General features: G+C 63.5%; 95 protein-coding genes and 1 pseudogene (1 of these 96 running past the window's edge). 49 read left to right on the top strand and 47 right to left on the bottom strand.

Annotation, left to right across the window (positions count from 1 at the left end; translation table 11 throughout):
• Positions 1-98: 98 nt before the first annotated feature.
• Both NKH13_RS08890 and rsmI read right to left on the bottom strand, forming a co-directional pair.
• Complete coding sequence (locus NKH13_RS08890; protein WP_352469370.1) at positions 99-476, bottom strand: YraN family protein; 378 nt, start codon at positions 474-476, stop codon at positions 99-101.
• Positions 469-1,377: a 16S rRNA (cytidine(1402)-2'-O)-methyltransferase gene (rsmI, locus tag NKH13_RS08885; protein ID WP_352912199.1), complete on the bottom strand. Its 909-nt coding sequence runs from the start codon at positions 1,375-1,377 to the stop codon at positions 469-471. The genes NKH13_RS08890 and rsmI overlap by 8 nt, the downstream gene beginning before the upstream one ends.
• A 297-nt stretch (positions 1,378-1,674) precedes the next feature.
• Between rsmI and NKH13_RS08875 the strand changes: the two genes are divergently transcribed.
• Complete coding sequence (locus NKH13_RS08875) at positions 1,675-1,932, top strand: hypothetical protein (protein WP_352912225.1); 258 nt, start codon at positions 1,675-1,677, stop codon at positions 1,930-1,932.
• 72 nt (positions 1,933-2,004) lie between these two features.
• Here NKH13_RS08875 and NKH13_RS08870 read toward each other — a convergent pair whose 3' ends face one another.
• Genes NKH13_RS08870 through rph form a run of 5 tightly spaced genes read right to left on the bottom strand, consistent with a single transcriptional unit; the run spans position 2,005 to position 5,315 of the window.
• On the bottom strand, positions 2,005-2,328 hold the full coding sequence (locus tag NKH13_RS08870; RefSeq protein ID WP_352912196.1) for a low molecular weight protein tyrosine phosphatase family protein: 324 nt from the start codon (positions 2,326-2,328) through the stop codon (positions 2,005-2,007).
• Between the two features lie 4 nt (positions 2,329-2,332).
• On the bottom strand, positions 2,333-3,496 hold the full coding sequence (gene hemW / locus NKH13_RS08865) for a radical SAM family heme chaperone HemW (RefSeq protein ID WP_352912194.1): 1,164 nt from the start codon (positions 3,494-3,496) through the stop codon (positions 2,333-2,335).
• Positions 3,493-4,155 carry an RdgB/HAM1 family non-canonical purine NTP pyrophosphatase gene (gene rdgB, locus NKH13_RS08860; protein WP_352912192.1) on the bottom strand — a complete coding sequence of 221 codons (663 nt, stop codon included), beginning with the start codon at positions 4,153-4,155 and terminating at the stop codon, positions 3,493-3,495. Before rdgB ends, hemW begins: the two co-directional genes overlap by 4 nt.
• Complete coding sequence (locus NKH13_RS08855; RefSeq protein ID WP_352469079.1) at positions 4,155-4,565, bottom strand: VOC family protein; 411 nt, start codon at positions 4,563-4,565, stop codon at positions 4,155-4,157. Before NKH13_RS08855 ends, rdgB begins: the two co-directional genes overlap by 1 nt.
• A 33-nt stretch (positions 4,566-4,598) precedes the next feature.
• Positions 4,599-5,315 (bottom strand): ribonuclease PH, encoded by a 717-nt coding sequence (gene rph, locus NKH13_RS08850; RefSeq protein ID WP_292658263.1) that lies wholly within the window; start codon positions 5,313-5,315, stop codon positions 4,599-4,601.
• A 132-nt stretch (positions 5,316-5,447) separates the two neighbouring features.
• On the opposite strand from rph, the gene hrcA reads away from it, so the two are divergent.
• The 6 genes from hrcA (at position 5,448) to NKH13_RS08820 (ending at position 11,153) form a co-directional block, all read left to right on the top strand.
• Complete coding sequence (gene hrcA, locus NKH13_RS08845; RefSeq protein ID WP_352469078.1) at positions 5,448-6,560, top strand: heat-inducible transcriptional repressor HrcA; 1,113 nt, start codon at positions 5,448-5,450, stop codon at positions 6,558-6,560.
• 33 nt (positions 6,561-6,593) lie between these two features.
• On the top strand, positions 6,594-6,791 hold the full coding sequence (locus NKH13_RS08840; protein WP_254818005.1) for a hypothetical protein: 198 nt from the start codon (positions 6,594-6,596) through the stop codon (positions 6,789-6,791).
• 99 nt (positions 6,792-6,890) lie between these two features.
• Positions 6,891-8,246: a PQQ-dependent sugar dehydrogenase gene (locus NKH13_RS08835; RefSeq protein ID WP_352912190.1), complete on the top strand. Its 1,356-nt coding sequence runs from the start codon at positions 6,891-6,893 to the stop codon at positions 8,244-8,246.
• Positions 8,247-8,333: 87 nt separating this feature from the next.
• On the top strand, positions 8,334-8,951 hold the full coding sequence (locus NKH13_RS08830; protein ID WP_352912189.1) for a LysE family translocator: 618 nt from the start codon (positions 8,334-8,336) through the stop codon (positions 8,949-8,951).
• A 151-nt stretch (positions 8,952-9,102) separates the two neighbouring features.
• Positions 9,103-10,083 (top strand): cysteine synthase A, encoded by a 981-nt coding sequence (gene cysK, locus NKH13_RS08825; RefSeq protein ID WP_023718844.1) that lies wholly within the window; start codon positions 9,103-9,105, stop codon positions 10,081-10,083.
• Between the two features lie 446 nt (positions 10,084-10,529).
• Complete coding sequence (locus NKH13_RS08820; RefSeq protein ID WP_352912187.1) at positions 10,530-11,153, top strand: glutathione S-transferase family protein; 624 nt, start codon at positions 10,530-10,532, stop codon at positions 11,151-11,153.
• A gap of 15 nt (positions 11,154-11,168) precedes the next feature.
• Here the strand turns inward: NKH13_RS08820 and NKH13_RS08815 are convergent, their stop codons facing one another.
• Together NKH13_RS08815 and NKH13_RS08810 are read right to left on the bottom strand one after the other, a co-directional pair.
• A complete protein-coding gene (locus NKH13_RS08815; RefSeq protein ID WP_352912185.1) occupies positions 11,169-12,425 on the bottom strand; it encodes an RNA polymerase sigma factor in 1,257 nt (418 codons plus the stop codon).
• Positions 12,425-12,778: a YciI family protein gene (locus NKH13_RS08810; RefSeq protein WP_023718846.1), complete on the bottom strand. Its 354-nt coding sequence runs from the start codon at positions 12,776-12,778 to the stop codon at positions 12,425-12,427. The genes NKH13_RS08815 and NKH13_RS08810 overlap by 1 nt, the downstream gene beginning before the upstream one ends.
• Positions 12,779-13,033: 255 nt before the next feature.
• On the opposite strand from NKH13_RS08810, the gene NKH13_RS08805 reads away from it, so the two are divergent.
• The 3 genes from NKH13_RS08805 to NKH13_RS08795 all read left to right on the top strand — a co-directional run bounded on the left by NKH13_RS08805 (position 13,034) and on the right by NKH13_RS08795 (position 16,651).
• A complete protein-coding gene (locus NKH13_RS08805) occupies positions 13,034-13,993 on the top strand; it encodes a TAXI family TRAP transporter solute-binding subunit (protein WP_352912183.1) in 960 nt (319 codons plus the stop codon).
• 181 nt (positions 13,994-14,174) lie between these two features.
• Entirely contained in the window at positions 14,175-16,271 is a 2,097-nt protein-coding gene (locus NKH13_RS08800; RefSeq protein WP_352912181.1) for a TRAP transporter permease, read from the top strand.
• Entirely contained in the window at positions 16,268-16,651 is a 384-nt protein-coding gene (locus tag NKH13_RS08795) for a DUF1850 domain-containing protein (RefSeq protein ID WP_352912179.1), read from the top strand. The genes NKH13_RS08800 and NKH13_RS08795 overlap by 4 nt, the downstream gene beginning before the upstream one ends.
• On the opposite strand, the gene NKH13_RS08790 is transcribed toward NKH13_RS08795, so the two are convergent.
• From NKH13_RS08790 to NKH13_RS08780, 3 genes are all read right to left on the bottom strand, one after another.
• Complete coding sequence (locus NKH13_RS08790; protein ID WP_352912177.1) at positions 16,540-18,291, bottom strand: saccharopine dehydrogenase family protein; 1,752 nt, start codon at positions 18,289-18,291, stop codon at positions 16,540-16,542. The genes NKH13_RS08795 and NKH13_RS08790 overlap by 112 nt on opposite strands.
• 49 nt (positions 18,292-18,340) lie before the next feature.
• The gene (locus tag NKH13_RS08785) at positions 18,341-18,721 is read right to left on the bottom strand and encodes a thiol-disulfide oxidoreductase DCC family protein (RefSeq protein WP_352912221.1); all 381 of its coding nucleotides are present in this window, start codon (positions 18,719-18,721) and stop codon (positions 18,341-18,343) included.
• A 257-nt stretch (positions 18,722-18,978) separates the two neighbouring features.
• Entirely contained in the window at positions 18,979-19,125 is a 147-nt protein-coding gene (locus NKH13_RS08780) for a hypothetical protein (protein ID WP_023718851.1), read from the bottom strand.
• 408 nt (positions 19,126-19,533) lie between these two features.
• On the opposite strand from NKH13_RS08780, the gene NKH13_RS08775 reads away from it, so the two are divergent.
• From NKH13_RS08775 to ligD, 3 genes are all read left to right on the top strand, one after another.
• On the top strand, positions 19,534-20,040 hold the full coding sequence (locus tag NKH13_RS08775; RefSeq protein ID WP_352912219.1) for a YciE/YciF ferroxidase family protein: 507 nt from the start codon (positions 19,534-19,536) through the stop codon (positions 20,038-20,040).
• A 126-nt stretch (positions 20,041-20,166) separates the two neighbouring features.
• Positions 20,167-21,018, top strand: coding sequence for a non-homologous end joining protein Ku (gene ku, locus NKH13_RS08770; RefSeq protein WP_352716044.1), 852 nt, complete (start codon positions 20,167-20,169; stop codon positions 21,016-21,018).
• Between the two features lie 9 nt (positions 21,019-21,027).
• Complete coding sequence (gene ligD / locus NKH13_RS08765; protein WP_352912175.1) at positions 21,028-23,526, top strand: DNA ligase D; 2,499 nt, start codon at positions 21,028-21,030, stop codon at positions 23,524-23,526.
• Between the two features lie 222 nt (positions 23,527-23,748).
• Here ligD and NKH13_RS08760 read toward each other — a convergent pair whose 3' ends face one another.
• Positions 23,749-24,423, bottom strand: a complete 675-nt coding sequence (locus NKH13_RS08760; RefSeq protein ID WP_352716050.1) for an ArsR/SmtB family transcription factor — start codon at positions 24,421-24,423, stop codon at positions 23,749-23,751.
• A gap of 68 nt (positions 24,424-24,491) precedes the next feature.
• Between NKH13_RS08760 and NKH13_RS08755 the strand changes: the two genes are divergently transcribed.
• The 3 genes from NKH13_RS08755 (at position 24,492) to NKH13_RS08745 (ending at position 25,479) form a co-directional block, all read left to right on the top strand.
• Positions 24,492-24,707, top strand: coding sequence for a YjiS-like domain-containing protein (locus NKH13_RS08755; RefSeq protein ID WP_352912173.1), 216 nt, complete (start codon positions 24,492-24,494; stop codon positions 24,705-24,707).
• A gap of 98 nt (positions 24,708-24,805) precedes the next feature.
• Positions 24,806-25,138 (top strand): NIPSNAP family protein, encoded by a 333-nt coding sequence (locus NKH13_RS08750; protein ID WP_023679000.1) that lies wholly within the window; start codon positions 24,806-24,808, stop codon positions 25,136-25,138.
• The gene (locus NKH13_RS08745) at positions 25,135-25,479 is read left to right on the top strand and encodes an antibiotic biosynthesis monooxygenase family protein (protein WP_352716056.1); all 345 of its coding nucleotides are present in this window, start codon (positions 25,135-25,137) and stop codon (positions 25,477-25,479) included. Before NKH13_RS08750 ends, NKH13_RS08745 begins: the two co-directional genes overlap by 4 nt.
• 6 nt (positions 25,480-25,485) lie before the next feature.
• On the opposite strand, the gene mbfA is transcribed toward NKH13_RS08745, so the two are convergent.
• Positions 25,486-26,469 carry an iron exporter MbfA gene (gene mbfA, locus NKH13_RS08740; RefSeq protein ID WP_352473594.1) on the bottom strand — a complete coding sequence of 328 codons (984 nt, stop codon included), beginning with the start codon at positions 26,467-26,469 and terminating at the stop codon, positions 25,486-25,488.
• Positions 26,470-26,650: 181 nt separating this feature from the next.
• Between mbfA and NKH13_RS08735 the strand changes: the two genes are divergently transcribed.
• The 3 genes from NKH13_RS08735 (at position 26,651) to NKH13_RS08725 (ending at position 28,880) form a co-directional block, all read left to right on the top strand.
• Positions 26,651-26,968, top strand: coding sequence for a hypothetical protein (locus NKH13_RS08735; protein ID WP_292656954.1), 318 nt, complete (start codon positions 26,651-26,653; stop codon positions 26,966-26,968).
• A 203-nt stretch (positions 26,969-27,171) separates the two neighbouring features.
• Positions 27,172-28,149 (top strand): threonine/serine dehydratase family protein, encoded by a 978-nt coding sequence (locus tag NKH13_RS08730; RefSeq protein ID WP_352912171.1) that lies wholly within the window; start codon positions 27,172-27,174, stop codon positions 28,147-28,149.
• Between the two features lie 92 nt (positions 28,150-28,241).
• The gene (locus tag NKH13_RS08725) at positions 28,242-28,880 is read left to right on the top strand and encodes a glutathione S-transferase family protein (RefSeq protein WP_352716063.1); all 639 of its coding nucleotides are present in this window, start codon (positions 28,242-28,244) and stop codon (positions 28,878-28,880) included.
• Positions 28,881-28,912: 32 nt separating this feature from the next.
• On the opposite strand, the gene NKH13_RS08720 is transcribed toward NKH13_RS08725, so the two are convergent.
• The 4 genes from NKH13_RS08720 to NKH13_RS08705 are packed head-to-tail and all read right to left on the bottom strand — an operon-like array spanning position 28,913 to position 32,641.
• Positions 28,913-30,049, bottom strand: a complete 1,137-nt coding sequence (locus tag NKH13_RS08720; protein ID WP_352912217.1) for an ABC transporter permease — start codon at positions 30,047-30,049, stop codon at positions 28,913-28,915.
• Positions 30,050-30,057: 8 nt separating this feature from the next.
• Positions 30,058-30,978 (bottom strand): ABC transporter ATP-binding protein, encoded by a 921-nt coding sequence (locus NKH13_RS08715; protein ID WP_352912169.1) that lies wholly within the window; start codon positions 30,976-30,978, stop codon positions 30,058-30,060.
• On the bottom strand, positions 30,975-31,928 hold the full coding sequence (locus NKH13_RS08710; RefSeq protein ID WP_292656945.1) for an HlyD family secretion protein: 954 nt from the start codon (positions 31,926-31,928) through the stop codon (positions 30,975-30,977). The genes NKH13_RS08715 and NKH13_RS08710 overlap by 4 nt, the downstream gene beginning before the upstream one ends.
• Complete coding sequence (locus NKH13_RS08705) at positions 31,925-32,641, bottom strand: CerR family C-terminal domain-containing protein (RefSeq protein WP_352716070.1); 717 nt, start codon at positions 32,639-32,641, stop codon at positions 31,925-31,927. The genes NKH13_RS08710 and NKH13_RS08705 overlap by 4 nt, the downstream gene beginning before the upstream one ends.
• An 88-nt stretch (positions 32,642-32,729) precedes the next feature.
• On the opposite strand from NKH13_RS08705, the gene NKH13_RS08700 reads away from it, so the two are divergent.
• Genes NKH13_RS08700 through NKH13_RS08690 form a run of 3 tightly spaced genes read left to right on the top strand, consistent with a single transcriptional unit; the run spans position 32,730 to position 34,989 of the window.
• Positions 32,730-33,203, top strand: coding sequence for a CYTH domain-containing protein (locus NKH13_RS08700; RefSeq protein ID WP_352716072.1), 474 nt, complete (start codon positions 32,730-32,732; stop codon positions 33,201-33,203).
• Positions 33,200-34,147 (top strand): CHAD domain-containing protein, encoded by a 948-nt coding sequence (locus NKH13_RS08695; protein WP_352912166.1) that lies wholly within the window; start codon positions 33,200-33,202, stop codon positions 34,145-34,147. Before NKH13_RS08700 ends, NKH13_RS08695 begins: the two co-directional genes overlap by 4 nt.
• A 41-nt stretch (positions 34,148-34,188) precedes the next feature.
• Entirely contained in the window at positions 34,189-34,989 is an 801-nt protein-coding gene (locus tag NKH13_RS08690; protein WP_352912164.1) for a C40 family peptidase, read from the top strand.
• Positions 34,990-35,121: 132 nt separating this feature from the next.
• On the opposite strand, the gene NKH13_RS08685 is transcribed toward NKH13_RS08690, so the two are convergent.
• A complete protein-coding gene (locus NKH13_RS08685) occupies positions 35,122-35,925 on the bottom strand; it encodes a helix-turn-helix domain-containing protein (protein WP_352912162.1) in 804 nt (267 codons plus the stop codon).
• Positions 35,926-36,040: 115 nt separating this feature from the next.
• On the opposite strand from NKH13_RS08685, the gene NKH13_RS08680 reads away from it, so the two are divergent.
• A complete protein-coding gene (locus NKH13_RS08680) occupies positions 36,041-36,901 on the top strand; it encodes an SMP-30/gluconolactonase/LRE family protein (RefSeq protein ID WP_352912160.1) in 861 nt (286 codons plus the stop codon).
• 16 nt (positions 36,902-36,917) lie between these two features.
• Here the strand turns inward: NKH13_RS08680 and NKH13_RS08675 are convergent, their stop codons facing one another.
• The 4 genes from NKH13_RS08675 to NKH13_RS08660 form a co-directional block, all read right to left on the bottom strand.
• Positions 36,918-38,630: a SulP family inorganic anion transporter gene (locus tag NKH13_RS08675; protein ID WP_352716082.1), complete on the bottom strand. Its 1,713-nt coding sequence runs from the start codon at positions 38,628-38,630 to the stop codon at positions 36,918-36,920.
• 181 nt (positions 38,631-38,811) lie between these two features.
• On the bottom strand, positions 38,812-39,081 hold the full coding sequence (locus NKH13_RS08670) for a helix-turn-helix domain-containing protein (RefSeq protein WP_292656925.1): 270 nt from the start codon (positions 39,079-39,081) through the stop codon (positions 38,812-38,814).
• A gap of 312 nt (positions 39,082-39,393) precedes the next feature.
• Entirely contained in the window at positions 39,394-40,095 is a 702-nt protein-coding gene (locus NKH13_RS08665; protein WP_352716085.1) for a phosphatase PAP2 family protein, read from the bottom strand.
• A 14-nt stretch (positions 40,096-40,109) separates the two neighbouring features.
• Positions 40,110-40,448, bottom strand: coding sequence for a hypothetical protein (locus NKH13_RS08660; RefSeq protein ID WP_023679017.1), 339 nt, complete (start codon positions 40,446-40,448; stop codon positions 40,110-40,112).
• Positions 40,449-40,647: 199 nt separating this feature from the next.
• Between NKH13_RS08660 and NKH13_RS08655 the strand changes: the two genes are divergently transcribed.
• The gene (locus NKH13_RS08655) at positions 40,648-42,639 is read left to right on the top strand and encodes a PhoX family protein (RefSeq protein WP_352912158.1); all 1,992 of its coding nucleotides are present in this window, start codon (positions 40,648-40,650) and stop codon (positions 42,637-42,639) included.
• 100 nt (positions 42,640-42,739) lie between these two features.
• Here the strand turns inward: NKH13_RS08655 and NKH13_RS08650 are convergent, their stop codons facing one another.
• The 4 genes from NKH13_RS08650 to NKH13_RS08635 all read right to left on the bottom strand — a co-directional run bounded on the left by NKH13_RS08650 (position 42,740) and on the right by NKH13_RS08635 (position 45,776).
• Positions 42,740-43,420: a GNAT family N-acetyltransferase gene (locus NKH13_RS08650; protein ID WP_352912156.1), complete on the bottom strand. Its 681-nt coding sequence runs from the start codon at positions 43,418-43,420 to the stop codon at positions 42,740-42,742.
• Positions 43,417-43,908, bottom strand: a complete 492-nt coding sequence (locus NKH13_RS08645) for a MarR family winged helix-turn-helix transcriptional regulator (RefSeq protein WP_352912154.1) — start codon at positions 43,906-43,908, stop codon at positions 43,417-43,419. Before NKH13_RS08645 ends, NKH13_RS08650 begins: the two co-directional genes overlap by 4 nt.
• A 165-nt stretch (positions 43,909-44,073) precedes the next feature.
• On the bottom strand, positions 44,074-44,835 hold the full coding sequence (locus NKH13_RS08640) for an ABC transporter permease (protein ID WP_352912216.1): 762 nt from the start codon (positions 44,833-44,835) through the stop codon (positions 44,074-44,076).
• A 14-nt stretch (positions 44,836-44,849) separates the two neighbouring features.
• A complete protein-coding gene (locus NKH13_RS08635) occupies positions 44,850-45,776 on the bottom strand; it encodes an ABC transporter ATP-binding protein (RefSeq protein ID WP_352716093.1) in 927 nt (308 codons plus the stop codon).
• A 263-nt stretch (positions 45,777-46,039) separates the two neighbouring features.
• Here NKH13_RS08635 and NKH13_RS08630 point away from each other — a divergent pair, with 263 nt between their 5' ends.
• From NKH13_RS08630 to NKH13_RS08620, 3 genes are all read left to right on the top strand, one after another.
• Positions 46,040-47,413 (top strand): cytochrome ubiquinol oxidase subunit I, encoded by a 1,374-nt coding sequence (locus NKH13_RS08630; protein ID WP_352912153.1) that lies wholly within the window; start codon positions 46,040-46,042, stop codon positions 47,411-47,413.
• A complete protein-coding gene (locus NKH13_RS08625; RefSeq protein WP_352716098.1) occupies positions 47,410-48,414 on the top strand; it encodes a cytochrome d ubiquinol oxidase subunit II in 1,005 nt (334 codons plus the stop codon). The genes NKH13_RS08630 and NKH13_RS08625 overlap by 4 nt, the downstream gene beginning before the upstream one ends.
• A 101-nt stretch (positions 48,415-48,515) precedes the next feature.
• Positions 48,516-51,065: a mechanosensitive ion channel family protein gene (locus tag NKH13_RS08620; RefSeq protein WP_352912151.1), complete on the top strand. Its 2,550-nt coding sequence runs from the start codon at positions 48,516-48,518 to the stop codon at positions 51,063-51,065.
• Between the two features lie 152 nt (positions 51,066-51,217).
• Here NKH13_RS08620 and msrA read toward each other — a convergent pair whose 3' ends face one another.
• The 4 genes from msrA to NKH13_RS08600 form a co-directional block, all read right to left on the bottom strand.
• Positions 51,218-51,946, bottom strand: coding sequence for a peptide-methionine (S)-S-oxide reductase MsrA (msrA, locus tag NKH13_RS08615; RefSeq protein WP_352912149.1), 729 nt, complete (start codon positions 51,944-51,946; stop codon positions 51,218-51,220).
• A 77-nt stretch (positions 51,947-52,023) separates the two neighbouring features.
• The gene (locus tag NKH13_RS08610; RefSeq protein WP_352912147.1) at positions 52,024-52,308 is read right to left on the bottom strand and encodes a hypothetical protein; all 285 of its coding nucleotides are present in this window, start codon (positions 52,306-52,308) and stop codon (positions 52,024-52,026) included.
• A gap of 78 nt (positions 52,309-52,386) precedes the next feature.
• Entirely contained in the window at positions 52,387-53,097 is a 711-nt protein-coding gene (locus tag NKH13_RS08605; protein ID WP_352912145.1) for a DUF1223 domain-containing protein, read from the bottom strand.
• Between the two features lie 336 nt (positions 53,098-53,433).
• On the bottom strand, positions 53,434-54,486 hold the full coding sequence (locus tag NKH13_RS08600; protein WP_352912143.1) for a TadE/TadG family type IV pilus assembly protein: 1,053 nt from the start codon (positions 54,484-54,486) through the stop codon (positions 53,434-53,436).
• A 160-nt stretch (positions 54,487-54,646) separates the two neighbouring features.
• Between NKH13_RS08600 and lepA the strand changes: the two genes are divergently transcribed.
• Positions 54,647-56,452 carry a translation elongation factor 4 gene (lepA, locus tag NKH13_RS08595; protein WP_352912141.1) on the top strand — a complete coding sequence of 602 codons (1,806 nt, stop codon included), beginning with the start codon at positions 54,647-54,649 and terminating at the stop codon, positions 56,450-56,452.
• A gap of 124 nt (positions 56,453-56,576) precedes the next feature.
• Here lepA and NKH13_RS08590 read toward each other — a convergent pair whose 3' ends face one another.
• Positions 56,577-57,128, bottom strand: a complete 552-nt coding sequence (locus NKH13_RS08590) for an ImmA/IrrE family metallo-endopeptidase (RefSeq protein WP_352912139.1) — start codon at positions 57,126-57,128, stop codon at positions 56,577-56,579.
• 6 nt (positions 57,129-57,134) lie between these two features.
• A complete protein-coding gene (locus NKH13_RS08585) occupies positions 57,135-57,443 on the bottom strand; it encodes a helix-turn-helix domain-containing protein (protein ID WP_352912137.1) in 309 nt (102 codons plus the stop codon).
• A gap of 185 nt (positions 57,444-57,628) precedes the next feature.
• Between NKH13_RS08585 and NKH13_RS08580 the strand changes: the two genes are divergently transcribed.
• The 8 genes from NKH13_RS08580 (at position 57,629) to NKH13_RS08545 (ending at position 67,486) form a co-directional block, all read left to right on the top strand.
• Complete coding sequence (locus NKH13_RS08580; protein ID WP_352912135.1) at positions 57,629-58,261, top strand: hypothetical protein; 633 nt, start codon at positions 57,629-57,631, stop codon at positions 58,259-58,261.
• Positions 58,258-59,649, top strand: coding sequence for a ThiF family adenylyltransferase (locus NKH13_RS08575; RefSeq protein WP_352912133.1), 1,392 nt, complete (start codon positions 58,258-58,260; stop codon positions 59,647-59,649). The genes NKH13_RS08580 and NKH13_RS08575 overlap by 4 nt, the downstream gene beginning before the upstream one ends.
• A 207-nt stretch (positions 59,650-59,856) precedes the next feature.
• Complete coding sequence (locus NKH13_RS08570) at positions 59,857-60,381, top strand: hypothetical protein (RefSeq protein ID WP_352912131.1); 525 nt, start codon at positions 59,857-59,859, stop codon at positions 60,379-60,381.
• Between the two features lie 283 nt (positions 60,382-60,664).
• On the top strand, positions 60,665-61,036 hold the full coding sequence (locus NKH13_RS08565) for a hypothetical protein (RefSeq protein ID WP_352716395.1): 372 nt from the start codon (positions 60,665-60,667) through the stop codon (positions 61,034-61,036).
• Between the two features lie 232 nt (positions 61,037-61,268).
• On the top strand, positions 61,269-61,895 hold the full coding sequence (locus tag NKH13_RS08560; RefSeq protein ID WP_352716124.1) for a CDGSH iron-sulfur domain-containing protein: 627 nt from the start codon (positions 61,269-61,271) through the stop codon (positions 61,893-61,895).
• A gap of 121 nt (positions 61,896-62,016) precedes the next feature.
• The gene (locus tag NKH13_RS08555) at positions 62,017-62,733 is read left to right on the top strand and encodes a hypothetical protein (protein WP_352912129.1); all 717 of its coding nucleotides are present in this window, start codon (positions 62,017-62,019) and stop codon (positions 62,731-62,733) included.
• Positions 62,734-63,026: 293 nt separating this feature from the next.
• Positions 63,027-65,054, top strand: coding sequence for a hydantoinase/oxoprolinase N-terminal domain-containing protein (locus NKH13_RS08550; protein WP_352912128.1), 2,028 nt, complete (start codon positions 63,027-63,029; stop codon positions 65,052-65,054).
• Positions 65,055-65,311: 257 nt separating this feature from the next.
• Complete coding sequence (locus NKH13_RS08545; protein ID WP_352912126.1) at positions 65,312-67,486, top strand: malate synthase G; 2,175 nt, start codon at positions 65,312-65,314, stop codon at positions 67,484-67,486.
• Positions 67,487-67,705: 219 nt separating this feature from the next.
• Here NKH13_RS08545 and NKH13_RS08540 read toward each other — a convergent pair.
• The 4 genes and pseudogenes from NKH13_RS08540 to NKH13_RS08525 all read right to left on the bottom strand — a co-directional run bounded on the left by NKH13_RS08540 (position 67,706) and on the right by NKH13_RS08525 (position 71,948).
• Positions 67,706-69,237 (bottom strand): annotated as a pseudogene (locus NKH13_RS08540) (YifB family Mg chelatase-like AAA ATPase).
• Between the two features lie 161 nt (positions 69,238-69,398).
• The gene (gene gshB, locus NKH13_RS08535; RefSeq protein ID WP_352912124.1) at positions 69,399-70,340 is read right to left on the bottom strand and encodes a glutathione synthase; all 942 of its coding nucleotides are present in this window, start codon (positions 70,338-70,340) and stop codon (positions 69,399-69,401) included.
• A gap of 218 nt (positions 70,341-70,558) precedes the next feature.
• The gene (locus tag NKH13_RS08530; protein WP_352912122.1) at positions 70,559-70,933 is read right to left on the bottom strand and encodes a GtrA family protein; all 375 of its coding nucleotides are present in this window, start codon (positions 70,931-70,933) and stop codon (positions 70,559-70,561) included.
• Positions 70,934-70,940: 7 nt separating this feature from the next.
• Positions 70,941-71,948 carry a glycosyltransferase gene (locus NKH13_RS08525; RefSeq protein WP_352571550.1) on the bottom strand — a complete coding sequence of 336 codons (1,008 nt, stop codon included), beginning with the start codon at positions 71,946-71,948 and terminating at the stop codon, positions 70,941-70,943.
• A 129-nt stretch (positions 71,949-72,077) separates the two neighbouring features.
• Here NKH13_RS08525 and NKH13_RS08520 point away from each other — a divergent pair, with 129 nt between their 5' ends.
• The 6 genes from NKH13_RS08520 (at position 72,078) to NKH13_RS08495 (ending at position 78,514) form a co-directional block, all read left to right on the top strand.
• Positions 72,078-73,877 carry a GtrA family protein gene (locus NKH13_RS08520; RefSeq protein ID WP_352912120.1) on the top strand — a complete coding sequence of 600 codons (1,800 nt, stop codon included), beginning with the start codon at positions 72,078-72,080 and terminating at the stop codon, positions 73,875-73,877.
• 131 nt (positions 73,878-74,008) lie between these two features.
• Complete coding sequence (locus tag NKH13_RS08515) at positions 74,009-74,776, top strand: SDR family NAD(P)-dependent oxidoreductase (RefSeq protein WP_352912118.1); 768 nt, start codon at positions 74,009-74,011, stop codon at positions 74,774-74,776.
• Positions 74,776-75,726 carry a 2-dehydro-3-deoxygalactonokinase gene (locus NKH13_RS08510; protein ID WP_352716399.1) on the top strand — a complete coding sequence of 317 codons (951 nt, stop codon included), beginning with the start codon at positions 74,776-74,778 and terminating at the stop codon, positions 75,724-75,726. The genes NKH13_RS08515 and NKH13_RS08510 overlap by 1 nt, the downstream gene beginning before the upstream one ends.
• Positions 75,723-76,361, top strand: a complete 639-nt coding sequence (locus NKH13_RS08505; RefSeq protein WP_352912116.1) for a 2-dehydro-3-deoxy-6-phosphogalactonate aldolase — start codon at positions 75,723-75,725, stop codon at positions 76,359-76,361. Before NKH13_RS08510 ends, NKH13_RS08505 begins: the two co-directional genes overlap by 4 nt.
• A complete protein-coding gene (locus tag NKH13_RS08500; RefSeq protein WP_352912114.1) occupies positions 76,361-77,242 on the top strand; it encodes an SMP-30/gluconolactonase/LRE family protein in 882 nt (293 codons plus the stop codon). Before NKH13_RS08505 ends, NKH13_RS08500 begins: the two co-directional genes overlap by 1 nt.
• A 213-nt stretch (positions 77,243-77,455) precedes the next feature.
• Entirely contained in the window at positions 77,456-78,514 is a 1,059-nt protein-coding gene (locus tag NKH13_RS08495) for a D-alanine--D-alanine ligase family protein (RefSeq protein ID WP_352912112.1), read from the top strand.
• On the opposite strand, the gene NKH13_RS08490 is transcribed toward NKH13_RS08495, so the two are convergent.
• The 6 genes from NKH13_RS08490 to dnaK all read right to left on the bottom strand — a co-directional run bounded on the left by NKH13_RS08490 (position 78,511) and on the right by dnaK (position 84,178).
• Positions 78,511-78,798 (bottom strand): DUF1330 domain-containing protein, encoded by a 288-nt coding sequence (locus NKH13_RS08490; RefSeq protein WP_023718908.1) that lies wholly within the window; start codon positions 78,796-78,798, stop codon positions 78,511-78,513. The genes NKH13_RS08495 and NKH13_RS08490 overlap by 4 nt on opposite strands.
• 27 nt (positions 78,799-78,825) lie before the next feature.
• A complete protein-coding gene (gene pyrF, locus NKH13_RS08485; RefSeq protein ID WP_352716155.1) occupies positions 78,826-79,539 on the bottom strand; it encodes an orotidine-5'-phosphate decarboxylase in 714 nt (237 codons plus the stop codon).
• Complete coding sequence (locus NKH13_RS08480) at positions 79,536-80,132, bottom strand: NADPH-dependent FMN reductase (protein WP_352912110.1); 597 nt, start codon at positions 80,130-80,132, stop codon at positions 79,536-79,538. Before NKH13_RS08480 ends, pyrF begins: the two co-directional genes overlap by 4 nt.
• Before the next feature lie 61 nt (positions 80,133-80,193).
• A complete protein-coding gene (gene pmtA / locus NKH13_RS08475) occupies positions 80,194-80,799 on the bottom strand; it encodes a phospholipid N-methyltransferase PmtA (protein ID WP_352912108.1) in 606 nt (201 codons plus the stop codon).
• 118 nt (positions 80,800-80,917) lie between these two features.
• Positions 80,918-82,048, bottom strand: a complete 1,131-nt coding sequence (gene dnaJ, locus NKH13_RS08470) for a molecular chaperone DnaJ (RefSeq protein WP_023679852.1) — start codon at positions 82,046-82,048, stop codon at positions 80,918-80,920.
• Positions 82,049-82,261: 213 nt separating this feature from the next.
• Positions 82,262-84,178, bottom strand: coding sequence for a molecular chaperone DnaK (gene dnaK, locus NKH13_RS08465; protein ID WP_352716162.1), 1,917 nt, complete (start codon positions 84,176-84,178; stop codon positions 82,262-82,264).
• 569 nt (positions 84,179-84,747) lie between these two features.
• Between dnaK and NKH13_RS08460 the strand changes: the two genes are divergently transcribed.
• The 4 genes from NKH13_RS08460 to NKH13_RS08445 all read left to right on the top strand — a co-directional run bounded on the left by NKH13_RS08460 (position 84,748) and on the right by NKH13_RS08445 (position 92,957).
• A complete protein-coding gene (locus NKH13_RS08460; protein WP_352716163.1) occupies positions 84,748-86,709 on the top strand; it encodes a hypothetical protein in 1,962 nt (653 codons plus the stop codon).
• A gap of 10 nt (positions 86,710-86,719) precedes the next feature.
• Positions 86,720-90,499 carry a DUF7929 domain-containing protein gene (locus tag NKH13_RS08455; protein ID WP_352912105.1) on the top strand — a complete coding sequence of 1,260 codons (3,780 nt, stop codon included), beginning with the start codon at positions 86,720-86,722 and terminating at the stop codon, positions 90,497-90,499.
• A gap of 217 nt (positions 90,500-90,716) precedes the next feature.
• Positions 90,717-91,394 (top strand): ribulose-phosphate 3-epimerase, encoded by a 678-nt coding sequence (gene rpe / locus NKH13_RS08450; RefSeq protein WP_352912103.1) that lies wholly within the window; start codon positions 90,717-90,719, stop codon positions 91,392-91,394.
• A gap of 39 nt (positions 91,395-91,433) precedes the next feature.
• Positions 91,434-92,957 (top strand): malonate--CoA ligase, encoded by a 1,524-nt coding sequence (locus NKH13_RS08445; RefSeq protein WP_352912102.1) that lies wholly within the window; start codon positions 91,434-91,436, stop codon positions 92,955-92,957.
• On the opposite strand, the gene nagA is transcribed toward NKH13_RS08445, so the two are convergent.
• From nagA to NKH13_RS08425, 4 genes are read right to left on the bottom strand one after another with little or no spacing between them, the layout of a single operon-like run.
• Positions 92,954-94,132: an N-acetylglucosamine-6-phosphate deacetylase gene (nagA, locus tag NKH13_RS08440; RefSeq protein ID WP_352912100.1), complete on the bottom strand. Its 1,179-nt coding sequence runs from the start codon at positions 94,130-94,132 to the stop codon at positions 92,954-92,956. The genes NKH13_RS08445 and nagA overlap by 4 nt on opposite strands.
• Positions 94,129-95,160 (bottom strand): SIS domain-containing protein, encoded by a 1,032-nt coding sequence (locus tag NKH13_RS08435; protein WP_352912099.1) that lies wholly within the window; start codon positions 95,158-95,160, stop codon positions 94,129-94,131. Before NKH13_RS08435 ends, nagA begins: the two co-directional genes overlap by 4 nt.
• Positions 95,157-95,939, bottom strand: a complete 783-nt coding sequence (locus NKH13_RS08430; protein ID WP_352912097.1) for a GntR family transcriptional regulator — start codon at positions 95,937-95,939, stop codon at positions 95,157-95,159. Before NKH13_RS08430 ends, NKH13_RS08435 begins: the two co-directional genes overlap by 4 nt.
• Entirely contained in the window at positions 95,936-96,817 is an 882-nt protein-coding gene (locus NKH13_RS08425; RefSeq protein WP_352912095.1) for a glucosamine kinase nucleotide-binding domain-containing protein, read from the bottom strand. The genes NKH13_RS08430 and NKH13_RS08425 overlap by 4 nt, the downstream gene beginning before the upstream one ends.
• A gap of 199 nt (positions 96,818-97,016) precedes the next feature.
• Between NKH13_RS08425 and NKH13_RS08420 the strand changes: the two genes are divergently transcribed.
• The 3 genes from NKH13_RS08420 to NKH13_RS08410 all read left to right on the top strand — a co-directional run.
• Positions 97,017-97,976, top strand: coding sequence for an N-acetylmuramic acid 6-phosphate etherase (locus tag NKH13_RS08420; RefSeq protein WP_352716175.1), 960 nt, complete (start codon positions 97,017-97,019; stop codon positions 97,974-97,976).
• Positions 97,977-97,978: 2 nt separating this feature from the next.
• On the top strand, positions 97,979-99,238 hold the full coding sequence (locus NKH13_RS08415) for an ABC transporter substrate-binding protein (protein WP_352716177.1): 1,260 nt from the start codon (positions 97,979-97,981) through the stop codon (positions 99,236-99,238).
• A gap of 239 nt (positions 99,239-99,477) precedes the next feature.
• Positions 99,478-99,641 carry the 5' end (the start) of a carbohydrate ABC transporter permease gene (locus tag NKH13_RS08410; RefSeq protein WP_352716179.1) on the top strand. It continues 760 nt past the right edge of the window, so only the first 164 of its 924 coding nucleotides appear in the window; the start codon lies at positions 99,478-99,480; its stop codon lies beyond the right edge, outside the window.

Here is a 99,641-nt window from a genome sequence, read left to right as displayed (position 1 = left end):
CGGGTCATCCGATGCTGGCCTCCACTCCAGCCAGCATCTTGAATCACAAAACAGATAAATCTGGAATCCCCTTTGATTCCGTCAAAGGGGGAACCGCTCTAGCTCCGCCCGTAGAAAACGTTCTCGACATGCACCGGCCAGCGCCACGGCAGTACCGCCACCATGTCGAAGCGCACCGATAATTTTCCGTAGTCGGATTGGCGCGACAGCCAGAAATCGGCGGCGCCTTCGATGCGGCGCTCCGATTCGCGGCCGACTGCTTCCATTGCCTCCATCAGGGTGCGGCGCGCCTTGACCTCGACGATCAGCACCAGATCGCCGCGCCGCGCGATCAGGTCGATCTCGCCGAACCTGGTACGGTGTCGGCGAGCCAAAATCCGGTAACCCTTCAGCATCAGCGCCGCCGCCGCCAGCCATTCGCCGTGATGGCCGCGCCGGTAGGCCTTTTGCCGGCTGGCGCTCGGCCGTTCAGCCATCGCCGTCTCCGCCGGCCCTGAGGTCAAGCAGCCGCCGGTAGAGCGCCTGTTTCTGGCCACCCGTCATCTTGGCGGCTTCCGCCGCTGCCTTGGAGGCCGGCATCTCGGCGGCGAGCGAAAGCAGAAGCCGGTCGATGTCTTCAGGCTCATCAGCGACCACATCCGCCGGGCCGACGCAGATGACGATTTCGCCTTTCGGCGTATCGGCTGCGGCGTAATGGCTGGCGAGCGACTGGAGGGTGCCGGTCCGCATCTCCTCGAAAGTCTTGGTCAGCTCGCGGCCGATCGCCGCCTTGCGGTCACCGCCCAGTGCCTCGACCATGGCATTGAGCGTCTCGGCCAGCCGGCGCGGCGATTCGAAGAAGATCAACGTTGCCGGCACCGCCTTCAAAGCTTCCAGCCGCGTCAGCCGCTGCCCGGTCTTCACCGGCGGGAAGCCGGCAAACAGAAAGGCGTCCGAGGGCAGGCCGGATGCCGTCAGAGCGGCAAGTGGCGCCGACGGTCCGGGGATCGGCACGACACGAATGCCGCGTTCCAGCGCCTCACCGACCAGCCGGTATCCGGGGTCGGAGATGAGCGGCGTGCCGGCATCCGAGATCAGCGCGACGCTCTGCCCGGCCTCGAGTGCCGCGATCAGCTTCGGCCCGGCCTCGCCGGCATTGTGTTCGTGGTAGGCGGTGGTGCGGCGGCGGATGCCGTAGCGGTCGAGCAGCACGCGGCTGACACGTGTGTCCTCGCAGGCGACGATATCGGCGGCGGCGAGCGTTTCCAGCGCGCGCAGCGTGATGTCGGCGAGATTGCCGATAGGCGTCGCCACCAGATAGAGCGCCGGCTCGAGCGGCCGGGCGGCAATCTCGGTCTGCCCGACCACATAACTGCGTTTGGCCGATTCGCCGGTCACCTGCACAACTCCGTTCGACCCTGTTTGGCACGGCTCACGCTTGGTTGCAAAAGCCTGGGTTGCAACGGCCCGGGTTCCAGAAGGGATGCCGACGTGAACCAGCCGCCATGCCTTCGCCATAGTAGGGAACGAAACCGTTGCCGGCGAATTTTACACCTGATCTCGGGAGGAGCAGGATGGACAGCCTGACGATACAGGACGTTTTCGAACCCTATTATGCCGGCCGCAAACGCTTCGCTGCGCCATGCGACAAAGGCCTGCCTGCCGAAGCCGCAGATGGCAGAGCCAAGAAGCCGCTTGCACGCCAGCGATCGGCAGAGAGTAAGCCCGCAAACGAAACCGACCGCACGATGGAGCACTGACCGGACGATGCCCAATCGCTTCGACATTTTCATCACCCGCCTCGAAACAAAAAGCGCCCGCGATGGCGCAGCATCACATCCCACAGCCGACCAGCACCGTGCCTCGCGCGACAAAAGCGAGATCAAGCCGGCGCGCTCCGGAGAGACCAGCGAAAAAGATCGCGCCAAACACCGCCACAAGCACGAGGCTTGACCACCGCAGACCTTCGCGATTGGTCGAGACAGCTCTCGAAAGCGCGGTTGCGCATGCTCCGCGATGTATCATTCAACCCAGATACTTCGAGACGCGCGCCTCCAGCAGGCCCACCAGAGCCGGGTCCATGAATTCATAGTCGTCGGGAATATCGAGGCAGATTACTCGAGCCTTTTTCAGGCTTGTCTTGAATTTCTGCTGCAGTTTGGCGCGGTGCGGTTTTTCCATCACGAAGATGATGTCGGCCCAGGCAACGAGTTCATGCGTCAACGGAGTGTCGGCATCGTGATTGGTGCCCGCTGATGCGACCTCGATGTCCCGCCGCTTGGAAAACAGCTGCTCCGCCGTCGGGCTGCGCAAGCGATTCTGGCTGCAGACGAAGAGAACGTTCTTCAACGTGCTATCTGGCCAGATCCGCCACGACCGCATCGAGCACGATCATGCCGGCCGGCGTGGCGCGCAGGCGGGCATTGCCGATCGGCGCCACCAGGCCTTCGTCCTGCAGCACCGACAGCCGTGCCGTCGACAGGCCGCGCCCTGAAAATGCCTCGTAGCGGGAAAGGTCGATGCCTTCCGCCAGCCTCAGCCCCATCAGCAGGAACTCGTCGGCCTCTTCCGACCGCGTGAGGATCTCGCCGCCGGTAACGCCATGGCCCTTGGCCTCGACCAGATTGGCCCAGGTCTCCGGCATTTTCTCGGCGATCGTCACCACGCGCCGCCCGCTCTCGACGAAGCGGCCATGCGCACCGGGACCGACGCCGACATATTCGCCATAGCGCCAATAGGTGAGATTGTGCCGGCTTTCGGCGCCGGGCCTGGCGTGGTTAGAAATTTCGTAGGCCGGCAGTCCGCGTGCGGCGGTGATCTCTTGCGTCAACGCGTAGAGATCGGCGGCAACCTCATTGTCTGGAATGATGAATTTCCTTGCCGCATGCAGTGCATGGAACGGCGTGCCTTCCTCGATGGTCAGCTGATAGAGAGACAGATGGTCTGCGGCGTGGCCGATCGCCTGCTCGAGTTCCGTCTGCCACGCTTCAGGCGTCTGGTCCGGCCGCGCGTAGATCAGGTCGAAGGACAACCGTGGGAAAATCTCGCGCGCCAGGCCGATCGCATGCAGGGCCTCATCGACATTGTGCAAACGGCCGAGAAAGCGCAGATCCTTGTCGTTCAGCGCCTGCACGCCAAGCGACACCCGGTTGACGCCCGCCGCGCGATAGCCGCGAAAGCGCTCGGCCTCGACGGAGGAAGGATTGGCCTCCAGCGTCACCTCGATGCCACCAGGCACCGTCCAGTTCTTCGCCACTGCATCCAGCACCGCCGCCACGGTCTGCGGCTTCATCAGCGACGGCGTGCCGCCGCCAAGAAAGATGCTTGTCACCTCGCGCGGTCCCGTGCGGCCGCGCATGGTCGCCAGCTCGGTCTCGAAGGCGCGGGCAAAACGCTCCTGGTCGACCGGCTGGTGGCGGACATGGCTGTTGAAGTCGCAATAGGGGCATTTGGCCGCGCAGAACGGCCAGTGGACGTAGACGCCGAAACCAGGGCTGCGGTCGAGCAGCATGGTCATGCGGCGGCCAATCGGGCTTGGGCGAATTTCTGAAAGGCGCGGGCACGGTGTGACAATGCGGTTGGCTGGCCGGGCTTCCAGCCATGCTTTTCCTCCGCGCTCATCTCGCCGAAGGTCTTTTCGAATCCGTTGGGCAAGAACACCGGATCGTAGCCGAAGCCGAGCTCGCCGCGCGGCGGCCATACCAGCATGCCCTCGACCTCGCCGCGAAAATATTCCGCCTGGCCGTCGGGAAAGGCCAGGCAGATCACCGCGACAAAGCGGCCCTTGCGCTGGGCAGGCGTGATCGCGCCAACTTCCTGCAAAGCCACTTCCGTGCGCTGCATGGCCATGCCGAAGTCGCGGGAGCCGTCCGGCGTCTCGGCCCAGTTGGCGGTGTAGACGCCGGGTGCGCCGTCAAGCGCATCGACACATAGGCCGGAATCGTCCGACAGCGCCGGCAATCCAGTGGCCTTGGCGGCGGCCAAGGCTTTTATGAGGGCGTTCTCCTCGAAAGTGCTGCCGGTCTCGTCCGGTTCCGGCAAGCCGTATTCCTTGGCGGACTTCGCTTCTATGCCGAACGGCGCCATCAGATCGGCGAATTCCCGCAATTTGCCGGCGTTATGGCTGGCGACGACGATCTTATGCCCGTCAAGCGAGTGAACAGTTGGCGAATGCATCAGATGCCCCAGATTCTTGGCTCGGCGAATTCGATCGAATTGCCCGAGGGGTCGCGAATATAGATCGAGCGGCCGCCCTGCGGCCATTCGAACTCGCTTTCGATGGCGATTTTCTTCGCCTCAAGATGGGCTTTCCAGCGCGGGATTTCATCCGCGCTTGCGGCGAAGCAAAGATGCCCCTCGCCGACGGCGCCATGCGGCGGCACTTTGAGCTTGGCATCGGACGCCGGCGGCACCTTGGTCGCCTCGGCATTGAAGATGAGCAGCACGCCGTCGCCGCAGCGGAAGAAGAGATGCCTGCCGTCGACTTTGCCGAGCGGATCGAGCCCGAGCACGCCCGAATAGAACCGTTCCGCGGCAGCAAGATCCGTCACGTAGAGTGCTGATTCCAGGATTGCGGAAGGGGTCACAGGATCGTCAACCTCATCGTCATAAACTGAAGATCAGTCCACGGCCATCTGCTGCAGGCTGACCAGGCGCTGAATGCCCTTCTTGGCCAATACCATCAGCGCCGCGAACTGCTCTTCCGAGAACGGCTCGCCCTCGGCCGTGCCCTGGATCTCGACGATACCGCCCTTGCCGGTCATGACGAAATTGGCGTCGGTGCCGGCCGAGGAATCCTCGATGTAGTCGAGATCGATGACCGGCTGGCCATCATGGATGCCGCAGGAGATCGCCGCAACGTGATCCTTCAGCACCTTGCCAAGGCTCGCCATCTGGCGGACTTCCATCCAGCGCAGGCAATCGTAAAGCGCCACCCAGCCGCCGGTGATCGAAGCGGTGCGCGTGCCGCCGTCGGCCTGGATCACGTCGCAGTCGACGGTGATCTGCTGCTCGCCGAGCGCCTGCAGATCGACCACGGCGCGCAGGGAGCGGCCGATCAGCCGCTGGATTTCCAGCGTGCGGCCGCCTTGTTTGCCGGCCGAAGCCTCGCGGCGCATGCGCTCGCCGGTCGAGCGCGGCAGCATGCCATATTCCGCCGTCACCCAGCCCTTGCCGGAATTGCGCATCCAGCCCGGCACCTTTTCCTCCAGGCTGGCCGTACACAGCACATGCGTGTCGCCAAACTTCACCAGGCACGAGCCTTCCGCATGCTTGGAGACGCCGCGCTCGAAGGAGATGGGGCGCATTTCGTCGAATTGGCGTTTGGAAGGGCGCATTCAGGCTTCTTTCTTTCTTCGGAATCTTGGCCGGGCTTGTAGCCGCACGGGGCGCTAGGCGCAAAGGAAAATGGACCGGTTGCGCCGCCGCCGCGGAAGTCTATATCTTCGGGCCGGAGGTTTTTGGCTCGAATGACCAAGGCAGTCGATCCCGGTTCGCAATCGCACGTGCTTCCGTCGCACGCGCTGCAATCGCCCGCGCTTCAATCGCTCGACATGCGTTCGCGCGACATCTTTCGGCGCATCGTCGATTCCTATTTGAAGGATGGCGAGCCGGTCGGTTCGCGCAGCCTGTCGCGCATCCTGCCGTCGTCGCTGTCGCCGGCCACCATCCGCAACGTGATGAGCGACCTTGAGCATCTCGGCCTGATCTATGCGCCGCACATTTCGGCTGGCCGGCTGCCGACCCAGGCAGGCCTGCGTTTCTTCGTCGATGCTTTCATGGAACTCGGTGACCTCTCCGACGAGGAGCGCCGCACCATCGAGGCGCAGGTGCGCGCCTCCGGCTCGGGCGCGACGCTGGAGCATATGCTGACCGAGGCCAGCCAGATGCTGTCCGGCATGTCGCGCGGCGCCGGCCTCGTGCTCGCCGCCAAGAACGAGGTGGCGCTGAAGCACATCGAATTCATCCAGCTCGAGCCGACCAAGGCGCTGGCCGTGCTCGTCTCGCAGAACGGCGACGTCGAAAATCGCGTCATCGATCTGCCCGCCGGCATCACCGTCTCGCAATTGCACGAAGCCTCCAACTTCCTCAACGCCCATATCCGCGGCCGCACCCTGGCCGAGGCGCGGGTCGAGATCGCACGCATCAAGGAAGAGACCAGGGCAGCCCTCGACACGCTGTCGCAGGATCTGGTCGAGAAGGGCCTGGCGGTCTGGGCAGGCGCCGAAAGCGGCGTGCCTGGGCGGCTTATCGTGCGCGGCCGCGCCAATCTCCTGGAAAACGTCACTGCCCAGGCCGACATAGAATTGCTGCGGCATCTGTTCGAGGATCTGGAGACGCAGGATGGGCTGATCCAGCTCCTCGACCTCGCCGAGGAAGGTCCGGGGGTGCGCATCTTCATCGGTTCGGAAAACAAGCTGTTTTCGCTGTCTGGCTCCTCGCTGGTGGTGGCACCCTATCGCGACAAGGACGCGCGCGTCGTCGGTGCGCTCGGCGTCATCGGGCCGACGCGGCTGAACTATGCCCGCATAGTACCGATGGTCGACTATACCGCGCAGCTGATTTCGCGCATGCTGCGCTAGGAGCCGCCGCGGCCTGCCGCAAGGAGAAAAAGAATGGCGCTGGAATCGTTCAAGGCCCAGATTAGCCTGCTGCTCGAGGAAATGGTCAATCAGCCTGAGGATCAGCACGAGGTGCAAGAGCAGTTGCGTGAGAAGCTGCAAGAGATGCGGGCCATGGGCCTGCCGCTGCCGGCCGATCTGGTCGCGCTGGAAAAGCGCCTTGATGACGATTTCTACGCCTCTGGCAACTGAAGGGGTTCGGCTTCAAATCCTCGTGTTCCGGACGACCGCTTGGAACGACCAATGCCTGATCCCGTTTGTCCTCTTCGAGGCGAATCCCGGAGGACGTTGATGACCCGATCTGGCGGCTTTGCGGCCATTGCCGCGGCTCTCCTTGTCGCGACACCGGCATCCGCCCGGCAGTCGGATCAGAAGGTGCTCAAAGGCGAAGCCGCTTTTGGCGATTGGCACGCCGACAGGCCTGGCGTCCGCCGCCTGATCGGGCCGCAAGACATGCCGCCAGCCGATCCCGCCCAATCCGCTTCGAACGGCGCCGGCGTGACGGAGCGGCCCGAAAGCGCCAAGCCAGAATTGCCGCCGGGCTTTTCGGCCGAAATAATCGCCTCCGGACTCTATAATCCGCGCGTCGTTCGCGTCGCTCCGAACGGCGACCTGTTCATCGCCAACGGCCATGCCGACCAAATACGTGTCTACCGTCTGGCCGAGGGCCGCGCCAAACCCATCGAGAAAGCGATTTTCGCCAAGGGCCTCAACTATCCATATGGCATCGCCTTCTATCCGCCAGGGGACAAGCCGCAATGGGTCTATGTCGCAAGCAGCGACAGCATCGTCCGCTTCCCCTATCGCGACGGTGACCTAAAGGCGTCCGCTAAACCAGAAACCATTGTCGCCAAAATCCCGTCGGGCGGTCACTCGACCCGTGACATCGCCTTCTCGCCTGACGGCAAGACGCTTTTTTTATCGGTTGGCTCGGACTCGAATGTCGCCGAGGACATGGACAAGCAACCCGATGGCGGCGTCGACGCGTGGGCGAAATCAAAGCCGCTCGGCGCAACGTGGGGCTCCGAGGAAGGCCGTGCAGATGTGCTCGCCTTTGACCCGGATGGGAAAAATCCCCGAACTGTCGCCACCGGCCTGCGCAACTGCACGGGCATGACGGTGCAGCCCGCCACCGGCGCATTGTGGTGCGTCGTCAACGAGCGGGACGAACTCGGCGACAACGTGCCGTTCGAATTTGCAACTGCGGTCAAGGACGGCGGATTCTATGGTTGGCCTTGGTACTACATCGGCAATAACGAGGATCCGCGCCATCAGGGCGAGCGGGCAGACCTGGCCGGCAAGGCCACTGTCCCCGATGTATTGATGCAGGCGCATTCGGCGCCGATGAACATAGCCTTCTACGACGGCAAGAACTTCCCGGCGGATTATCAGGGTGACGCCTTCGTCACCATGCATGGTTCGTGGAACCGTGGCGCCAGGACCGGCTACAAGGTGGTGAGGCTCAAATTCAGGGATGGCAAGCCGACCGGCGAGTATGAGGACTTCATGACCGGCTTCGTCATCTCGAACGACGCCGTCTGGGGCCGCCCGGTCGGTGTCGCGATGGCCAAGGACGGCTCGCTGATCGTCACAGAGGACGGTAACGGCACCATCTGGCGCGTTACCTACGAAGACGGCCGCTCCTGAACGGCGGTGTCGCCTGCTGCGCTGGCGCAATCGAATCCGGCCCGAGGGAATTCACCCAACTTCAACATTGTGCGACAAGCGCGAATCATGACGCTCACCGGGTTCCTCGCCTACAGCGCCGCCCTCGGCATCGCCGCAGCCATCCCCGGCCCAGGCGTCACCGCGCTCGTTGCGCGTGCACTGGGCTCCGGCTTCCGCTCGTCGCTGGCCATGTCGTTCGGGCTGATGCTCGGCGACCTGACCTATTTGACTGCCGTGGTGCTCGGCCTCGCTTTCGTCGCACAAACTTTCGGCATGGTCTTCCTGGCCATCAAATGGCTGGGCGTCGCTTACCTCGCTTTTCTTGGCTGGCGTTTCTGGACGAGCGGCATCACGCCCGAAACGGTGGAGGCAAAGAAAGGCAAGGGCGGCTTGGCATCCAGCTTTGTAGCCGGCCTTGCCGTCACGCTCGGCAATCCGAAGACGATGATCTTCTATCTCGCCATCACCCCGACCATCGTCGATCTGAAGGCGATCACGCTGGTCGACTACGGGATCCTTGTCGCGCTCACCATCGTCGTCCTGCTCGTGGTGCTGGTGCCCTATCTGGCGCTGGCGGCCAAGGCGCGCTGGTTCCTGAAGTCGCCGCGGGCGCTGAGGGCACTCAACCGCACCGCCGCCGGATTCATGGTCGGTGCGGCGGCGGCAATTGCCGCCCGCCAATAGACCTCTTTCGCCAATCCGCCCAGGGATTGTCACGCCTTGCAAGGGCGGGGGTATTCAGCACGAACTTCACTCGGATATTTTTCGATCGACAGCCTATCTTGCGCGGTGGATGGCTCTATCCTATGCCGCTTGACCTCTGGGAGGAAAATCAATGAACAAGCCCGCCACCCCCACACACGTGCCCGGCCGCGGCCGCATCTACAATTCGATCACCGAGACGATCGGCGACACGCCGCTGGTGCGGCTTGATAAATTCGCCAGGGAGAAGGGTGTCGTCGCCAATCTGCTGGCCAAACTCGAATTCTTCAACCCGATCGCCTCGGTCAAGGACCGCATCGGCGTGTCGATGATCGAGGCATTGGAGGCTTCGGGCAGGATTACGCCCGGCAAGACCACGCTGATCGAGCCGACCTCGGGCAATACCGGCATCGCGCTCGCCTTTGCCGCCGCCGCCAAGGGCTACAAGCTGATCCTGACCATGCCGGAAACCATGTCCGTCGAACGCCGCAAGATGCTGGCGCTGCTCGGTGCCGAACTGGTGCTGACCGAAGGGCCGAAAGGCATGAAGGGCGCCATCGCCAAGGCGGACGAGCTGGCGGCAACGCTGCCCGACGCCGTCATTCCGCAGCAATTCGAGAATCCGGCCAATCCGGAAATCCATCGCCGCACTACGGCCGAGGAAATCTGGAACGACACCCATGGCGAAGTCGATATCTTCGTTGCCGGCATCGGAACCGGCGGCACCATCACCGGCGTCGGCCAGGTGCTGAAGAAGCGCAAGCCCTCGGTGCATGTCGTCGCCGTCGAACCGGAAGCCTCGCCGGTGCTGTCGGGCGGCCAGCCAGGCCCGCACAAGATCCAGGGCATTGGCGCCGGCTTCGCGCCAAAAATCCTCGACACGACGATCTATGACGAGATCGTCAAGGTCTCGAACGAGGATTCGGTTGCCAATGCACGGCTCGTCGCTCGGCTCGAAGGTGTGCCGGTCGGCATCTCGTCGGGTGCCGCCCTGCAAGCGGCAATCGTCGTCGGCTCGCGGCCCGAGAACAAGGGCAAGAACCTCGTCGTCGTCATCCCCTCCTTCGCCGAGCGCTATCTCTCGACGATCCTGTTCGAGGGATTGGGCGCGTAGAGTCTGGACACCTCGTCATCCCAGGGCGGAGCGAACGCGAAGCGGAGCGCAGACCCTGGGATCCATTCCGTGAGCGTGGCCAACGAATACCGCGGTGCAGATGTGAAAGCCGTTGCAACATCGGCAGCATGCACGCTGTCCTCCGACATCTAAAGGCTCTGCACCGTCGCGACGCTCAGAAGTTACGGCATGGACCAGGGTCTCGGCGACGTCGCTTCGCTCCTGCTCCGCCCCATACATGACGAAGGTAGGTGGGCTTCAGCCAATCTCGAAGGTTTGCGCTAGACTAGTTCACCTAGGGCAACAGGCTCCAACCCGTGCGCCGAGGACCCAGATAACAGCACTGGCCCGCTGAAAAAACACCTGTGGCGGCTCCCGCTCGCTTGAGTAAAGCGGCGCTTCGGTTCAGATCGTCGCCGGCCTTGCACCGGCTGGCGGAGGACTTCATGTACAAGCTCTATACGCGTGCCAATACCGGCGGCTTTGTCGTCGAGGCGGCGCTCGCTTTGGTGGGTGTGCCTTTCGACCAGATCGACGTTCCGAAGGGCCGACTCGATCAGGCCTTTTTAGACATCAGCCCCTTGAACCAGGTGCCGGTCCTGATCATGCCGGACGGACGCTCGATGACCGAATCGGCGGCGATCTGCATCCTGCTGGCCGAGCGCCACCCGGAAGCAGGACTGGCGCCCGCAGCAAGTTCGCCGGACCGTGCCGACTTCCTGCGCTGGATGTTTTTCATGTCCTCCGTCATCTATTCGGCTGACCTGCGGTTCTTCTACGCGCATCGCTACACGACCGATCCCCGCGGCGTGGACGCTGTCAAACAGGCGGCGGTCTCGGAAATGGATCGCAGCTTCGCCATTCTCGATGCCGCCCTCGAAGGCCGTGACTGGCTGGCCGGCGACCGGCTCTCGCTGGCCGACGTCTATCTCGTCATGTTGGTGGCCTGGCATCCGGAGGTCGCGAAGGTTCCAACCGCTTGGCCGAACATCGAACGCCTGTGGGCCAATTTGCGGGAACATCGGGTGATGAAGAGGCTGAATGCTGCCCACGACATGTGGCCGGCCTAAGCACTCCGCCTTGTCTCAGTGTCTTTCCGCGCGGCCGAGCCCTGCCCGTCGTTCCTGCAGGAACCGGCGCACGGCCGGATCGCGTTCGAGGCCGATAGCCCGGTCATAGGCCTCGCTCGCCTCCCGAATGTTGCCGAGTCTGGCCAGCAGGCCCGCGCGGGCGGCCCAGTAAGGTTGATAGTCGTACAGCCGTTTGTCGCCGCTGAATTGATCAAGCGCGCTCAATCCTGCCGAAGCACCTTCGGCCTCGGCAATGGCCACCGCGCGATTGATCGACACCACCGGCGAGCCGGCGATTACCGACAGCGCGTCATAGAGCTCCTTGATCGCGACCCAGTCGGTAGAACCGGTCAGCCGCCGTGTCGTATGGGCGGACTGCACCGCGGCCTCGAGCTGGTAGCGGCCGACAACGCCTTCGGCTGCGGCGCGCCTGAGCAGCGTCTCCGCTTCATCGATCATTGCGTCGTCCCATAGTGCAAGATCCTGCTCGGCCAGCGGTACGTAATCACCCGCCGCATTGCGCCGGGCTGCACGCCGCGCCTCGGCGAACAGCATCAGCGCCAGCAGGCCGAGCGCCTCCGGCTCGTCCGGCATCAGCGTGGCCATCAGACGGCCTAGCCAGATGGCTTCGGTCGCGAGATTGCGGCGCCGCGTTTCGGTGCCGGCCGGGTCGGACCAGCCTTCGGCAAACGCCGCGTAGATTGCTTCCAGAACGGTGCCCAGCCGCTCACCGAGCTCGGCCCGCTCCGGCACGCGGAACGGAATGCCTGTCTCGCGAATTCGCGTCTTGGCGCGCACCAGGCGCTGGCTCATCGTGGCTGGCGATATAAGAAAAGCCGAGGCGATCGTCGCTGCGTCGAAGCCCAGGACCGTCTGCAGGATCAGTGGCGCGCGGACGCCGGCCTCGATCGCCGGATGGGCGCAGGCAAACATCAGCCTGAGCCGCTCGTCCGGCAGGTCTTCCTCGGCCATGCGTGCCTCCATCTCCTCGGCGATCAGCCTGAGGTGGTCGCGGCCCGCCTCGCTTGTCAGCCGCCGTCTGACCGCATCGACGCGGCGCCTGCGCGCCACCGCCAGCAGCCAGGCTTCCGGCTTGTCGGGCACCCCCGCCTTTGGCCAACGCTCGAGCGCCGCTGCAAAGGCATCAGCCAATGCGTCCTCGGCAGCGGCCACGTCGCGCGTGCGTGCGGCGAGATAGGCGACCAGCTTGCCGTAGCTTTGCCGGGCGGCCGCTTCCGCCGCCGCCCGCGCGGTATCGGGCAGTTCCGGCATCACATGGTGAGTTCCCAGATCGGCCGCACCTCTACGGTGCCGGTGCTGGCGCCCGGGCAGCGCGCCGCCCAGGCAATGGCCGCGTCGACGTCCTCCGCTTCGATCATATAGAAGCCGGCAAGCTGCTCCTTGGTGTCGGCATAGGGGCCGTCGAGCACGTTGGTCTTGCCATTGGCCATCCGCACCGAGGTAGCGGATTGCGTCGGCTTCAGCCGGTCGCCGGCGAGCCAGGCGCCAGATTTCTTCAACGCTTCGGTATAGGCGACATAGGCGCTCGACATCTGTGTCACCGCGTCTGCCGGCGCGGCTGCCATCCCCGCTTCGTTTCCGTAGATCAAAAGCATATATCGCATGGTCTTCTCCCGTTTCTAAGGCCGCATCGTTGCGAGCCGGACGTATGTCGCGCGGCCCTGCCCGATTTCGACAGGCGCTGGAAAAATCTTTCGGCCGCGATGCGACCTCGCGCAAGCGCCGATGTGCTGGGGCACTGCTTAGCCGTTCGTCTAATCGCTGCTATTGCGGGTTGGCATTTCCCGCCCGCTGTCTAAACTCGCCTCGCTTCGTGCCGCAGAGGAGGGCACGGGCCGAATTTTCAGGGAGGAAATCGCATGCCCAATTTCAGGACGAAATTTATTGCGGCGGGCGTGCTGGCGCTGTCGCTTGGCCTTGGCGCGGTATCAGTCAAGGCACAGGAATTCATCAACGTGCTGACCGGCGGCACGTCCGGCGTCTACTATCCGCTCGGCGTCGCGCTGTCGGAAATCTACGGCAAGGGCATCGAAGGCGCGCGCACCCAGGTGCAGGCGACGAAGGCCTCGGTCGAAAACCTCAATCTCTTGCAGCAGGGCAAGGGCGAGATCGCTTTCGCGCTGGGCGATTCTGTCAAGCTGGCCGCCGAAGGCAATACCGAAGCCGGCTTCCCAGGCAAGCTCGATAAGCTGCGCGGCATCGCCGCCATCTATCCCAACTACATCCAGATCGTCGTCAGCAAGGAATCCGGCATCAAGACGCTCGCCGATCTCAAGGGCAAGAGCTTATCTGTCGGCGCGCCGGCCTCGGGCACCGAGCTCAACGCCCGCACGATATTTGCCGCTGCCGGGCTGAAATACGAAGACCTCGGGCGGATCGAATATCTGCCCTTCGCCGAATCGGTGGAACTGATCAAGAACCGCCAGCTCGACGCCACGCTGCAATCGGCTGGCCTTGGGGTCGCGTCGATCCGTGACCTCGCCACCTCAGTGCCGGTAAACATCGTTGCCGTGCCGGCGGAGGACGTCGCCAAGATCGGCTCGCCCTATCTTTCCGTGGTCATCCCCAAGGGCACCTATGAGGGCCAGACCGAGGATGTCGCGACCGCCGCCGTCGGCAATTTCCTGATCACCAGCGCCGATGTCTCCGACGAGACCGCCTACCAGATGACCAAACTGCTGTTCGAGCATCTCGACCAGCTCACCGCTGCCCACGCCGCCGCCAAGGCGATCGACCCGGCCAAGGCGCTCGACGGCATGCCGGTGCCGCTGCATCCAGGCGCCGAGAGGTATTACAAGGAAAAGGGGCTCATCAAGTAAAGCGTCCCCTCCCCCTTGAGGGGAGGGTGGCCCGCAGGGCCGGGAGGGGTCCTCGGCGACGCGCTCCCTCGTTCAGGCAAAGGTCGAGGCAGTTGAGGTTATCCCACACGTCCATCCGCCTTCGGCGGCTGTCCACCCTCCCCCCAAGGGGGAGGGGAGCGCCCCGCCAGGAACCCCGCTAATGACCGAAACCCCGACGATTCTTTCCCCCACCGCCGAAATCCCTGTCGAAGGATTGCCGCCTGGCTTCGGCGAAGGCATCGCCGGCAAGGCGGCGTTTTTTATCGCCATCGCGTTCTCTATCTTCCAGATCTACATCGCCGCCTATGGCAGCCTGCCGAGCCAGGTCGTACGCGCCATGCATGTCGGCTTCCTGCTGCTGCTCGGCTTTGCCCTAATCGCCAATCTGCGCGCCAAAGGCGTCCCGGCGAAAGCAGTGTTCTGGACGCTCGGCCTGCTTGGCTTCGCCACCGGTCTGTACAATTGGGTGTTCTATGCCGACCTCATCCGCCGCTCCGGCTTTCTCACCACGCCTGACCTGATCGTCGGCGCGGTGCTGGTCGTGCTGGTCTTCGAGGCGGCGCGGCGATTGATGGGGCTGCCGCTCGCCGTCATTGCCTTCATCTTTCTCGCCTACGCATTTGCCGGCAATCATCTGCCGCCGCCTTTCATCCATCGCGGCTATGATTTCGCCCAGCTCGTCGACACCTTCGCCTATGGCACCGAAGGCATCTACGGCACGCCGATCTATGTCTCGGCCGCCTACATCTTCATCTTCGTCGTCTTCGCCGCCTTTCTTGAGCGCGCCGGCATGATCGCGCTGTTCAACGATTTTGCGCTTGGCCTGGTCGGCTCATGGCGCGGCGGCCCGGCGCAGGTCTGCGTGCTGTCCTCGGCGCTGATGGGCACCATTTCGGGTTCCGGCGTCGCCAATGTGGTGGCCAGCGGCCAGTTCACCATCCCGCTGATGAAGCGCTTCGGCTTCCGCTCGGCCTTCGCCGGAGCTGTCGAGGCGACCTCGTCGATGGGCGGCCAGATCATGCCGCCGGTGATGGGAGCGGTTGCCTTCATCATGGCCGAGACCCTGAACATCCCCTATGCCGCGGTGGTCAAGGCGGCGATCATTCCGGCGCTGCTCTATTTCGGCGCGTGTTTCTGGCAGGTGCACCTGGAAGCCGGCAAGGCCGGGCTGCACGGCATGGCCAAGGCCGACCTGCCGAATCCGTGGGATGCAGTGAGACAACATTGGCCGCTGGTACTGCCTCTCGCCGCACTGATCTACCTGCTGTTTGCCGGCTACACACCGGTCTTCGCCGGCACCATGGGCCTGGCGTTGACCATTGTGCTCATCCTCGGCACGCCGCTGGCAGCATCGATCGGGCCGCTCGCCTTCCGCGTCGTCTTCTGGCTGGCGCTCGGGCTTCCCGCGGCTTCCTTCATGAAATTCGGCGTCAACATCCTCAGCGTGGTCATCGCCGTGCTGGTCGTCGCCTGCCTCACCTTCAAGGGCGGGCGCGAGACGCTGCGCATATGCGTGGATTCCCTTGCCGAGGGAGCAAAGAACGCGCTGCCGGTCGGCATTGCCTGCGCCATCGTCGGCATCGTCATTGGCACGTTGACGCTTACCGGCATCGCCTCGACCTTCATCGGCTGGATCATCTCGATCGGCGAGAACAATCTGTTCCTGTCGCTGCTTTTGACCATGCTCACCTGCCTGGTGCTCGGCATGGGCATACCGACCATTCCCAACTACATCATCACTTCGTCGCTGGCCGGGCCAGCGCTGCTGTCGCTCGGCGTGCCGTTGGTGGTCAGCCATATGTTCGTCTTCTATTTCGGCATCATGGCCGATCTCACCCCGCCTGTGGCGCTGGCCGCCTTCGCCGCCGCACCCATGGCCAAGGAAAGCGGCCTCAAGATCGGCATCCAGGCAACCAAGCTTGCCATTGCCGGCTTCGTGGTGCCGTTCATGGCGGTCTATACCCCGGCGCTGATGCTGCAGGATCCCGGCCCGATCGCCGCCCAGTTCGGCTATCCCGTCGAGGTCGCTTATATCGTCATCAAAGCCTGCATGGGTATCGTCCTGTGGGGCGCCGCGGCCGTCGGATTTCTCGCCCGGCGCATGGCCTGGTGGGAACGCCTCGTCGCGTTCGCCGCCGGCGTGCTGCTGGTTGCGGCGCTGCCGCTCACCGACGAGGCGGGCTGGGCGCTGTCCGTTGCCTGGATCGGCTGGCACTGCTGGCGCGCGCGGCAGGCTTCGCTGGCCAATTCAGCATGAGCCTCTGCATCGTCGCGGCCGGCAAGACGGTGACGCTCGCGGTCGCTGCCTTCACGCTCTCCTGGGTGCATTCGGTGGAGAAGACCCAGTGGCAGGAAGACTGGAAGGTGCTGCCGTTCGGCCTGGAGCTGGTCGAGGCCCGCATCAAGGGATCGGGCGCCGGGATGGAGCCGCCGCAGGGCTCGGCGCTGCGCGACGGCTGGTGGGTCTATGCGCCCAAGGTCGGGCCAAAGCGGCGCCTCGTGCTCGCCGCCTCGGGCGCTACGGGTCAGGGCTGGACACTGTGCACGGCGCAGGACTGCCGCGAATTGGCCAAGGTGGCAGGCGACACGATCTCGCTGGAGCCGTGCGCACCGGAGGGCTCCAGCCAACCGCGGTAGCGAGCGATCATGCCGGCAAGCGGATGCGAGATATCGACATGGAAGCGGAAGCGGCCATCCTCCACCGTTTCGTGGGAAGTCGAGCGTGGACCGAGCCACATCGGCAGCGGCAGGCCAAAAAAGCTCCAGCGGCGCAAGACCAGTGCCAGCCGGCCGTCCTCGGCAACCAGTGCCATCGCGAAGGTCAGCGGGCCGAAGCGTTCGCACAGCAGGCGTTGCGATCGACCCCGGCCTGCGAACTGTAGGCTCGAAAAACTGTGCTTGCCGAATGTCCGCGTCCAGGTCTCGCCGTCCTTGTCGGTGTCGAAGCGGACATGAACCGGGATGTCCTCGCTTGCCCCGGGGAAGCCGACCATCCAGGCCATTAGCCGGCCAAGAACATTGCGCCCGCGTTCGACGCGCGCGCGGCCTGCGGCGGTGATCGTACGGTCATGCATTGACCGAATTGCCTCGGGAAGGCCTTGCCAGGCGGCACCGAGCAGCTCGGCACAAAGCGGCTTGTCCTCGTCCGCGGCCCCGTTCCCGAAGCCGGTGTAGATCGTCCGCCCGGCGAACAGGGCCTCATAATCCCGGAGCTCCAAATCGCGCACCGCCGCCCGTGCGCCCGGCGCCGGCTGATGTCCGGCCAGCACTTTGCGGACCAGCGCTTCGACCGCCATAGACGGGATCAGCGGCCCATCATTGCCCTCGGCCAAGAGATGCCACGAGCGCTTGACGATGGCGCCCGTGCGGTCCGATCCCTCCACCTCGACGAACATGCCGCCGCGATGCTCGCCCCAGCGCAGCCGGTTCGTTGCCTGATGCATCAGCGGCGCCAGTGGCGAAAGCGAACTGATCAATCCGGCGCGCACCAGCCAGGCGAGGCAGATCAGGGCGCGGTGCAGCACCTCGGGTACCGGCCCGGCTCCCATCCAGATGGTCCTCGCCTCCGGCCAAAGCGCGGCCAAGGCGCGCAGGTCTGGAACGTCGACCAGCGAAAACAGCGTGTTTCGAAGCGGCAGCCGGCCCGGCGGCGCGATCGTGTAGCGCAGCTGCTCGATAAACAGACGGCCTTGTTCGGGACGGCCATTACGAACAAGGCGCACCGGCTGACCGGCGTAACCGGCGATGGCGCGAATGACGTTTCCGCCGACACCGGCGAAGGGCGACGGCGCGATGCCGTCGCGAATGCCGTCAACCCGCGTCAGGTCCGAAGACAGGCGACGCACCACCGCCGCCGTCAGCACCGGAAAGCTCGAGACGCCGGACAGCACGAAGACGCCGGCGTTTCGCGCCGCCTCGTCGAACGCAGAGACACCGGCGACGAAATCCGAGCCGTCGGCAAGATCGAGATAGTTGACGCGCCGGGCGATGCATGCCTCGATCAGGCGATAGCGTCCCTCGCCATAGGCCTGGAACGGACCGCTCGCGTCGACCACAATATCAGGCTCAAATGCAGCGAGTTGCGCGGCGAGATCGCCGTCACGGTCGAACAGTGCCGGCACCAGCCGGGCTGCTGTCGGGGCGCGCCTCTTGCAATACGCGTCAGCCTTGGCGAGCGAGCGCCCGGCGACGAACAGGATCAGACGCGGCTCGCCCTCCAAAAGCTCGACGGTGCGACCGCCAAAGGTGCCATAGCCGCCGACGACAAGAACCTTCATCCGCAGTTCCCCCAAAATGCCCAGCGCCGCTCCGGCCACGGCAATTAGCCTAGCCGATCAATCTTGTCCTCACCTCGGCGGAAGGGATTTCACAATTGTCCTTCTTGCCGAACAGGGCGTAGCGGTTCTTTGCGATGCGGTCGTAGAGCCAGTCGCGAAGCGGGCGCGGCAACAGCAGCAGGATCTGCGCCGCCCGCCACGGCCAGCCGAGTTCGGCCATGACGGCAACGAAACTGTCCAGGCGGGTGAAAGCGGCGCCATCGACGATGACGAGATTGGTCTCGTAGCGATCCGTCCGCAGCCCGTATTTCTTGAACAGCATCTCGCCGAAGGGCGACTGCGCCGTTACGAAATGGAAGCGGCCCTTGCGGTCGAGCTTCACCACCATGCGCACAAAGCCCGAGCACAATACGCAAATACCGTCGAACACGATCAACGGGCGACTCGATTCGAATTCTGGCGGCTCAGGAGAATGGTTCGGCTTGACGATCACGTGGCGCCCGGCAGCTGGTGTCAGGCGACACTAAGCCTGCCGGCGGCTGGATCAAAGCCCGGAATGTTAGAAGCTTGGCGGTGTCGCACGCCGTCTGTCGGTCAGCGCAGGGCGCTCGGCGCGATAGGTCGTTGACCGATTGTCGGCGTCGGGCCGGCAGATACGGCTGTCGTGACGGCTCTCCATGCTCATCATCAGTGCACGCTGATCCCAAGCGTGTTGCCACGGCGCGCGCAGGCGGGGCCTGGGCCGCGCATGTAATAGCGCTCGGGTCGATAGGTCGGCGCGACGAATTCGCGGATGGCGGCGGCATAGCCGGCGATTTGATTCCAGAAGCTCATTTTACTCGGTCCCTGTCCCGTTTCGGATGTCCCTTCCGAATTGCGGGGATCATAGCGTCCAGGCGTGAATAGTCGGTGAACGCGATGTTAATCTCTGGTCGAAAATGCCTTTGTTCATGGCTGGAATGCGGCTGATTCGCGGTGTTTCCATGCAGTCCGTCGGCATTTCGTCCAGTGTGACTTTTGCATCACATATGTTTCGCCTGAATGTCGCAGAAGCGCGGTTTTGTTTCAGGTTCTTGCTGGACCGCGAAATTTCCGTGCACGTGGTCGAAAAACCAGGAACCGGCCCGTCAGCCGCACGTTGATTTCCCAGTGCCGGGACGAACCGGTTCCGCAAGCTGTGGTGCTCGGTTGAGCCGCAGCCAAAAATCTGAAAACCGCAAGAGCAATGGAAAGGCAAAGGCCATGGGCTTCTTTTCGAAGGAGATCAAAACACTCGACGACCTCTTCGTGCACACGCTGCGCGACATTTACTACGCGGAAAAACAGATCGAGAAATCGCTGCCGAAGATGATCGACAAGGCGAGTGATCCGCAGCTGAAAGCCGGCTTTGAGAAACATCTCGCCCAGACCAAGGGTCATATCCAGCGTGTCGAGCAGGTGTTCGAACTGCACGGCGTGAAGGCCAAGCAGGTCGACTGCCCGGCCATCGACGGCATTCTCGAAGAGGCCGACGACGTCAGCGGCGACATCGCCGACAAGGAGGTCCTCGACGCTGCGCTGATCGCGTCCGCCCAGGCGGTCGAGCATTATGAGATGACCCGTTACGGCACCTTGATTGCCTGGGCCAAGCAACTGGGCCGCAGTGACTGCGCCAATGTGTTGGCCAACAATCTCAAGGAGGAGCAGGCAACCGACCGCAAGCTTACCGAGATGGCGGAAAGCAAGATCAACCTGCAAGCCGCCGAGTAGGGCAGCGATAGAGAATTGAGTTCAAGGCAAGGCTGGGCCGAAACCCCGGACTTGCCTTTTGCGCCGCCGGAACCGGAACGGGCTTTGCCCGTTCTCGGTTGAACATTGTCGCGCAGGGAGTTTGTCATGGCGCCGCGCCCCGCCTGGAGAGGGTATCTCAAGCTTTCGCTGGTCACTTGCGCCGTCGAACTGACCAATGTCGTCACCCAGGCCGAGAAAGTCTCGTTCCGCGTGCTCAACCGCAAGACCGGCAATACCGTCAAGCGCGTCTATGTCGATTCGGCAAGCGGCAAGCCGCTCGATGAAGGCGACGAGATCAAAGGCTACGAGATCGGCGACGGCGACTTCGTCCAAATCGAGGAGGAGGAGATCGAAGCCGTGCAGATCGAATCCTCGCATACGATGAGCCTCGATGGTTTCATCGAAAAATCCTCGATTCAGCAGATCTATCTCGATACCCCCTATTATTTGACGCCTGCGGACGAGGTCTCGGAAGAGGCCTTCGCAGTCATCCGCGAGGCCATGGCCGCCAAGAAGACGGCGGGGCTAGCCCGCATCGTGCTCTATCGCCGCGAACGTCCGGTGGTCATCGAGCCGTTGGGCAAGGGTCTGCTGCTGACGACCCTACGCTATGGCGATACGGTTCGCAGGCCCGAGATGGTGTTCGGCGACATCAAGCCGGTGAAGACCGACGCCGAGATGATCAGGCTGGCCGAACACATCGTCAATGAGAAACAGGCGAAGTTCGATCCTTCCGAATTCGAGGACAAATACGAAAACGCGCTGATCGAGCTGGTCCGCGCCAAGAAGGCCGGCAAGAAGGCACCGAAGACAAAGGCAGAACCACGGCCCTCCAACGTCGTCAATCTCTTCGATGCACTGAAGAAGAGCCTTTCGTCGGAAGCCGGTGCGCCGACAAAGACCGGACGCCCGGCAAAAGGCGCCAAGCCCAAAGCCGCTCGGCGCAAATCTGCTTAGGATCAGACCATGGCCAGCCTCGAGCAGTATCACGCCAAGCGCAATTTCAAGAAGACCGCCGAACCGGCCGGCAAGCTCTCGCGCGGCAAGAAAGCCGAGCCGGGTGGCATTTTCGTCATCCACAAGCATGCCGCCACCCGGCTCCACTACGACCTGCGCCTTGAGCATGGCGGTGTGCTGTGGAGCTGGGCGGTGACGCGAGGCCCGAGCCTCGACCCGCACGAAAAGCGGCTCGCCGTCCACGTCGAGGACCACCCGATCGACTATGCGCCGTTTGAAGGCACTATCCCCAAGGGCCAATATGGCGGCGGCTCGGTCATCGTCTGGGACGAGGGAACTTGGGTCCCCGATGGCGACCCGGCAAAGGCAATGAAGAAAGGCCACATCAACTTCGAATTGCACGGCCACAAATTGCATGGCGCCTGGCATCTGGTGCGGCTGAAGCCGCGTCCGGGCGAAAAGCGTGACAACTGGTTGCTGATCAAATCCGACGATGCCGCCGCGCGTCCGGGCGAGGACATTTTGCAGGAGGCGCCGCAATCGGTGAAATCCGGCCTGACCATCGAGGAGGTCGGCGAAGGCAAGACCGCCGACGGCAAGAAGCCAAGGGTCTGGCAGTCCGACAGGCCGGCTACCGGCAAGAAGGCAGTCGCGGCAAGGCGGCTCGAATTCATCGAACCGGCGCTCGCAACGCTGGAGCGGGACGCTCCGCCCGGCAAGGACTGGCTGCATGAGGTGAAGTTCGACGGCTATCGCATGCAGGCGCAGCTTGCCGGCACCGAGGTGCGGCTTTTGACACGCACCGGCCTCGACTGGACCGACAAATTCGGTGGCGCAATTGTCGCGGCACTTGGCGGCCTGAAATGCACCGATGCGATCATCGACGGCGAAATCGTCGTGCTGGCGGATAACGGTGTCTCGTCATTCTCGCTGCTGCAGCAAGATCTGTCGGCGGGCCGTACGGACCGTTTCATCTACTATGTCTTCGACCTGTTGCGTCTCAACGGTGAGGATATCCGTTCCGAGCCGCTGGTCGAGCGCAAGGAAAGGCTGCGCACCTTGCTCGCCGGACAGGCCGAGGATCAGGCCGTGCGCTTCAGCGACCACTTTGCCGAGCCCGGCAAGATCATGCTGGAGCACGCTTGCCGCCTGGGCCTCGAAGGCGTCGTCTCCAAGCGCGCCGATGCGCCCTACCGCAGCGGCCGTGTTCCCTCGTGGGTGAAGTCGAAATGCACGGCACGCCAGGAATTCGTCATCGGCGGCTACATGCCGTCGGACAAGACCGGGCGCGGCCTGCGCTCGCTGCTGGTCGGCTATCACGAGGGCGGCAAGCTGCGCTATGCCGGCCGCGTCGGCACCGGCTTCACGGCCAAAAGCACCAACGAACTGAAGAAGAGGCTTGATGCGCTGAAGACGACAACCTCGCCCTTCGACAGGGCGGTGCCAAGGGGCAAGGGGCTGGTCTGGGTCAAGCCCGAACTTGTCGGCGAAGTGGAGTTTCGCAGTTGGACGTCGGACCGTATAATACGCCACGCCTCGTTCCAGGGATTGCGCGAGGACAAGCCGGCGGAGGAAGTCGTGCAGGAGAAACCGAAAGCACGCTCAGCCGCGGCAGAGCCGAAGCCAAAGCCCGCCAAACCCGCAGGCGCGGCGAAAAGCGCGGTTACACTGTCCCGCCCGGACAAGCTTCTGTGGCCCGAGGAGAACGTCTCGAAGCAGCATCTGGTCGATCACTACGCGCTGGTCTGGCCGCGCATGAAGCAATTCGTCATAAACCGGCCGCTCAGCCTCGTGCGGGCGCCGGACGGGGTCGGCGGCCAACGGTTCTTCCAAAAACATGCCTCGGCCGGCATGCACGACAAGATCGCCGTGATGAAGGATCCCACCGACGGCGAGGAGATATTGTTCATCCGCGATTTCGACGGTGTCGTGGCCCTGGTGCAGCTCGGCGTCGTCGAGATCCACATCTGGGGCTCGACCACGGACGAGCTGGAAAAACCCGACCAGATCATCTTCGATCTCGATCCCGACGAGGGTGTCGACGTGAAGGCGGTGCGTGCCGCGGCGCTCGATATCCGCAGCCGGCTCGACGAACTGTCCCTGCCGAATTTCGTCAAGACCTCGGGCGGCAAGGGCTATCATGTCCTCGTGCCGCTGAAGCCGTCGGCGGACTGGGACGAAGTCAAAGGCTTCGCCCATGAGTTCGCCCGAGCGCTCGAACAGGCGGCACCCGACCGATACACGGCGACGCTGTCGAAGAAGGCGCGCACGGGCAAGATTTTCGTCGATTATCTGCGCAATGGCCGCGGCGCCACCACGGTTGCACCTTATTCGTCGCGCGCCAAGAAAGGCGCCACAGTTTCGATGCCGGTGACCTGGGCGGAAATCGAGGCCGGATTGCCGCCGAACGCCTTTCCGATCGGCGACAAGACGACGCTGAAGCGGCTCGGGCAAGCCGATCCCTGGGCGGATTTTTTCAAGCAGGCCAAGCCGCTCAAGCGCGGCTAATGCATGTCGCGCAAAAGTGTGCAGCGGTTTTGCGATGACGACATGCATCAAAACAAGAACCTAAAGCGCGTCGCATGAGGCCGGTCGAACGCGACGCGCTTTAGAGCAATTCCAGGAAAAGTGTGAAACGGTTTTCCGTCCGGAATTGCGTCAAAACAAAAAGATAGAGTGGTTCGGCGTTTCCGTGAAACGCTGACCCTTCCAGCGCATCGAAGCGCGCCGTCAGGCGAGAAACGTCTTCTCGAAGGCCTGCTTGCCTATCGGTGAAAAGATCACGGCACGGCTGTCCTTCTCGCGCCGTGCCCATTTCTCGGCGAGGATCTTGTCGAGAATGGCGGCGCCCAGCGTGCCGGCGAGGTGCGAACGCCGCACGCTCCAGTCGAGGCAGGCACGGCACACCGGCCGCCGCGCTTTGGTATGGATGTCGATGCCGATCGCGGCGAAATGCGAGGCGGCCGACAGCCCAAGCTGGATCTCCTTGTCGTCACGCAGGAGCACTTGTCGAGCGACAAGACGGTCCAGCATCGCCACCGCCTGCTCGCCGGCGAGGTGGTCGTAGCAGACCCGCGCCACGCGCATGGCCGCGTCGCGAGGGCCGGGTCGCACCCGCTGCGGCCCGACAGCAGCAGCGACGCCGGTGATCGCCTCGATCATTCCAGCCACCTGCGGGCCGGCGAGGCCGTAATAGCGGTGCCGCCCCTGGCTCGCCAGCGTCAGCAGCCCGCCTTCCATCAGCTTCGACAGATGGGAGCTCGCTGTTGGAAGCGACACGCCGGCTTCCAGTGCCAGTTCGCTCGCCGTCAGTGCCGTGCCGCCCATCAGTGCGGACAGCATGTTTGCCCGCGCCGGATCGCCCACCAGGCTGGCAATGCGGGCTATGTCGGGGCCTTCGCGCATAGTTCGTTCCTCATCGAAGCATCCTCGTCAGATAAGCATTAATCTCGATGCAAATCAAGGAGACAACGATGCCTGCAAGGACCATTCTCAGCGCCGCGCCTGCTCGCCGGCCGTTCCCGTTCATTGTCTTGCGCCGCTTGCGGCTGCGGCTCCTGGCGCGGTGGTACGACCGCCATTTGCAGCGTCTCGACCTCGCCGAGATCGACGATCATCTGCTGGATGACCTTGGCCTGACACCCGAAGACGTCCGCCGCGAATGCGCGAAATCCTTCTGGCAAACCTGACCGGCCAGCGAATTTGCCTAGCATATCGATCTTCGGAACGTTTCGACCTGGCTCGAACTGTGACCGCAAGAAAACATCTACCGCCAAGGAGGCGAAAAATGACCATCACCTGCTTCATCCGCTACGAGATCGATCCGTTCGGCAAGGCTGCGTTCGAGGAATATGCCCGCAATTGGGGGCAGGCGATCCCGCGCTGCGGCGCCGATCTGATCGGCTATTTCGCGCCGCACGAAGGCTCGGCCACCACAGCTTATGCCGCCTACAACATCGACAGTCTTGCGGCCTACGAAGCCTACCGCGCCCGGCTCGCCGCCGATCCCGCCGGCAAGGCGAATTACGAGTTCGCCCGGCGGGAAAAATTCATCCTGAAGGAGGACCGCATCTTCCTCAAGCTAGCCTCTGGGCCGCATGCTCCTTTGGTGAAGCCATGATCGCCGTCATCTTCGAGGTTGAGCCGGCGGCGGGCATGCGCGATGCCTATCTCAGCATCGCCGCCGACCTGCGGCCGCTGCTCGACGGCATCGACGGTTTCCTGTCGATCGAGCGCTTCCAGAGCCTTGCCGATCCGAACCGCATCCTGTCGCTGTCCTTCTGGCGCGACGAGGACGCGGTGAAGGCCTGGCGCAACACGCAGGAACATCGGCAGGCGCAGAAGGCCGGGCGCGGCGGTATCTTTGCGGACTATCGTTTGCGCATCGCCCATGTCGTGCGCGATTACGGCCTGACCGAACGCGCCGAGGCGCCAGCAGATAGCCGGGTAGTGATCGGATAGGGACTGCTATGCATTCCCGATCAGCACCCCTGCCGCAAACACCAGTGCGCCACCCAGCACCACCTGGAAGGCGGCGCGCCAGAACGGCGTCTGCATATAGCGGTTCTGCACGAAGGCGATCGCCCACAGCTCGAAGAAAACCACCACGGCGGCGACAATGGTCGCCGTCCAGAAAAGCGGGATGAGATAGGGCAGCGCATGGCCGAGCCCGCCCAGCGTCGTCATGACGCCGACGGTCAGCCCGCGTTTTGCCGGCGAGCCGCGGCCCGATAATTTGCCGTCGTCGGAAGCCACCTCGGTGAAACCCATCGAGATGCCAGCGCCGATCGAAGCGGCAAGCCCGACCAGAAAGGTCTGGAACGTATCATGCGTGGCAAAGGCGGCGGCAAAGATCGGCGCCAGCGTCGACACCGACCCATCCATCAGCCCGGCCAGCCCCGGTTGCACGTAGGTCAGGATGAACTGGCGCTGCTCGGCTGCCGCCTCTTCGTCCTTGACCGCGCCAGGCACATGCTTTTGCTCCAGCCGCTGCGCCAGTGTCTCGTGGCCCTGTTCTGCGATTGCCAGGTCGTCGAGCAGCTTTCGCGTCGACGCATCGCCTGTGCGTTTGGCCGCCTCGATATAGAACAGGTAGGCCTGCCGCTCCATGGCCTCGGCTTGGCTGCGCACATGATCGATGCCGAGCGGCCTCACCAGCCAGTCCGGCTTGCGCTCGTAATAGCCCTTCACATGTTCGCGCCGGATCAGCGGTATGCGCTCGCCGAAACGCTTGCGGTAAAGCTCGATCAGTGAATCGCGATGGCCGTCCTCCTCCTCCGCCATCTCCTCGAACACCTTGGCCGATTGCGGAAAGCTCTCCGCCAGCCCGTCGGCATAGGCGCGATAGATGCGCCCGTCATCCTCCTCGGAGGAGATGGCGAGCGCCAGGATCTCCTGTTCCGAGAGCGATTCAAAGGGACGGCGGCCGAAGCCGAAAACGCGGGAAAGCATGAGAAATTCACCCTAGTTTAGAATAGTTCTAAACTATGATCTTGCACGTCGCCGGTCAATCGTGTGCGCTCCACTCATGCTCAAAAGGTACAGGCTTCAAAATCCCGAACAGGTTGCCGTTTGCTATCGGCAAACGTTCACTTATATAACCGAATCTCAACCAAGAGAGAGGAACCCGCAGATGCCGGAAAAACAGCAGCCGTTTGATCCCAAACCGGTTCTCGACCTGATCGCTAATATTGAGGCGGATCTGCAGCGCCTGAAAGGTCTGGTCGAGCAGCAGGTCGAAAAATTCGATCCCGCCAATCCGCACAACAAGGCTCCCGACGGCAAGTTGACCGAGGAGGGCGTCGAGTGCTGCTACCGGCTGTTCGACGAGGGCAAGTCGCGCTATTCGGTCGCCCAACAGATGAAGATCTCCTTCGCCGCCGCCACCCACCGCTTCAACACCTGGCGCAAGATGGGCGGCTCCAAACGGCAAAAGACGCTGTTGGGGTGAGGAGCGGCCGGCCAGGCCGGTCAATCGGCAACGATTTGTCGATTGAAGCGACGAATGCATGGCGGAGGGCCGAGGAGGCGGTCGGTGACAGTCACGCCCTACTCCTGCCTCCAGGACGAATTGTAACCGTCACATTTTTTCATTGGTGCGCGGCCTCCCTTTCCGTGCACCATAGGCGGTCTCATCTCTTGCAGGACCTAGCCATGACCACCCCTCCCGGCATCGCCGATATTCACAGCGCAGCAGTGCGATTGTCCGGACTGATCGTCGAAACGCCGCTGATCGAATCGCCGGAGTTAAACAAGCGCTTCGGCGCCAGGATCCTGTTCAAGCCGGAGACGTTGCAGCGCACCGGCTCGTTCAAGTTCCGCGGTGCATACAACAAGCTCTCCTCGCTCTCGGCGGAAGAACGCGCCCGCGGCGTCGTCGCCTTCTCCTCGGGTAATCACGCGCAAGGCGTTGCCGCCGCAGCGGCGATGTTCGGCGTCAAGGCCGTCATCGCCATGCCCACCGATGCGCCGGCGATGAAAGTCGGCAATGTCAGGAAGATGGGCGCGGAAGTGATCACCTTCGACCGGGTCCGCGACGATCGCACTGCCGTCGTCCGTTCTTACGTGGAAAAGGGCATGGTCCTGGTGCCGCCCTACGACGATCCAGCCATCATCGCCGGCCAGGGCACGATCGGCCTCGAATTGATACGCCAAGCAAAAGCGCTTGGCGTCAGCCTCGATGCGGTGGTGGTTCCCTGTGGCGGTGGCGGCTTGAGCAGCGGCATTTCGATCGCGGTCAAGGACGCCTCGCCGGGCACCGCCGTCTGGGCGGTGGAACCCGAGCATTTCGACGACACACGCCGCTCGCTGATCAAAGGCGCCAGGGTGTCGAACGCGCCCGGCCACACCTCGATCTGCGATGCCCTTCTCGTCGCCGAGCCGGGCGCGATCACTTTCGAGATTAACCGCAAGAATCTTGCCGGCGCCATCGCCGTTTCCGACAAGGCGGTGGCACAGGCGATGCGCGATGCGATGGCTTGCCTGAAGCTGGTGGTCGAACCTGGCGGTTGCGTCGGCTTGGCCGCGCTGTCGTCAGCCGAGATCGACCTTGCCGGGAAATCCATTGCCGTGGTGCTCTCCGGCGGCAATGTCGATCTCAGCACCTATGCCGAGATCATTGCTGCCGGCTAAGATAGCGACCAGTTCCAGGTCATGTGCCGGTTCGAGGTGCTTGAGCGTCCGTTGCGCCCGGTCGAACCGGTACCCTCCAAAGACTGAGATCGATGAAACTGTTCTTCAGCCGCAATCCCAATCCTCGCCTCGCGGTCGCGGTGGCACGGTATCTCAAAGCCAAGGTAGAGTTCGAATTCGCCTCTCCCTTCGCTCCGGGGCAGGCCAAGCGCTTTCGGCCGCTCAATCCAAATCTTTCATTGCCCATCCTTGTAGGCCTGGGAAAAAGCCTCTGGGAGGCCGACGCCATAGCCTGCCGGCTTTCACGCGACACGCATTCGCATTTCTGGCGCACCGGCGACGACGAGCCCGAGATGATTAGATGGCTGAGTTGGGGGAAAGAGAACTTCGCAAGAGCCTGCGATGTCGTGCATTTCGAGCGCGGGACCAAACAGCGCTATGGGCTCGGCCCGATCGATCAGGCGCGGGTTGAGGAGGGCCTGAGGGACTTCAGTACCGCCGCTGTAATACTTGATGCCGAGCTTTCCCAGCGAGAATGGCTGGTCGGAAATTCGGTCTCCTACGCCGACTTTCGAATGGCGACGTTTCTGCCCTTCAACGACGTCGCCCGATTGCCTCTCGATGATTATCCTTCTGTCGGCCGCTGGTATCGGCAGCTTGAAGAAATCGACGCCTGGCGCGATCCATTCGAAGGGCTCAATGCACCTGAATTGACACCGGTCCCGGGCTAGGCCAAGGCCGTGTGAATCTCGATCATTTGACCCTAATCCAGCGTCCGGCGGAATCGCACCAGCGCAATGCTGGCGAACAGCGCCACGAACACCACCAGCCAGCCGATTTCCGTTGCCACCGCCGGCAGCTCGGCGCCCTTCAGCATCACTGCGCGGATGATGCGCAGGAAATGCGTCAGCGGCAGCACCTCGCCGAAGACCTGCGCCCAGTCCGGCATGCCGCGATAGGGGAACATGAAGCCGGACAGCATGATCGACGGCAGGAAGAAGAAGAAGGTGAGCTGCAGGGCCTGCATTTGCGTGCGGGCGATCGTCGAGATCGTGTAGCCGAGCAGCACCAGCGCCAAGACGAAGATCAGGACCGCCGTCAATAGCAGCGACATCGACCCGGTGAAGGGGATGGCAAACAGAAGCTTCGAGGCCGCCAGCACCACCAGCACCTGCACGGCGCCGACCGCCAGATAGGGCAGCACCTTGCCCAGCATGATCTCGAGCGGGCTGGACGGCATCGCCAGAAGGTTCTCCATTGTGCCGCGCTCGGTCTCGCGCGTCAGCGCGATCGAGGTCATCATCACCATCGTCATTTGCAGGATGACGCCCAGCAGGCCGGGCACGATGTTGTATTGCGAGACGGCTTCCGGATTATAGCGCCGGTGCACCACCACCTGGAGCTGGCCCCGGGCAGCTTCGGCCGCCGTCTCCTGCATGCCGCGTGCCCTGAGCAGCGCCTGGTTGGCAACTGTGCCGAGCGTCGAGATGGCGCCGCTGGCGACGGCCGGGTCGGTCGCATCCGCCTCGATCAGGATCTGCGGACTATCGCCGCGCTCGACCCGTCGGGCAAAATCGGCGGGAATGGTGACGACGAAGGCGACGTCGCCGCGCGCCATCAGGAATTCGGCTTCGGCGGCACTTTGCGCGACATGGTCGAAGCGGTAATAGCCGGTGGTCTGCAGCGCCGAAACCATGGCCCGCGTGTAAGGATCGCTGCTCATCACCACCAGCGCTGCCGGCAGGCTCTTCGGGTCGTTGTTGATGGCATAGCCGAACAGCACCAGCTGCATCAGCGGCACCCCCAGCATCATGGCGAAGGTGATGCGGTCGCGCCGCATCTGGATGAACTCCTTGATCAGCAGCGCGCCGAGCCTGGCAAAGGAAAAGACGCTGTTTATCCCATTTTTCATCCCATGTTGTCCTTCGAACCGGACATGAACTGGATGAACACATCCTCCAGGCTGGTCTCGCCAGGCGATACCGTGACGCCCTTGTGCTCTTTCTCGACATCGGCGAGCGCTGCCTGAAGCGCCTTCCTGTCGGAGCCGACGACATGCAGCGTCGCGCCGAACGGCGCCACTTGATCGACGCCGGGGCGGCCACTGAGTGCGGTCGCGACCTGGTCGAGGCGCGGCCCTTGCAGGACGAAGGTGGTCAGGCCAGCGTTCCTCACCACGTCCTCGACCGTGCCGGTAGCCAGCATCTTGCCATAGGAGATGTAGCTGATGCGATGGCAGCGCTCGGCCTCGTCCATGTAATGGGTGGAGACCAGCACGGTCAGCCCGCCGCTCGCCAGCCGGTGGATCTCGTCCCAGAATTCGCGCCTGGCCTTCGGATCGACGCCAGCCGTCGGTTCGTCGAGCAGCAGCAGTTTCGGCTTGTGCATGATGCAGGCGGCCAGCGCCAGCCGCTGCTTCCAGCCGCCGGACAAGGTGCCGGCCAGCTGGTTCCTGCGCGATGTCAGGCCGAGCTCCTCAAGCGTCTTAGCCACATGCTCGTCGAGCGGCTTCAGCCGGTAGAGCCGCGCCACGAATTCGAGATTCTCGCCGATCGTCAGGTCTTCGTAGAACGAGAATCTCTGCGTCATGTAGCCGACTTCGCGCTTGATCCGCAGGCTGTCGGTGCGGATGTCGAAGCCCAGGACCGTGCCTTCACCCTCATCCGGCGTCAGCAAGCCGCACATGATGCGGATGGTCGTCGTCTTGCCTGAGCCGTTCGGCCCGAGGAAGCCGACGATCTCGCCCTCGGCCACCGTCATCGTCACATGGTCGACAACGGTCTTGTCGCCGAAGCGTTTGACCAGGCCGTGCACGTCGATGACGTTCATTTTCCGATGTCCGCCAGATCGACGTCGACGATCTGCCCGGGCTGCAATGCGCTGGCGTCGCCCTCCGGCCGCGCTTCGACCAGATAGACCAGCTTTTGCCGGGTCTCGAGCGAGTAGATCACCGGCGGCGTGAATTCCGGATCCGGCGACACATAGCTGACGCGAGCCTTCACGCCCGATCCGCAACCGTCGCAATGGACGTTGAGTAGCGTGCCGACCTCGACCGACGAGAACGCGCTTTCCGGCACATAGACGCTAAGCTTCACCGCGCCGTCCGGCAGCATGGAGATGACCGGCGCGGTCGGACCGGCCGTGTCGCCTGGATAGCGGATGACATCGTTGACCCGGCCGGGCGAGGGCGCCGTCAGCACACGCTTCGACAGCCGCCATTGCGCTTGCTCCAGGGCCGATTGCGCCTGCCTGACCTGATTGTCGGCGGCCTTGATCGTCTCCGGCCGTGCCGGCAGGCCGCCGACGGCGAGATTGGCCTCCGCCTGACCGACCTGTGCGTTGGCCGTCTCCAGCGTCGCGGAAGCCGTATCATAGTCCGCCTGTGTGCCGGTGCCGCGTTTGAACAGATCGCTGGCGCGGATGTATCGGCGTTTGGCATCGGCGGCTTGCGCCTTGGCCATGTCGACCTGCGCCTTGAGCACCGCGATCTCTTCCGGCCGTTTGCCGACCTGCAGGTCGGCAAGTTGCGCCTGGGCCTGCGCAAGGGCCGCCTCGGCTTGTGCGATGGCGATCTTGGCGTCGGCGTTTTCCAGCGTCACCACCGGCGTGCCGGGCGCGACGCGGTCGCCGCGCTTGACCGCAATCGTCTCGACCTGCGCCACCTCGATCGGCGCCAGCAGCACATAATCGCCCTCGACGTAGCCGACGGCGAGCGGTGCTGCCGGCGCGCAGGCGCTGAAAAGCTGGGCGGCAAGCGGCAAAGAACAGAGCAGGCTCATGATCCACGATCCTTCCGTACAACCAAATCGCGCCGAGCTAAAATCGCGCTGAGATTGTCGGTTACTGTCGCCGCGATCTTGCCGGCCTCGTCATCGCCGATCTCGCGCCAGCCCATCCGGCGCATAACCGCCTCGCGACCGATGCGGAAGTAGACGACCTGGCCGATCAGCGTGAATACGGTGAGTTTTGTGCGCTCGCTCTCGGCCGGCTCGCCCGTCGCCTGTTCCCAGATCAGGCAGAGCCGGTGATGCGCCGGTTCGAACACGCCATCATAGATACGGTCGAGCGCGGCGGTTGGATGCGACAGCTCACGCAGGACGAACTGCACAATCTCGCCGGCTTCCGGCCTTGCCGCGATGAAGGCGACCATCCGCTCCAGCGCGACGGCTAAATGTGCCCGCGCGGCCTCGGTATCCGCCAATGCCGCGGGCGGCGCCTGCAGATTGCCGATCGCCTGGCCGGCAACGGTCTGGATGGTGTCGACGATGTAGTCGGCCGCCGCGTTGCGGAGCCCTTCCTTGCCGCCGAAATGATAGGCGATCGAGCCGATATTGGCCTTGGCCTCAGCCGCGATCTGGCGCGTCGACGTGCCGTCGAAACCCTGGCGTCCGAACAGCTTCAGCGCCGCGCGCACGAGTGCCGTCCGCGTCATATCTGCGGCGGTCTTGGGCGCCTCATGAGGAAGGCCGCTGGCGTTGGGCGATTTGATCATGGCCGGCAATTTAATCAATCGAATGATTAAAGTCAAGTGCGGTCAAGCGGCTTGCCAACTCTGGCCGTGCGCGCTTTAGTGCCTGACCATGGGCAAGGAAATCGAGCGTAAATTCCTGGTCTCAGGTGAGGAATGGCGGGCAATCGTCGAGGCGGACATTCATATCCGTCAATTCTATCTTGTCGCCGAACCCAGCCGTACGGTGCGTGTGCGCATCAGCAATGATGCCGCCGCCAAGCTGACGCTCAAGTTCGGCAGCCAGGCACGCGAGCGCGATGAATTCGAATATCCGGTGCCTTTGGCGGAGGCGCAGGAGATGCAAGCCTTTGCCATCGGACGTGTCATCGAGAAGACACGCCACCATGTTAGACACCGCGGCTATCTCTACGAAGTCGATGTCTTCGGCGGGACGCTTGCGGGGTTGGTGATCGCCGAGCTCGAGACGCCGGAGGATGTACCGGACGAAATGCTGCCAGATTGGCTCGGCCGTGAAGTCACCGGCGAGCCGAGATATTACAACGCGTCGCTCGCCCTTGGGGGGATTCCGGAGATCGTCGCATGAGCTTTCGTATCGATCCGCGCACGTCGCTGACCGGCGAGGTCAGGCGCATCCTCGCCGATGAGATCGGCAAGGCGATCGACCATCTGAACGCGGCGCGTGACAGGCCCGAACAGGGGCTGCACAAATGCCGCAAACGGCTGAAGAACGTCCGCGCGTTGCTGCGCCTTGTCCGTTCCGGAGACGAAACATTCTGCGTGACCGAGAATCAGTGCTACCGCCAGGTGGCGGCCCTGCTTGCTGGTCCGCGCGAGGCGACCGCGCTGGTCGAAACAATTGACCGGCTGGCGGCAAGCTTTCCCGAGCAAATTGCCGGCGGTGGCCTCGATGCCGTGCGTGACAGGCTCGTCGCGCGCCAGCATGAACTGCATGGCGGAGCAGGCCTCGATGCCGCGATAGGCGCGGCGATCGCCGCATGCGAGGAAGGTGTCGCAAGGATCGACAAGCTCGCTCTGCCCGACCAGCCGGAGCAGGCTGCCGACGTGCTCGCCGAAGGCGCGCGCACCACTTTGCGCCGCGCCAGGAAAGCGCTGGACAAGGCGGCTTCGCGCGGCGAAGCCGATGACTTTCACGATCTGCGCAAGGCGGCCAAGACGCATGGCATGCACCTGTCGCTGCTCGGCCGGCTGTGGCCGACGCCGATCAAAGCCCGGCGCAAGGCCGTCGACGAATTGGGCGAGCGGCTCGGCGAACTGCACGATGTGTTCGTCATGCGCGCGCTTCTCGATGCCGAGGACCAGCCGCTTGGCCCCCCTGAGGAGACGCGGTTGCTTGCCAAGCTGCTGAAGCGCTCGGAAAAGAGCCTGAAAAAGACCTGCCTCGCCGAGGCGGCCGGGCTTTTCGGCGACAGTCCGAAGCGCTCGACGAGGAAGCTTGCCCGCAAGGTGCGCGACGATCTCACAGCGGTACCGCAGCACGAAGACGCCGGCGCGCCTGGCGTGGGCTGATCATGGTCTAATTTGCCGCCCTGTGGTAATCGCCGTCTGGCATGACCGAGCCCGGCGACACGCTTCTGGACCGACTTGGCCGCTGGCTTGCCGGCCGGCTGCAGGAGGAATCGTCCGGCTACGAGCCTTACACGCCGTCGGACGCCGAAACGCTGCGCCGCACGCTCGAGCCCGGCGACATCCTGCTCATCGAAGGCAACCAGAAGATCTCGGCGGCGATCAAATACCTCACCCAGTCGACCTGGTCGCATGCCGCCTTCTATGTCGGCGATGCATTACCTGAGCCGGAGGACGGATCGGAACGGCGGCGCCTGATCGAGGTCACGCTCGGCGATGGCTGCATCGCCGTGCCGTTGTCGCGCTACCGCAGCTACAACACTCGCATCTGCCGGGCGAGCGGCCTGGCTCCCGAAGATCGCGAAGCGGTCGTCGCCTTCATGATCGGCAGGCTCGGTCTCAGATACGATCTCAAGAACATATTCGACATGCTGCGCTACTTCTTGCCGACGCCGCCGGTACCGGTACGTTGGCGCCGCCGCATGCTGGCTTTCGGTTCCGGCGACCCGACGCGCGCCATCTGCTCGTCGCTGATCGCGGAGGCTTACGGCCAGATCCGCTACCCGATCCTACCCGAGATTACCCGGGCGCCCGGCCGTGCTTCGGCCCAATCGAGCTATTCGCGCAAGGAAATCCTGCACATCCGCCACCACTCGCTCTACACGCCGCGCGACTTCGACCTGTCGCCCTATTTCCGCATCGTCAAGCCGACGCTGGAATACGGCTTCGACTACCGGCAGATGGTCTGGGATGACAAGGTGGCGGCGAACAAGACCGCCGAATAGCCGCTCGATCTTGTGTTTGGGCAAGGGACGCTCTGAGAACCGGTTTCCGGCCGATACTCAGGGGTAAGAAGCTCAGTCAGACTGGCTGCCGCCAAGAGTCCGAACTCGGTCGTTCAGTGATTGTGTTTTGACCTAGGCCGGCAGACGCCGTCCGTTTGCGGCGGCCGCAACTCGATCGTCCGTCCGCGCGCCTGCGTCGCGCGGATGTGGCCCGATTGGCATGATCACCGGGAACGGCGTTGCGCCGAACGCAAACGTCCATTTGTAGCCGACCAGTCCGTCTTCGGGCGTCGTGTGCTGGTCGTGATGAGCAAGCAATTTGGCGCGCTCCGCCAATTCCTCCGCCTCGCGCCTGACCATTTCCGCCGTTTCCGGCCGCATTCGCCTGGAGAAGCTGACGAATGTCGCCTCGCGCTCAAAATGGGTGATGGCCCAGCCGACGAAATTCTTGTTGGTCATCTCGAACAGCGGCCGCAATGGCCCGTCGAAATTCCACTGGATCGGCGCCTCGACCAGCAGCCTTGCCGACAGGCCGCGACCGAGCGCGATCAGGCCGAGTTCCTCGAGGTCGCGCAGATAGAGGAACATCGAAGCCTCGCTCAGTCCTTGTGAGCGCATGATGCCTTCGGGCGTAAATTTCTCGGAAAGCATGACGAAGACGAACAGCAGTGCCGGCCGCCCGGCGAGCTTGCGCTCGATCTCCGGCGCGATCTGGTTGGCGGGTCCTGGTCCTCTGTTCATAGAGCCGAGCACGTTCTCCAACTCCACGCCGGCGGCAGTGCAGATCTCCATCAGCCGGTCGAGCTTGCAGTTGCGCTCATGAAAGATGCGTTTCACCGTCGGCTCGGAAACACCCATGCGCTCGGCAAGGACGCGGTAGGTGATGCCCTTTGCCTTAAGCGTCCGCTTCAGCGCTTCGAAGATCAGGCCGTTCATGGGATGCACCTCTTTTGCACGATTTGGTATCAGCCTTCGGTACTAGTCCAGATAGATCTTCCCGAAAAGTATCGAAATGCCTAGCTCTCCGCCAGTCCATTACAGGAGACTAGCCATGAAAAGCCTCTTCACACCGATACTTCTCGCCATCGTCGGCATCGCGACTGCGCCGGCAGTTCAGGCCGCTGAACTCTGGCGCGCCGGCGGCCTCGAGCAACCTGAATCGGCGCTGTTCGACGCCGCCGGCCAGCGCGTTATCGTCTCGAATATCGTCGGTAATCCCGGCGAAGCCGACGGCAACGGCTATCTGTCGATCCTGTCGATGGACGGCAAGCTACTCACGCAACACTGGACCGACGGCATGGACGCGCCCAAGGGCATGTCGATTGCCGGCGAAAAACTCTACGTCGCCGACCTCACCCATGTGCGCGTCGTCGATCTCGCTAGCGGCAAGCTAGCGTCGACGATCGACGTGCCGAACGCCGTCTTCCTCAACGACATGACCGCTGATGCATCCGGCAAGATCTACGTCACCGATATGCTTGCGGATACGATCTATCGCATCGACGGCGACCGGCCGGAACTGTTCGTCAAGGATGCTTCGCTCGCTTCGCCGAATGGCATCTTCGCCGATGGCGGTCGGCTGATCGTCGCTTCCTGGGGCAAGGGCATCAAGCCCGACTTCAGCACCGCGGAGCCGGGCGGCCTGCTCTCGGTCGATCTTGCTACCAAGGCCGTTTCGCCACTGCCCGGCGCGGAAAAGTTTGCCAACCTCGATGGCGTCGTTGCCATCGGCGGCAGCATCTACGCCACCGCGTATATGACCGGCACGCTCTACCGCTACAAAGCCGGCGGCACGCCGCAAGTGGTTGCGACGTTCAAGCCGGGCAGCGCCGACATCGGCACCGACGGCAGGTCGACAATCTTCGTGCCGCTGATGAATGACGGCGAAGTCGCAGCGTTGGGCCTCGACTAAGCCGGCAACTGCCAGCTCAGACGGCGGGCGCGGCTTTCTTCAGCTGCGCCCGCGCATCCGTGATCGAGGCGGCATAAGTCACCAGCGGCCGCTTGACGCCGTGGTTGATCAGCATGCGGCGTGTCTGCGGTGAAGCGCCTGATATAATGAAGCGAACGCCGGCGCGGCTCGCCTTGTGGGCCGCGCCCTCGATGACATTGGCCGCCGTCGAATCGAAGAACGGCACCGCCGAACAGTCGAGGATGAAGTTCTTGCGCTGGTCGGCGATGCGGTCCAGCACGGTGCCGACGGTCGAGGCGGCGCCGAAGAAAAAGGCGCCCGATATCCGGTAGACAACGGTGTCGGCATCGCTCGCCTCGCTGGAATCATAGGCGCTGGCGCGGTCGGCGACGTCTTCCTGCACCAAGGATTGATGGTCCGCCTCCACCGCGATGCTTTTGGCCATGCGGTCGATGAACAGGATCGAGCCCAGCGCAAAACCGACGACGATGCCTTCGGTCAGGTCGCGGAAGATGACGATCAGGAACGTCGCCATCAGCACCAGCGCATCGCCGCGCGAGGCGCGCAGCAACGTGGCGAAGGCCTGTTTCTCGAACATGTTCCAGCACACCACCGCCAGCACGCCGGCAAGTGCTGCAAGCGGGATATAGCTGGCCAGCGGTGCTGCCACCAGCATCAGGGCAAGCAGGATGGCCGAGTGCATCATGCCTGAAACCGGTCCATGCGCGCCGGCCCGCACATTGGTCGCGGTGCGGGCAATGGTTCCGGTAGTGCAGATGCCGCCGAACAGAGCGGAGGCGACATTGGCGAAGCCTTGCGCCACCAACTCGCAATTGGAGCGATGCCGCCTTCCGGTCATGCCGTCGGCGACGACGGCCGACAGCAGCGATTCGATCGCCCCGAGCAGCGCAAAGGCGATGGCGTCCGGCAGCACGTCGATTATCCTGTCGAGGCTAAGCGGCGGGAAGGCCGGCCATTGCAGGCTGCGCGGGATGCCGCCGAAACGCGTGCCGATCGTCTCGGCCGGCATGGCGAGCAATGCAACGACGAGGGATGCCAGTCCGATGGCAATCAGCATGGCCGGCCACTTCGGCCGAAACCGCTTCAACATCGCAATGGTGATGATGGTCAGTGCCGCCACCGCGGTTGCGGCGAGGTTGATCGTTCCGGCCGCCTCGCCGATGGCCATCAGCTTCGGCACCAGCGGCCCCGGTTCCTTGCCGGCGAGCTTCAGCCCGAACAGTTCGACGATCTGGCCGGAGAAGATGATGACGGCGATGCCGGCGGTGAAGCCGACGGTCACTGGATAGGGGATGAACTTGATGTAGGTGCCAAGCCTGAGATAGCCGATGGCAAGCAGGAACAGGCCGGCCATCATCGTCGCCAGCAGCAAGCCGTCGACGCCAACCCGCGCCACTGTCGCAGCCACCAGCACAATGAAGGCGCCGGCCGGGCCGCCGATCTGGAAACGGCTGCCGCCAAGCGCCGAGACCAGGAAGCCGCCGATGATCGAGGTGTAGAGCCCGCGTTCCGGCGTCACGCCTGAAGCAATGGCAATTGCCATCGACAGCGGCAGCGCTACGATGGCGACAGTCAGCCCGGCAATGGCATCGGCCTTGAAGTGCGCGAGCGTATAGCCCTCGCGCAGCACCGTCACCAGCTTCGGCGTGAACAGTTCGGAAAATGTCGGGCGTGCCGGTTGATGCGCTGCCCGCCGGGTCTGATCCATCGAGTGCCTTCCCCATGAAACCAAGGAGGCGGCGGGATCGTCGGCAGGACTGTCGGCGGTCGCCGTCGCGACTTGGAGCGGCGTGCGTCCAAATGGGCGCACAGATACGCTCCAACACTTTTGAACGGCGCATCGGACTATCCGAAAATCGAATTTGATTTTCGGCGATGCGGCAGTACCATCAGCCCTGCGGGTTCTGCGGCGTGACAGGCTTGAGGCGAACGCCCCTGCCGCCACGCTCGCTCGCCTGGTTCTCGCCGATCAGCTCGACCCCGGCCTCTTCAAGGGCCTGGATGACCTTCATCAGCGTATCGACCACGCCCCGGACCACGCCGTCGCTCGCTTCCATGCGCTGAATGGTTGGAAGCGAAACCCCGGCGCGCTCGGCGAGCGTCTTCTGATCGATGCCGGCCAGCGCCCTCGCGGCACGCATCTGCGCGGCAGTGATCATCGGCCAAAACCCCCGTCTGAATCTGCGGTATCACGTATAATACCTTCATTATGATGGTTCAAGCATCATCTTGCATATGTGAAACATGCAGCACTCTTTGCCAGCCGATGCGCTAGCATGCTACGGCATCGTTTGGCGGGACATCCATTGCGATCCCGATTTCACAGGCGACGACTCAAAAAGGATGAGCAGGTGAAGATATTCAAAGCGTTGGCGACCTCGACAGCCTTGCTGTCGATGGTTTTCCTGCTGGCAGGCTGCGGCCATGGCCTGATCAACAGGCTGATTTGACCGCAAATCGACTGACATGAGTCAGGTGCCGCCGGCCCGCCCGAGCCGTCGCTGCAGGAACCGGGCCGCAAGCCAGCACAGCATCGCCCAGGCAAAGCCGGCGCACCAGCCGGCCAATACGTCGGACGGCCAGTGGACGCCGAGATAGATGCGGCTGATGCCGACCACCACCGTCGTCAGCACCGCCAGCCCGAGCACATAGATCTTCGTTGTCCGCCCGGGCAAAAACCGCGCCGCCATGCTGCCCAGCGTCAAATATGTCACCGCCGACAGCATGGCGTGGCCGCTCGGAAACGAAAGCGATGCCACGTCGGCGAGATGCGAGACCAGATCGGGGCGCGGCCGGTCTATATCGAACTTGAGCACGCTTGACAGGACCTGGCCACCCGCTACCGCGACGAACATGAGAAGCGCCGCGCCTGGCCTGCGTATGAGGAGCAGATAGACGATCATTGCCGCGGTAATCAGGACCAACACGCTGGCGCTGCCGAGGCTGGTGATGTCGCGCATCGCTCCTTCCAGCCACGCCGGTCCGATCGGATTGTCGGGCTGGCCGGCCTTGCGGAAGGCGAGCAGGATTTCGGTATCGAAGGCATGCGGCGTGGTGGCCCGCGCCATCTCCATCAGCTCCTCGAACCCCCACAGCCCGCCGGCAATGATCAGCCCGGCCAGCAGAACCGGGAACTCCAGCCAGTTGCGCAGTCTGCTTGCGGTCTTCTTCATCGGCCCGATCGCAGTTACAGCCTTTGCAGATAGGGCCCGAGCGTGATCAGCGCCACAGCTGCGATGGCAAGCACAATGCCGGTCGCCTGCAAGGCATTGACGCGCTCGCCGAAGAAGACCAGCGCCACCACATTCACCGACACCAGCTGGATCACCGCTGACAGGCTGAACGACACCGACATGCCGAATTCACGGATCAGCCTCAGCATGATCAGATTGCCGAGCGAATAGAGCGCCAACGTCAGCACGATCTTGCCGAGGCTCGGCGCCAGCCCCCACTGTTTGGCAGCCATCGCCGCCAGCAGGAAGATCACCGTCGAAACGCAGAGCTGCCCAAGTCCCCAGAAACTCACTTTTTGTTCCTCCCGATGCGGTCCTACGCCCACCGCAGCTCTTGTTTCCGAAGCGCCGGTCGCGGTCAAGCGGGGCCGATGCTGGATACAAAATCGCAGTGGTAATTAGCCGGCATGTCATCAAACTGTGACCTGCCGGCGATACCGGACTGGCCAGGCAACACGCTCCAGCAATCCATCCAGCCAGAGGCATGCCCCTATGACCGAACATCGCTCCCCTGACGCCCATTTCCGCACCAGCCTGCTCGAGGAAAACGACGGGCCAGGAGCCAATCCCACCGACAACCGCACCATGGGTGAAATCATCGCCGCGCGGTTCTCGCGCCGCGGCTTCCTCAAGGGCTCGCTTGCCGTCTCGGCCATAGCCGCTACCGTCAGCCCGCTGGCGCTGATCACCGCCGACAACGCCCGCGCCGCCGAAGGCTCCGCCTTCGCTTTCGACGAGCTCGAGGCCGGCATCGACGACAAGCATCACGTCGCACCCGGCTATGACGCCGATGTGCTGCTGCGCTGGGGCGATCCGCTGTTCGCCGATTCGCCGGAATTCGATCCGACAAAACAGTCGGCGGAGGCCCAGGCCAGACAATTCGGCTACAACAACGACTATGTCGGCTATATCCCGATCGACGGCTCGGCCGAGCACGGCCTGCTGGTGGTCAACCACGAATACACCAATCCGCACCTGATGTTTTCGGGCCTCGTCACCATCGTCGACGGCAAAGCCAAGCAGGCGCCTCTCAGCAAGGAACAAGTCGACGTCGAGATGACCGCGCATGGCGGCACCATTGTCGAGATCCGCAAGATATCAGGCAAATGGCAGGTCGTTCGCGACGGCAAGCTCAACCGCCGCATCACCTCCAACACCGAGATCGAGCTCTCCGGCCCCGTCGCCGGCCACGACCGCGTCAAGACCAGCGCCGACCCGAGCGGCACCAAAGTCATCGGCACTGTCAACAACTGCGCCGGCGGCGTCACGCCATGGGGCACCTATGTCATGGCCGAGGAGAACATCCACGGCTATTTCTCGGGCGAGCTGCCGCAGAGCCATAAGGAAGCCGCCAATTACAAGCGCCTCGGCATTCCCGAAGGTGCCTATGAATGGGCAGCGCATTACGACCGTTTCGACATCGGCAAGGAGCCAAACGAGCCGAACCGCTTCGGCTGGATCGTCGAGGTCGACGTTCAGGATCCGACTTCGGTGCCGAGGAAGCGCACCGCGATGGGCCGCTTCAAGCATGAGGGCGCCGAGTCGATCGTCGCCAAGGATGGCCGTGTCGTCTTCTATCTCGGCGACGATGAGCGCTTCGACTACGTCTATAAGTTCGTCACCACAGGCAAATTCAATCCGGACGACCGCGCTGGAAACAAGGATTTGCTCGACGATGGCACCTTGCATGTCGGCAAGTTTGCCGAGGACGGTTCGGTCGAATGGTTGCCGATCGTCTTCGGCCAAGGGCCGCTGACGGCGGAGAACGGCTTTGCCAGCCAGGCCGACGTGCTGATCGAAACGCGCCGCGCCGCCGACCTGCTCGGCGCCACCAAGATGGACCGTCCGGAAGACATCCAGCCCAATGCCGCCAACGGCAAGGTCTATGTCATGCTGACCAACAATTCGAAGCGCAAGGCCGATCAGGTCGACGCCGCCAACCCGCGTGCCGAAAATGCCTTTGGCCACATCATCGAGATCGTCGAGGACGGCGGCGATTTCACTGCCACCAAGGGCAAGTGGGAGGTGCTCTTGAAATGCGGTGATCCCTCGGTTGCCGCTGTCGGCGCCACCTTCTCGACCGCAACCACGGCCAATGGCTGGTTCGGCATGCCGGACAATTGCGCGGTCGATTCGGCCGGCCGCCTCTGGGTTGCTACCGACGGCCAGGGCCCGAAGGCCACTGGCCGCACCGACGGTCTGTGGGCGGTCGACACGGAAGGGCCGGCAAGGGCCACATCAAAGCTGTTCTTCCGTGTGCCGATAGGCGCCGAAATGTGCGGCCCGTTGTTTGCGCCGGACGACCAGACCGCCTTCGTTGCCGTCCAGCATCCGGGCGACGGCGGCGAGGACTGGGAGGCTTTCGGCCGTCCATCCTATTATGAGGATTTGTCGACCCGCTGGCCCGACTTCAAGCCGGACATCCCGGTGCGCCCGGCGGTCGTTGCCATCACCAGGCAAGGTGGCGGCAAGATCGCGGTCTGACGCGCAGCCAGGTCTTGCAGTCTCAAGGAAGGATTTCGGCGATACGAAATCCTTCCTTTCCTGATACACGCATCCATGCTGCCCATCATGCGCCGACGAATTATTCGGTGCGCTGAACCACGGCCACATTCATTGTGCTTCGCAACCTGAAGCCAATGGACTTGTATAGTCCTATGGCCGTGGCGTTGCTGGCATAGGCGTGGAGATAGGGAACTTCGCCGCGCGCCACTATCCGGTTTGCCACGAACAGGGACAGCAGCTTGCCCAGGCCGCCGCCCCGAAATTCCGGATGTGAGCATACCCCGCTGAGTTCGGTATAGCCGGGTTGCTTCATGCGCTCGCCGGCCATCGCCGCAAGCCTGCCCTCGATTTTCACACCCCAAAAATCGCCCAGGCTCAAGGCTTCGAGCGTGAATGGGCCAGGCTTGGTGAGCAATGCCAGGGCGAGCATCTCAGCGGCATCGTCTCGCGTCAGACGTTGCACGCGTTTGTCAGACACGGTTTGCAACGGCTGCTCGGCAATCATCTGAACCCCGGCTGCGGTCGAAGTCGCGGAAAGCCCCGCGGGCAGATCAATGGCGTCCGACTGAAGCAGAATGACACTCTCGCCTGGGGGAACAAGCTTTCCGAGCGCCTGCAAGTTATCCGCGTCGTCCGCCCCGGTGGCGGCGAAAGGGACGATTGACGGCCGGTATCGCATGGCGAGGTTGTCACCCTCCGCGAAGGCCCGATGTCGCGTCTGAAGCGCGCTCCAGATAGGGCGGTCAAGCAGGTGCCTCATTGTACCGCATCCTTCGGTTTTTTTACTCGATGGTCGAGGGGAGCCGCGGCGAGGCCGTCCTCGATGGCAGCCAGCTGATCAAGAAGAGGCCCCGAAAGATCCGCGCACAAATCCGCGACGGCGTTCTCGATGCGCGGCCAGACCTCGCGCTTTGCGATATCGACCAGCCGCCGGCCGTCCCGAGTAAGCGAGACAATCCTGCGCCGCTGGTCATCGGTCGACGGACTGACCTCGAGCAGTCCCAATTCGGCCAGAAGCGAGACGCTTCGCGTTACGCCTGGCTGCGCGATGCCAAGGGATTGCGCCAGTTCCCCGACAGACAGCGGACCCAGCCTGTCGAGCGCGGCCAACAGCGGGTACTGGCTCGCCTGAACCGGGACATCCAGCCGGTCGAGCAGGCGCTGCGCCTCCGCTTGCAGTTGTTCGCCTATACGCTTCATCCTGCTGCCCAGGCACAGGAAACCAAGCGATCGTATGACGTCTTCCATAGGTCACTTCGTCTCGTGCGAAAATCGATAACATGATATATAACAATGCATAAAAAGCAAGATCGAGCGTTCAAGCGCCGGCTCCAGGCACGGGCGCAGGCCTATATCGCCTTCGGAAAGGAAACGTTGACCGATAAGGCTGCTTTGCCTGGCACGGCCAGTCGATCAGTTGCGCAGCCGGTAGCCGGTCCTGAAGATCCAGGCGACGATTGCTATGCAGACGAGCAGGAAGACCACCGTCATGCCAAGGCTGACGCCGACCGAAACGTCGGATTTGCCGTAGAAGCTCCAGCGGAAGCCGCTAACCAGGTACACCACAGGGTTGAACAGCGTCACCGTGCGCCAGATGCCGGGCAGCATATTGATCGAATAGAAGCTGCCGCCGAGAAAGGTCAGCGGCGTGATGATCAGCAGCGGCACCAGCTGCAGCTGCTCGAAGCTCTTCGCCCAGATGCCGATGATAAAGCCGAACAGGCTGAAGGTCACCGCCGTCAGCACCAGGAAGGCGAGCATCCAGAACGGGTGCTCGATCGTCAGCGGCACGAACAGCGAGGCCGTCGCCAGGATAATCAGGCCAAGCACGATCGACTTTGTCGCCGCACCCCCGACATAGGCGATGACGATCTCCAGATAGGACACCGGCGCCGACAGCAATTCGTAGATCGAGCCGACGAATTTCGGAAAGTATATGGCGAAAGACGCATTGGAGATCGACTGCGTCAGCAGCGACAGCATGATCAGCCCCGGCACGATGAAGGCGCCGTAGCTGATGCCGTCGATCTCGGTGATGCGTGAGCCGATCGCCGAGCCGAAGACGACAAAATAGAGCGATGTCGAAATGACCGGCGAAACGATGCTCTGCAGCACGGTGCGAAGAGCGCGCGCCATCTCCATCCGATAGATCGCCCATACCGCATGAAGATTCATGACCGCGCGCGGGTTCATGCCTGTTTCCTCACCAGATTGACGAAGATCTCCTCGAGCGAGCTGTTTTCCGTGTCGATGTCGCGGAACTGGATGCCGGCCGCCTCGAGCTCGCGGATCAGCGAGGCGACGCCCGGCCGTTCGCTCTGGTTGTCATAGGTATAGGTCAGCTGCCCGCCATCCGGCGAAAGTTCCAGCGCGTAGCGCGAAAATGCGTCGGGAACGGTGGCCAGCGGGCTGCGCAGTTCCAGCACAAGCCGCTTGCGGCCGAGCTTGCGCATCAGCTCGGCCTTGTCCTCGACCAGCACGATCTCGCCGCGGTTGATGACGCCGACGCGGTCGGCCATCGCCTCGGCTTCTTCGATGTAGTGCGTGGTCAGGATGATGGTGACGCCGTCTTCGCGCAGCCGGCGCACCATCGCCCACATGTCCTGGCGCAGCTCGACGTCGACGCCGGCGGTCGGTTCGTCGAGGAACAGGATGCGCGGCTCATGCGACAGCGCCTTGGCGATCATCAGCCGGCGCTTCATGCCGCCGGACAGCGTGATCGCCTTGGCGTCCTTCTTGTCCCAGAGCGACAGGTCGCGCAGCACTTTTTCGACGAACGCCTTGTCCGCCGGCTTGCCGAACAGCCCGCGGCTGTAATTGACCGTCGCCCACACGCTCTCGAAGGCGTCGATGGTCAGTTCCTGCGGCACCAGCCCGATCAGACTGCGCGCGGCGCGGTAGTCGCGGTTGATGTCATGGCCGTCGACTGTGACGCTGCCCGACGAGCGGTTGACGATGCCGCAGACGATCGAGATCAGCGTCGTCTTGCCGGCGCCGTTCGGCCCGAGCAGCGCAAATATCTCGCCGCGCACAATATCGAGATTTATCTCCTTCAGCGCCTGGAAGCCGGTGGCGTAGGTCTTGGTGACCCCGGAAATCGAGATGATCGGCTGCATGGCTGAAAACGGCTGCTTGAAACAGAGTTGTTGATTTAATCCGCTGAATGTCGGTTCGCAAATCCGTATGTCAATGGCGCTCCTGACAGTTCTGGACATCGAGGTTCGCCGGAATAAGCAACACCCGCCTGGTCGTCCAGCAAAATTCCACGCAAAAGCAGATTAACCGGCACTGCGGCGTTCCGCCTCGCGGCGGGACGCCGCTTTGACCGTCCGGCGCATCAAGCCTATCCTTGTACAAACAAGCAGCAGCCGGAGCCGCCATGGACCCGCTCATCCTGTCGCGCATACAGTTCGGCGCGAACATCTCGTTCCACATCCTGTTCCCGGCGATCACCATCGCGCTCGGCTGGGTGCTGCTGTTCTTCAAGCTCCGCTACAACGCGACAAACGATTCCGCCTGGATGCGCGCTTATTTCACCTGGGTTAAGGTATTCGCGCTGTCCTTCGCCATGGGTGTGGTTTCCGGCGTCACCATGAGTTTTCAGTTCGGCACCAACTGGCCGGGCTATATGGAGACGGTCGGCAACATTGCCGGCCCGCTGCTGGCCTACGAGATACTCACCGCCTTCTTCCTCGAGGCAGCGTTCCTCGGCATCATGCTGTTCGGCTTCCGTCGCGTCTCAAACCGCGTCCATACACTGGCGACGGTGCTGGTGGCCGGCGGCACCACATTGTCCGCCTTCTGGATCATCGCGCTCAATTCGTGGATGCAGACGCCGGCCGGCTTCGAGATGCGCGATGGTGTCGCCCACGCCACCGACTGGTGGGCCGTTGTCTTCAATCCGTCCATGCCCTACCGGCTCGTCCATATGCTGCTTGCTTCGGGGCTGACCGTCTCGTTCCTGATCGCCGGCCTGTCGGCGCTGCGCTATCTCTACGGCGATCGCTCGGAATCGATGTGGAAGGCCTTGCGCACCGGCGTCTTCACCGCCGCGATCCTGATCCCGATCCAGATCTTTGCCGGCGACCAGCACGGCCTCAACACGCTTGAACATCAGCCGCAGAAGATCGCTGCGATGGAGGCCAACTGGAACACCGGTCCCAACGTGCCGCTGGTGCTGTTTGCGCTTCCCGATGAAGCGGCCAAGGAGAACAGGTTCGAGCTCACCATTCCCGATGGCGCCAGCCTTATCCTCAGGCACAGCGCCGGCGGCATCGTACCGGGGCTGAACGACTATACCGGCAACCATCCCCCGGTATTTCCGGTGTTCTGGGGCTTTCGCATCATGGTCGGCACCGGCCTCCTGATGCTCGCTGTCTCCTGGTCGGCGGCCTTCTTCCTCAAGCGCCGCCACAGCCTGCCTAAGCCGCTGGCGCTTGTCATGGTGCCGATGGCGCTGTCCGGCTGGCTGGCGACGCTGGCCGGCTGGTACACCACCGAGATCGGCCGCCAGCCCTGGTTGGTCACCGGCGTGCTGCGTACCGCCGATGCTGTCGGCCCGGTCGCCGGCAGCCATGTCGCGCTGTCGCTCGCGGTCTATCTCATCCTCTACGCGCTGCTGCTGATCGCCTATCTCGGCGTGCTGGTGCATCTGGCATTGAAGGCGGCGAAGGATGGTGACACCTCGCCGCTGCCGGGCGTCATGAACAGGCCGCTGTCGCAGCCGGTTGCGCAACCGGGAGAAACATCATGAGCTTCGACTGGCCGACCCTGTTGCCTCTGATCTTCGCCGGCCTGATGGGCCTCGCCATCCTGATCTACGTCATCCTCGACGGCTTCGATCTCGGCATCGGCATCCTGTTCGCCGCAGCCGAAGATACCGAGCAGGATACGATGATCGCCGCCATCGGCCCGTTCTGGGACGCCAACGAGACCTGGCTGGTGCTGGCGGTCGGCCTGCTGCTGGTCGCCTTCCCATTGGCGCACGGCACCATCCTGACGGCGCTCTACATTCCGGTCTTCGTGCTGCTGGTCGGCTTGATCCTGCGCGGCGTCGCCTTCGATTTCCGCGCCAAGGTGCCTGCCGGCAGGAAGCACCGCTGGAACCGCATCTTCTTTCTCGGTTCGGTCATCGCATCGCTGGCGCAAGGCTATATGCTCGGCGTCTATGTGCTCGGCCTCGACGTCGGCGCTGGCGGCATCGCCTTCGGCGCGCTGGTGGCGCTCTGCCTTGCCGCCGCCTACGCGGCGATGGGAGCGGCGTGGGTCATCTACAAGACGGAAGGCGACCTGCAGAGGAAGGCGGTGCTGTGGCTGCGCACGGCACTGGTGCTGACCGCGCTCGGCATGGTCGCGGTATCGCTGGCCACGCCCTTTGCCAGCGCGCGCATCTTCGACAAATGGTTCGTCTGGCCGGCCATGCTCTATTTGTCGCCGTTGCCGATCCTGTCGGCAGTGCTGTTCCTGTGGCTATGGCGCCAGACCTTCCATCTGCCGAAGCCCGGCGACCGCCACGCGCTGCTCCCGTTCCTGACATTGGCCGCGATCTTCACACTCGGCTTTGCCGGCCTCGCCTGGTCGTTCTACCCTTTCGTGGTGCCCGACCGGCTGACCATCTGGCAGGCTGCTTCGGCACCCGAAAGCCTGGCCGTCATCCTGGTCGGGACGGTCGTCGTGCTGCCGATCATCATCTTCTATTCGTTCTTTGCCTACCGGGTGTTCGCCGGCAAGGCGACGGATCTGACCTATGACTGACCGGCATCGCCGTCGCCGCCTGAAACAGAATATTCATCTTCAAGCGGAATAACCTTCTCTGGCCGGCCCAGCAGAATCGCCGGCAGAAGAAGGGCAACAGAATGACCCCCTTTTTTGCGGCAAGGCAGGATCGGCTGTTGCTTATGCTGATCCGGACGGTCGCGCTGATCGGCGCATTCGCGCTTGCCGGCCTGCTGCCGGCCATACCGCAGGCGCATGCCCAGGACGCGGCCAACTGGACCGGTGTGTGGGACACGAAGTGGCGCGGCGGCGGCGCCCAGATCAAGTTCGAGCAGACCGGCGCTGACGTAAAGGGCGTGTACCCGCTTTATAACGGCCGCATCGAGGCCAAGGCCGACGGCGACAAGCTTGTCGGCCACTGGTTCGAAGGCGACCGCCAGGGCGCCTTCACCTTCGTCCAGTCGCCCGACGGCGGCAGCTTCATGGGTCGTTTCGATGCCGCCACCGCCGAATGGTGGACAGGGGTGCGCGTCAGCGCCGTCGAGGACGTCCGTGTCGACCAGTCGAGCCCGATGAGCACCATGCGCTCGTTCCTGCAAACGATGAACGAGAGCGGCGCCGACAACGTGCCGCGCGCCACCGGCGGCGGCATGGGTCTTGCCGGTCTGGCAGCGGGTCTCGTCGACGTCACCGAGACCGACCGCGGCGGCCTCAACATGCCCGATTACACCAAGCTTCTGTTCACCGTCGTCGACAACGCGACGTTCCGTCTGTGGAGCCTGCCGCATGACACGATTGCCGGTGACGAGGTGACGGCGACGCTGCCGCAATACGGCACCAGGGTCTCCTTCGACGTCACTTTTCGCCGCAAGAATGGCGACTGGTTCATCGTCGGGCCGCCACTTGCCCAGCTCCAGGCCAAGCTCGCCGAATTCCAGGAAGCGCGTGGCGAAGCTGTCGACATGGTCGACGATCCGAGCAAGCTGGCCTCGCCGCGCGATACGTTCAAGGTACTGTTGAGCGGCCTCACCGAAGCCGGCGATCCGGCACAGGCGGCGCTCGATCTGCGCAACTACAGTCAGGCGGTGCGCGGCGACGAGGCATTTCTGCTCGAGCGCTATCTCAAAAAGGTCATCGACCGCATCGGCTATGTCTATTGGCAGGAGATCCCCGACGATCCGAAGAGCAACACCCCTTTCGTCTATTTCGAGCATCCCACCGGCAACATCGTCATCGGCCCGGTCGAGACTGAGAAGGGCAAGATCTGGCAGTTTACGCCCGAGACGCTCGCCCACATCCGCGCGCTCTACGCCGACGTCGAAGACGTGCCGGTGGCGCCGGAATTCGCCGCCTTCGCCAGCACCGACCCGTTCTTCATCGCCCGTGGCCTCGCCCGCGAGATCGGCCCCAGCCTGCTCACCCGCGCCGGCCCGATGGAGCACTGGCAATGGTGGATGCTCGGCCTTGCCGCACTGGCCGGCATCGTCTTCGGCTTCATCGCCAATGCGCTGATTTCCTTGTTTGTGCCAAGGACGGACAGCTCGGCCTTCTTCCGCATTGTCGAATGGGCGGTGCGCTCGATCGTGCTTGGCTTCTTCCTGCTGTTGACGCTGCGCCCGCTCGGTCTGCCGCAAGTGGTCGCCGCCCCGGTCAAGGCAATCGCCTGGAGCCTGATCGTGATCGGCGCCGTGCCGGTGGTCTGGCGTCTGATCGGCAAGGTCGCCGACCACTATCGCGGACTGTGGCAGGTGCCCGGCTACCACGACACGCTGATTTCGCTGTCCACCGGTGTCGCGCGCGTCGCCGTGCTGGTCGTCGCCTTCCTGCTGTTGGCCGAAGTGCTCGCCATCCCCTACGAAGGCGTCATTGCCGGTCTCGGCATCGGCGGTCTGGCGGTGGCGCTGGCCGCGCAGCCGACGCTGCAGAACTTCCTCTCCGGCCTGACGCTCTATGCCGATCGGCCAGTCAGCGTCGGCGACTTCTGCAAGTTCGGCGACCAGTCCGGCACGATCGAGCATATCGGCATGCGCTCGACGCGCATCAGGTCGCTCGACCGCACGATCATCTCGGTGCCGAACTCGGATTTCGCCGGCATGCAGATCGAGAACTACGCGCATCGCGACCGCACCCGGTTCGCGACGACGCTGCAGCTGCGCTACGAGACGACGCCCGATCAGCTGCGCTACGTCCTGGCCGAGCTGCGCAAGCTGCTGATCGCCCATCCGCGCGTCATCGACGAGCCGTGCCGCGTGCGCTTTGCCGGCTTCGGCGCCTATTCGCTCGACATCGACGTGTTCACTTATGTCAAAACCGCCGACGTGGCCGAATTTCAAGCCATCCGCGAGGACATCCTATTATCCATGATCAACATCATGGATGATGCCGGCGCGCAGTTCGCCTTCCCTTCGTCACTGGAATACAGAGCCACCGACCTTCCGGTCGACGACGAAAAGCGCATCGCCGCGGAGAAAAGGGTCAGCGATTGGCGCGAGGCGCAAAATCTGCCATTCCCGGACTTCAGCCAGATCGACAAATTCGCCCTCAACAACACGCTTGCCTACCCGCCTGAGGGCTCGGCGCATTATCGCGAGACAGAGCCCGACCCGGACTCGGCCGAGGCAAAGGCGACGCTGGAGAAAGTGCGCTGGAGCCTGCCCTGGAAAAAGGGGGGTATTAATCTCCCCCCTTGAGGGGGAGATGGCCGGCAGGCCAGAGGGGGTCGGTTCGGTTGGCGCGACGCGGCATTTCGAGGAAGACGAAGTTGGCGCTCAGCGCGCGGCGACCCCCTCTGTCGCCTTCGGCGACATCTCCCCCTCGAGGGGGGAGATTACCTCCCCACAACTCAGCTCTTGTTGGCGGCCAGCACCAGAACCGGCTTTTCGCTGTAGAGGTTGGGGAACAGCCGCTTCAAATTCTCGACCTTGGGCAGATCGTTGTAGACGATATAGGGATAGGTCGGGTTGAGCGTCAGAAAGTCCTGGTGGTAGTCCTCGGCCGGATAGAAGCTCTTGCCGGTCTCCAGCGTCGTAACGATCGGCTTAGGAAACACCTTGGCCTTATCGAGCTGCGCGATGTAGCTTTCGGCGATCTTTTTCTGCGTGTCGTTTTCGGCAAAGATCGTCGAACGGTACTGGGTGCCGCTGTCTGGCCCCTGATAGTTCAGTTGCGTCGGATTGTGCGCCACCGAGAAATACACCTGCAGCAGCTGGCCGTAGGTCACCTTGGATGGCTCGTAAGTGATCTCGACGGATTCGGCATGGCCCGTCCGGCTGGTGCCGACCATTTCGTAGACGGCCGTGTCCTTGTCGCCGCCGGCATAGCCGGAAACGGCGCTGGTGACGCCCTGGACGTGCTGGAACACGCCTTGCACACCCCAGAAGCAGCCGCCGGCGAAGACCGCCTTCTCGGTGCCGGCGGTGGCCTTCTCGTCCATTGCCGGCGGCGGGATCACCACCGCGTCTTCGGCCGAGACTGCCGGCGTCTGCCAGAACACGGCAGCGGCGGCCGCGAGGATGAGCGCGGCAAGTGCGGCTTTTGTGAAAATCGACGATCGTTTCACGGTTGCGGTCATGTCTGATCTCCCATGATGCTGGTGTGGATTATACGACGGATAGGTCCGCCGGGCTCTCACATTGCTGTGCGCATCGCCTATTTGGCCGGAGCCATGGCATCGCAGGACTTGGTCGCTTCGGCTTTCTTCATGGCGTTCGTTTCGGCGGCTGCCTTGTTCATGCAGTCGGCCTTCATCGGATCTGTCGCCTTCATCGCAGTCGTGGGCATCGCGTCAGGCGCCATTGCGCCCGTCGCCGGCTTCATGGCGTTTGTCGCCATCGCCGGCTTCATCGCATCTTCGGCCCGCGCCGCGCCTCCTGCGAACAGCGCCGTCGAGCAAAGTGCGAAGGCGAGTGCCGCCAGGGTCGGGCGATTGGTCATGATGATCTCCTTGGGTTTGGCAGGGGTTGACGGCACGCGGCGGCGCCGCTGCGCGTTGGGGAAATTTCGCGAGGGTTTCTAGTTCGTAGCGGCGGCCAGAATCGGCCCGCCGCCCGGCACCTGCACCAGCACCGCCGTGCTGAGGCCGCCCGTCGTCGCCGGCAGCGGCAGCGCGGTGGCGTCGCCGGTCCAACTGCCCAGCCTGGTCAGCGAATGCACGACATTGGCGTGCGGCAGCGTGCGGCCGGTGTTTTCTCCGCGCGCCACCGGCACCTCGACGACGCCTTGTCGGTAACGCACCAGCCAGACGTCGGCCTTGCCGCCGGGCACCGGACCGGCGCCGATGCTGACCTTCCCGCCGGCGAGCGACAGCGAAGGTCCGTCGGCGAGGCCGCCGCTCGAAATCAGCTGCTCTATCTCGCCCGGCCTGGCGCCGACCGCATCGGCCTTGCCGTTGACCACCACTTGCGGCGTGAACGGGCCGGAACGGCCGAGCGACGGTTCATAGCGGACCTGGCGCTGCGTGAATTCTTCTTTGCCGAATGTGTCCTTCCAACCGAGATAGTCCCAGTAGGTGACGTTGAAGGACAGCGCCAGCACGCCGGGCCGGTCCTTGACCTTGATCAGATTGGCGTTGGCTGGCGGGCAGGACGAGCAGCCCTGGCTGGTGAACAGCTCGACGACGGTCAGCGTCTGGCCGGCGGCCGCGCTGGTTGCCGAAAACCCAATTGGCGAAAACAGAGCCAGGGCAAGCCCGATAAGGGCAGTGCCGCGTTTCGATCCGGTCATCGCTGTTCTCCTGTGCGGTTCCATGTCCACACTTCGCCGCCGACGCACGGTTCGTTACAGCATCACCGCTTCGTGATCGTTCGCAGCTGTCCCTTCTCCCCTTGTGGGAGAAGGTGGATCGGCGCGTAGCGCCCAGACGGTTGAGGGGTGCTGGAAGAAATGAGGCGTTGGCGTTCCCTGGAACACCCCTCTTCCGACCGAGCTTCGCTCGGCCACCTTCTCCCACAAGGGGAGAAGGGAAGATGGTCGTTCGCAACCAAAAACGCCACCGGGTGGTGACCAGGCGGCGTTGTGACGAGTTCTGGGGCAGGCAGGTGGCACCCAGCCGCGGCCCGGCTATTGTGTAAGCACAGTTTCCGAAGGCCGCTTGTTGAAGGCGCACTTGCCGGTCACCGTGTAGAAGAAGTCGGCATTCGAAATGGCTGCCGGTACGGGATTGCCGCCATCTTCCCAAGCCTGTTTGCTGCTCTGGCCGCATGGCACGAGCGTGAAGATATCGACGGTTTCTCCGTTCGCAATTTCGACGCCGTCGGCGTAAAGCCGGTTCGATGTCGCCGGATCGTTCGATTTGAGCACGGATGGATTGCCGGACGGCACATCCATCCGCAGGTACAGCTGGTCCATCTGGCTGACGTCGATCACCGCACCGGCACTCGTCGCGGGATACATCGTGCTGACGCAGGTGGTTGCGTATTTCCTGCCGTATGAGTCGGTCTGGGTGATCGTGGTGCTGGGTAAGCCGTAGAAGCTGAGCACTGTGGTGGTCGTGCATACTTGCTGCTGGACGAGCGTGGTCGTCGTTCCGTTGACCGTATACACGCTGGCCGTGCCGTAGCCCTTAGGATCGCCATAACCGTTGTATGTGTAGTCGATCTTCATCAGCTTGTTGGCAGTCGTCTCAGCGAATTTGGTGCCATAGAGCGTCATCGTCTTGTTCCAATAGCCCGAGATCTTGTCGACCTTGAAGGTCGCCTCCACCAATGCCGGCCGCTTTGTCACTGCCGACGCGACGCCGACCTGCACCGTGTTGATCTTGGCGATCTGCATGAAACTCGTCGGCATGGCAAAGCCGGCCGAAGCCTTGATGCTGGCGGCGCCGTCCGTGGCGACGACGAAGCTGTCGAGCTTTGCCGTGCCTTCCCCGCCATTGGCCAGGTATGCCTCCTGCAGCTTCACCTGGCGGTCTGCCAGTGACGTGGTCGTCTCCAGCGTCGTGATCGACAGCGATGCTGCATCGAGCGCGTTCTGCATCGAGGCCTTGGTTGAAACCGCCGAGGTATAGTCGATGGAAAAACCCAATGCGGCAACCATTGGGATAAGCAAAATGGCGAGCATTGGCGCGAACGAGCCGCTCACCGATTTGAGAAATTTGCGTGCTGACAGCGGCATTCCGATCCCCCGAAACGGCGATAGACCCAGTGGGCTATCACGCCGGGCGCGAACTATGCTCTAATCTCATGGATCAAAGTTTAACGACTTTTGGCCCGCCGCCGCCGCACCCGCGCCCCGCCGCTTGCCGATGCATCGTGCCCCTGCTAAAGCGCGCCGCATGACCACGCCGATCAAAAACATCCGCAATTTCTCCATCGTTGCCCATATCGACCATGGCAAATCCACGCTTGCCGACCGGCTGATTCAGTCGACCGGCGGGCTGGAGCTGCGCGACATGAAGGAGCAGGTGCTGGACTCGATGGATATCGAGCGTGAGCGCGGCATCACCATCAAGGCGCAGACGGTGCGGTTGAAATACCACGCCAACAATGGGCAGGACTATATCCTCAACCTGATCGACACGCCCGGCCATGTCGACTTCGCCTATGAAGTGTCACGCTCGCTGGCCGCCTGCGAAGGCTCGCTGCTGGTCGTCGACGCTTCCCAAGGCGTCGAGGCGCAGACGCTGGCCAATGTCTATCAGGCGATCGACAACAACCACGAGATCGTCGTGGTGCTGAACAAGGTCGATCTGCCCGCCGCCGAGCCCGAGCGCATCCGCGAGCAGGTCGAGGAGGTGATCGGCATCGATGCCTCCAACGCCGTGCTGATTTCGGCCAAGACCGGCCTCGGCATTCCCGACGTGCTGGAGGCGATCGTCAACGATCTGCCGCCGCCGCGCGAGGGCAACATCACCGCTCCGCTGAAGGCGATGCTGGTCGACTCCTGGTACGACGCCTATCTCGGCGTCATCGTGCTGGTCCGCATCATCGACGGCGTGCTGAAAAAGGGCCAGACCATCCGCATGATGGGCACCGGCGCCAGGCACCTGGTCGAGCGCACCGGCGTCTTCACGCCCGCCCGCATCAATGTCGACGAGCTCGGCCCCGGCGAGTTCGGCTTCTTCACCGGCTCGATCAAGGAGGTTGCCGATACCCGCGTCGGCGACACCATCACCGAGGACAAGCGCCCAACTGCACAAGCCCTGCCCGGCTTCAAGCCGGCGCAGCCGGTGGTGTTCTGCGGCCTCTTCCCGGTCGACGCCGCCGATTTCGAGGACCTGCGCGCCGCGGTCGGCAAGCTGCGCCTCAACGACGCGTCCTTCTCGTTCGAAATGGAAACCAGTGCGGCGCTCGGCTTCGGCTATCGCTGCGGCTTCCTTGGCCTGTTGCATCTGGAAATCATCCAGGAGCGGCTGGAGCGCGAGTTCAATCTCGACCTCATCGCCACCGCACCTAGCGTCGTCTACCGCCTGGCCTTGACCGACGGCACGACGAAGGAACTGCACAACCCGGCCGACATGCCCGACGTGGTCAAGATCTCGGCCATCGAGGAGCCGTGGATCCGCGCCACCATCCTGACCCCCGACGAGTATCTTGGCGGCATCCTGAAGCTCTGCCAGGACCGGCGCGGCATCCAGTCCGACCTGTCCTATGTCGGCAAGCGCGCCATGCTGATCTACGATCTGCCGCTCAACGAGGTGGTCTTCGACTTCTACGACCGGCTGAAGTCGATCTCCAAGGGCTACGCCTCGTTCGACTATCATCTGACCGACTACAAGGAAGGCGACCTGGTCAAGATGTCGATCCTGGTCAATGAGGAGCCGGTCGACGCGCTGTCGATGCTGGTCCACCGCACGGCGGCGGAAAAGCGCGGCCGCCAGATGTGCGAGAAGCTGAAGGAGCTGATCCCGCACCATCTGTTCAAGATCCCGATCCAGGCGGCGATCGGCGGCAAGGTCATCGCCCGCGAGACCATCTCGGCGCTGCGCAAGGACGTCACCGCAAAATGCTACGGCGGCGACGTCTCACGCAAGCGCAAGCTGCTCGACAAGCAGAAAGAGGGCAAGAAGCGGATGCGCCAGTTCGGCAAGGTGGACATCCCGCAGGAGGCGTTTATCCAGGCGCTGAAGATGGGGGATTGAGGGGGCCGTGAGCGCCCGGAGAGCAGAAGTCTCCGGAGCTAGGATCGCGAAAAGGCTATGATTCAGCTCAGGCCGTCAATCGAAACGACAGATACACGAAGTACCCAGCCATTGAAGGTGAGCGCTAAGTGGCCACTTGCGCTAAAAACAGATTTGCCACCCGATAGGTCATCGCTTGAACGCTTACCGAGTAGTTTCTTGCCATTTTTGCAATTTGAGAGTCGTCTTCTAGGTCGATATTGTATTTTATGAGGTCTCTCTTTAGAGAGGGTAGAGGCATAAGTATTTCGGCCGCGAACTGGTTTGCCTCAACCTCCATTATATCTTCAGCGGTAGAGGAGATCTCATCGCGTCTAAGGACGGAAAAAGTCTTGTCAACAAATATATCTTGCGAATGGAAAACTATGTGCCCACATTCGTGAGCAATTGTAAATCTTTGACGATTTTTATGGTGTGCAGAATTAATTGCTATTATTGCCTGGCCCTTCGTTCTAATTAGCATACCTGCGAGCTCGCCTTCGTAGGGAGCATATTTTATCGCTGCGCCCAAATTACTGGCCACACGCTCAATATCTACTGCACCGCCGGTGTAATCGACCGCGCGTAGCTGTTGCAATGCGCGCGTTCGAACCTCCAAGAGCCGCTTGGAATCTAGCCACACCTTTTTACTACTCATCACTTGCTAACCCTGCAAAGTGCCAACCCATGCTCGAAGTTTCGGATCAACGTCTCCGGGTAATGCATCAACCAAAGAGCCCGTTTCGTTTGATCCGTACTCACTTGGAAGTAGCGCAAGTGCATGCACGCCCAAGACATTCGAAAATAGCAGAAGTTGCCCAACTGTTAGTTGTTGGCCGCCTCTTTCAATATTTGCAACTGAAGGGCGGGAGATACCAACTCTTTTCGCCATTTCTTCTTGGCTTATTTTAAGCTTCGACTCGCGCAATTCTCGTATCGTTGCGCCAATTTCCTCGTAAATCGTATCAAACATTAGCAATACCTCGCGCGCTGACGCGCTTAGGATAATAGCTGTCGGCCAATTCGTCAACGTCGCATACCGACAGTTTTAACAACAAAATATGACGTCAATGATCTTGACGACAAGCTGGGTAGCAAATATGGTCCCGACATTCGTCCTCCCGACGGAACGCCAACATGCCTCACAAGGAGAGGGAAATGCAGAAGTCATTCGAAATTGAGATCGACGGCGACCCCCACGAGACGCAGGAAAAAGAACTGACCGCCGATCAAATTTTGGGGTTAGCCAGCCTGGCTCGCGACGAGTACTACCTGACCGAGATAAAGGGGCAACATACGGAATCGTACCAAGGCAAAGGCGACGAAAAGGTCCACCTTCACCCGGGTTCAAAGTTCATCAGCACTTACACCGGCGCCACGCCGGTGTCTGATGGCCAGTCAGCCGATGCAATGCTTGCTGGAGCCAAGCTCTTTGCAGCGCAGTTGCGGGCCGCTGGTTTCGAGGTGACCGAACTTGGGGACGAACACATCACCTTTCCCTACGAGGTGAGGGCCGGGAGTCACGCCGGCCTGACAATTACGATGGGACTTGTCGTTCTTCCCGATTTTCCGCTTACACCGCCGACTGGGCCGCATATCAACCATATCTTGCATCCCAATAAGGGAGGCGGTGAGCATCCGACGGGCGGTATCCATGATAGCTCCGGGCATAGCAAACATTTCGGTGCCGGGTGGCAGTATTGGAGTCGGCCTTTCCAGACTTGGCAGAATGGCAGCCGGACTGCGGGACGTTACATGGCATTCATCAACGGCCTGTGGGCTACACAATGAGCGGTGTCGGATATAGTGTTGCGCTCACCTGTGAATTAGGGCGCCAACTGCGCGAGCATCTTCTTCGGTATGTGGTCCAAGGACGCAGACAGGAGGAGCTCTGCTTCGCGCTTTGGCGTCCCAGCACAGGACGCAGTCGCGAGACGGCGTTGTTGACGAAAATTATCTTGCCACAAAGTGATGAACGCGAACTCCATGGTGGCGTAAGTTTTCTCCCCAAGTATTTCGACCGCGCGATCGCAGAAGCGTTGAAGGATGCGGCCGGTATCGCATTCCTTCACAATCATTTCACTCCGGGCTGGCAACCGATGAGCGGTCCTGATGTTGTGGCCGAAGAGCGATTGGCACCGCGTGTTTTCGGTGCAACCGGACTACCACTAATCGGTCTGACAATGGGAACAGACGGTGCGCTGAGCGGCCGTTTTTGGCCGCGTGTAGGCCGAGGAGAATTCCGACGCGAATGGTGCGGCACGGTTCGATTGATCGGCGACGAATTCGCCGTGACGTTTATGGACGAACTGATTCCGAAGCCAGAGTATCGAGACGTCTTAAGGCGCACTTACTCGGCATGGGGTGTTGAAAACCAGAACACGTTGGCTCGATTGCACTACGGGGTAGTAGGCGCGGGGAGTGTTGGTGCTTTCATAGCCGAGGCGTTAGTTCGCATGGGCGCTGAGACCGTGACGCTGATCGATTTCGACAACGTCAAAGAACACAATCTGGACCGGCTGTTACATGCAACCGTGGAGGATATCGGGCGTCTCAAAGTTGATGTCGCATCCGACGTCCTTAAGAGACACGCAACATCTGCTTCGGTTGAAATCCGTCCATTCCCGCTATCGATTACGACTGACGAAGGTCTAAAAGCTGCGCTTGATTGCGACATATTGTTCAGTTGCGTTGATCGGCCGTGGCCACGCCACGTTTTGAATATGTTGGCAAACGCGCATCTCCTCCCAGTAGTTGACGGTGGTGTTCTTCTAAGTGTCACGCCAAAGGGCAGGATGCGGGGCGCAGACTGGCGTGCGCACATCGCAATGCCAGGCAGGCCGTGTCTTGAGTGCCTGGGACAGTACAAGCCAGCCGATGTAGCGCTGGAACGGGAAGGATTCTTGGATGATCCGACCTACACTAAAGATTTGCCGAGGGACCATTTTGTTCATCGAAACGAGAACGTGTTTCCCTTCGCGATGAACGCATCAGGTCTGATGATGCTGCAAATGCTTAGCCTTTTGGTAAAGCCATCTGGTGTCTCAAATCCAGGCGGGCGAATTTTCCATTTTGCCACGGAGACCATGGACAAAAATCAATTGCATGATTGCAAGTCGGAATGTTTGTTTGCAAGCCATGTAGGCTTAGGTGATCAATTCCCTTTCCCAGTCATTTAATTGGACACATAACCGTCCGGTTATGTCACTCATTTTTTCGCGCTAGACGCGCCGTCGCGATCGACACTCCCACTGCGACGTTGCGCTCGCCGCCGGCTCGCGCCACATGTGACGGTCGGCAGCTGATCATGCTCTCCTAGGGACAGCGGGCCGCCATTGGAGAACGCCCTATCCTGAAGTATCCTTGGGCTTGGAAGGGAGGTCTCAATGCGTCCCGCCAGCCCTGCCATCTCCGATATCGTCGCCGCGATTGGCCTGGCGATCGGTGGCGCTTTTGGGCTTGCCGGCACCTTCGTGGAGAGCGCCGAGCTTCGCGAAACACTCTGGACGATCGACGGCGTGGCGCTTGTGGTGGCAGCCGCGCTGTTGACGATAAAGTATCAGCGGCTGGGCAACGACTGCGTAGCGGCCGGATTTTTGATTTTCGTTGCCGGCGAGAGCCTGCTGCTCGCCGGCAATGCGGCGGGGCTTGAGGCCAGCGTGGCCTCCTATGTCGGCGGTATCTCGCTTTGGGCGGCGGCGCTGGTCATGATCAGCGCGCCGAAAACCTTCGCGCTGTGGGTGCGGCTCACCGCTGTCGTGGCGGCTGTGCTGTTTGTCGTCTCAGTGGGCCTGATCCTGTGGGGCGCGCCTTTGCTGCCGACCTCGGCGCCGCTGCCCGCTGCCGGATATCCCTTCCTGGTGCTCACATTCATCGGCTGGATCTGGACGCTGCTGAAGCCTGCTCGTTGAGCCCGGCCGGACCGCCCCCTCTCCGGTCGCTTCGCGGCCACCTCTCCCCCACTTCGAGGAGGCGAGGAACCCAAGCTTTGCGAGGCTTCGGCGATTGGCATTTCCTCGCCCCACAACGTGGGGAGAGGTGGTTTGCGAAGCAAACCGGAGAGGGGTCTTGCTTGGCAGCCTCGCGCCTCTCGCGACGCAAATGCCGCAATCACCTCTTCCACCCTTCAACCCGCCATGCCATGCTCCCCCTCGCGGCCGGGCAGGCCGTTTCATTCCGGGGGGAATCATCATGTTGTCTTACGCTTTCGCGCGCCGCGTTGCCGCGGCGCTCTTTATCGTCGCGTTGTTTGCGCCCGTCGCGCATGCCGGCGATGTCACCTTCGAGATCAAGAACAGCCATCCCAACGCCATGCGCGTCGAGCTCTACAGCCAGGACCGCGACTACGTCTGGCCGGGCAACAATCAGGATTATTATCTCAACGACGGCGAGACCAAGTCGATCCCGCTGTCCTGCAATGACGGCGAATCGATCTGCTACGGCGCCTGGGTCGACGGTGACGAGAATACCTATTGGGGCGTCGGCCCCGCCAACACGGAAAAATGCGACGATTGCTGCTACACCTGCAGTGGCGGCGAGACCGAGGAAATCGATCTGGTTCCGTGACGTGGCACATCTCCCCCCTTGAGGGGGAGATGTCGCCAAAGGCGACAGAGCCGCGCGTAGAGCGCCAACCTGTTCTGCAGCAGCAGGCCGAGCCCCGTCGGGCCGACCCCCTCTGGCCGCTATGCGGCCATCTCCCCCTCGAGGGGGGAGATAGAGCGCCCAGCCTCTCGGCCAGCTTGACGGCGTCAGGGCCGCCGCCATAGCGTGATGCCTTCAGCGAGGAGTACAGCTAATGGCCGGCATGGTCGAAAGCGAGAAGATCGATATCGGCTTTTCGGGAAAGCGTTGCATCCATTCGCGCAATTGCGTGCTTGGCGATCCGCATGTTTTCGTGCCCAACGCGCCCGGCCAGTGGATCCACCCCGAGGCGGCCAGCGTCGAGAAGGTCGTGACGCTCGCCGAAGCCTGCCCGTCCGGCGCCATCACCTACGTCCGCAAGGATGGCGGGCCGCAGGAACAGCCGCCGGTGGTCAACACCGTGCGCATAAGGGAGAACGGCCCGCTGGCCGTCCATGCCGAGATAGTGCTGGGCGGCGAAACGTTTTTCCGCGCCACGCTGTGCCGCTGCGGCGCTTCGGAAAACAAGCCGTTCTGCGACGGCAGCCACGCCAAGGCGGGCTTCACCGCCACCGGCGAACCGGCGCTGAAGGATACGCCGGCGCTGGAAGTACGGGATGGCCCGCTGGCCGTGACGCCGACGACCAACGGCCCGCTCAAGCTCGAAGGCAATCTCGAAATCGTCACCGGCACCGGCCACACTGTAGACCGTACGCAGCGCGCCTTCCTCTGCCGCTGCGGCCACTCCGCCAACAAGCCGTTTTGCGATGGCAGCCACAAGCGCGTGGGATTTGCCGGGTAGGCGGCCCAGCGCTCGCCGCCAATCTCGGCCTTCGACAATTGCGCCCGGTTGATGTTAGATCTTTGCTACCGGTGCGTGCATGTGCCGGAGTGGCGGTTCGTCGGGCTTGGGGGATTTCAAATTGCGCAAATATGTCTTGCTGTTTCTCAGCCTTTGTATCGATTACATCTGGGTAAATGCGGCCGTCGTCCTGGCCGACCGGCTGTTTCCCGGCATTGCCGAGACCGTTCTTGGCCAGCCGGCGTCATGGGCGGCTCGGCAGGTCCTTTCGCTGATCCTGTTCAGCCTTGTACGGGTGGCAAACATATCGGTGGGGGAATGGCTGCTGTCCTATGCGCAGATGGAGCAGCCGGCCGGCCAGCGACAATGGGCCAATCTGTTGCTTGGCACGCTTGGTGTCCTGTCCGGGATTTGGTACCTGCTGCGCCTCACCGGACCAGACGACGGCACGCCGTTCCTTTTCATGGTGGAGGACACGCCGCTGAAGACCGCGGCCGTTGCGCTTTACAGCGCCCTATACAGTTGGTGTGGCGTGATGCTGTTGCGGTTCGAGCCCAAGGCGAAGCTCTGCAATGCCCTGCTGTTCGCCTCGGTCCTGCCATTGACCGCGATAAACCTGATCTTCTCCCGCGACGCGCTGATTGCCTCGATGGTGGCGCGCGCCGCCAGCCAGGGCCGCTCGTTCCCGGTGGAAAAGGCGGAGGTCTATGCCCGACTGTCGATCTACTACGCCATCCTGCTTGTCGCGGTGATGCTGACGATCTTGTATTTCTGCCGCGAACGGCCCACCGCTTCTGTCGGCAGGCCGCTAGAAGGCTCGCCGGGCAGCCGGGCGTAGCCCTATTCGGCCAACAAGCCTTTCTTGTGGGGTAGGCGGCCAAGCTGCGAATCTCCCCCCTCGAGGGGGAGATGGCCGGCAGGCCAGAGGGGGTCGTCTCGCGTGGAGCGCCGGCTTCTTCTTTCCTTGGCAGAGAGGGCGTCGCGTCAGGACGTACCGACCCCCTCTGTCGCCTTCGGCGACATCTCCCCCTCGAGGGGGGAGATTACGCTGCCTTGGCCCAGCCATCGCGGCTTTATCGGCCCGTTCATATCCGCTAAGGGGCGGGGCAAGAGAATTCTCCGGACCCAAATATGACCGCCAAGACCAAACCCTCACCCCTGTTCCTCGGCATAGACACCGGCGGCACCTACACTGACGCCGTGCTGTGGTCGGAAGCGGGCGGCCCCGGCGGAAAAGTGCTGGCCAAGGCCAAGGCGCTGACAACGCGCCACGACCTGGCGGTCGGCATATCGGGCGCAGTCGATGCGGTGCTGCAAAAAGCCGACACCGACCCGACTGCGATAAAACTGGTGTCGATGTCGACAACGCTTGCCACCAATGCGCTGGTCGAGGGCCAGGGCGGGCGCGTAGCACTTGTGATGATCGGCTTTGCCGAGGGCGATCTGGCCCGCGACGGACTAAAGGCGGCGCTCGGCTCCGACCCGGTGGTGTTCTGCCCCGGCGGCCACGATGTCCATGGCAATGCGGCAAAGCTCGATCTTTCCGGGCTGGAGGCAGCTTTGCCGGAATTGGAAAAGTCGGTGTCCGGCTTTGCCATCTGCGCCTATTTCGCCACCCGCAACCCGGCGCACGAACTCGCTGCCCGCGACCTGATCCGCGACAGGACCGGCCTGCCGGTCACCGCCAGCCACGAACTTTCGGCCAAGCTCGGCGGCCCGCGCCGGGCGCTGACGACCTTGCTCAACGCCAGGCTGATCTCGATGATCGACCGGCTGGTCGCGGCAACCGAAGGCTTTTTGGCCGCGCGCAACATTGCCGCCCCGCTGATGGTGGTGCGCGGCGACGGCGCTTTGGTCTCGGCCGCCTTTGCCCGCCAGCGGCCGATCGAGACCATCCTGTCCGGCCCGGCCGCCAGCCTGGTCGGCGCCCGCCACATGACCGGCCTCGACGATGCCGTGGTCTCCGACATCGGCGGCACCACCACCGACGTCGCCGTGCTCGACAAGGGCCGGCCGCGGCTCGATCCGGAAGGCGCCACCGTCGGCGGCTTCCGCACCATGGTTGAGGCCGTCGCCATGCGCACTTTTGGCCTCGGCGGCGATTCCGAAGTGGCGCTGGAGGACGGCGCGCTCAGCCCGAGGATCCTGCTCGGGCCGCGCCGCCTGGTGCCGCTGGCGCTGGCCGGCTTGATGCATGGCGAAGTCGTCACGGCGGAGCTCGAACGCCAGCTGCGGGCGCCCAATCCCGGCCGCATGGATGGCCGGCTGGCGGTGCGCACCGGCGTGCCGGAGCGTCTGGCGGCCGGACTGACCGGTGCTGAAGCCAAGCTTTACGAGCTGATCGGTGCCGTGCCGCAGGCTCTCGACAGATTGCTGACCTCGAATGCCCAGAACGCCACCTTGAACCGGCTGGTGTCACGCGGACTGGTGCATGTCGCCGGCTTCACGCCGTCGGATGCCGCGCATGTGCTCGGCAGGCAGGCCAATTGGGATCCGGCCGCGGCGCGTCTGGGTGCCGAGCTATTCGCGCGCAGGCGCGACGGCCGCGGCCAGTTCATCGCGGCCTCGCCGGAGGCAATCTCGGACCGGGTGCTGACCATGCTGACCCGCCTGTCGGCGGAAGTCATCCTCGAAACCGCCTTCGCCGAGGATGGGCTGGATGGCGCGGCGACCGTCGCCCATGCCCTGGTCCAGCGCGCCGTCGACGCCCATCCCGGCATCGCCCGCCTCAGCGTCGCGCTCGACCGTCCGGTCATCGGCCTCGGCGCCTCGGCGCGACTGCATTATGCCGGGCTGGCCGAGCTGGTCGGCAATAACTGCGTGGTGCCGGAGGATACCGATGTCGCCAACGCGCTCGGCGCCGTCGTCGGCCAGGTCCGGGTATCGGCCGAGGCGCGGGTCAGCCAGCCCAAGGAAGGGCTGTTCCGCGTTGCCTCCGGCGAAAGTGTACGCGATTTCAACGACGAGGCCGCGGCGATCGCCGCGGCGGAGAAAGACGTGCGGGCGATTGCCGCCGGGCGGGCGAAGGACGCCGGCACCGACAGCGCCGAGATCGAAATCGCCAGCGAATTCCGCGTCTCCACCGTCGAGGGCCAGCGCATGTTCATCGAGGCGCATGTCGTGGCGGTGGCGTCGGGAAGGCCAAGGATTGCGGTGTGAGCGCGTAATCTCCCCCCTCGAGGGGGAGATGTCGCCGAAGGCGACAGAGGGGGTCGCCGCGCATGAAGCGCGACGTGATTTGGTGCAAAGAAGAGGTCGCACTCCACGCGAGGCGACCCCCTCTGGCCTGCCGGCCATCTCCCCCTCGAGGGGGAGATCGGCAGCGAAAACGCCCTACCTTCACTCTATGCCGAATTGACCCTGCCACCGTGACATGCCAAAGGCCCGGCCTAGCCTTTCGTCCTGGAGAAGCCCTGATGACCGATCGCGTCGAGATCGCCGGATTGCGGATTGCCCGCGAGCTTCATGATTTCGTCGTCAACGAGGCGCTGCCGGGCACCGGCATCGAGGCGGACGCGTTCTGGAACGGTTTTTCGACGATCGTCCATGATCTCTCGCCAAAAAACCGGGCGCTGCTCGAAAAGCGCGACGCCATGCAGGACAAGCTCGACCGCTGGTATCGCGACAATGGCGCGCCCGTCGACATGGAGGTCTATAAGACGTTCCTCCGCGAGCTCGGCTATCTCCTGCCCGAGGGGCCGCCCTTCGGGGTGACGACCGAAAATGTCGACCCGGAAATTGCTTTGGTCGCCGGGCCGCAGCTGGTGGTGCCGGTGATGAACGCGCGTTATGCGCTGAATGCCGCCAATGCGCGCTGGGGCTCGCTGTATGATGCGCTCTACGGCACCGACGCCATCCCGGAGACAGACGGCGCCGAGCGAGGCAACAAATTCAATCCGGCGCGCGGCGCCAAGGTCGTCACCTGGGTGAAAAGCTTCTTCGACGAGGCGGTGCCGCTCACGACAGGCAAATGGGCTGGTGTGAACGGGCTTTCGGTCGCCAATGGCATGTTGCGGCTGGGCGAGGGCGCCGGCGCCAGCACGCTTGCCGACCTCAAACAATTTGCCGGCTATCGCGGCGATGCCGCCGAACCCGAAGCCGTGCTGCTCACCAAGAACGGCCTGCACATCGAAATCGTTGTCGACCACAACAACCAGATCGGCCGCACCGACCCAGCCGGCATTGCCGATGTCGTGCTGGAATCGGCGCTGACCACCATCCAGGACTGCGAGGATTCGGTCGCCGCGGTAGATGCCCAGGACAAGGTGCTGGTCTACCGCAACTGGCTCGGCCTGATGAAGGGCGACTTGGCGGAGGAGATCACCAAGGCCGGCAAGAGCTTTGTCCGGAGGCTAAACCCCGACCGTACTTACACTGCGCCGGATGGCGGCACGCTGATCGTGCCCGGCCGCTCGCTGATGCTGGTCAGGAATGTCGGCCACCTCATGACCAATCCGGCGATCCTCGACAGCGACGGCAACGAGGTGCCGGAAGGCATCATGGATGCGGCGCTGACGGCGCTGATCGCGCTGCATGACATCGGCCCGAACGGGCGCCGCGCCAATTCTCGCGCCAGCTCGATGTATATCGTAAAACCCAAGATGCACGGCCCCGACGAAGTCGCCTTCGCCGTCGAGATTTTCGACCGCGTCGAAGCGCTGCTCGGCATGGCGAAAAACACCATCAAGATGGGCATCATGGACGAGGAGCGGCGCACCACCGTCAACCTCAAGGAGGCGATCCGCGCCGCCAGGGACCGCGTCGTCTTCATCAACACCGGCTTCCTCGACCGCACCGGCGACGAGATCCACACCTCGATGGAAGCCGGCCCGATGATCCGCAAGGGCGACATGAAGCAGGCTGCCTGGATTGCCGCCTACGAGGCTTGGAACGTCGAAATCGGCCTGGAATGCGGGCTGGCCGGCCACGCCCAGATCGGCAAGGGCATGTGGGCGATGCCCGACCTGATGGCGGCAATGCTGGCCGAGAAAATCGCGCATCCCAAGGCCGGCGCCAACACCGCCTGGGTGCCGTCGCCGACGGCGGCGACGCTGCACGCCACGCACTACCACAAGGTCGACGTCCACGCCGTCCAGAAGGCGCTGAAAAGTCGGCCCAAGGCCAGGCTCGACGACATCCTGTCGGTGCCGGTAGCAAAGCGGCCGAACTGGTCGCCTGAAGACATCCAGAGGGAGCTCGACAACAACGCACAAGGCATTCTGGGCTATGTCGTGCGCTGGATCGACCAGGGCGTCGGCTGCTCGAAAGTGCCAGATATAAACGACGTTGGCCTGATGGAGGACCGCGCCACGCTGCGCATCTCCTCGCAGCACATCGCCAATTGGCTGCATCACGGCGTCTGCACCCCCGAGCAGGTCATGGAAACGATGAAACGCATGGCGGCGATCGTCGACCGCCAAAACCAAGGCGATCCGCTCTACCGGCCGATGGCGCCGGATTTCGACAACTCCATCGCCTTCCTCGCCGCCTGCGACCTGGTCTTCAAGGGCCGCATCCAGCCCAACGGCTACACCGAGCCAGTGCTGCACGCGCGGAGGTTGGAGCTGAAGGCGAACGAGCAGGCGCGCTAGTCGCCGGCGTCCCCCTCCCCCTCGAGGGGAGGGTGGCCCGAAGGGCCGGGTGGGGTCCTGGGTGCAGTGCGCCGACGCCCATTCTGACGATGCGCCTCGGGAAGAGCCCCGCAACGCTCCGCACGCGGATCGGTTTCGAAATACAGCAAGGCCGAGGGTCCCACCGGCGACCCCACCCGGCCGCTTCGCGGCCACCCTCCCGTCGAGGGGGAGGGAAACCTACGCCGCTTGTGCCATCCGTTCCGAGCTCATGCGGTAGGAAATCGCTTCGGCCAGATGGATGCGGCCGACCGTCTCGCTGGCCTCGAGATCGCCAGTGTCCGCGCCACCTTCAAGACGCGGTGATAGGCCCGCGCGGAAAAGCCAAGCTTTTCGCTGGCGTCCCTGAGCAGCGACAGGCCGGCGGCATCGGGCATGGCGATCTCCTCGATGACCGACGGTGAGCAATGCGCGTTGGTGGTGGCGGAGGTCGCGCCGAGCCGTTCGAAACGCTCACGCTGGATCGTCCGCGCCCGTGCTACGCGAAGTGCCACGGCTGCACTCTTCTCCGCCCGGTCCGGCCGGATCAAATCGCTGGCCGAGACCGCCGGCACCTCGATCCTGAGATCGATGCGATCGAGCAGCGGGCCGGAAATGCGCGCCTGGTAGTCGGTGCGGCAGCGGTCGCCGCGCAGGCAGCGATAGCCCGGCTCGCCGGCCATGCCGCAGCGGCACGGGTTCATCGCCGCAACCAGCTGGATGCGCGCCGGATAGGTGACGCGGTGGTTGGCGCGCGCGATCATGCAGTCGCCGGTCTCGAGCGGCTGGCGCAGCGCATCGAGCGCCTGCGGTGAGAATTCGGGAAACTCGTCGAGGAACAGCACGCCGTGATGGGCAAGCGAGGCCTCGCCCGGCCGCACGCGCAGGCCGCCGCCGACCATCGCCGCCATCGAGGCCGAATGGTGTGGCGCACGGAACGGCCGCCGGTCGGTCAGCTTGCCTTCGCCGAGTTCGCCGGCCACCGACGCGATCATCGAGACTTCGAGCAACTCCCTGGGCGCAAGCGGCGGCAGGATCGACGGCAGCCGCTGCGCCAGCATCGACTTTCCCGATCCCGGCGGACCGACCATCAAAAGATTGTGGCCGCCGGCCGCCGCCACCTCCAGCGCCCGCTTGGCGGTCTCCTGACCCTTGATGTCGGCAAGGTCGGGCAGGTCGCGCGCCGAAGCATGGATGCCGGCTTCCGGCCGCGACAGGACCTGCGTGCCGCGAAAATGGTTGGCGATGGCAATCAGGCTGCGCGGCGCCAATATGTCGAAATCCTTGCCGGCCCAGGCCGCTTCCGGCCCGCAGGCGAACGGGCAGATCAGGCCCTTGCCTTCGGCATTGGCGCCGATCGCCGCCGGCAACGCGCCGGCCACCGCGGCAATGGTGCCGTCGAGCGATAATTCACCAAGCACGACATAGCCGGCCAGCATGTCGCCCGGAATGGCGCCGAGCGCAGCCATCAGCCCGAGCGCGATCGGCAGATCGTAATGGCTGCCTTCCTTGGGCAGGTCGGCGGGCGCCAGATTGACTGTGACCTTCTTCGACGGCATCGACAGGCCGGATGCATGCAGTGCTGCCTGTACCCGCTCGCGGCTTTCGGCCACAGCCTTGTCGGCCAGGCCGACGATGTGCATGTTGACCTTGCCCGGCGCGATCATCACCTGCACGTCGACCGGCACGGCCTCGATGCCCTGGAAAGCAACCGTGCGAACCCGCGCCACCATGTCTTCACCCCGGATGCAGGCTTTGCCCCAAGCCTTTGCGATCATGCCGCGAACGGCGTCACCGGAGACAACCACAGATTTCCGGCGAAGGCAAGAACATTTGGGGAACAGCTGAACGCAGCGGCTGCAATGGTTTGCAACGCGGCCGCTCCGAAGCGAGACTAGTTACGCTTCTCCTCCACCGCATCCCAGAACAGGCTGGCGATGTCGGCGCCCCCAAAACGCTGCACTTCGCGTATGCCGGTCGGTGAGGTCACGTTGATCTCGGTCATGTAGTCGCCGATGACGTCGATGCCGACGAGGATGAAGCCGCGCTTCTTCAGCGAGGGGCCGATGCGGGCGCAGATCTCGCGTTCGCGTTCCGTCAGCTCGGTCTTTTCGGCGCGGCCGCCGACATGCATGTTGGAGCGCGAATCATGCTCGGCCGGCACGCGGTTGATGGCGCCGACCGGCTCGCCGTCGATCAGGATGATGCGCTTGTCGCCGGCGCGCACCTCCTTGAGGTAGCGCTGCACGATGTAGGGTTCGCGGAACATCTGGCCGAACATTTCGAGCAGCGAGGCGAGGTTGCGGTCGGCCTCATGCAGATGGAAGATGCCGGCGCCGCCATTGCCGTAGAGCGGCTTGACGATGATATCGCCGAACTCCTTGCGGAAGGCTGCGACCTCGAGCGGGTCCTTGGTGATCAGCGTGTCCGGCATCAGGTCGGGAAATTCGGTGACGAAGATCTTTTCCGGGCTGTTGCGCACCCAGGCCGGATCGTTGACCACCAGCGTCTTCGGATGGATGCACTCGAGGATATGCGTGGTGGTGATGTAGTTCATGTCGAACGGCGGATCCTGCCGCAAAAGGATGACGTCCATTTCCGAAAGGTCGGTGCGGACTTCTTCGCCCAGCGAATAATGGTTGCCCTTCTCGTCGCGGACCTGCATCGCCTCGATACGGGCAAACACCTTGCCGTCGCGCAGCGACAGCCGGTCGGGCGTGTAGTGGAACAGCTGGTGCCCGCGCCGCTGCGCTTCCAGCGACAGCGCAAACGACGTGTCGCCGGCAATCGACACGGTGGAGATATGGTCCATCTGGACGGCGACTTTCAGGGGCATAGGTGCTCTCCGGCGCAGTTGGAGCGATCCACTTGGACGCACAAAGTGCGCTCCAAACACTTTTGAATCCATGCATCCTACTGCCCGAAAATCGATTCCGATTTTTCGGGCCGATGCATCGACGACAGCGATATAAGGAAATCGGCGGCTTCTGCCAATCGGCCAAGGTCATGATGAGGCTGCGCTTCGCTTGGCGCAGACCCCAATGCGGTGTGCCTTCAGCGATCGAAGACCAGCTTGGAATAGCCGAGGAAGGACAGCGCCATGGCAATCAGCGAGGCGACCGCAAGGGCAATGAGCGGCGACACCATCGGCAGCGCGAACAGCATGGCGCAATAGACGAGATAATTGACGACGCTGGTGGCAATACCGACGCTGCCGTAGCGTGCGCCCTCTTGCGCGACGCCGCGGCTGGAAGGCGAGAAGGTCAGATGGCGGTTGATCAGCCAGGTGACGGACAGGGCAAAACCTATCGAAATGATGCGGGCCATGAAAGGTCCGACCGGCGCTATCGTCAGCACCAGCCAAAGCGCCGCCGCGTCGGCGACGAAGCCGATGCCGCCGGCGACAATGAAGCGGGCAAGGCGTCCCATTTAGGCTCTAAGCCGCCCGCGGGGTCTTGCGCGGTCCGGCCTTCAAAGTCGCGAGCGCGCTTGCACGTTCACGTTCGACGCGGCCGGAAGGCATCGACAGATAGAAGATGCGCTTCTGCTCGGCCCGGCCGCGCGACACCGAATCGAGGATTACCCCGGTCACTGCCGCTAACATCGACAGCAGCAGCAGCCCGACCGACAGCACCCAGGTCGGCATGCGCGGCACAAGCCCGGTTTCGGCGAACTCGATCAGCACCGGCGCCATCAGAAACAGGCTTGATGCCAGGAAGAACACCGAAAAAGCGCCGAAGAAACGCAGCGGCTGCGTCTCCTTCATCAGCATGGCGAACATCCACAGGATCTTCGCGCCGTCGCGAAAGGTCGACAGCTTCGACGAGGAGCCTTCCGGCCGGCGGCCATAGTCGAGTCCGATCTCGCTGACCGGCAATTTGAGCTGCGAGGCGTGCACCGACATTTCGGTCTCGATCTCGAAGCCGCCGGAAACGGCGGGAAAACTCTTGACGAAGCGCCTGGTGAAGGCGCGGTAGCCGGAGAAGATATCGGTAAAGTCCGAGCCGAACAGCCGCTTGTAGAGGCTGTTGAAGATGCGGTTGCCGAAGGCGTGGCCTGTCCTGCCGGCATCGTCGGCGACCCCGCGCCTCGTGCCCACCACCATGTCGGAGCGCTCGGTCAACAGAGTGTTGATCAGTTGCGGCGCGTCCTCCGGCGCATAGGTGCCGTCGCCGTCGGCCATCAGGTAGATGTCGGCCTCGATGTCGGCGAACATGCGGCGCACGACATTGCCTTTGCCCTGGCGCGGCTCGCGCACCACGATGGCGCCGGCGGCGCGGGCTCGGAGCGCCGTCAGATCGCGCGAATTGTTGTCGTAGACATAGATCGCGGCGGCAGGCAGCGTTTCGCGAAAGCGCCGCACCACTTCGCCGATCGTCAGCTCCTCATTGTAGCAAGGCAGCAGCACGGCGATGCTCGGCTCATGGCGCACTTCTTGTGGCATTTTCGTCTCCGGATGCCCTGTGAGGCCCCTGACCGCTCAAACGCCGGCCTCGCTCGGGCGGCTTTACTATTTATTGAAGCTGTTAAGGCTAGGTTTAAACCGCACCGTATTCCTTCCAAAGGTCCTGATATGAGCACAGCCGACGATGGCGCCTCCAGTTGGAGGTCCGATATCGCGCTGGCGCTGCTTGCCACATTGCTGGCGCTTGCCGTCAATGCCTTTGCCGGCTTCCCGGAATTGACCAATGCCGGAGGCGACAACGACAATCTGCTGCGCCTTGTCGAAGTTCGCGACATGCTGGCCGGCCAGGGCTGGTTCGATCTGCACCAGTACAGGATGGGCCTGGAAGGCGGCTTCGTCATGCACTGGTCGCGGCTGGTCGATGCGCCGATCGCCGCCATCATCATGGCCGTATCGGCCCTGACCGGCAGCGCGGCCTTTGCCGAGCATGTCGCGCAAGTGCTGTGGCCGGCGCTGCTCTTTTGCCTGACCGTATTTTTCACCGCCCGCGCCGCGCGTAGCTTTGCCGGTGACGGCGCCGTGCTGCCGGCCGTCGTCGTCGGCGCCGCCGCACTGCATTTCCTCGGCATTTTTTCGCCTGGCGCGCTCGATCACCACAATATCCAGCTGATGCTGAGCATGGCCAGCCTGAGCCTGTTGCTTGAAGCGCCATTGCGCAAGCCGGCGGCATTGCTCTCCGGCCTATGCGCCGGGCTGATGCTGGCCATCGGTATGGAAACCGCGCCTTACGTTGCCACCATCGGCGCCTCTGTCGCCATGCTGTTTGCTCTCGACGCCAATGGCGAGAGGTCGATCGCCAGGGATTTCGGCCTCGGCTTTGCCGGCGTCTCCGCCCTCGTCTTTATCGCCACCATTGCGCCATCCGCCTGGGGTCAGGCGCAATGCGACGCCTTTTCGACCGTGCAGTTCGTCGTCGCAGCGATTGCCGGAACCGGCCTTGCAGCCATAGCGTCGATCGAGCCGGCAGGCCGCACGCGCCAACGGCGCATCGCCTCACTTGGCCTGCTTGCCCTGCTATTGGGCGCTGTCGTCGTCTTGTTGTTCCCACAATGCCTGGCAGCGCCCTACGCCAACCTCGATCCGCGCCTCAAGGAGCTATGGCTTGATCACATCGACGAGGCGCAGTCGCTGTTCAAACTGCTCGCCGAGGATCCGGCCGAGGTGGTGGCGCGCTATGCCACGCCGCTCATTGCGCTCGTGCTGATGGCGCTTCGCCTTGGCCACGGCTGGCGACGGCAGGACAGCCTTGTCGGCGCGCTGCTTGTCGTGGCCTTCATCGTCAGCGCCTGGCAGGTGCGCGGTTCGACATTCTCGATCGCCTTCGCCGTCATCCCGCTTGCCGCCTGGATTGCCAAATGGCGTCAACGGGCTGAGGCCAGCCCGTCGCGTGGTGTGGCGCTGCGTATGGCTGCCGTCTGGCTGGTTTCGGTGAATGCGGTCTGGACTGGGGCTGCCGCGGCGACCTCGGTAGCCTTCGACGACAGCAACACGACGGCCGATAACGGCGACGGCACCGATGTCGCTTGCCAGCGCATGGCCTCCTTTGCGGCACTCGGCCGCCTGCCCGGCACCACGGTGCTGGCAATTTCCAATCTCGGATCGCCGATCCTGGCCTATTCCGGACATCGCGTCTTCGCCGGGCCTTATCATCGCAACGTAGCCGGCAACCTGCTGGCGCTCGATGCCTTCCTTGGGTCCGATGCCGATGCCAGGACGATCCTGACCGATCATCACGTCGGCCTCGTCGCGCTCTGCCCCGGCAGCGCCGAAAGCAAGCTCCTCGCAACCAAGGCGCCGGCAGGCTTTCTTGCCGGGTTGATGAGCGGAAGCGTGCCGGAATGGCTTGAGCCGGTTGCCGGGACCAGCGGAGCCGCCGTCGAATTGTACCGCGTCCGGCTGGGCAGTTGATCGATCGGCGGGCCGTGCGGCCTTTTGTCGGACATAAGTCCTGACAATCCACTCTTTCGCCCTTGCCCGCCCGACACGGCTGGATAGGATGCGCGCCGGCCGACCGAGATCATTGGACCGGGAGAGAATTCATGATGCCATCGGCACGCTTTGCCGACCTCGAAGGCGCTTCGGTGCTGATCACCGGCGGCGGCTCCGGCATTGGCGCTGCCTTGACCGAAGGTTTTGTCCGCCAGGGGGCAAAGGTCGCCTTCATCGATATCGCCGACCGTCCGAGCCTGGCGCTGGCCGATCGGTTAGACAAGGAGCTCGGCTTTCGGCCGCTCTATCTCAAGACCGACATACGCGACATCGAGGCCTTGCGGCTATCAGTCGCCAAGGCCGCCGAGGCCCATGGTGACGTCACCGTGCTGGTCAACAATGCCGCGCAGGATGACCGTCATGCCGTCGAAGACGTCACGGTCGAGTTCTGGGACAACAACCATGCCATCAACCTGCGTCCGCATTTCTTTAGCGCACAGGCGGTGGCGCCGGGCATGAAGCGGGCCGGCGGCGGCTCGATCATCAACTTCACCTCGACCTCGTTTCTCATCAACCATCCCGATATGCCGGCCTACACCGCCGCCAAGGCCGGCATCGTCGGCCTCACCAAGGGTCTCGCCGGCAAGCTCGGCGTCGACGGCATCCGTGTCAACGCGATCGCGCCCGGCTGGGTGATCACCGAGCGGCAGAGAAAGCTCTGGGTCACCGAACAGGCGCTCGCCGCCCACGTCGCCAAGCAGTGCATCAAAGAGGTGATGCAACCTGAAGACATTGTCGGCACCGTGCTGTTCCTGGCGTCGGATGCTTCACGCATGCTGACCGCGCAGATGCTGATCGTCGACGGGGGGTTCCTGTGATCTCACCGAGCAAGGCAGCGTCTGTCGCGGCCGTCGACTGGGGTACCACCCGTATGAGGGTCTGGCTGCTCGATGGCACCGGCAAGGTTCTCGCCGAGCGGCGCGGCGATGACGGACTGATCACCGCCCAGGCCAAAGGATTTTCGTCCGTTCTCGAAGGGCATCTGGCCGCCATGGGCGCTCCAGAGGCGCTGCCGGTCATCATTTGCGGCATGGCCGGTTCGCGCCAGGGCTGGCTGGAGGCGCCCTATGTCAGCGTGCCGGCGCCGATCGGCGCTATCCTCGCCGGCGCTGCCCGCATCCCCGGCCAGCGCCGTGATATCCGCATCGTGCCTGGCCTCGCCCAACGCCTCGCCGATGCACCTGACGTCATGCGCGGCGAGGAAACCCAGCTTGCCGGCGCCGGTTTGCCGGCAAAGGGACGCCACCTCGTCTGCATGCCCGGCACCCATTCGAAATGGGTGCTGGTCGAGGACGGCTCCGTTGCCGGCTTCGGCACCTGGCCGACCGGCGAGCTGTTTTCGGTGCTGGCCGCGCACTCGATCCTGCGCCATTCGCTGGGCGAGCCGCCGAAGCCGGTTGCCGCCGAAAGTCCGTTTTTCCGGGACTGGTGCCTGAAGGCGTTGGCCGAGGGCGGTGACATTGTTTCAAGACTGTTCTCGATCCGCGCCGCCAGCCTGTTGCAGGATCTGAAGCCCGAGGATGCCGCCGCCTGCCTGTCCGGCCTGCTGATCGGCGGCGAGATCGCTTCGGCAAATCGCCGTTATGGAGCAAGCGCTGTGCCCGTCGTGCTGATCGCGTCGGGCGCACTCGGCACGCTCTATGCCGAGGCGCTCGGCCTTGCCGGGCTCGCTTTCAGGGCGGTCGACGCCGACGAGGCGGTGCGTGCCGGCCTTGCCGAAGCCGCGCGCGAAAATGGCATGATCGCCAAAAATGGAGTTGCCGCATGACAGAGACCGCACCTTTTCCAAAGCTCGAGCGGGGTCTGGTCGCGATCCTGCGTGGCCTCAAGCCAAGCGAGGCGGTGGCGATCGGCCAGGCGATCTTCGGCGCCGGCATCGAAGCAATCGAGGTGCCGCTCAACTCGCCCGAGCCCTTTGCCTCCATCGCCAGCATTGTCGAAGCGCTTCCTCCGACGGCGCTGGTCGGCGCCGGCACGGTGCTCACCGCCGCCGATGTCGACGGTCTGCACAAGGCCGGCGGGCGGCTGCTGGTCAGCCCCAATATCGATGCCGAGGTCATGGGCCGTGCCATGCAGTACGGCATGGTGACGATGCCCGGCGTGTTCACGCCGACCGAGGCATTCCAGGCAATCCGGCTCGGCGCCTCGGCACTGAAATTCTTCCCGGCGAGCGTGCTTGGCGCGGCGGGCATTTCGGCGATGCGCGCGGTGCTGCCGGCCAGTGTGCTGGTCGGCGCCGTCGGCGGCGTTTCGGACAAGGATTTTGCCGGCTACAAGGCAGCCGGCGTCAGCGTCTTCGGTCTTGGCTCCAGCCTGTTCAAGCCGGGCATGAGCGTCGACGAAGTGGCAGCACGGGCGAAGGCCGCAGTCGTGGCCTGGGACGCGGCGTTAGGAGTGGCATGATGAGCGAGACCATCGTTTCGGTTTTTTCCGACCATGTCTGCCAACTCGGGGAGGGGCCAAGCTATGACCCTGCCACCGACACGCTCTACTGGTTCGACATCGTCAATGGCCAGCTCCTGGAAAAACGTCTGTCCGGCGGTGCGGTCAAGATCTACGAGCTCGGTCAGATGGCCAGCGCCGTCGCCATCGTCGACGACCGGCGCCAGTTGATCGCCACCGAGACCGGCCTGCATGTCCGCGACGTCGCGACCGGCAAGCTGACGTTGCACACGCCGATCGAGGCCGACAATGCGGTCACCCGCTCGAACGATTCACGCGTTCACCCTTGCGGCGCGCTCTGGGTCGGCACAATGGGCAAGGGCGAGGAGAAGGGCGCCGGTTCGATCTACTGGTTCTTCAAGGGCGAGCTGCGCCGGCTTTATGCCGACATTACTGTGCCCAACTCGATCTGCTTTTCCGAGGATGGGACCATTGCCTATTACACCGACACCAGCACCGGCCTGTTGATGCGCGTCGGCTGCGATCCGGCGACCGGACTGCCGGTTGGCGAACCGAAGGTCTTCGTCGACCACCGTTCCGCCAAGGGCTATATCGATGGTTCGGTGCTCGACGGCGACGGCATATTGTGGAACGCTTGCTGGGGCGGCAGCGTCGTCGAAGCCTATGGACCCGACGGCAAGCTTGTCCGTTCGGTGGCGATGCCGGCGACGCAGCCATCCTGTCCGGCTTTCATCGGCAGGAACGCCGACCGGCTGGCGGTCACGTCCGCCTGGTCGGGCAAGAGCGAGAAGCAGCGCCTGCTCGACCCGCAAGCCGGCATGACATTTATGCTCGACATTCCAGTCAATGGTCGCTTCGAGCCGCGCGTGCTGATTGGCTAGACCCATGTCTGCACTGTCGTGCGGGCGTCCGGCTGACGTCGGTTCCGCGAAAGCCGAATGCAGTCGCCATGCGATGCTAGAACGGTTCATCGTTTCGCGGAAACGCTGAACCGCTCTATCTCTTTGTTTTGACGCAGTTCCGAACGGAAAACCGTTCCACACTTTTCCTGGAATTGCTCTAGGCAATCGTGCTGCCGGGAAATCGTTTCGATCATGTCAAGCCGCAAGCCGAAGCTGATCCTTGTCTACGAGCCGGAAAAGGCCTGCTTCGATCGGCTGGTCGCCGATAACCACGTGCCGAAGCGTGCCGCCGAAATCGCCTCCTATCTGGCGCAATCGACCGACATCACTGCTGAATTCGACGCACTTGCAGCCGCTTGCCAGACGCGCGGCCTGTCGTTCGCCCCACTGGCGCTCGACGATGCCGCAAGCGTTCTCGCCAGCGAAGTTCCGAAGACCACGCTTGTCTGGACGCTGACCGACGGCATCGCCTATTTCCGTGGCGGCGCGGCACCAGCTCTGGCACGGCTGAATGGCCTGAAGGCGATCGGCGCCGACGATGCGTTGTTCGCGCTCTGTCAGGACAAGTTCCGGTCCGGCGCCGTGCTTGGCGCGCTTGGCCTGCCGGTGCCGCAGGCGGGCCTTGCCCGTGACGGCGCCTGGCTGGTCGCGCCACCGGCCTCGCCTGCCGGCTGGTTCGTCAAGCCGAACCGGCTCGGCGCCAAGATCGGCATCTGGCCGGATTCGCGCTGCCATGATCTCGGCCATGCGCTGGAGCTTAGCCGGCGCGTCTTCGCCGCCTATCGCGACGATGTCGTGGTCCAGCCCTATGTCGCCGGGCGCAACGCGCGGGCCAGTTTTCTCGGGTTGAGGCCCGATACCGGCGTCGAGGCGCTGGGCATCGCCTTTGTCGATTCAGGCGGCGATTTCCAGACCATGCAGGACAGCCTGGCGCTTTACGGCGATACCGGCGCAGTGGCGAAAGCGTCGGGAACATACACAGAGCCGGCGCTGCTGCCGGTCGCCGACAGCCAGCCTCGAGCGGATGCAACTATTCGCCGAATAGCCGGAAACCTGATGGTCGGGCTTGGCCTGCGGGACGTCTTTTCCATCGACTTCCGGGTCGAAGCCGACGACAGCGTGCACCTCATCGAGTTCGAGGTCTGCCCCGGCCTGCCCTGCTTCGATTTCCGCGATTACTGTCGCCGACAATGGGGCCTGAGCCTCGCCGATGCGATGGCTGAAACCGCGATGAACCGATTTCTCGCCTAAATCCCCTCGACCAGCACGATTTCGCCGTCAGCCACCTTCTGGCGGATCGCGACGGCGCGCTGGTATTCGGGCGAGTGGTAGCAGTCATGCGCCGCCGCAAGCGACGGAAATTCGATGATCACATTGCGGTCGCGGCCTGGTCCCTCTGCCTTCTCATGCGCGCCGCCGCGCGCCAGGAACTTGGCGCCGAAGCGGTCGAAGGCCAGCTTGGCAGCTGCGACATAGTCCTTGTAGCCTTCCGCATCGCGTACATCGACGCGGGCGATCCAGTATCCCTTGGGCATGGCTTTTCTCCGGGTTAATTCCTGGCGTCAGGCCGAGCGCATTTCATCGAGGATCGCTTCCGCTGCCGCCCGCCTGTCGGCCGCGCCGACGATCGGCCGGCCGACCACGAGGTGGCTGGAGCCGTTGCGGATCGCCTGCGCCGGCGTCACCACGCGTTTCTGGTCGCCATGGTCGCTGCCCTTCGGCCGGATTCCCGGCGTCACGACGGCCAGGTCGGGGCCGACGATGCGGCGCACTGCCTCCGCTTCCTCGGCCGAGCAGACGATGCCGCCCATGCCGGCATGCAGCGCCTGCTCGGAGCGCCTCAGCACCAGCGTATGCGGATCATACTCATAGCCGGCGTCGATCACGTCCTGCTCGTCCATCGAGGTCAGCACAGTGACCCCCAGCAGGCAAAGGTCGCTGCCCTTCGCAGCCTCGACCGCCGCCTTCATCGTCTTCGGATAGGCATGGATGGTCAGCATGCTCACGCCCATTTTGACGATGTTGTCGACCCCCTTGGCTACCGCGTTGTCGATGTCGAGCAGCTTCATGTCGAGGAAGATCCTGGTGCCGCCGCTGGCCAGCTCGCGGGCGAAGTCGAGCCCACCGGCAAAGGCGAGCTGGTAGCCGATCTTGTAGAAGGAGACGAGTCCGTCGAGCTCGCGCACCGCCTTCTCGGCCTCCTTCAGCGTCGGCAGGTCGAGGCCGACGATCAGCCTTTCCTGCATTGTGTCGGCATGCGTGGCGTCCGGGATCATGCCTCGATCCGCGTCGACAGCATGCGCGAGGTCTCGATCAGCGTGCGGCATAGGTGCTCCATCGATTGGTGTAGTCTCTCGTCCCTGAAGTTGCCCTCGTCGTCGAAGGCGTTGCCGCCCTCCGGCACCGAGCATTCCGGTGTCACCACTTCCATCCGGCAGCGCACCAGCACGGCGCGCAGATGGTTGATGCAGCGTATCCCGCCGAAGGGTCCGTTGGAAGACGAGCAGAGGCCGGCGACCCTGCCGGCAAGCGGCCTGAACGTCCGGCCGCCATCCTTGCGCAGCTGGCTCACCCAGTCGATGGTGTTCTTGAGCAGCGGCGGAATGGAGCCGTTATATTCGGGCGTCGCGATCAGCAGCCCGTCATGGGCGGCGATCATCCGGCCGAGCTTGACGGCGTTTTCGGGAATGCCTTCGTTCTTTTCCAAATCCTGGTCGAGGATCGACAACGGATAGTCGGCGAGCGAGATGCGGGTCACCTCGGCGCCCTGCATGGCAAGTTCCTTCTGTGCCACGTCGGCGGTCCTGCCGCTATAGGCGCCGCTGCGCACCGAACCGGCGAAGACAAGAATTTTCGGGATCACAGCCATGGGTCTGCCTTGTCACCCGATGGGTATTAAGACAAGTGCTATTCAAACCCAACGCTTCAATTCATGCGGCCCCGCGCCGATAGATCCAAAGCTGCGTCGGCGGAATGTTGCGGATAACGAAATGGAAATGCTCGACCGTATAGTCGCCGCGGCCCGGCGGGATCGGCGACAGCGGCCCGTAAGTCAGCTGCACGATCGGCCGGCCCGCCGGGATACGGTCGAGCAGGCTCTCGACATAGGCGATGCGCTGGGCGACAGGGAAATTGAGCAGCGGCACGCCCGATATCACAGAATCGAAGATCAGGTCGCGCTTGTCGCCAAGCGTCGCGTCGAGATTGAAGGCGTCGCCCTCGATGACGTTGACGCCTGGATAAAGCTGGCGCAGATGGCGCACGAAATCAGAGGAATATTCGACCGCGTAGAGATTCTCAGGCTTTATGCGCTGGGCGAGGATGGCGCGCGTGATGACGCCTGTACCGGGCCCGACCTCGAGCACCGGCAGGCCGGATGTCGGATCGACGATCGAGGCCATCTTGCCTGCGGTGATGGAACTGGTCGGGACGATCGAACCGACCGCCTTCGGCTTGTCGATCCAGCCCTTGAAGAACTTCAACTCGTCGTCGAACTTTTCCGCCAGCGTCTTTCGCAGTCCTGGACTACGCGTCATCGAAAAGTCCTCCTCAACGCTCCCTCGCACGCTACTTAGCAGTTACGAGGTGCAAGACAAGGTGAATCCCCGGATAAGGTGTTGATGACGCTCGGGAAGCGTTTTCCAGGGATCAGCTTCAGTGCTCGCCGAACGTTTCGAAAAAATCCTTCATGCGCGCGAAAAATCCGCTCGATTGGGGCGAATTGTCCTTTGAGGAAAGCTGCTCGAATTCCTCCAGCAATTCGCGCTGGCGGCGCGAAAGGTTCTGCGGCGTCTCAACCACGGTCTGGATGTAGAGGTCGCCGATATTGGGCTGGCGCAGCACCGGCATGCCCTTGCCCTTGAGGCGGAACTGGCGACCGTTCTGGGTGCCTTCCGGCACCTTCACCTTCGTCTGGGTACCGTCCAGTGTCGTCACCTCGAACGAGCCGCCAAGCGCTGCCGTCGTCATCGAGATCGGCACCTTGCAATAAAGATCGGCGCCGTCGCGCTGGAAGAATTCGTGCGGCTTGACCGCGAGGAAGATGTAGAGATCGCCCGACGGGCCGCCGCGCAGGCCGGCCTCGCCCTCATTGGCCAGCCGGATGCGGGTGCCATCCTCGATGCCGGCAGGGATGTTTACCGACAGCGAGCGCTCCTCGGTGACACGGCCCTGGCCGGCGCATTTCGGGCACGGATCCTTGATGGTCTGGCCGCGCCCCTGGCATTGCGGGCAGGTGCGCTCGATCGAGAAGAAGCCTTGCGTGGCGCGCACCTTGCCGTGGCCGTTGCACATCGAGCAGGTGACGGGCTGGGTGCCGGGCTTGGCGCCGCTGCCCGAGCATTCCGAGCAGGAGATCGAGGCCGGCACCCGAATCTGCGCGGTCTTGCCGGAAAATGCCTCTTCCAGCGTGATTTCCATATTATAGCGCAGATCAGCGCCGCGCTCGCGGCCGCCGGATGAGCGGCGCTGGCGCCCGCCCATCATGTCGCCGAAAATGTCTTCGAAAATGTCGGCGAAGCCGCCGGCGCCAAAGCCTTGCGCCCCGCCATTCATGCCGCCGTGCTCGAAGGCGGCGTGGCCGAAGCGATCATAGGCGGCGCGCTTCTGCGGGTCCTTCAGTGTCTCGTAGGCTTCGTTGATTTCCTTGAACTTGTGCTCGCAGGCATGGTCGCCTGGGTTGCGGTCGGGATGGAACTGCATGGCGAGCTTGCGAAAAGCGCTCTTGAGCTCCTTCTCGTCGGCGCCCTTTTGCACGCCCAGCGTTTCGTAAAAATCAGCTTTCATGTTTTCCCGCAGTCCGGATATTCAACGTCTTGAAGCATCGTTGCGTCGTTTGCCGGCACGCTGTTCCGATTTAGGTGTGATGGAGCCGCGATGCCAGTGTCTACGAGGCTTTGTCCGCATTTTTTCGGGCAGCTCAGCGTTTTTCCGGCAAAGGGTTGCAAAAAAGCCCGGCTGTGCGCCGGGCTTTTTCCCTTACCTGTACCGTCAGGCGGTTCAGGCCGACTTCTTCTTCTCGTCGTCTTCGTCGATTTCCTCGAAATCGGCATCGACGACGTCGCTGTCCTTGGCAGCATCAGCCTTGGCGTCGGCCTCGGCGGCTTCCTTCTGCGAAGCCTCGTACATGGCCTGGCCGAGCTTCATCGAGACTTCGGCGAGCGTCTGCGTCTTGGCCTCGATCTCGGTCACGTCGTCGCCTTCGGCAGCGGTCTTCAGCGCCGCGATCGCATCGGCAATCGCCGTGCGGTCGGCCTCGGAAACCTTCTCGCCATATTCCTTCAGCGACTTCTCCGAGGAATGCACCAGCGCCTCGGCCTGGTTGCGGGCCTCGACCAGCGCGCGCCGCTTCTTGTCGGCTTCCGCATTGGCCTCGGCGTCCTTGACCATCTTCTCGATGTCGGTGTCCGAAAGGCCGCCGGACGCCTGGATGCGGATCTGGTGCTCCTTGCCGGTGCCCTTGTCCTTGGCCGAGACGTTGACAATGCCGTTGGCGTCGATGTCGAAGGTGACCTCGATCTGCGGCACGCCGCGCGGCGCAGGCGGGATGCCGACCAGATCGAACTGGCCGAGCGCCTTGTTGTCGGCGGCCATTTCACGCTCGCCCTGGAAGACGCGGATGGTCACCGCCGACTGCGAATCCTCGGCCGTGGAGAACACCTGGCTCTTCTTCGTCGGAATCGTCGTGTTGCGTTCGATCAGCCGCGTGAACACGCCGCCCAGCGTCTCGATGCCGAGCGACAGCGGCGTCACGTCGAGCAGCAGCACGTCCTTGACGTCGCCCTGCAGCACGCCGGCCTGGATGGCGGCGCCCAATGCGACGACCTCATCCGGGTTGACGCCCTTGTGCGGCTCCTTGCCGAAGAACTGTTTCACGATCTCCTGGATCTTGGGCATACGGGTCATACCGCCGACAAGGACGACCTCGTCGATTTCGCCGGCCTTCAGGCCGGCATCCTTGAGCGCCGCCTTGCAGGGATCGATCGTGCGCTGGACGAGATCCTCGACCAGGCTCTCGAACTTCGCCCGCGTCAGCTTCAGCGTCAGGTGCTTGGGGCCGGTGGCATCGGCGGTGATGAAGGGCAGGTTGATTTCGGTCTGCGTGGTGGACGACAGCTCGATCTTGGCCTTTTCAGCCGCTTCCTTGAGGCGCTGCAGGGCGAGCTTGTCGTTCCGCAGGTCGATCCCCTGTTCCTTCTTGAACTCGGCCGCCAGATATTCGACCAGACGCATGTCGAAATCCTCGCCGCCGAGGAAGGTGTCGCCATTGGTCGACTTCACTTCGAACACGCCGTCGCCGATTTCGAGTACTGAAATGTCGAACGTGCCGCCGCCAAGGTCATAGACGGCAATCGTCTTGCCTTCCTTCTTGTCCAGTCCATAGGCAAGTGCGGCCGCCGTCGGCTCGTTGATGATGCGCAGCACTTCGAGGCCGGCGATCTTGCCGGCATCCTTGGTCGCCTGGCGCTGGGCGTCGTTGAAATAGGCGGGAACGGTGATGACCGCCTTCTCGACCTTCTCGCCGAGATAGGCCTCCGCCGTTTCCTTCATCTTCTGCAGGATCATCGCCGAGATCTGGCTGGGCGACTGCTTCTTGCCGCCGGCCTCGACCCAGGCGTCGCCATTGTCGCCCTTGACGATCTTGTAGGGGACAAGCTTCTTGTCCTTCTCCGTCACCGGATCGTCGTAGCGGCGGCCGATCAGGCGCTTGACCGCGAAAATGGTGTTTTCAGGATTGGTAACCGCCTGGCGCTTGGCCGGCTGGCCGACGAGGCGCTCGCCGTCGCTGTTGATGGCGACGATGGAAGGGGTCGTGCGCGCGCCTTCCGCATTCTCAATGACCTTGGATTCCTTGCCATCCATGATGGCGACACAGGAGTTGGTTGTTCCCAGATCGATACCGATTACTTTTGCCATTGTTCTAATCTCTCCGCTAAGCAGGCTCTCAGGACCCGTACAGGCGTTCCGACGAAAGCCCCTGTTCACAAGAAATTCCGCTCCGGCAACCGGCATTCGGCGCTGGACGGCTTGGCGCGTATATAAGAACACGCTGCGTGGCGCGCAAGCATTCTGCGCAAGGCGTTCACCATTCATCGCGGTTGATCCGATTCGGGACCGGCAGGCCCGTATTTTCCGGCGATGACCCAGCCGGCCCGGCCCGGCCCATGAACCTTTCCGCCTCACCCCGCGACTGACGCTCAGGTGCCGCGTGGTGCGGCCCCGGAAAGGAAAGCCCCATGACCACAGATCCAGAGGCTCCATGGTCTCCGGGAACAGCAGGAGCTCAGCGCGACCATCGCCTTCGGGACCGGGTCGATGCGCTGGGCTTTTCGCTGGTTCCGTTGACCCTGCGCGGACGCAGGCGTATCGTGACGTCGAGGAAAGCAGACAATTCGATCAGGGATGAACGTGCCGGAACGCCGCGCCTTGCCCTGATTTGCGCGCCGGGACCGGATGTTTCTCCCATGACCTGTGGGGGGAGATCCATGTCTTGCGACCACGGCGCGTTGGTGCGCTCTCGTGCCGGCCGTTTGCGCCGCGCCATCCAGGCTGCCAGCGGATTGTCGATCTTGGCGCTCGCCGCTGGGCTCTGGCTCGGTGGCTCGGCCCAGGCTCAGGAAACCCAGATCATCTATCCCGGCTCGATGGCAGTGACCGGATTCTCCGGCACCATCATCCCCAATTTCGAGGAAGGCCTGCCGCCGGGCGTCGATCCCGTCGACGAAACCTTCATCGACACGGCGCGCGCGACCTTACGCATCTTCGACGTCTCAAGGCTGGGCGGGCCGGCGTCTGGCCAATTGGTCTTCACCCCGCCACCGTTCGAGGTCACGGCCGGGCAAATCGGCCAGGTGTTCGGCATCGCCTATGACGACGGCGTGCGCGACGGTGTTCCCTCGGCCATTCCAAACCTCTATGCCGGCGCCACGTCGCTGCACGGCATCCGTATCGTCACACCAGACGGCGACGCCGACGGCCGGCCGGAGCGGCAGCGCCGCGGCACGGCTGACGCGGTCTTCATGGATGGCCAGTTCGGCACCGAAAACGGCGGCGGCCCCGGAACGATCTGGAAGATCGACGGCATCACCGGCGCCGTCTCGAAATTCGCCGATATCGACGCCAATAGTGGTCCCGGCATCGGCGACGTCACTTTCGACAATATCCACCGCCAGTTCTTCGCCAGCGATCTCGACACCGGCCTCATCCACCGCATCGACGCCAATGGCGCGCTGCTCGACACGTTCGACCACGGCATAGCCGGCCGCCCGGCGCACGGGCTTGCCGCCCTTGCAGACGACGGCTCGGTGATGGACATCCAGGGTGCTGCCTTCGACAGCGAGGAACCCGACAGCTGGGGCTACACGCAGGACGAGCGCCGCGTCTGGTCGGTCGCCTATCGTGGCGGCCGGCTCTATTATTCGGTCGGTGATGAGGCGGAGATCTGGTCGGTGGGCATTGCCGGCGACGGCAGTTTCGCCGGCGACCCGCGCTGGGAACTGACGGTCAAGGCCGACAAGGATTACGCCGTCACCGACATCGCCTTCGATAACAAGGGCTTCATGTACCTGGCCCAGCGCGGCCCGGTGGAGAACCGCTACGACTACAGCCAGTTCGCCGATTCCGGCAAGGGTGAGGTCATCCGCTACTGGCGCGAAAATCCGGACGATCCGGCGACGGAATCGGCCTGGGTGGAAGTGCCGCAGGCATATGCGGTCGGCTTCCCGCAAGACAACCGGCAGTCGGCCGGCGGCCTCGACCTGCAATATGGCTACGATGCCGAAGGCAATCTCGATACCGGCGTCTGCACCGACACGCTGGTCGATACCGGTGACAAGTTGCGCGACAACCCGGAGCTTGCTGAACAACTCGCAGCCGGCGGGCCGCTTGCCGTGCACGGCGTGCAGATCACGCCGACGGCGCTGGTCAAGCCGGCCAACGTGCCGCCTTTCGGCTCGTGGTTCGTCGACTTCGACACCTATTTCGAAGACCCGGAAGTCGAGGGCCATGTCGGCGACGTCGAGGTCTGGCGCCCCTGCGAAGGCCGCGCCGGCTATTACGAACAAGTGCCGGGCGGCTATCTGCCACCGTTCTATCCGCCGGACTTCCCGCCTCCCGGCAATCTGCCTCCTTGCCTCGATGTCGACGATGTCAGGTATTTCTGCACGCCCTCCGGCCTCGAGGCCGATCTCTATCTCCGCGACCATGCCGGCTTTGGCGGCGATTCGATCAAGGCTCTGTCCAGGACGCCTGGCGTCGGGGTGACTTCACCCCTGTCGCATGCGCCCGGCGCGCCATTCACGATCGGCATCACCGGCCATTATCCTGGCGATAGGGTCGATGTCGGGCTCTGCTTCTACCGGCAGTCCGACCGCGACAAGGGTGGCTACTACCCTTGCTGCAAGATGACCTTGCCGCTCAGAACCCCAGCCGTCAGCTGCGAACCGTGAGGAGGGGAAGATGAGCAATCTTGCACTTTTCCCGCCTGCGGCGAGCAGCCAATCAACCGGCAAACAATCATTTGTCATGGAGACCATCATGAAACCCCTGTCACTCGCCAGGCGCGGCGCGCGCTGGCTGATGGCGGCCGGTATCGCGGTCGCCATGCTGAGTCCGCTGCAAGGCTTCGCTGAAGACCTTGCTCCGGCCAAGACCAAGCCTGCCGATACGGGCACTGTCATTCCAGATACCAAGCTCGATTTCGACAATCCTCGCATCGTCAATCCGGAGCCGGGCCGGATCGTGCCCTTCTTCACCAAGAAAGGCACCCAGAGAGGCTGCGACTATGTCGTATATTCGCTGAGCTTTGGCTTGCGCGGCAATCCGCAGGGTTTTGCCAGCCCCGGCCTCGCGGCCATGCTGAAAAAGGTCCGGCTCGATTTCAGGGACCAGCTCCCGCACGGCCTGCGCATTGTGGGCGTGCATGTGACCGGCGACGGCACCGATGCGTCCGGCGGACCGCTGCCCGGCGCTACGATCAGCAGTTCGGCTGGCCCGGACGATACCGCGACGGTGTCCGATTTCCGGCTTTCCGCCAGCGATCTCGACGGCATCGGCGCTGCGAACGAGCGCGTCATTACGTTCCAGATCATCGCCAAGATCGACCATTCGGCGTTTCCGTCACCGACGATCGTTCACAACCAGGGCGTAGTCAAGGTGAGCCGCGAACGCGGTGCTGGCGTCGAAATCCCGTCGCAGGATCCGGGCAAGCCGGACGACGGTAATTTCCTGACCGGCGAAAAGACCTCAATCAGGATCGACGTCATCAAGTGTAATCCGCCACCGCCACCTCCCGGCAAGGAATGCTTCAAGGTGGAGCGCGGCACGGTCGATTGCGTGCCTGGCGGCGGCGCCTTCATCTACCACATGCCGGTCGGTCCAGAGATGGCTGGCAAATGGGTGCAGCTTTCGACGACGACACCCGGCATCACCATCATTCCCGACACGCAATTGGTGCCGGCGGGCGGCGGTGTGCTCAATTGGAAGATCGTCGGCGCTTCACCTGGCGAAGTCATCCACCTCATCGTCACCGGTATCGAAACCTATGCCGGCCCGAAGGAGGGCTGGGGCCTGTGCTGCACGCAGACCATCGACATCGTCATCCCGCGTGATCAGCGCTGCCCGCCGAAGGACAAGGAACCGGATCTGAAAGTCGAAAAGCGCGCCGACGTGCAACGTTGCACGATGGGCGGCGGCTGCGACTTCACCATCAGGGTCACCAATGTCGGCGATGCACCCTACCACGGCAAGATCGTGCTCGACGAAGTCACCCTGCCGGCCAGCTCCACCCTCGATTCAGGGCCGAACCCGCCTTGGATCTGCGCGCCTGGAATCACCCCGATGACATGCACCCATCCGGTGACCACGCTCAGTCCGGGTGCCTCTGTCGACCTCAAGCTCGGCTTCAAGCCGGCCGCAGGCTGGCGAGGCAGCGTCTTGCGCAACTGCGCCACCTACAATTATGGCGCCAGCGGCAAGCTGCTTTTCGGCAGCCAGCAAAACGATCGCGGCTGTGCTTCGATCCCAATCTGCCGGCGTGGCGATCGTGACCGTGACTGCCGGCCGCCGGTGGAGAAGAAGTTCGATCTGATCCTGAAGAAGCGCGCCCGAACCGAATTCTGTTCGGCCGATGGCGTCTGCACCTTCGTGATCGACATCATCAACAATGGCAGCGTCCCCTATAACGGGCCGCTGACGGTCGTCGACACCTATCCGGGCGGCGCGCCGGCATCCTCGACCTTCGGCCCGACGCCGCCATGGATCTGCGGGCCGAACGGTCCCGGCAAGTTCCGTTGCGACAATGCCGGCATCGTGCTGTTGCCTGGCGCCTCGACGCCGATCTTCGTCAGGGCGGTGATGCCGGCCAACTACCGGCCCGATACCGTCGAGAACTGCGCCGAGGTGAAGGCTATTCCCGGTGAGAACGACATCACCAACAACAGAGCCTGCGCCAAGGAACGCATCCGTCATCCCAATGGCGGCGAGCCGGCCCTGCGCATCACCAAGGTGTGCAATGGCTCGCTGGCCGGTGCTGCGATCGTTTCCTGCCGCATCACCGTCATCAGCCTCGGCGCCGCTGCCCCGACCGGTCCGGTGCGGGTCAACGATGCCGCGACGCTGATAACCGGCGGAGCGCCGGTCCAGATCCAGACCGTCACCCCAGACGGCGCGGAATGGGCTTGCGGACCGGTTCCGGCCAACACACTGTCCTGCCAGATTCCCGGCGCCGTTATGACGCCCGGAACCAGTCGCCATTTCGACGTGACGGTTGCCACGAATGGCGAATTCGAGAACTGCGCACGCGGCTCCTACGGCCCGGCTCCGGGAGACGACATCGTCTATCCGATCGGCCAGGCCTGCGCCAAGGGCGGCGCCTCGACCATCCGCGTCGAGAAGACCGGCGACGCCGAGTGCAAGCCCGGCCAGCCCTGCTCGTTCGAGATCACCATCACGAACGATGGGACGAGCGCCTTCTCCGGTCCGGTTCGCATCGGCGATGCCATCGGCGTCGAAGGCCTCGGCCGGCTGGAAGGCGTTGCGATCACCTCGATCGATCCGCCCTTCGGCTGCTCGCCGGAGCCGGCAACCTTGCCTCTGTCCTGCGTCGCCAATTTGACGATCGGCGCCGGGGAAAGCCACGTGCACAATGTGACCGTGATCATTCCCGACGATGGCCGTCTGGCCAATCTGCAGGGCACCGTCAACGGCCAGAACTGCGTCGGCGTGCTGTCTCCGAACACGCCGGTGCAAGGCGGTGGCGACGTGTTGTCCCGCGGTGCGGCCAACGTGCAGGGTGATCGCGGCAAAGCCTATGCCTGCCATCCCTTCACCATCAGGAATGAGGTGAAGAAGGAATGCTCGCAAGGCTTCGTCATGAACGACGCCGGCAACTGCGTCTGCCCGCCAGGCACGACCTTCCGTAACGGCCAATGCTCGTCCGGCGGCGGCACGGTCATCGTGCCGAAGCCAAGACCTTGCGTTCTGCTCAAAGGCCAGATCCGCACCGAAGACGGACGTTGCGTCTGTCCGCGCGGAACCGAGCTGGAGAACGGCGCTTGCGTGGGGAAAGAGCCGAAGCCCGAGCAGTGCACGATCCGTGGCCAGATCCACGACGCTGCCGGCGATTGCGTCTGCCCGCGGGGCACCGAAGTCAGAGGCAATGCCTGCAGGCCGATCCAGCCGGAACCCGAGCAGTGCACCATTCGTGGCCAGATCCACGACGCTGTTGGTGATTGTGTCTGCCCGCGGGGCACCGAAGTCAGAGGCAATGCCTGCCGGCCAATCCAGCCAAGGCCCGAGCAGTGCACCATCCGTGGCCAGATCCACGACGCCGCTGGCGATTGCGTCTGCCCGCGGGGTACGGAAGTCAGAGGCAATGCCTGCCGGCCAATCCGGCCAAAGCCCGAGCAGTGCACCATCCGTGGCCAGATCCACGACGCCGACGGCGATTGCGTCTGCCCGAGGGGCACGGAAGTGCAAGGCAATGCCTGCAGGCGCAAGAAGCCTGTTGTGGTGGAGTGCCCGATACCAGGCCAGATCCACAACAAGCGCGGCGTCTGCGTCTGCCCGCGTGGGACAGAGCTGCGCGACGGCGCCTGCCGCAAACCACGGCTGGAATGCGCACCGGGCGCGCGGCCGATCAATGGCCAGTGCCAGCCGATCCGCAAACCGACCCTGCTGCTGAATCCAAAGGTTCTTCAGCAGGTCGTGCCAAGGCGCAAGCCGCAGCTCGAGCAATAGGATCGCGCGCGGAACTTCAAACGGTGATGGTTCGCGTCACCCAAAACCCGCCGGAGCGATCCGGCGGGGTTTTCTTCGGCGGCAGATGAGAAGGCAGCGCAAACCTGAAGCCGCTGCGTCGGCGGAAGGACAAACCAGCTTCCACTTTCCGGACTCATGGTCTAGGCAGTCGATGCAGACATAGGGCATAAACCGGGGCGTTCGAGAAGGCCGCATCATGAGCAAAAAAACCCTGATCGCGCCATCGGTGCTGGCTTCCGATTTCTCGAAGCTCGGCGACGAGGTCGAGGCCGTGGCGGCCGCGGGCGCCGACTGGATTCACCTTGACGTCATGGACGGGCATTTCGTCCCCAACATCACCTTCGGGCCGCCGGTGATCAAGGCGATCCGCAACCGCACCAAGGCTTTCTTCGACTGCCATCTGATGATCGCCCCGGCCGATCCCTATCTGGCCGCCTTCGCCGAGGCCGGCTGCGACGGCATCACGGTGCACGCCGAAGCCGGGCCGCATCTCGACCGTTCGCTGCAGACGATCAAAAACCTTGGCAAGAAGGCCGGCGTGTCGCTCAACCCGGCGACACCGGAGACGATGATCGAATACGTGCTCGACCGGCTTGATCTGGTCCTGATCATGACGGTCAATCCAGGCTTCGGCGGCCAAGCCTTCATTCCAGCGATCGTCGACAAGGTGAAGCGGGTGAAGGCGCTGATCGGTGACAGGCCGATCCGGATCGAGATCGACGGCGGCATTTCGCCTGAAACTGCGCCCTTGGTCACCGCGGCCGGCGCCAGCGTGCTGGTCGCCGGCGCGGCCATCTTCAAGGGCGGCAGCGTCGAGGCCTACCGGGCAAACATCGAGGCAATCAGGGCGGCGGCGGACAAGGCGGCCGGCTGACCGCCGCCGTCCGGCCGGAGACAGCTGCTCGGGGGACTTATGAGCAACCATCTGTTCGATGCTTTCCGTGCCCGGATGCCCGCGCCCGGACGCCTTTTGATGGAGGCAGAGGACGGGCGCTCGATCAGCTATGGCGAAATGCTGGCGCGCTCCGCTCAACTGGCACATGCGCTGTCGCAGCTAGGCGTCGAAGCCGGCGACCGCGTCGCCGTTCAGGTCGAGAAGAGCCCCGAGGCCATTTTCCTTTATCTCGCCTGCCTGCGTGCCGGGGCGATCTTCCTGCCGCTCAACACCGCCTATACGCTGACCGAGCTCGACTATTTCTTCAGGGATGCCGAGCCGCGACTGGTCGTCTGCGACCCGGCGCGAGTGACCGAGATCGGCGCTTTGGCGCAGGCCTCGGGCGCTGCGGTCGCGACACTCGGCAGCAAGGGTGAGGGTTCGTTGACCGACCGCGCCTCTGAGGCGGCCGTGGACTTCCACGATGTGGCGCGCGGACCGGACGACCTTGCCGCAATCCTCTACACGTCCGGCACCACCGGCCGTTCGAAAGGCGCCATGCTCAGCCACGAGAACCTTGCCTCGAATGCGCGGGTGCTGGTCGACCTCTGGCGCTTCACTGCCGCAGACGTGCTGGTTCACGCGCTGCCGGTTTTCCACACACATGGCCTTTTCGTCGCCACCAATGTCGTCCTGATGGCCGGCGCCTCGATGCTGTTCGAAACCAAATTCGACCCGGCCCGCATCGTCTCGCTGCTGCCGCGCGCCACCGCCCTGATGGGCGTGCCGACATTCTACGTCCGCCTGCTGCAGCAGGACGGTTTGAACCGGCAAGCGGCGAAAAACATCCGCCTGTTCATTTCCGGCTCGGCGCCGCTTTTGGCCGAGACGCACAGAGCCTGGCGAGAGCGCACCGGCCACGCCATCCTCGAGCGCTACGGCATGACCGAGACCAACATGAACACGTCGAACCCTTATGATGGCGAGCGGCGTGCCGGCACGGTCGGGTTTCCCCTGCCCGGCGTTTCCCTGCGCATCGCCGATCCCGATGGCGGCGAAACACTTGCCCGGGGCGAGGTCGGCATGATCGAGGTCAAGGGCCCGAACGTCTTTTGCGGCTACTGGCATATGCCGGAAAAGACCAGGGCCGAATTCCGTGACGACGGTTTCTTCATCACCGGCGATCTCGGGCTGATCGATCCCGACGGCTATGTCCACATCGTCGGCCGCGGCAAGGACCTGATCATTTCCGGCGGCTACAATATCTATCCAAAGGAAGTCGAGAGCGAGATCGACGCGCTGGCTGGCGTCGCCGAAAGCGCTGTCATCGGCGTTGCCCATCCGGATTTCGGCGAAGGCGTCACCGCTATCGTGGTGAGGACGCCGGGCTCGGCCATCAGCGCCGCAGGGATCGTCGAGGCCATCGCCGGGCGCCTCGCCAGGTACAAGCATCCGAAACGGGTGATCTTCGTGGACGAACTGCCGCGCAACACAATGGGCAAGGTGCAGAAGAACCTGCTGCGCGAAACCTACAAGGACCTCTATACGTCCAAAGCCGGCTAAGCCGGAGGGATGGCGTTGGCTGCAAAAACCCTGGCACCGTCGATCCAGACGCTTTTAATGTCCAGATCGTCCGACAGCGAAACGATGTTGGCAGCAGTTCCCTTGGCGAAGCGCCCGAGCCGGTGCGACTGGCCGATCGCTTGCGCCGGATAGAGCGAGGCCATGCGCAAGGCTTCGTCGAGGCTGAGGCCGACGACGCGGTGCACGAAGCGCACCGCGGAAATCATGTCGAGATCCGCGCCCGCCAGCGTGCCGTCGGCAAGCGTCAGCCTGCCATCCTTGCGGTGGATGGTGCGGCCGTTCAGCGTAAACGAGGTCATGTCTGTGCCGATCGTCGCCATGGCGTCGGTGACGAGCAGGATCTTGCCCGGCCCCTGCTTGGCGCGCAAGGCGATGGCCATGGTGGCCGGATCGACATGGATGCCGTCGGCGATGATGCCGGCATGGAATGTGGCTGTATCGATTGCCGCGCCCGCCAGCCCCGGCTCGCGATTGCCGATCTGGCTCATTGCGTTGAACAGATGGGTGACCACCGTTGCGCCGGCCTCGGCAAAGGCGCGAGCCGTGGCATAGCCGGTATCGGAATGGCCGATGCTGACGACAATACCGGCCTTGCTAAGTGCCGACACCTGGCCGGGCTGGACGGATTCGGGCGCCACCGTCGTCAGCAGTACCGGCAGGTTTTTCCGTGCGGCGATCAGCATCGCCTGGTCGGGGTCTAGCATCGGCCGGATCAACGCCGGGTCATGCGCGCCCTTGCGGGCGATCGACAGATGCGGCCCTTCGAGATGCAGGCCCAGGAACCCCGGCACCTTCCTCCGTGCCGCCTCGGCTCCGGCCGCAACCGCCGCGGCGGTGATCTCGGACGTGTCGGTGATCAGCGTCGGCAACAGCGCCGCCGTGCCGAAGGGCGCGTGCGCCCGGCAGATGGTCTCGATCGAGGCGACGTCGGGATGGTCGTTGAGCATGACGCCGCCGCCGCCATTGACCTGCAGATCGACGAAGCCAGGCGCCAGCATGCCGCCGCCGGTCTCGATACGCGCAACACCGGGTGGAACGGCCCCGGCGGCAACGATGGCCTCAACGAGGCCGTCGCGCACGACAAGCGCCGCATTGTCGTGCCAGTCGTCGCCATCGAATATCCGGGCGCCAGTCAGGGCAAAGCGATCGGTCATAGGGTTTCCGTCACCTTGCGCAGATTGGGCGGCGTGTCAGGGTCGAGGCCGCGATGGCGGGCAAAGGCCTCGACGAAACCATAGAACGACACGATCAGCGTCAGTGGATCGGTCAGCGGATGACCGGTGGCGACATGCGGCAGGCGCTGAGCGCTCTTTGCCTTGTCCGACGTCACGAAGACGGCAGCGCCCTTGCCGGCCAGGCTGTCGGCGGCATCGGCCACCGACGGCTCGGACGCATCGCGAGCAGCCAGAGCCAGCACCGGGAAGCCGGGACCGACCAGCGCCAGCGGGCCGTGCATGACCTCGGCGGCACTATAGGCTTCCGCATGCATGGCGCAGGTTTCCTTGAATTTCAGCGCCGCCTCGTTGGCGATCGCCGCCGACGGGCCACGGCCAAGGATGAACAGCGATTTTTGCGTCTCGAGTGCCCCTGCCAGCGCCATCCAGTCGCAGGCGATCGCCTTGCGAAAATGCTCCGGCAAGCTGGCGAGTGCTGCCAGGAGTTTGTCGTCGCCGGTGCAATGCGCCATCAAGGCGAGCCCGGCGACGGCCGAATTGACGAAAGTCTTCGTCGCCGCGACGCTGCGCTCCGGTCCGGCCAGGATGTCGATCGCGTAGTCGCAGGCGCGCGCCAGCGGCGAATCGGCGGTGTTGGTGATGGCGACGGTAAGCGAACCGCCGGCCCGCGCCGCTTGCGCCATGGCAACTATGTCCGGGCTCTTGCCGGATTGCGAGATAGCCAGGCAGGCCGAGCCGCCCAGCTTCAGCTTGGCGCCATAGATCGAGGCGATCGACGGGCCGACCGATGCGACCGCCAGCCCGGCGGTCAGCTCCACGGCATATTTCATGAAGGTCGCGGCATGATCGGACGAGCCGCGCGCCACTGTGACGATGAAATTCGGATCGCGCTCGCGAATGCCGCGTCCGGCTTCCGTCAGCACCGCGGCCGAGCCGTCGAGCAGGCGGGCGGTGGCCTCCGGGATCTCCTCGATCTCGCGCCGCATATGGGTCGTTGTTGCGGTCATGGCCGGCCCTCTTCGCCCGGCCCGCTCAGCCGGAGTTCGGCGACAAAATCATAGGCGTCGCCTCTGTAGATGGAGCGGGTGAACTCGATCACCTTGCCGCTCGCCAGATAGGAGATACGCTCGATATGCAGGCCGGCAATGCCCGGCGGCACTTCCAGCAGATGTGCGTCGCCTTCGCCGAGATTGGTGGCGGAAATGCGCTGCACCGCCCGAACCGGCCTGTTGCCGGTCTTTTCCAGCGCCGCGTAGAGCGACGAACCGATCGCCGCCGGATTGGGCAGCACGCTTGTCGATAGCGAGGCGCGCTCGATCGCCAGCGGCGTGTCGTTGGCGATGCGAAGGCGCGCGACGCGCGCCACCAATTCGTTCGACGCCAGGCCGAGCACCATCATCTCGTCGGGCGACGGCGGATAGAGGCCGCGGTCGAGCCAGGCCGAACGCACCGCCATGCCGCGCCGCGCCATGTCCTCGGTAAACGAGGTCAGCATCGACAGCGACTGCTCGACACGCTCCATGCGCGGCGCAACGAAGGTGCCGGAACCATGGCGCTGGACGAGGATGCCGCCCTTGACCAGGTCCTGCACCGCCTTGCGGACGGTGACGCGCGAAATGTCGGCCTTGCTGGCGATGTCGCGCTCGGAAGGCAGCGCATCGCCCGGTCCGATCAGTCCGCGTTTGACGGCGTCCTCGATGCTCTTCCTGAGCTGCAGATAGAGTGGCGCGCCACTCTGCGACGATTGTCTCAGCGCCGCGAATATCTGGTCGGCCGCCTCGCTCATCGCGCTGCCTCCGCCGTGTTTGCGAAAATCCGAACCGCCATCTGAACCGCGCCGCCCAGCGCGTCGTCGAGCGGCGGGTTCAGCAGCGCCCGGTAGCGGGCCGACAGGCGCGGCGCATAAAGCGGCGCCAGGCCGCCCAGCAGGCAGAGCGGATCGTCGTCACCGAGGTCGAGCACGCCAAGTGCTGCCTCGACATCGGCGACCGCCTTGTCGAGGATCCAGATAGCGACGACGTCGCCTTTTTCGGCATGTTCGAACACCTTGGGCGCGAAGCCGCCGAAGTCTCCGGGCTTGGCATTGGTGGTGAATTCGACCACATCCTCGGGATTGTTGCGGAAGATGGCGAGCATGGCCTCTGTCAGCGGTGATCCCTGGCGGATGCCGTCATAGGCGAGCAGCGTTTGCTCGAGCAGGTCGCGGCCGATGCGGGCGCCGCTGCCCTGGTCGCCGACCTGGAAACCCCAGCCGCCGATGGCGCGCGACTTGCCTTGTTTGCGTGCCATATAGGCGGTGCCGGTGCCGAGGATGGCCATGGCGCCGTCGCCGGAGCCGACCGCGCCTTCCAGCGCGATCTCCGCGTCGGTTTCGACACGGCTGATGCGGAACGGCAGGATCGCTTCAAGCTGCTGCCTGTAGGTGCCGACATTGGCGCCGGCAAGGCCGAGAACGGCCGGAGTTTGCGGGATCAGTGCGGGATCTCTGCCCGCGGCGACAAAGGCCTGCTGCGCTGCGTCGACGATGTTTGTCCTGGCGCCGGTGAGATCGGTTCGGATGTTGGCGGCGCCGCTTTTGGCGCGGCCGAGGACGATGCCGTCGGCCGTTGCAAGGGCCGCCCTGCAGCTGGTGCCGCCGCCATCGATGCCGAGCACGAATTTCACGCGATTTCTCCTCCGGGCGGATAATACCAATAAAATACCAATAGCCAAGGGTTAATTTCCGTTTCAAAAAAGCTAAGCCCTACCTACCTAGAAAATAAGCCAATTTGGTCCGTAGGCCTGCGCCGGCGCAACGATTTCATTAATGCGTGTGGACAAGTGGTATTTTTTTGGTATGGTTTTTTCGATTGGAGGAAAGCGGATGGCCGAAACGCGCACCGAAGCGCTTCACCACAATGCCGAGGGACTGGATATCCAGGCCCCGGAAGCCGTCCTTTCCTGTTTGGCCAACGCACAGATCGAGGCCGCCAAGGCCGTGCACGGCGCCATTCCTGCCATTGCCGCGGCAGCCGAAATCATCGCAAGCAGACTGAAAAGCGGCGGCAAGCTCGCCTATGCGGCTGCCGGCAGTTCGGGCCTGATGGCACTGGCCGATGCGCTGGAGTTGCCGGGCACGTTCGGCATCCAGCGCGATCGCATCGCCATCCTGATCGCCGGCGGCGACGAGGCCTTCAAGACACTGGCCGGCGGGCCGGAGGACGACACTGAGGAAGCTTCGGCAGCGGTTGCTGCCGCCCGCATCGGCAAGGGCGACTGCCTGATCGCCGTCTCGGCCAGTGGCTCGACACCTTATGCTGTCAGGGCGATCGAGGACGCCAGGCGCCGCGGCGCGGCGACCATTGCCATCGCCAACAACCGGGATGCGCCGCTGCTGCGGCTGGCCGACATCGCAATCCTGCTCGAAACGCCGCCGGAGCTGATTGCCGGCTCGACGCGCATGGGCGCCGGCACCGCCCAGAAGATCGCGCTCAACATGCTGTCGACGCTGGCCGCGATCCATCTCGGCCATGTCCATGACGGCTACATGGTCAACCTCATGGCCGACAACATCAAGCTGCGCGACCGCGCCGCTCGCATCGTCGCCGCCATCAGCGGGCGCGACAAGAACGAGGCGGCGCGCCTGCTCGAAAGGAGCGGCGGCGTCGTCAAGACCGCCATTCTGCTCGCCGCCGGCGCCGCCAGCGCCGATGCGGCCGAGAAGATATTGGAAGGGACCGGCCACAAGCTGCGGCCAGCCCTTTCCGCGATCGAGGGGAGCAAGGGGCGCAATGCCTCTGTTCTCATCAAAACCGAACCTGAAAAAGGTCAACAGGGAGACTGAGCATGACAACGAAGCTACTGACGGCACTTCTTCTCGGCACCAGCATTCTCGGCTCCGCCGGGGTGGCTTATGCCGACGACGTAACGCTCAACATCGAAAGCTGGCGCGGCGACGACCTTGCCATCTGGAAGGACAAGCTGATCCCGGCCTTCGAAGCCAAGAACCCGGGCATCAAGGTGGTGTTCGCGCCGTCGGCGCCAACCGAGTATGACGCCGCCCTCGGCGCCAAGCTCGCCGCCGGCTCGGCCGGCGACCTGATCACCTGCCGCCCGTTCGACAAGTCGCTGGAACTCTTCAAGAAGGGCAACCTCGCCGATATCTCGACCCTGCCCGGCATGGAGAACTTCTCCGATGTTGCCAAGGCGGCCTGGCAGACCGACGACGGCAAGTCGAGCTTCTGCGTGCCGATGGCCTCGGTCATCCATGGCTTCATCTACAACAAGGACGCCTTTGACAAGCTCGGCATCAAGGTGCCGACGACCAATGAGGAGTTCTACGCCGCGCTCGACAAGATCAAGGCCGACGGCACCTACATCCCGATGGCGATGGGCACCAAGGATCTCTGGGAAGCGGCGACCATGGGCTACCAGAACATCGGCCCGAACTACTGGAAGGGCGAGGAAGGCCGCCTGGCACTGATCAAGGGCGAGCAGAAGCTGACCGATCCGCAGTGGGTCGAGCCCTACAAGGAACTGGCCAAGTGGAAGGACTATCTCGGCGACGGCTTCGAGGCGCAGACCTATCCGGACAGCCAGAACCTGTTCACGCTCGGCCGCGCCGCCATCTACCCGGCCGGTTCGTGGGAAATCGGCCTGTTCAACACGCAGGCACAGTTCAAGATGGGCGCGTTCCCGCCGCCGGTACAGAAGGCCGGCGACACCTGCTACATCTCCGACCACACCGACATCGGCATGGGCCTCAATGCGGCCTCGAAGAACGCGGATGCGGCCAAGACCTTCCTGTCCTGGGTGGCCTCGCCGGACTTCGCCACCATCTACGCCAACGCGCTGCCGGGCTTCTTCAGCCTGAACAACACCCCCGTGAAGATGGAAGACCCGCTGGCCCAGGAATTCGTCTCCTGGCGCGGCAAGTGCAAGTCGACGATCCGCTCGACCTACCAGATCCTGTCGCGCGGCACGCCGAACCTCGAAAACGAAACGTGGGTTGAATCGGCCAACGTCATCAACGGCACCGACACGCCGGAGGCTGCCGCCAAGAAGCTGCAGGACGGCCTCGACAGCTGGTACAAGCCGGCGAAGTAAGGCGCGGCGAAGCGTTGTCTCCCCCCTCGAGGGGGAGATGTCGCTGAAGGCGACAGAGGGGGTCGGTCGAGGCAGGCCGCGGCTTGATCGTTGTTGGAAAGCGCGGTCGAACGACGATGGCGCGCTGCCTCTGCCGACCCCACCCGCCTCGCTTCGCGAAGCACCCTCCCCTCGAGGGGGAGGGAGGCGCCGTGCCCTTTGACGGCAATAGCAAGACCTGATCGGCGGGGACCGAACGCATGGCCGCAGTACCGAAAAGACCGTTCCGCTGGCATATCGGCGTTTTCCTGGCGCCGGCGTTGCTGGTCTATACGGCGATCATGATCCTGCCGCTGGCCGGCACGCTGCAGCTTTCCTTGTTCCGCAACATCAATCAGTCGCAGGTGTTCGTCGGACTGGAAAA

The organism is Mesorhizobium sp. M1348 (assembly GCF_040317925.1).
In the GTDB taxonomy this organism is placed as follows: domain Bacteria; phylum Pseudomonadota; class Alphaproteobacteria; order Rhizobiales; family Rhizobiaceae; genus Mesorhizobium.
The sequence above is the reverse complement of the archived record's forward strand: the minus strand, read 5'-3'. Positions and strand labels throughout refer to the sequence as shown.

What these genes read in the sequence shown, in the direction of transcription:
- NKH13_RS08890 (WP_352469370.1), bottom strand. Translation starts at nt 476, where the DNA reads ATGGCTGAACGGCCGAGCGCCAGCCGGCAAAAGGCCTACCGGCGCGGC.
- hemW (WP_352912194.1), bottom strand. Translation starts at nt 3,496, where the DNA reads ATGACCATGCTGCTCGACCGCAGCCCTGGTTTCGGCGTCTACGTCCAC.
- rdgB (WP_352912192.1), bottom strand. Translation starts at nt 4,155, where the DNA reads ATGCATTCGCCAACTGTTCACTCGCTTGACGGGCATAAGATCGTCGTC.
- rph (WP_292658263.1), bottom strand. Translation starts at nt 5,315, where the DNA reads ATGCGCCCTTCCAAACGCCAATTCGACGAAATGCGCCCCATCTCCTTC.
- hrcA (WP_352469078.1), top strand. Translation starts at nt 5,448, where the DNA reads ATGACCAAGGCAGTCGATCCCGGTTCGCAATCGCACGTGCTTCCGTCG.
- NKH13_RS08840 (WP_254818005.1), top strand. Translation starts at nt 6,594, where the DNA reads ATGGCGCTGGAATCGTTCAAGGCCCAGATTAGCCTGCTGCTCGAGGAA.
- NKH13_RS08835 (WP_352912190.1), top strand. Translation starts at nt 6,891, where the DNA reads ATGACCCGATCTGGCGGCTTTGCGGCCATTGCCGCGGCTCTCCTTGTC.
- NKH13_RS08830 (WP_352912189.1), top strand. Translation starts at nt 8,334, where the DNA reads ATGACGCTCACCGGGTTCCTCGCCTACAGCGCCGCCCTCGGCATCGCC.
- cysK (WP_023718844.1), top strand. Translation starts at nt 9,103, where the DNA reads ATGAACAAGCCCGCCACCCCCACACACGTGCCCGGCCGCGGCCGCATC.
- NKH13_RS08820 (WP_352912187.1), top strand. Translation starts at nt 10,530, where the DNA reads ATGTACAAGCTCTATACGCGTGCCAATACCGGCGGCTTTGTCGTCGAG.
- NKH13_RS08815 (WP_352912185.1), bottom strand. Translation starts at nt 12,425, where the DNA reads ATGCCGGAACTGCCCGATACCGCGCGGGCGGCGGCGGAAGCGGCCGCC.
- NKH13_RS08810 (WP_023718846.1), bottom strand. Translation starts at nt 12,778, where the DNA reads ATGCGATATATGCTTTTGATCTACGGAAACGAAGCGGGGATGGCAGCC.
- NKH13_RS08805 (WP_352912183.1), top strand. Translation starts at nt 13,034, where the DNA reads ATGCCCAATTTCAGGACGAAATTTATTGCGGCGGGCGTGCTGGCGCTG.
- NKH13_RS08800 (WP_352912181.1), top strand. Translation starts at nt 14,175, where the DNA reads ATGACCGAAACCCCGACGATTCTTTCCCCCACCGCCGAAATCCCTGTC.
- NKH13_RS08795 (WP_352912179.1), top strand. Translation starts at nt 16,268, where the DNA reads ATGAGCCTCTGCATCGTCGCGGCCGGCAAGACGGTGACGCTCGCGGTC.
- NKH13_RS08790 (WP_352912177.1), bottom strand. Translation starts at nt 18,291, where the DNA reads ATGAAGGTTCTTGTCGTCGGCGGCTATGGCACCTTTGGCGGTCGCACC.
- NKH13_RS08780 (WP_023718851.1), bottom strand. Translation starts at nt 19,125, where the DNA reads ATGAGCTTCTGGAATCAAATCGCCGGCTATGCCGCCGCCATCCGCGAA.
- NKH13_RS08775 (WP_352912219.1), top strand. Translation starts at nt 19,534, where the DNA reads ATGGGCTTCTTTTCGAAGGAGATCAAAACACTCGACGACCTCTTCGTG.
- ku (WP_352716044.1), top strand. Translation starts at nt 20,167, where the DNA reads ATGGCGCCGCGCCCCGCCTGGAGAGGGTATCTCAAGCTTTCGCTGGTC.
- ligD (WP_352912175.1), top strand. Translation starts at nt 21,028, where the DNA reads ATGGCCAGCCTCGAGCAGTATCACGCCAAGCGCAATTTCAAGAAGACC.
- NKH13_RS08760 (WP_352716050.1), bottom strand. Translation starts at nt 24,423, where the DNA reads ATGCGCGAAGGCCCCGACATAGCCCGCATTGCCAGCCTGGTGGGCGAT.
- NKH13_RS08755 (WP_352912173.1), top strand. Translation starts at nt 24,492, where the DNA reads ATGCCTGCAAGGACCATTCTCAGCGCCGCGCCTGCTCGCCGGCCGTTC.
- NKH13_RS08750 (WP_023679000.1), top strand. Translation starts at nt 24,806, where the DNA reads ATGACCATCACCTGCTTCATCCGCTACGAGATCGATCCGTTCGGCAAG.
- NKH13_RS08745 (WP_352716056.1), top strand. Translation starts at nt 25,135, where the DNA reads ATGATCGCCGTCATCTTCGAGGTTGAGCCGGCGGCGGGCATGCGCGAT.
- mbfA (WP_352473594.1), bottom strand. Translation starts at nt 26,469, where the DNA reads ATGCTTTCCCGCGTTTTCGGCTTCGGCCGCCGTCCCTTTGAATCGCTC.
- NKH13_RS08735 (WP_292656954.1), top strand. Translation starts at nt 26,651, where the DNA reads ATGCCGGAAAAACAGCAGCCGTTTGATCCCAAACCGGTTCTCGACCTG.
- NKH13_RS08730 (WP_352912171.1), top strand. Translation starts at nt 27,172, where the DNA reads ATGACCACCCCTCCCGGCATCGCCGATATTCACAGCGCAGCAGTGCGA.
- NKH13_RS08725 (WP_352716063.1), top strand. Translation starts at nt 28,242, where the DNA reads ATGAAACTGTTCTTCAGCCGCAATCCCAATCCTCGCCTCGCGGTCGCG.
- NKH13_RS08715 (WP_352912169.1), bottom strand. Translation starts at nt 30,978, where the DNA reads ATGAACGTCATCGACGTGCACGGCCTGGTCAAACGCTTCGGCGACAAG.
- NKH13_RS08710 (WP_292656945.1), bottom strand. Translation starts at nt 31,928, where the DNA reads ATGAGCCTGCTCTGTTCTTTGCCGCTTGCCGCCCAGCTTTTCAGCGCC.
- NKH13_RS08705 (WP_352716070.1), bottom strand. Translation starts at nt 32,641, where the DNA reads ATGATCAAATCGCCCAACGCCAGCGGCCTTCCTCATGAGGCGCCCAAG.
- NKH13_RS08700 (WP_352716072.1), top strand. Translation starts at nt 32,730, where the DNA reads ATGGGCAAGGAAATCGAGCGTAAATTCCTGGTCTCAGGTGAGGAATGG.
- NKH13_RS08695 (WP_352912166.1), top strand. Translation starts at nt 33,200, where the DNA reads ATGAGCTTTCGTATCGATCCGCGCACGTCGCTGACCGGCGAGGTCAGG.
- NKH13_RS08690 (WP_352912164.1), top strand. Translation starts at nt 34,189, where the DNA reads ATGACCGAGCCCGGCGACACGCTTCTGGACCGACTTGGCCGCTGGCTT.
- NKH13_RS08685 (WP_352912162.1), bottom strand. Translation starts at nt 35,925, where the DNA reads ATGAACGGCCTGATCTTCGAAGCGCTGAAGCGGACGCTTAAGGCAAAG.
- NKH13_RS08680 (WP_352912160.1), top strand. Translation starts at nt 36,041, where the DNA reads ATGAAAAGCCTCTTCACACCGATACTTCTCGCCATCGTCGGCATCGCG.
- NKH13_RS08675 (WP_352716082.1), bottom strand. Translation starts at nt 38,630, where the DNA reads ATGGATCAGACCCGGCGGGCAGCGCATCAACCGGCACGCCCGACATTT.
- NKH13_RS08670 (WP_292656925.1), bottom strand. Translation starts at nt 39,081, where the DNA reads ATGATCACTGCCGCGCAGATGCGTGCCGCGAGGGCGCTGGCCGGCATC.
- NKH13_RS08665 (WP_352716085.1), bottom strand. Translation starts at nt 40,095, where the DNA reads ATGAAGAAGACCGCAAGCAGACTGCGCAACTGGCTGGAGTTCCCGGTT.
- NKH13_RS08655 (WP_352912158.1), top strand. Translation starts at nt 40,648, where the DNA reads ATGACCGAACATCGCTCCCCTGACGCCCATTTCCGCACCAGCCTGCTC.
- NKH13_RS08650 (WP_352912156.1), bottom strand. Translation starts at nt 43,420, where the DNA reads ATGAGGCACCTGCTTGACCGCCCTATCTGGAGCGCGCTTCAGACGCGA.
- NKH13_RS08645 (WP_352912154.1), bottom strand. Translation starts at nt 43,908, where the DNA reads ATGGAAGACGTCATACGATCGCTTGGTTTCCTGTGCCTGGGCAGCAGG.
- NKH13_RS08640 (WP_352912216.1), bottom strand. Translation starts at nt 44,835, where the DNA reads ATGAATCTTCATGCGGTATGGGCGATCTATCGGATGGAGATGGCGCGC.
- NKH13_RS08635 (WP_352716093.1), bottom strand. Translation starts at nt 45,776, where the DNA reads ATGCAGCCGATCATCTCGATTTCCGGGGTCACCAAGACCTACGCCACC.
- NKH13_RS08630 (WP_352912153.1), top strand. Translation starts at nt 46,040, where the DNA reads ATGGACCCGCTCATCCTGTCGCGCATACAGTTCGGCGCGAACATCTCG.
- NKH13_RS08625 (WP_352716098.1), top strand. Translation starts at nt 47,410, where the DNA reads ATGAGCTTCGACTGGCCGACCCTGTTGCCTCTGATCTTCGCCGGCCTG.
- NKH13_RS08620 (WP_352912151.1), top strand. Translation starts at nt 48,516, where the DNA reads ATGACCCCCTTTTTTGCGGCAAGGCAGGATCGGCTGTTGCTTATGCTG.
- msrA (WP_352912149.1), bottom strand. Translation starts at nt 51,946, where the DNA reads ATGACCGCAACCGTGAAACGATCGTCGATTTTCACAAAAGCCGCACTT.
- NKH13_RS08610 (WP_352912147.1), bottom strand. Translation starts at nt 52,308, where the DNA reads ATGACCAATCGCCCGACCCTGGCGGCACTCGCCTTCGCACTTTGCTCG.
- NKH13_RS08605 (WP_352912145.1), bottom strand. Translation starts at nt 53,097, where the DNA reads ATGACCGGATCGAAACGCGGCACTGCCCTTATCGGGCTTGCCCTGGCT.
- NKH13_RS08600 (WP_352912143.1), bottom strand. Translation starts at nt 54,486, where the DNA reads ATGCCGCTGTCAGCACGCAAATTTCTCAAATCGGTGAGCGGCTCGTTC.
- lepA (WP_352912141.1), top strand. Translation starts at nt 54,647, where the DNA reads ATGACCACGCCGATCAAAAACATCCGCAATTTCTCCATCGTTGCCCAT.
- NKH13_RS08590 (WP_352912139.1), bottom strand. Translation starts at nt 57,128, where the DNA reads ATGAGTAGTAAAAAGGTGTGGCTAGATTCCAAGCGGCTCTTGGAGGTT.
- NKH13_RS08585 (WP_352912137.1), bottom strand. Translation starts at nt 57,443, where the DNA reads ATGTTTGATACGATTTACGAGGAAATTGGCGCAACGATACGAGAATTG.
- NKH13_RS08580 (WP_352912135.1), top strand. Translation starts at nt 57,629, where the DNA reads ATGCAGAAGTCATTCGAAATTGAGATCGACGGCGACCCCCACGAGACG.
- NKH13_RS08575 (WP_352912133.1), top strand. Translation starts at nt 58,258, where the DNA reads ATGAGCGGTGTCGGATATAGTGTTGCGCTCACCTGTGAATTAGGGCGC.
- NKH13_RS08570 (WP_352912131.1), top strand. Translation starts at nt 59,857, where the DNA reads ATGCGTCCCGCCAGCCCTGCCATCTCCGATATCGTCGCCGCGATTGGC.
- NKH13_RS08560 (WP_352716124.1), top strand. Translation starts at nt 61,269, where the DNA reads ATGGCCGGCATGGTCGAAAGCGAGAAGATCGATATCGGCTTTTCGGGA.
- NKH13_RS08550 (WP_352912128.1), top strand. Translation starts at nt 63,027, where the DNA reads ATGACCGCCAAGACCAAACCCTCACCCCTGTTCCTCGGCATAGACACC.
- NKH13_RS08545 (WP_352912126.1), top strand. Translation starts at nt 65,312, where the DNA reads ATGACCGATCGCGTCGAGATCGCCGGATTGCGGATTGCCCGCGAGCTT.
- gshB (WP_352912124.1), bottom strand. Translation starts at nt 70,340, where the DNA reads ATGCCCCTGAAAGTCGCCGTCCAGATGGACCATATCTCCACCGTGTCG.
- NKH13_RS08530 (WP_352912122.1), bottom strand. Translation starts at nt 70,933, where the DNA reads ATGGGACGCCTTGCCCGCTTCATTGTCGCCGGCGGCATCGGCTTCGTC.
- NKH13_RS08525 (WP_352571550.1), bottom strand. Translation starts at nt 71,948, where the DNA reads ATGCCACAAGAAGTGCGCCATGAGCCGAGCATCGCCGTGCTGCTGCCT.
- NKH13_RS08520 (WP_352912120.1), top strand. Translation starts at nt 72,078, where the DNA reads ATGAGCACAGCCGACGATGGCGCCTCCAGTTGGAGGTCCGATATCGCG.
- NKH13_RS08515 (WP_352912118.1), top strand. Translation starts at nt 74,009, where the DNA reads ATGATGCCATCGGCACGCTTTGCCGACCTCGAAGGCGCTTCGGTGCTG.
- NKH13_RS08505 (WP_352912116.1), top strand. Translation starts at nt 75,723, where the DNA reads ATGACAGAGACCGCACCTTTTCCAAAGCTCGAGCGGGGTCTGGTCGCG.
- NKH13_RS08500 (WP_352912114.1), top strand. Translation starts at nt 76,361, where the DNA reads ATGAGCGAGACCATCGTTTCGGTTTTTTCCGACCATGTCTGCCAACTC.
- NKH13_RS08495 (WP_352912112.1), top strand. Translation starts at nt 77,456, where the DNA reads ATGTCAAGCCGCAAGCCGAAGCTGATCCTTGTCTACGAGCCGGAAAAG.
- NKH13_RS08490 (WP_023718908.1), bottom strand. Translation starts at nt 78,798, where the DNA reads ATGCCCAAGGGATACTGGATCGCCCGCGTCGATGTACGCGATGCGGAA.
- pyrF (WP_352716155.1), bottom strand. Translation starts at nt 79,539, where the DNA reads ATGATCCCGGACGCCACGCATGCCGACACAATGCAGGAAAGGCTGATC.
- NKH13_RS08480 (WP_352912110.1), bottom strand. Translation starts at nt 80,132, where the DNA reads ATGGCTGTGATCCCGAAAATTCTTGTCTTCGCCGGTTCGGTGCGCAGC.
- pmtA (WP_352912108.1), bottom strand. Translation starts at nt 80,799, where the DNA reads ATGACGCGTAGTCCAGGACTGCGAAAGACGCTGGCGGAAAAGTTCGAC.
- dnaJ (WP_023679852.1), bottom strand. Translation starts at nt 82,048, where the DNA reads ATGAAAGCTGATTTTTACGAAACGCTGGGCGTGCAAAAGGGCGCCGAC.
- dnaK (WP_352716162.1), bottom strand. Translation starts at nt 84,178, where the DNA reads ATGGCAAAAGTAATCGGTATCGATCTGGGAACAACCAACTCCTGTGTC.
- NKH13_RS08460 (WP_352716163.1), top strand. Translation starts at nt 84,748, where the DNA reads ATGTCTTGCGACCACGGCGCGTTGGTGCGCTCTCGTGCCGGCCGTTTG.
- NKH13_RS08455 (WP_352912105.1), top strand. Translation starts at nt 86,720, where the DNA reads ATGAGCAATCTTGCACTTTTCCCGCCTGCGGCGAGCAGCCAATCAACC.
- rpe (WP_352912103.1), top strand. Translation starts at nt 90,717, where the DNA reads ATGAGCAAAAAAACCCTGATCGCGCCATCGGTGCTGGCTTCCGATTTC.
- NKH13_RS08445 (WP_352912102.1), top strand. Translation starts at nt 91,434, where the DNA reads ATGAGCAACCATCTGTTCGATGCTTTCCGTGCCCGGATGCCCGCGCCC.
- nagA (WP_352912100.1), bottom strand. Translation starts at nt 94,132, where the DNA reads ATGACCGATCGCTTTGCCCTGACTGGCGCCCGGATATTCGATGGCGAC.
- NKH13_RS08435 (WP_352912099.1), bottom strand. Translation starts at nt 95,160, where the DNA reads ATGACCGCAACAACGACCCATATGCGGCGCGAGATCGAGGAGATCCCG.
- NKH13_RS08430 (WP_352912097.1), bottom strand. Translation starts at nt 95,939, where the DNA reads ATGAGCGAGGCGGCCGACCAGATATTCGCGGCGCTGAGACAATCGTCG.
- NKH13_RS08420 (WP_352716175.1), top strand. Translation starts at nt 97,017, where the DNA reads ATGGCCGAAACGCGCACCGAAGCGCTTCACCACAATGCCGAGGGACTG.
- NKH13_RS08415 (WP_352716177.1), top strand. Translation starts at nt 97,979, where the DNA reads ATGACAACGAAGCTACTGACGGCACTTCTTCTCGGCACCAGCATTCTC.